The sequence below is a fragment of the Streptomyces doebereineriae genome, assembly GCF_031845645.1.
Taxonomy (GTDB): domain Bacteria; phylum Actinomycetota; class Actinomycetes; order Streptomycetales; family Streptomycetaceae; genus Streptomyces; species Streptomyces canus.
Map to the genome: position 1 here is coordinate 1 of NZ_JAVREZ010000023.1, position 112510 is coordinate 112510.

107 protein-coding genes, 1 tRNA gene and 1 pseudogene (1 of these 109 cut by a window edge) are annotated in these 112510 nt (G+C 70.2%); 52 read left to right on the top strand and 57 right to left on the bottom strand.

Annotated elements, in window-relative coordinates:
* Nucleotides 1–98: 98 nt before the first annotated feature.
* Genes RNB18_RS42465 through RNB18_RS42480 form a run of 4 tightly spaced genes read left to right on the top strand, consistent with a single transcriptional unit; the run spans nucleotide 99 to nucleotide 2715 of the window.
* On the top strand, nucleotides 99–794 hold the full coding sequence (locus RNB18_RS42465; protein WP_311719467.1) for a WXG100-like domain-containing protein: 696 nt from the start codon (nucleotides 99–101) through the stop codon (nucleotides 792–794).
* Nucleotides 791–1600, top strand: coding sequence for a hypothetical protein (locus RNB18_RS42470; RefSeq protein ID WP_311719468.1), 810 nt, complete (start codon nucleotides 791–793; stop codon nucleotides 1598–1600). Before RNB18_RS42465 ends, RNB18_RS42470 begins: the two co-directional genes overlap by 4 nt.
* Entirely contained in the window at nucleotides 1593–2147 is a 555-nt protein-coding gene (locus RNB18_RS42475; RefSeq protein WP_311719469.1) for a hypothetical protein, read from the top strand. The genes RNB18_RS42470 and RNB18_RS42475 overlap by 8 nt, the downstream gene beginning before the upstream one ends.
* 37 nt (nucleotides 2148–2184) lie before the next feature.
* On the top strand, nucleotides 2185–2715 hold the full coding sequence (locus RNB18_RS42480) for an SUKH-4 family immunity protein (RefSeq protein ID WP_266522844.1): 531 nt from the start codon (nucleotides 2185–2187) through the stop codon (nucleotides 2713–2715).
* Between the two features lie 12 nt (nucleotides 2716–2727).
* On the opposite strand, the gene RNB18_RS42485 is transcribed toward RNB18_RS42480, so the two are convergent.
* Nucleotides 2728–3549, bottom strand: a complete 822-nt coding sequence (locus RNB18_RS42485) for an alpha/beta fold hydrolase (RefSeq protein ID WP_311719470.1) — start codon at nucleotides 3547–3549, stop codon at nucleotides 2728–2730.
* A gap of 60 nt (nucleotides 3550–3609) precedes the next feature.
* Between RNB18_RS42485 and RNB18_RS42490 the strand changes: the two genes are divergently transcribed.
* The 3 genes from RNB18_RS42490 to RNB18_RS42500 all read left to right on the top strand — a co-directional run bounded on the left by RNB18_RS42490 (nucleotide 3610) and on the right by RNB18_RS42500 (nucleotide 7491).
* A complete protein-coding gene (locus tag RNB18_RS42490) occupies nucleotides 3610–4968 on the top strand; it encodes a DUF3500 domain-containing protein (RefSeq protein ID WP_311719471.1) in 1359 nt (452 codons plus the stop codon).
* Between the two features lie 118 nt (nucleotides 4969–5086).
* Nucleotides 5087–6076 (top strand): arabinan endo-1,5-alpha-L-arabinosidase, encoded by a 990-nt coding sequence (locus RNB18_RS42495; RefSeq protein WP_311719472.1) that lies wholly within the window; start codon nucleotides 5087–5089, stop codon nucleotides 6074–6076.
* Nucleotides 6058–7491 (top strand): family 43 glycosylhydrolase, encoded by a 1434-nt coding sequence (locus RNB18_RS42500; protein ID WP_311719473.1) that lies wholly within the window; start codon nucleotides 6058–6060, stop codon nucleotides 7489–7491. Before RNB18_RS42495 ends, RNB18_RS42500 begins: the two co-directional genes overlap by 19 nt.
* A 61-nt stretch (nucleotides 7492–7552) precedes the next feature.
* Here the strand turns inward: RNB18_RS42500 and RNB18_RS42505 are convergent, their stop codons facing one another.
* The 8 genes from RNB18_RS42505 to RNB18_RS42540 all read right to left on the bottom strand — a co-directional run bounded on the left by RNB18_RS42505 (nucleotide 7553) and on the right by RNB18_RS42540 (nucleotide 17821).
* A complete protein-coding gene (locus RNB18_RS42505) occupies nucleotides 7553–9193 on the bottom strand; it encodes a pyridoxal phosphate-dependent aminotransferase (protein WP_311719474.1) in 1641 nt (546 codons plus the stop codon).
* A gap of 175 nt (nucleotides 9194–9368) precedes the next feature.
* Nucleotides 9369–10541, bottom strand: coding sequence for an aldose epimerase family protein (locus RNB18_RS42510; protein WP_311719475.1), 1173 nt, complete (start codon nucleotides 10539–10541; stop codon nucleotides 9369–9371).
* Nucleotides 10483–11727, bottom strand: a complete 1245-nt coding sequence (gene mmsB / locus RNB18_RS42515; protein ID WP_311719476.1) for a multiple monosaccharide ABC transporter permease — start codon at nucleotides 11725–11727, stop codon at nucleotides 10483–10485. Before mmsB ends, RNB18_RS42510 begins: the two co-directional genes overlap by 59 nt.
* Nucleotides 11724–13274, bottom strand: a complete 1551-nt coding sequence (gene mmsA, locus RNB18_RS42520; protein WP_311719478.1) for a multiple monosaccharide ABC transporter ATP-binding protein — start codon at nucleotides 13272–13274, stop codon at nucleotides 11724–11726. The genes mmsB and mmsA overlap by 4 nt, the downstream gene beginning before the upstream one ends.
* Before the next feature lie 41 nt (nucleotides 13275–13315).
* Complete coding sequence (gene chvE, locus RNB18_RS42525; protein ID WP_057616007.1) at nucleotides 13316–14422, bottom strand: multiple monosaccharide ABC transporter substrate-binding protein; 1107 nt, start codon at nucleotides 14420–14422, stop codon at nucleotides 13316–13318.
* Between the two features lie 147 nt (nucleotides 14423–14569).
* Entirely contained in the window at nucleotides 14570–15538 is a 969-nt protein-coding gene (locus RNB18_RS42530; protein ID WP_284434363.1) for a glycosyltransferase family protein, read from the bottom strand.
* Nucleotides 15539–15659: 121 nt separating this feature from the next.
* On the bottom strand, nucleotides 15660–16664 hold the full coding sequence (locus RNB18_RS42535) for a zinc-dependent alcohol dehydrogenase (protein ID WP_311719480.1): 1005 nt from the start codon (nucleotides 16662–16664) through the stop codon (nucleotides 15660–15662).
* A complete protein-coding gene (locus tag RNB18_RS42540) occupies nucleotides 16661–17821 on the bottom strand; it encodes a mandelate racemase/muconate lactonizing enzyme family protein (protein ID WP_311719481.1) in 1161 nt (386 codons plus the stop codon). The genes RNB18_RS42535 and RNB18_RS42540 overlap by 4 nt, the downstream gene beginning before the upstream one ends.
* Before the next feature lie 467 nt (nucleotides 17822–18288).
* Between RNB18_RS42540 and RNB18_RS42545 the strand changes: the two genes are divergently transcribed.
* The 6 genes from RNB18_RS42545 (at nucleotide 18289) to RNB18_RS42570 (ending at nucleotide 25674) form a co-directional block, all read left to right on the top strand.
* The gene (locus RNB18_RS42545) at nucleotides 18289–19308 is read left to right on the top strand and encodes a LacI family DNA-binding transcriptional regulator (RefSeq protein WP_311719483.1); all 1020 of its coding nucleotides are present in this window, start codon (nucleotides 18289–18291) and stop codon (nucleotides 19306–19308) included.
* A gap of 118 nt (nucleotides 19309–19426) precedes the next feature.
* Nucleotides 19427–20428 carry an ABC transporter substrate-binding protein gene (locus RNB18_RS42550; protein WP_266381992.1) on the top strand — a complete coding sequence of 334 codons (1002 nt, stop codon included), beginning with the start codon at nucleotides 19427–19429 and terminating at the stop codon, nucleotides 20426–20428.
* Nucleotides 20429–20590: 162 nt separating this feature from the next.
* Nucleotides 20591–22129: a sugar ABC transporter ATP-binding protein gene (locus RNB18_RS42555; RefSeq protein WP_311719486.1), complete on the top strand. Its 1539-nt coding sequence runs from the start codon at nucleotides 20591–20593 to the stop codon at nucleotides 22127–22129.
* On the top strand, nucleotides 22126–23211 hold the full coding sequence (locus RNB18_RS42560; protein ID WP_311719488.1) for an ABC transporter permease: 1086 nt from the start codon (nucleotides 22126–22128) through the stop codon (nucleotides 23209–23211). The genes RNB18_RS42555 and RNB18_RS42560 overlap by 4 nt, the downstream gene beginning before the upstream one ends.
* Nucleotides 23211–24242, top strand: a complete 1032-nt coding sequence (gene yjfF, locus RNB18_RS42565) for a galactofuranose ABC transporter, permease protein YjfF (RefSeq protein WP_311719490.1) — start codon at nucleotides 23211–23213, stop codon at nucleotides 24240–24242. The genes RNB18_RS42560 and yjfF overlap by 1 nt, the downstream gene beginning before the upstream one ends.
* 145 nt (nucleotides 24243–24387) lie before the next feature.
* Nucleotides 24388–25674 carry an SCO2400 family protein gene (locus RNB18_RS42570; RefSeq protein WP_311719492.1) on the top strand — a complete coding sequence of 429 codons (1287 nt, stop codon included), beginning with the start codon at nucleotides 24388–24390 and terminating at the stop codon, nucleotides 25672–25674.
* 74 nt (nucleotides 25675–25748) lie between these two features.
* On the opposite strand, the gene RNB18_RS42575 is transcribed toward RNB18_RS42570, so the two are convergent.
* Nucleotides 25749–26183: a MarR family winged helix-turn-helix transcriptional regulator gene (locus tag RNB18_RS42575; protein ID WP_311719493.1), complete on the bottom strand. Its 435-nt coding sequence runs from the start codon at nucleotides 26181–26183 to the stop codon at nucleotides 25749–25751.
* 91 nt (nucleotides 26184–26274) lie between these two features.
* On the opposite strand from RNB18_RS42575, the gene RNB18_RS42580 reads away from it, so the two are divergent.
* Both RNB18_RS42580 and RNB18_RS42585 read left to right on the top strand, forming a co-directional pair.
* Complete coding sequence (locus RNB18_RS42580) at nucleotides 26275–27273, top strand: NADP-dependent oxidoreductase (protein ID WP_311719494.1); 999 nt, start codon at nucleotides 26275–26277, stop codon at nucleotides 27271–27273.
* A 96-nt stretch (nucleotides 27274–27369) separates the two neighbouring features.
* Entirely contained in the window at nucleotides 27370–27789 is a 420-nt protein-coding gene (locus RNB18_RS42585; protein ID WP_311719495.1) for an organic hydroperoxide resistance protein, read from the top strand.
* Nucleotides 27790–27864: 75 nt separating this feature from the next.
* Here RNB18_RS42585 and RNB18_RS42590 read toward each other — a convergent pair whose 3' ends face one another.
* Nucleotides 27865–29016 carry a serine hydrolase domain-containing protein gene (locus RNB18_RS42590; RefSeq protein ID WP_311719496.1) on the bottom strand — a complete coding sequence of 384 codons (1152 nt, stop codon included), beginning with the start codon at nucleotides 29014–29016 and terminating at the stop codon, nucleotides 27865–27867.
* Between the two features lie 15 nt (nucleotides 29017–29031).
* Nucleotides 29032–31566 carry a M14 family zinc carboxypeptidase gene (locus RNB18_RS42595; RefSeq protein ID WP_311719498.1) on the bottom strand — a complete coding sequence of 845 codons (2535 nt, stop codon included), beginning with the start codon at nucleotides 31564–31566 and terminating at the stop codon, nucleotides 29032–29034.
* Between the two features lie 175 nt (nucleotides 31567–31741).
* Between RNB18_RS42595 and RNB18_RS42600 the strand changes: the two genes are divergently transcribed.
* Genes RNB18_RS42600 through RNB18_RS42610 form a run of 3 tightly spaced genes read left to right on the top strand, consistent with a single transcriptional unit; the run spans nucleotide 31742 to nucleotide 33899 of the window.
* Nucleotides 31742–32605, top strand: coding sequence for a hypothetical protein (locus RNB18_RS42600; protein ID WP_311719500.1), 864 nt, complete (start codon nucleotides 31742–31744; stop codon nucleotides 32603–32605).
* Nucleotides 32606–32629: 24 nt separating this feature from the next.
* Nucleotides 32630–33433 carry an EI24 domain-containing protein gene (locus RNB18_RS42605; protein WP_311719501.1) on the top strand — a complete coding sequence of 268 codons (804 nt, stop codon included), beginning with the start codon at nucleotides 32630–32632 and terminating at the stop codon, nucleotides 33431–33433.
* Nucleotides 33417–33899, top strand: coding sequence for a GNAT family N-acetyltransferase (locus tag RNB18_RS42610; RefSeq protein ID WP_311719502.1), 483 nt, complete (start codon nucleotides 33417–33419; stop codon nucleotides 33897–33899). Before RNB18_RS42605 ends, RNB18_RS42610 begins: the two co-directional genes overlap by 17 nt.
* Here the strand turns inward: RNB18_RS42610 and RNB18_RS42615 are convergent.
* Complete coding sequence (locus RNB18_RS42615) at nucleotides 33847–35094, bottom strand: pyroglutamyl peptidase (protein ID WP_311719503.1); 1248 nt, start codon at nucleotides 35092–35094, stop codon at nucleotides 33847–33849. The genes RNB18_RS42610 and RNB18_RS42615 overlap by 53 nt on opposite strands.
* Nucleotides 35095–35171: 77 nt before the next feature.
* Nucleotides 35172–36128, bottom strand: a complete 957-nt coding sequence (locus RNB18_RS42620) for a LysR family transcriptional regulator (protein WP_311719504.1) — start codon at nucleotides 36126–36128, stop codon at nucleotides 35172–35174.
* Between the two features lie 58 nt (nucleotides 36129–36186).
* Here RNB18_RS42620 and RNB18_RS42625 point away from each other — a divergent pair, with 58 nt between their 5' ends.
* Entirely contained in the window at nucleotides 36187–36576 is a 390-nt protein-coding gene (locus RNB18_RS42625) for a RidA family protein (RefSeq protein ID WP_311719505.1), read from the top strand.
* Between the two features lie 11 nt (nucleotides 36577–36587).
* Nucleotides 36588–36911 carry a YrdB family protein gene (locus RNB18_RS42630; RefSeq protein ID WP_311719506.1) on the top strand — a complete coding sequence of 108 codons (324 nt, stop codon included), beginning with the start codon at nucleotides 36588–36590 and terminating at the stop codon, nucleotides 36909–36911.
* 3 nt (nucleotides 36912–36914) lie between these two features.
* On the opposite strand, the gene RNB18_RS42635 is transcribed toward RNB18_RS42630, so the two are convergent.
* Nucleotides 36915–37496: a TetR/AcrR family transcriptional regulator gene (locus tag RNB18_RS42635; RefSeq protein ID WP_311719507.1), complete on the bottom strand. Its 582-nt coding sequence runs from the start codon at nucleotides 37494–37496 to the stop codon at nucleotides 36915–36917.
* Nucleotides 37497–37601: 105 nt separating this feature from the next.
* On the opposite strand from RNB18_RS42635, the gene RNB18_RS42640 reads away from it, so the two are divergent.
* Entirely contained in the window at nucleotides 37602–40031 is a 2430-nt protein-coding gene (locus RNB18_RS42640; RefSeq protein ID WP_311719508.1) for a beta-glucosidase, read from the top strand.
* A gap of 73 nt (nucleotides 40032–40104) precedes the next feature.
* Here RNB18_RS42640 and RNB18_RS42645 read toward each other — a convergent pair whose 3' ends face one another.
* Nucleotides 40105–41076, bottom strand: a complete 972-nt coding sequence (locus tag RNB18_RS42645; protein ID WP_311719510.1) for an aldose epimerase family protein — start codon at nucleotides 41074–41076, stop codon at nucleotides 40105–40107.
* Nucleotides 41077–41086: 10 nt separating this feature from the next.
* A complete protein-coding gene (locus RNB18_RS42650) occupies nucleotides 41087–41971 on the bottom strand; it encodes an SGNH/GDSL hydrolase family protein (protein ID WP_311719512.1) in 885 nt (294 codons plus the stop codon).
* 251 nt (nucleotides 41972–42222) lie between these two features.
* Between RNB18_RS42650 and RNB18_RS42655 the strand changes: the two genes are divergently transcribed.
* Nucleotides 42223–42717, top strand: coding sequence for a DUF3145 domain-containing protein (locus tag RNB18_RS42655; RefSeq protein ID WP_266565254.1), 495 nt, complete (start codon nucleotides 42223–42225; stop codon nucleotides 42715–42717).
* A 66-nt stretch (nucleotides 42718–42783) separates the two neighbouring features.
* On the opposite strand, the gene fabF is transcribed toward RNB18_RS42655, so the two are convergent.
* The 5 genes from fabF to RNB18_RS42680 form a co-directional block, all read right to left on the bottom strand.
* Complete coding sequence (gene fabF, locus RNB18_RS42660) at nucleotides 42784–44055, bottom strand: beta-ketoacyl-ACP synthase II (protein ID WP_311719514.1); 1272 nt, start codon at nucleotides 44053–44055, stop codon at nucleotides 42784–42786.
* 101 nt (nucleotides 44056–44156) lie between these two features.
* Entirely contained in the window at nucleotides 44157–44405 is a 249-nt protein-coding gene (locus RNB18_RS42665; RefSeq protein WP_007381745.1) for an acyl carrier protein, read from the bottom strand.
* A 77-nt stretch (nucleotides 44406–44482) separates the two neighbouring features.
* Complete coding sequence (locus RNB18_RS42670) at nucleotides 44483–45478, bottom strand: ketoacyl-ACP synthase III (protein WP_266565259.1); 996 nt, start codon at nucleotides 45476–45478, stop codon at nucleotides 44483–44485.
* A 16-nt stretch (nucleotides 45479–45494) separates the two neighbouring features.
* Complete coding sequence (locus tag RNB18_RS42675; RefSeq protein ID WP_311719515.1) at nucleotides 45495–46418, bottom strand: ACP S-malonyltransferase; 924 nt, start codon at nucleotides 46416–46418, stop codon at nucleotides 45495–45497.
* A gap of 89 nt (nucleotides 46419–46507) precedes the next feature.
* A complete protein-coding gene (locus RNB18_RS42680) occupies nucleotides 46508–47713 on the bottom strand; it encodes a PucR family transcriptional regulator (RefSeq protein ID WP_059205692.1) in 1206 nt (401 codons plus the stop codon).
* 80 nt (nucleotides 47714–47793) lie between these two features.
* On the opposite strand from RNB18_RS42680, the gene RNB18_RS42685 reads away from it, so the two are divergent.
* Complete coding sequence (locus tag RNB18_RS42685; RefSeq protein ID WP_311719516.1) at nucleotides 47794–48447, top strand: pirin family protein; 654 nt, start codon at nucleotides 47794–47796, stop codon at nucleotides 48445–48447.
* Here RNB18_RS42685 and RNB18_RS42690 read toward each other — a convergent pair.
* Both RNB18_RS42690 and RNB18_RS42695 read right to left on the bottom strand, forming a co-directional pair.
* Nucleotides 48444–49259 (bottom strand): serine hydrolase domain-containing protein, encoded by an 816-nt coding sequence (locus RNB18_RS42690; RefSeq protein WP_311719517.1) that lies wholly within the window; start codon nucleotides 49257–49259, stop codon nucleotides 48444–48446. The two genes, RNB18_RS42685 and RNB18_RS42690, sit on opposite strands and share 4 nt — an antisense overlap.
* Nucleotides 49260–49278: 19 nt before the next feature.
* Complete coding sequence (locus RNB18_RS42695; RefSeq protein ID WP_311719518.1) at nucleotides 49279–49749, bottom strand: GNAT family N-acetyltransferase; 471 nt, start codon at nucleotides 49747–49749, stop codon at nucleotides 49279–49281.
* A 97-nt stretch (nucleotides 49750–49846) separates the two neighbouring features.
* Between RNB18_RS42695 and RNB18_RS42700 the strand changes: the two genes are divergently transcribed.
* Together RNB18_RS42700 and RNB18_RS42705 are read left to right on the top strand one after the other, a co-directional pair.
* Nucleotides 49847–50311 carry a MerR family transcriptional regulator gene (locus RNB18_RS42700; RefSeq protein ID WP_069759259.1) on the top strand — a complete coding sequence of 155 codons (465 nt, stop codon included), beginning with the start codon at nucleotides 49847–49849 and terminating at the stop codon, nucleotides 50309–50311.
* Nucleotides 50308–51324 carry an aldo/keto reductase gene (locus RNB18_RS42705; RefSeq protein WP_311719519.1) on the top strand — a complete coding sequence of 339 codons (1017 nt, stop codon included), beginning with the start codon at nucleotides 50308–50310 and terminating at the stop codon, nucleotides 51322–51324. Before RNB18_RS42700 ends, RNB18_RS42705 begins: the two co-directional genes overlap by 4 nt.
* 1 nt (nucleotide 51325) lies before the next feature.
* On the opposite strand, the gene RNB18_RS42710 is transcribed toward RNB18_RS42705, so the two are convergent.
* From RNB18_RS42710 to RNB18_RS42720, 3 genes are read right to left on the bottom strand one after another with little or no spacing between them, the layout of a single operon-like run.
* On the bottom strand, nucleotides 51326–52183 hold the full coding sequence (locus RNB18_RS42710; RefSeq protein ID WP_311719605.1) for a DUF4429 domain-containing protein: 858 nt from the start codon (nucleotides 52181–52183) through the stop codon (nucleotides 51326–51328).
* A gap of 58 nt (nucleotides 52184–52241) precedes the next feature.
* Nucleotides 52242–53459, bottom strand: coding sequence for an alpha/beta hydrolase (locus RNB18_RS42715; protein WP_311719520.1), 1218 nt, complete (start codon nucleotides 53457–53459; stop codon nucleotides 52242–52244).
* 54 nt (nucleotides 53460–53513) lie between these two features.
* Nucleotides 53514–54149 (bottom strand): TetR family transcriptional regulator, encoded by a 636-nt coding sequence (locus tag RNB18_RS42720; protein WP_311719521.1) that lies wholly within the window; start codon nucleotides 54147–54149, stop codon nucleotides 53514–53516.
* A 66-nt stretch (nucleotides 54150–54215) separates the two neighbouring features.
* Here RNB18_RS42720 and RNB18_RS42725 point away from each other — a divergent pair, with 66 nt between their 5' ends.
* Together RNB18_RS42725 and RNB18_RS42730 are read left to right on the top strand one after the other, a co-directional pair.
* The gene (locus tag RNB18_RS42725) at nucleotides 54216–55832 is read left to right on the top strand and encodes an MFS transporter (RefSeq protein ID WP_311719522.1); all 1617 of its coding nucleotides are present in this window, start codon (nucleotides 54216–54218) and stop codon (nucleotides 55830–55832) included.
* A 261-nt stretch (nucleotides 55833–56093) separates the two neighbouring features.
* Nucleotides 56094–56405, top strand: a complete 312-nt coding sequence (locus tag RNB18_RS42730) for a hypothetical protein (protein ID WP_057615275.1) — start codon at nucleotides 56094–56096, stop codon at nucleotides 56403–56405.
* Nucleotides 56406–56850: 445 nt separating this feature from the next.
* Here the strand turns inward: RNB18_RS42730 and RNB18_RS42735 are convergent, their stop codons facing one another.
* Together RNB18_RS42735 and aceE are read right to left on the bottom strand one after the other, a co-directional pair.
* On the bottom strand, nucleotides 56851–57588 hold the full coding sequence (locus RNB18_RS42735) for a potassium channel family protein (RefSeq protein ID WP_311719523.1): 738 nt from the start codon (nucleotides 57586–57588) through the stop codon (nucleotides 56851–56853).
* 80 nt (nucleotides 57589–57668) lie between these two features.
* Nucleotides 57669–60401: a pyruvate dehydrogenase (acetyl-transferring), homodimeric type gene (gene aceE / locus RNB18_RS42740; protein ID WP_311719524.1), complete on the bottom strand. Its 2733-nt coding sequence runs from the start codon at nucleotides 60399–60401 to the stop codon at nucleotides 57669–57671.
* A gap of 343 nt (nucleotides 60402–60744) precedes the next feature.
* Between aceE and RNB18_RS42745 the strand changes: the two genes are divergently transcribed.
* The 6 genes from RNB18_RS42745 to RNB18_RS42770 all read left to right on the top strand — a co-directional run bounded on the left by RNB18_RS42745 (nucleotide 60745) and on the right by RNB18_RS42770 (nucleotide 65220).
* Complete coding sequence (locus tag RNB18_RS42745; protein WP_311719525.1) at nucleotides 60745–61176, top strand: DUF3052 domain-containing protein; 432 nt, start codon at nucleotides 60745–60747, stop codon at nucleotides 61174–61176.
* A gap of 110 nt (nucleotides 61177–61286) precedes the next feature.
* Nucleotides 61287–61745: a peroxiredoxin gene (locus RNB18_RS42750; protein ID WP_057615270.1), complete on the top strand. Its 459-nt coding sequence runs from the start codon at nucleotides 61287–61289 to the stop codon at nucleotides 61743–61745.
* A 96-nt stretch (nucleotides 61746–61841) separates the two neighbouring features.
* Nucleotides 61842–62417 (top strand): TerD family protein, encoded by a 576-nt coding sequence (locus RNB18_RS42755; RefSeq protein ID WP_311719527.1) that lies wholly within the window; start codon nucleotides 61842–61844, stop codon nucleotides 62415–62417.
* A gap of 126 nt (nucleotides 62418–62543) precedes the next feature.
* The gene (locus RNB18_RS42760) at nucleotides 62544–63119 is read left to right on the top strand and encodes a TerD family protein (RefSeq protein WP_266522743.1); all 576 of its coding nucleotides are present in this window, start codon (nucleotides 62544–62546) and stop codon (nucleotides 63117–63119) included.
* A 125-nt stretch (nucleotides 63120–63244) separates the two neighbouring features.
* Nucleotides 63245–64393, top strand: a complete 1149-nt coding sequence (locus RNB18_RS42765) for a DUF475 domain-containing protein (RefSeq protein ID WP_311719528.1) — start codon at nucleotides 63245–63247, stop codon at nucleotides 64391–64393.
* Nucleotides 64394–64482: 89 nt separating this feature from the next.
* Complete coding sequence (locus RNB18_RS42770) at nucleotides 64483–65220, top strand: TerD family protein (protein WP_062042516.1); 738 nt, start codon at nucleotides 64483–64485, stop codon at nucleotides 65218–65220.
* 6 nt (nucleotides 65221–65226) lie between these two features.
* Here RNB18_RS42770 and RNB18_RS42775 read toward each other — a convergent pair whose 3' ends face one another.
* Complete coding sequence (locus RNB18_RS42775) at nucleotides 65227–66009, bottom strand: TerD family protein (RefSeq protein WP_311719529.1); 783 nt, start codon at nucleotides 66007–66009, stop codon at nucleotides 65227–65229.
* 175 nt (nucleotides 66010–66184) lie between these two features.
* Here RNB18_RS42775 and RNB18_RS42780 point away from each other — a divergent pair, with 175 nt between their 5' ends.
* From RNB18_RS42780 to RNB18_RS42790, 3 genes are read left to right on the top strand one after another with little or no spacing between them, the layout of a single operon-like run.
* Nucleotides 66185–67348: an HpcH/HpaI aldolase/citrate lyase family protein gene (locus tag RNB18_RS42780; RefSeq protein ID WP_311719530.1), complete on the top strand. Its 1164-nt coding sequence runs from the start codon at nucleotides 66185–66187 to the stop codon at nucleotides 67346–67348.
* Nucleotides 67349–67372: 24 nt separating this feature from the next.
* Nucleotides 67373–69853, top strand: a complete 2481-nt coding sequence (locus RNB18_RS42785; protein ID WP_311719531.1) for a phosphoribosyltransferase — start codon at nucleotides 67373–67375, stop codon at nucleotides 69851–69853.
* Nucleotides 69853–70677, top strand: a complete 825-nt coding sequence (locus tag RNB18_RS42790) for an HAD family hydrolase (RefSeq protein ID WP_311719532.1) — start codon at nucleotides 69853–69855, stop codon at nucleotides 70675–70677. Before RNB18_RS42785 ends, RNB18_RS42790 begins: the two co-directional genes overlap by 1 nt.
* On the opposite strand, the gene RNB18_RS42795 is transcribed toward RNB18_RS42790, so the two are convergent.
* Together RNB18_RS42795 and RNB18_RS42800 are read right to left on the bottom strand one after the other, a co-directional pair.
* Nucleotides 70652–71284 carry a DedA family protein gene (locus RNB18_RS42795; protein WP_311719533.1) on the bottom strand — a complete coding sequence of 211 codons (633 nt, stop codon included), beginning with the start codon at nucleotides 71282–71284 and terminating at the stop codon, nucleotides 70652–70654. The genes RNB18_RS42790 and RNB18_RS42795 overlap by 26 nt on opposite strands.
* 57 nt (nucleotides 71285–71341) lie before the next feature.
* Nucleotides 71342–71563: an FmdB family zinc ribbon protein gene (locus RNB18_RS42800; RefSeq protein WP_280867058.1), complete on the bottom strand. Its 222-nt coding sequence runs from the start codon at nucleotides 71561–71563 to the stop codon at nucleotides 71342–71344.
* A gap of 102 nt (nucleotides 71564–71665) precedes the next feature.
* Here RNB18_RS42800 and RNB18_RS42805 point away from each other — a divergent pair, with 102 nt between their 5' ends.
* Together RNB18_RS42805 and RNB18_RS42810 are read left to right on the top strand one after the other, a co-directional pair.
* Entirely contained in the window at nucleotides 71666–73291 is a 1626-nt protein-coding gene (locus RNB18_RS42805; RefSeq protein ID WP_311719534.1) for an alkaline phosphatase D family protein, read from the top strand.
* 177 nt (nucleotides 73292–73468) lie between these two features.
* Complete coding sequence (locus RNB18_RS42810) at nucleotides 73469–74833, top strand: carbohydrate-binding protein (protein ID WP_311719535.1); 1365 nt, start codon at nucleotides 73469–73471, stop codon at nucleotides 74831–74833.
* Between the two features lie 40 nt (nucleotides 74834–74873).
* Here RNB18_RS42810 and RNB18_RS42815 read toward each other — a convergent pair whose 3' ends face one another.
* The 7 genes from RNB18_RS42815 to RNB18_RS42845 form a co-directional block, all read right to left on the bottom strand.
* Nucleotides 74874–75965, bottom strand: coding sequence for a serine hydrolase domain-containing protein (locus tag RNB18_RS42815; protein ID WP_311719536.1), 1092 nt, complete (start codon nucleotides 75963–75965; stop codon nucleotides 74874–74876).
* Nucleotides 75962–76882 carry a DUF6895 family protein gene (locus tag RNB18_RS42820; RefSeq protein ID WP_311719537.1) on the bottom strand — a complete coding sequence of 307 codons (921 nt, stop codon included), beginning with the start codon at nucleotides 76880–76882 and terminating at the stop codon, nucleotides 75962–75964. The genes RNB18_RS42815 and RNB18_RS42820 overlap by 4 nt, the downstream gene beginning before the upstream one ends.
* A complete protein-coding gene (locus RNB18_RS42825; protein WP_311719538.1) occupies nucleotides 76879–77808 on the bottom strand; it encodes a DUF6895 family protein in 930 nt (309 codons plus the stop codon). Before RNB18_RS42825 ends, RNB18_RS42820 begins: the two co-directional genes overlap by 4 nt.
* A complete protein-coding gene (locus RNB18_RS42830) occupies nucleotides 77805–78518 on the bottom strand; it encodes a hypothetical protein (RefSeq protein ID WP_311719539.1) in 714 nt (237 codons plus the stop codon). The genes RNB18_RS42825 and RNB18_RS42830 overlap by 4 nt, the downstream gene beginning before the upstream one ends.
* A 13-nt stretch (nucleotides 78519–78531) precedes the next feature.
* Nucleotides 78532–78720, bottom strand: a complete 189-nt coding sequence (locus tag RNB18_RS42835) for a hypothetical protein (protein ID WP_311719540.1) — start codon at nucleotides 78718–78720, stop codon at nucleotides 78532–78534.
* Between the two features lie 140 nt (nucleotides 78721–78860).
* Nucleotides 78861–80237 carry a coiled-coil domain-containing protein gene (locus RNB18_RS42840; protein ID WP_311719541.1) on the bottom strand — a complete coding sequence of 459 codons (1377 nt, stop codon included), beginning with the start codon at nucleotides 80235–80237 and terminating at the stop codon, nucleotides 78861–78863.
* An 80-nt stretch (nucleotides 80238–80317) separates the two neighbouring features.
* Nucleotides 80318–81088, bottom strand: coding sequence for a DUF4097 family beta strand repeat-containing protein (locus RNB18_RS42845; RefSeq protein WP_311719542.1), 771 nt, complete (start codon nucleotides 81086–81088; stop codon nucleotides 80318–80320).
* Between the two features lie 235 nt (nucleotides 81089–81323).
* On the opposite strand from RNB18_RS42845, the gene RNB18_RS42850 reads away from it, so the two are divergent.
* Nucleotides 81324–81395, top strand: a tRNA-Val gene (locus RNB18_RS42850).
* A gap of 44 nt (nucleotides 81396–81439) precedes the next feature.
* Here RNB18_RS42850 and RNB18_RS42855 read toward each other — a convergent pair.
* Nucleotides 81440–81778: a hypothetical protein gene (locus RNB18_RS42855; protein WP_311719543.1), complete on the bottom strand. Its 339-nt coding sequence runs from the start codon at nucleotides 81776–81778 to the stop codon at nucleotides 81440–81442.
* A gap of 51 nt (nucleotides 81779–81829) precedes the next feature.
* Nucleotides 81830–83146 carry an MFS transporter gene (locus RNB18_RS42860; protein ID WP_311719544.1) on the bottom strand — a complete coding sequence of 439 codons (1317 nt, stop codon included), beginning with the start codon at nucleotides 83144–83146 and terminating at the stop codon, nucleotides 81830–81832.
* Between the two features lie 225 nt (nucleotides 83147–83371).
* Here RNB18_RS42860 and RNB18_RS42865 point away from each other — a divergent pair, with 225 nt between their 5' ends.
* Nucleotides 83372–83797: a DUF6003 family protein gene (locus RNB18_RS42865; protein WP_311719545.1), complete on the top strand. Its 426-nt coding sequence runs from the start codon at nucleotides 83372–83374 to the stop codon at nucleotides 83795–83797.
* Nucleotides 83798–83818: 21 nt separating this feature from the next.
* On the opposite strand, the gene RNB18_RS42870 is transcribed toward RNB18_RS42865, so the two are convergent.
* The 3 genes from RNB18_RS42870 to RNB18_RS42880 all read right to left on the bottom strand — a co-directional run bounded on the left by RNB18_RS42870 (nucleotide 83819) and on the right by RNB18_RS42880 (nucleotide 86183).
* Nucleotides 83819–84784 carry a YihY/virulence factor BrkB family protein gene (locus RNB18_RS42870; RefSeq protein WP_311719546.1) on the bottom strand — a complete coding sequence of 322 codons (966 nt, stop codon included), beginning with the start codon at nucleotides 84782–84784 and terminating at the stop codon, nucleotides 83819–83821.
* A 61-nt stretch (nucleotides 84785–84845) separates the two neighbouring features.
* Complete coding sequence (locus RNB18_RS42875) at nucleotides 84846–85394, bottom strand: YciI family protein (RefSeq protein WP_311719547.1); 549 nt, start codon at nucleotides 85392–85394, stop codon at nucleotides 84846–84848.
* Between the two features lie 33 nt (nucleotides 85395–85427).
* Complete coding sequence (locus RNB18_RS42880; protein WP_311719549.1) at nucleotides 85428–86183, bottom strand: hypothetical protein; 756 nt, start codon at nucleotides 86181–86183, stop codon at nucleotides 85428–85430.
* A 131-nt stretch (nucleotides 86184–86314) separates the two neighbouring features.
* On the opposite strand from RNB18_RS42880, the gene RNB18_RS42885 reads away from it, so the two are divergent.
* Entirely contained in the window at nucleotides 86315–87511 is a 1197-nt protein-coding gene (locus tag RNB18_RS42885) for an MFS transporter (protein WP_311719550.1), read from the top strand.
* Between the two features lie 59 nt (nucleotides 87512–87570).
* Entirely contained in the window at nucleotides 87571–88185 is a 615-nt protein-coding gene (locus RNB18_RS42890; protein ID WP_311719551.1) for a dihydrofolate reductase family protein, read from the top strand.
* Here RNB18_RS42890 and RNB18_RS42895 read toward each other — a convergent pair.
* On the bottom strand, nucleotides 88143–89129 hold the full coding sequence (locus RNB18_RS42895) for an alpha/beta fold hydrolase (RefSeq protein ID WP_311719552.1): 987 nt from the start codon (nucleotides 89127–89129) through the stop codon (nucleotides 88143–88145). The genes RNB18_RS42890 and RNB18_RS42895 overlap by 43 nt on opposite strands.
* A gap of 154 nt (nucleotides 89130–89283) precedes the next feature.
* Between RNB18_RS42895 and RNB18_RS42900 the strand changes: the two genes are divergently transcribed.
* Complete coding sequence (locus tag RNB18_RS42900; protein WP_311719553.1) at nucleotides 89284–89796, top strand: GNAT family N-acetyltransferase; 513 nt, start codon at nucleotides 89284–89286, stop codon at nucleotides 89794–89796.
* A 43-nt stretch (nucleotides 89797–89839) separates the two neighbouring features.
* Here the strand turns inward: RNB18_RS42900 and RNB18_RS42905 are convergent, their stop codons facing one another.
* Nucleotides 89840–90754, bottom strand: a complete 915-nt coding sequence (locus tag RNB18_RS42905) for a ketopantoate reductase family protein (RefSeq protein WP_311719554.1) — start codon at nucleotides 90752–90754, stop codon at nucleotides 89840–89842.
* 117 nt (nucleotides 90755–90871) lie between these two features.
* On the opposite strand from RNB18_RS42905, the gene RNB18_RS42910 reads away from it, so the two are divergent.
* Nucleotides 90872–91102, top strand: a complete 231-nt coding sequence (locus RNB18_RS42910; RefSeq protein ID WP_057615221.1) for a DUF2277 domain-containing protein — start codon at nucleotides 90872–90874, stop codon at nucleotides 91100–91102.
* Nucleotides 91103–91235: 133 nt separating this feature from the next.
* On the opposite strand, the gene RNB18_RS42915 is transcribed toward RNB18_RS42910, so the two are convergent.
* From RNB18_RS42915 to RNB18_RS42925, 3 genes are read right to left on the bottom strand one after another with little or no spacing between them, the layout of a single operon-like run.
* Nucleotides 91236–92087: an aldo/keto reductase gene (locus RNB18_RS42915; RefSeq protein ID WP_311719555.1), complete on the bottom strand. Its 852-nt coding sequence runs from the start codon at nucleotides 92085–92087 to the stop codon at nucleotides 91236–91238.
* Between the two features lie 40 nt (nucleotides 92088–92127).
* Nucleotides 92128–93156 (bottom strand): zinc-binding dehydrogenase, encoded by a 1029-nt coding sequence (locus tag RNB18_RS42920; protein ID WP_311719556.1) that lies wholly within the window; start codon nucleotides 93154–93156, stop codon nucleotides 92128–92130.
* A gap of 47 nt (nucleotides 93157–93203) precedes the next feature.
* Nucleotides 93204–94181, bottom strand: a complete 978-nt coding sequence (locus RNB18_RS42925) for an aldo/keto reductase (protein WP_266381799.1) — start codon at nucleotides 94179–94181, stop codon at nucleotides 93204–93206.
* Between the two features lie 215 nt (nucleotides 94182–94396).
* Here RNB18_RS42925 and RNB18_RS42930 point away from each other — a divergent pair, with 215 nt between their 5' ends.
* The gene (locus RNB18_RS42930; protein ID WP_311719557.1) at nucleotides 94397–95290 is read left to right on the top strand and encodes a helix-turn-helix transcriptional regulator; all 894 of its coding nucleotides are present in this window, start codon (nucleotides 94397–94399) and stop codon (nucleotides 95288–95290) included.
* Between the two features lie 48 nt (nucleotides 95291–95338).
* Here RNB18_RS42930 and RNB18_RS42935 read toward each other — a convergent pair whose 3' ends face one another.
* The 5 genes and pseudogenes from RNB18_RS42935 to RNB18_RS42955 form a co-directional block, all read right to left on the bottom strand.
* Nucleotides 95339–95902, bottom strand: a complete 564-nt coding sequence (locus tag RNB18_RS42935) for a DedA family protein (protein WP_394817765.1) — start codon at nucleotides 95900–95902, stop codon at nucleotides 95339–95341.
* A 235-nt stretch (nucleotides 95903–96137) separates the two neighbouring features.
* Nucleotides 96138–96587, bottom strand: a complete 450-nt coding sequence (locus tag RNB18_RS42940) for a DoxX family protein (protein WP_311719560.1) — start codon at nucleotides 96585–96587, stop codon at nucleotides 96138–96140.
* A gap of 87 nt (nucleotides 96588–96674) precedes the next feature.
* A pseudogene (locus tag RNB18_RS42945) lies at nucleotides 96675–98602 on the bottom strand (FAD/NAD(P)-binding protein).
* A 188-nt stretch (nucleotides 98603–98790) separates the two neighbouring features.
* On the bottom strand, nucleotides 98791–100470 hold the full coding sequence (locus RNB18_RS42950; protein ID WP_311719561.1) for an alkaline phosphatase D family protein: 1680 nt from the start codon (nucleotides 100468–100470) through the stop codon (nucleotides 98791–98793).
* 71 nt (nucleotides 100471–100541) lie between these two features.
* On the bottom strand, nucleotides 100542–101186 hold the full coding sequence (locus RNB18_RS42955) for an HNH endonuclease family protein (protein ID WP_311719562.1): 645 nt from the start codon (nucleotides 101184–101186) through the stop codon (nucleotides 100542–100544).
* A 345-nt stretch (nucleotides 101187–101531) separates the two neighbouring features.
* On the opposite strand from RNB18_RS42955, the gene RNB18_RS42960 reads away from it, so the two are divergent.
* Together RNB18_RS42960 and RNB18_RS42965 are read left to right on the top strand one after the other, a co-directional pair.
* Nucleotides 101532–102113 carry a TMEM165/GDT1 family protein gene (locus RNB18_RS42960; RefSeq protein ID WP_311719563.1) on the top strand — a complete coding sequence of 194 codons (582 nt, stop codon included), beginning with the start codon at nucleotides 101532–101534 and terminating at the stop codon, nucleotides 102111–102113.
* Between the two features lie 156 nt (nucleotides 102114–102269).
* Entirely contained in the window at nucleotides 102270–102938 is a 669-nt protein-coding gene (locus RNB18_RS42965; RefSeq protein WP_311719564.1) for an HAD-IA family hydrolase, read from the top strand.
* A 49-nt stretch (nucleotides 102939–102987) separates the two neighbouring features.
* On the opposite strand, the gene RNB18_RS42970 is transcribed toward RNB18_RS42965, so the two are convergent.
* Nucleotides 102988–103929, bottom strand: coding sequence for a peptidoglycan-binding domain-containing protein (locus RNB18_RS42970; protein WP_311719565.1), 942 nt, complete (start codon nucleotides 103927–103929; stop codon nucleotides 102988–102990).
* A 158-nt stretch (nucleotides 103930–104087) separates the two neighbouring features.
* On the opposite strand from RNB18_RS42970, the gene RNB18_RS42975 reads away from it, so the two are divergent.
* The 4 genes from RNB18_RS42975 to RNB18_RS42990 all read left to right on the top strand — a co-directional run bounded on the left by RNB18_RS42975 (nucleotide 104088) and on the right by RNB18_RS42990 (nucleotide 108143).
* Nucleotides 104088–106130 (top strand): MDR family MFS transporter, encoded by a 2043-nt coding sequence (locus RNB18_RS42975; RefSeq protein WP_311719566.1) that lies wholly within the window; start codon nucleotides 104088–104090, stop codon nucleotides 106128–106130.
* A gap of 87 nt (nucleotides 106131–106217) precedes the next feature.
* Nucleotides 106218–106910, top strand: a complete 693-nt coding sequence (locus RNB18_RS42980) for a hypothetical protein (RefSeq protein WP_311719567.1) — start codon at nucleotides 106218–106220, stop codon at nucleotides 106908–106910.
* A gap of 5 nt (nucleotides 106911–106915) precedes the next feature.
* Nucleotides 106916–107593 carry a hypothetical protein gene (locus tag RNB18_RS42985; protein ID WP_311719569.1) on the top strand — a complete coding sequence of 226 codons (678 nt, stop codon included), beginning with the start codon at nucleotides 106916–106918 and terminating at the stop codon, nucleotides 107591–107593.
* 157 nt (nucleotides 107594–107750) lie between these two features.
* On the top strand, nucleotides 107751–108143 hold the full coding sequence (locus RNB18_RS42990; RefSeq protein ID WP_020116060.1) for a hypothetical protein: 393 nt from the start codon (nucleotides 107751–107753) through the stop codon (nucleotides 108141–108143).
* Nucleotides 108144–108153: 10 nt separating this feature from the next.
* On the opposite strand, the gene RNB18_RS42995 is transcribed toward RNB18_RS42990, so the two are convergent.
* A complete protein-coding gene (locus RNB18_RS42995) occupies nucleotides 108154–108825 on the bottom strand; it encodes an O-methyltransferase (RefSeq protein WP_057615190.1) in 672 nt (223 codons plus the stop codon).
* A gap of 86 nt (nucleotides 108826–108911) precedes the next feature.
* A complete protein-coding gene (gene proP / locus RNB18_RS43000; protein ID WP_311719570.1) occupies nucleotides 108912–110276 on the bottom strand; it encodes a glycine betaine/L-proline transporter ProP in 1365 nt (454 codons plus the stop codon).
* Nucleotides 110277–110588: 312 nt separating this feature from the next.
* On the opposite strand from proP, the gene RNB18_RS43005 reads away from it, so the two are divergent.
* Nucleotides 110589–112510 carry the 5' portion of a bifunctional glycosyltransferase 87/phosphatase PAP2 family protein gene (locus RNB18_RS43005; protein WP_394817766.1) on the top strand. It continues 127 nt past the right edge of the window, so only the first 1922 of its 2049 coding nucleotides appear in the window; the start codon lies at nucleotides 110589–110591; its stop codon lies beyond the right edge, outside the window.

The following is a 112510-nucleotide window of genomic DNA, read 5'->3' on the forward strand; positions in this document are numbered from 1 at the left end:
CCCTCCCACACCCCCAGCAAATCCCGCCTCCCGTAGTAAAGTTCGGCCGTCGTACGCGTGACCTGAAATGGTCCTGCCAAGACAAAGGGGGAACGGACATGGGGGTCGTGCTGCCCGACGAGGCGGCCTGGGTGCTGGACCTCATCGGCGTCGAGTGGCCCAACGTCGACGAGGACGACTACCGGGACATGGCCGACGGTCTGCGGTCCTTCGCCTCGCAGATGCGGGCGGGCAAGGACGCCACGGCCGGTGTCGTGCGGGAGTTCCTGGAGGGCAACGAGGGCATCGCGACCGCGGCCTTCCAGCAGCACTGGGGCAAGGTCAGCGACGTACACCTGGAACGGCTCGGCGAAGCGGCCGACCTCGGGGCGATGGCCCTGGACGGCGCCGCCGTGGCCGTGGCCGGTGCCAAGGTCGCCGCCATCGTCCAACTGGGTATCCTCGCCGCCGAGATCATCGCCGCCCAGGCCGCCGCACCGTTCACCCTCGGGCTCTCCGAAGTCGGCGCACTCGGTGCCACCCAGGCCACCCGCCTCATCGTGCGGCGGCTGCTGAAGGAGGCCGAACAGCTCCTCGTCGAGGAGCTCATGTCCGTCGCGATGGGCCCGGTCTACTCCGCGCTCGGCAACATGGCCACCGACCTCGTCCTCCAGCTCGGCGCCAACGCCGTTGGACTGCAGGACGGTTACAGCCCGGGCAAGACCCTGCACGCGGGCAGCGAGGGCTTCTCCGAGGGGCTGGACGTCGCCACGGGGACCACGGGGACCTTCACCTCGAAGGGAGGCGGCGCGTGAGTGAGACCGTACGCAGCGACAAGGAGCTCCACGAGCAGCTCGCCGACCGGCTCACCTCCCAGGCCGACGAGCACGAGTCCGGCGCCCGCCCCCACCTGCACCGCAGCCGTGCCGGGCTGAACCGGACGCGCGGCAAGGGCGCCCTGGCGGCGGCCGTCGAGACCGGGGCGGAGAAGATCCTCAGGGCCATCGAGGAGGCCGAGGACCAGCTCCACAAGCACCTCCAGGACGTGTCCAAGGGCGTGCGGGCGATGGGGGACAACCACGCGCGCAACGACAAGAACATCGAGACGATGCTGCAGAGCATCGTCAAGCGCTCCAGCGACCAGGACACCGTCCGTGACGGCGGCGGGATCGGCAAGGACCGCCCGGACACGACGAAGGATCCGCACACCGTCACGCTGGAGTGGAAGCCCGGCATGCCCAAGCAGGCCTTCGAGCGGAAGGCACGGGCTCTGCAACGGCTGGGCGAGGAGGGGAAGCTCTTCAAGTTCAAGGGCAGGACCAAGGACTTCCGCGACTCGAAGATCACGGCGGACTACAAGGGCGCACTGACGGCGCTGATCCTCAGGAACAACAAGGACGACCCAGACTTCGCCAAGGAGGCCGCGGAGGCCGCCCGTAACATGTCGCCCGACCACATCCACGAGCTCCAGGTCGGAGGCCCGGACGCGTGGCGTAACCTGCGGATGCTCGACCGAGTCACGAACCAGGACATCGGCTGGAACCAGATGCGTCCACAGATCAAGGATCTTCCGGACGGCAATCCCATCAAGATCGACATAAAGTGGTGGCCAGATGACTAGCGCGAGGAATGCACCGTCCCGTCTGATCGCGACGGTGGACGCCCTGCGGTTGGCACTGGCGGAGAGCTCGGATTTGCTCGGCTTCACGCTCGGCGGAACGATCGACGAGGAGACGGCGGCCGCCGCGGAGGCTGACGGGGTGCCGAGGAGGTTCCTGGACTTCTGCCGGTTGCTGAACGGCGTGGGCTGTGGGCCGTCCGTGCAGCTCTTCAGCTTGCGGGAGGCCGAGGAACACCAGTTCTACTGCGAGCCGGTGGTCGATTCCCCGCTGCCGCTGTCCCCCGAGAAGCTCTACTGTGTCGGGATGATCCAGGAAGCTCCGGTCTTCCTCGACCGCGCGGGCGGCGAAGTTCTCGGAGCACCGGAAGAAGGCGCCGACTGGCCCGACGCGGAGCGCTTCGACCAGCTCGCGCCCAGCGTGGAGGAGTTCTTCCTGGAGCGGCTGGCCACGTTCGACGAGTACAAGCGGTTGGCGTTGGTCGACGACGAACTGGTGGAGTACGACGACTGGCTGAAACTGTTGCGCCGGGCCGGTCTCGCCGACTGATCCGCCTGCATGCTCACGAAGGGAAAGCAGAGGACGCATGGCCACCCATGACGAGATGACGGAGCTGTTCGGCGCGGACCGCGTGGTCACGCTGGACCGTGCCGTCGCCGAGGAGCGCGGACTGTCCGAGGCCGACGCCGAGGTGCTGTGCGAGGTCGGTGTGCCCGTCTTCGTCGACGTGCTGTTCACCCTCGACACCGCCGAGGAGGGACCCGATCCCTTCACCGTGGTGCCGGTGGCCGCGGGCGGCGACGAGACGCACATCCTCGTGCTCGGCGGTCCCACCGACGACCCCGTGATGCGGTACTGCCTCGACATGGACCGCGGTTACGTCATCCTCATGTCCTTCGACGCCGAGCCGCGCGCCGAGATCGTGAACCGGACCCTCGCCGACCTCGTCGAGTTCCTGTACCGCTTCGCGTTGCGCACCAAGCACCTGGAACAGGCCGCGCCGCAGGACCGCGCCCCGTACACCGACAAGCTCGTCGAATACCTCAAGGCCCGTGACCCGTACGCGTTCGCACAGCCGGACAGCTGGTGGTCGATGGTCTTCGAGCAGGTCGGCTGAGTCCTGCAGCGCTCATGCCCCGGAGTCCCAGAACTCCCGCAGCGCGGCGTTGACGGTGCCGGGCCGCTGGGTGTGCGGATAGTACCCGGGGACCCGTACGAGGCGAGCCCCGAGGGAGTCCGAGAGGGACTCGGCGACGGCCATCAGCGGGAGACCCACGTACTCGCGATACGCCGTCGGCGCGTCCTCCCAGGTCCCGCAGATCACCAGAACCGGCACGGCGGCTCCCCGGATCGCCGCCAAAGGGATCTGTGCCTCCCAGATCGGCCGCTCCCGCATCGACGTGGCGGTGGCTCGCAGCCGACGTGGCGTGGGCTCCGGCACCGGCAGCCCGATCCCCTCCGTCGACGTACGCAGAAACCGCTCCGGCGTGACGTCGTCGTCCGGGATGCCCGGGGCACGGCCGCGTACGCGGTCCAGGAGGTCCGCGACGACCGGACGGTCCGCGGCCGCGGTGAACGCGGAGGGCTGGATCAGCGCGAGAGAGCGGACGAGGTCGGGCCTGTGCGCGGCGGCGAGGAGAGCCACGACACCACCGTTCCCGTGCCCCACTAGGTGCGCGCCATCGCCCAGCACCTCCAGGACGTCCCCGGCATCGACCTCGAAGTCACTGCGCTCGGTGTCCGGGCTGTCGCCGTAACCCCGGCGGTCCATCAGCAGCAGCTGCCTGCTGTCGGCGAGGGGCCGCTGTCCGGCGAACCCGTACAGGGCGTCGCTGCCCCAGGTGAAGATGTTGTGGACGAAGGCGGCAGGGGCCCTCCCTCCGGCCCCCTTCCCGGCCGTCTCTCCGGCCCTCTCCCGGTCGTCCCACACGGTCACGTGTACTGCCGTCATCGATCCCCCTCACAGGTTTCGCCCAGGACCACTTCAGGTACGGCGTGGAGTCTGCTGCGCATGCATGAACACCGACCACGTACCCCAGAAGCCGAACGCAGCCGCCGCTGGTTCATGAACAAGGCGCTGCTCGCCGGCGGTGTCGCCGCCATGGCGACCATGACCGGCTGTTCCTCGGACTCCGCCGACACCGCGAGCTCCGCCTCGTCCGACAGTGCCGCCGGCGGTATGCCCTCCGGCGGGCCCGGTGGCGGCGGCGGAGGCGGCATGGGGCCCGGGGCCTCGCAGGTCAAGTACGCGGACGTCAAGGGCGTCACCACCGACGGCACCGTCGTCGAGGACCTGTACGCGATCCACTCCACGGACGTCTCCACGGACGCGCTGGTCAAGGCGGCGCAGACGTTCCTGGACGGGCTCTCCACGAAGGAGCGCACGTCCTGCGTGTTCGACATCGACGCCGACGAATGGACGGCCTGGAGCAACGTCGACGGCTACGACCGCAAGGGCGTCAGGATGGGCGACCTGACCGAGAAGCAGCGGAACCTCGGCTACGCGCTCCTCGGCAAGGCCCTGTCCGCCGACGGCATCACCCAGACCCGCGGCATCATGAAGCTCAACGCGTTCCTGGGCGACTCCAACGGCGGCAACCAGAAGACCCTGACCGAGGGCCACTACTTCTTCACCTTCATGGGCACCCCGTCGACCACGCAGCCCTGGGGCTTCCAGTACGAGGGCCACCACGTCGCCATCAACTACTTCGTCCTGGGCGACCAGGTGGTGATGACGCCGACCTTCATGGGCTCGGAGCCCACGACGGGCACGTACAAGGGCGAGAAGATCACCCTCTTCCGGCCGGAGACCACGGCGGGCCTTGCCATGATCCGCTCCCTCACCACGGACCGGCGCGCCAAGGCCGTCTCCTCGCAGTCGAACGGCAACGAGGACATGAAGGCCGGCGCCGGCCAGGACAACCTGAAGCTCGCCTACGAGGGGCTCAAGGGCTCCGAACTCACCTCTGCCCAGCAGGAGAAGCTGCTGGATCTCGTCGGTGTGTACGTCGGCTACATCAACGAGGGACACGCCGAGGTCAAGATGGCCGAGGTGAAGAAGCACCTGGACGACACGTACTTCTACTGGATGGGTGAGACGGAGGACGACTCCGCCTTCTACTACCGCGTGCACAGCCCGGTGGTCCTCATCGAGTACGACGCCCAGGCCCCGCTCTTCTACAAGGGCGACTCCTCGGCGACCCCCAGCGCGAGCGCGAGTTCCAGCTCCGACGCCGGAGGCCCGGGCGGCGGCATGGGCATGGGCGGCGGGACCCCGTCCCAGGAGCACATCCACACCATCATCCGCACCCCGAACGGCGGCGACTACGGGATCGATCTCCTCAAACTGCACCTGGAGCAGGACCACTGACGACCACTGAGGTGTGCGCGGACCATTGACGCGCAAGGTGTTCGATTCTACGGTCCCGTCCGAAGCTCTGATCGGTGATCGACATATCGAACACCCCCCCCACTCAAGGAGCGTCAGCGTGAGCCGCACCTCCCGCACCCCGCGCACTCTTCGCCGCAGGACCGCACTCCTCGCCGTCCCCGCCGCCGCCCTGCTCGCCCTCATCCCGAGCACGGCGTCGGCGTACCCCAACCCCGGGACGGTCACCGGCGCCACCACCATCCACGACCCCACGATGATCCGCACCTCGGCGGGCCGCTACCTCCTGTACGGCACCGGCGGCGGCCTCGGCTACCGCACCTCCACCGACCGGATCGCGTTCACGGCCGGCAGCGACGCCTTCTCCGCCAAGCCGGGCTGGTGGTCGTCGTACGCCACCGAGGCCTGGGCGCCCGACATCTCCTACCAGGGCGGCAAGTACCTGATGTACTACGCCGTCTCGACCTTCGGCTCCAACAAGTCCGCCATCGGCCTCGCCACTTCGAGCACCGGCCTGCCCGGCTCCTGGAGCGACCAGGGCACCGTGTACACCTCCACCACCTCCAGCGACTACAACGCCATCGACCCGAACCTGTTCGTCGACAGCGACGGCAAGTGGTGGCTGTCCTTCGGCAGTTGGTGGACCGGCCTGAAGATGATCCAGATCAACCCGGCCACCGGCAAGCAGCTCTCCACCAACACCACCCGGTACTCGATCGCCTCCCGCCCCACCGGGACCAAGGCCGTCGAGGCGCCGTACATCGTGAAGCGGAACGGCTACCACTACCTCTTCGCGTCCTACGACACCTGCTGCGCCGGCACCAGTTCGACCTACAAGGTCAAGGTCGGCCGCGCCACCAGCGTCACCGGGCCGTACGTCGACAAGAACGGCGTCTCGATGATGAACAACGGCGGCACCCCGGTCCTGGAGTCGCACGGCCGGTACATCGGCCCCGGCGGCCAGTCGATCATGAACGACTCCGACGGCGACCTGATCGTCTACCACTACTACGACGGCAACGACAACGGCACGCCCAAGCTCGGCGTCAACCTCCTGAACTGGAGCAGCGGATGGCCCGTCGCCTACTGATCCTGCTGGCCGCCCTGCTCCTCGCCCTCGGGCTCGGACAGTCCTCCGCGAGCGCGGCCTCGTTCTCGAACCCGGTCAAGGCGCAGAAGGGCGCCGACCCCTGGATCTCCTACTACGCCGGCAACTACTACCTGGTGACGACGAGTTGGACCAACGTCATCACCATGCGCAAGTCGGCCACCCTCGCCGGTCTCGCCACCGCACCGAGCGTGCAGGTGTGGACGGGGGACGCCGCCTCGCGCTGCTGCAACATCTGGGCGCCGGAGATCCACTTCCTCAACGGCCGCTGGTACCTGTACTACGTGGCCGGGCAGAACGTCTCCGACTACAACCCGACCCAGCGGACGCATGTGCTGGAGAGCGCCGGGTCCGACCCCATGGGGTCTTACACCTACAAGAACCAGCTCAACTCCTCCTGGATGCTGGACCCGACGGTCGCGACCGTCAACGGTCAGCTGTACCTGTTCGGCAGCGCGAGCGGCGGCACTCAGAACCTCGTCGCGGCCCGTCTGTCCAACCCGTACACCCTGGCCACCGGCTTCTCGACCATCTCCACGCCGACCAACTCCTGGGAGAAGTCCGGAGGTTCGGTCAACGAAGGTCCGGAGATCCTCCAACGGGGCGGCAAGACCTTCCTGATCTACTCGGCGAGCGGCTGCTGGACCCCCGACTACAAACTCGGCCGGCTCACCCTCACCGGCTCCGACCCCCTCTCCGCGTCCTCCTGGACGAAGCAGTCCACGCCGGTCTTCCAGCGCAACGACTCCGCCGGCGTCTACGGCCCCGGCCACAACGGCTTCTTCACCTCGCCCGACGGCACCGAGAACTGGATCGTCTACCACGCCAACGACTCCGCCTCCGACGGCTGCGACAACGGCCGTACGACAAGGGCCCAGAAGTTCACCTGGAACTCCGACGGCACCCCGAACCTCGGCACGCCGGTCGCCCTGGGCGCATCCCTGACGGGCCCCGCGGGGGAACCCTCCTCGGCCTCGACGACCTACACCATCACGAACCGCAACAGCGGCAAGTGCCTGGAGGTGGCGGGCGGGTCGACGGCCGACGGCGCCAACGTCCAGCAGTACGCCTGCAACGGTGGCACCAACCAGCGTTGGCGCATCGAGGACCGGGGCGACGACACCAGCCGTCTGGTCAACACGGCCAGTGGGAAGGTCCTCGACACCGCCGACTGTTCCTCCGCCGACGGCGCCGACCTGCGCCAGTGGACCTGGCTCGACAACACCTGCCAGCGGTTCAGGTTCCTGGTGACCGACAGCGGCTACGTCCGCATCGTCAACCAGGCCACGGGCAAGGTGGCGGACGTAGCGGACTGCTCAACGGCAGACGCGGCGGACGTACGCCAGTGGTCCTGGCTGTCCAACGGCTGCCAACAGTGGCGCCTGAACCCGGTGTAGATGACCCACCGGGGGCGCGGGGAACTGCGCGACCAGCCCCCACGCACCCGCAGGGGGCCACTCAGCCGGCCTGCCCCATCCCCGCCGCGTTCGGCCAGCTCTGGGCGTTGGGCCACCCGGTGGCGGGCGCCTGGGAAAGCTCCTGCGGAGCCCCGGGCGCCGGCGCGGTCATGCCCCGCACCTGCGCGGCGGTAAGCCCACCACGGGCCGGCACCCCTGGCGGAGTCGGCCCGCTGGGCGGCGCGAAGGGCGCCGGAGCCGGCGGAGGCGTCGGCATCGGGGCAGGAGCAGGGGCAGGCATCGGTGCCGGCGCCGGCATCTGGGCCGGCATCGGCATGCCCGCCCCCATGGAAGCCGCCGGTCCCATGGAAGCAGCCACCCCCATGGGCGCCGCCGCGGCCACCGCCATCGGCTGGGCGACCGGCATCGGCATGCCGACGCCTCCGCCCATCCCTCCACCGCCGACGGCCATCGCGGCGAGGTCCTGCATGCCGGCCCCGTTGGTCTGGCCGACCAAGCGATCCACTGCCGCCGTACCCGAGCTGTAGCTGGTCCCTTGAGCGAGCTCGGGCACGGCGGCTCCCCTCCTGGTCCCGTAGAGCACCTGTTCCAGGCCGGACACCAGGCGACGCACGTCCACCTGGGGGCGCACCACGAGTCGCAGGAAGCGGCTTGAAGAGCCGATCTTGTTGCCGCACTCGCGGACGAGGATCCGGTGCTCGGTGAGCATCCGGTCCCGGACCACGGTGCCTTCGGCGCCCACGGGCAGGCGCACGAAGAGGAAGTTTCCCTGGGAGGGGTAGACGGTCAGGCCGGGCAGCGCGGCGAGCTGGCTCGCCATGTCGAGACGGTCCCGGCGGACCTGATGGAGGCTCTGCGCGTACTCGGCGCCGTGCTCCTTGAGCATGAACACCACGTACTCGGCGAAGGCGTTGAGGTTCCACTTCGGCAGCATCGAGCGGACCCGGCCCGCGAGGGAGGGGTTGGCGACCATGTAGCCGAAGCGGATGCCGTGCAGGCCGAAGTTCTTGCCGAGGCTGCGCAGGACGATGACGTTGGGCCGGATCATCGCCTCCTGGACCACCGAGGGCTCCTGCTCGGCGTCCGCGAACTCCAGGAACGACTCGTCGATGACGATGAGGTCGAGGTCGGCCATGGCGTCCATGAACTGCACGAGCGCGTGCTTGTGGAGGAAGCCGCCGTCGGGGTTGTTCGGGTTGCAGATGACCGCGACCCGCGTGCCCCGGGTGCGTATGAACTCGGCGTACTGCGCGAGGTCCAGGGCGAATCCGCTGGACTCCTGGAGCGGGAACATGTCGACCCGCTTGCCGGTCTCCATCGGCTGGTCGGTCCAGCGGCCGAAGGTGGGGACGGGGATGGCGAGGGACTCGCGGACCAGCAGGTGGTCGATCCAGGTGATCAGTTCGGTCGAGCCGTTGCCCATCGCCACGGCCTGCGGCGGGAGTTGGAGCAGGTTGCACAGCTCGGCGGTGATCGTGTCGGCGCTGCTGGGGTAGTACGTGATGATGTCCTTCAGCCGCGAGGCCATGGTGTCCATCATCGCCGGAGTGGGAAAGTAGGGATTGCAGGGGATACAGAAGTCCACCGGCCCCGTCCCGTCGCCGCCCTCGCGCGCCAGCGCCGCCATGGACGGGCTGTGCGCAGCCGTGCTGCGGAACAACGAGGTGACGTTGTCGGCCATCGAACCTCCGTATGGGGCGGACCCGGCGGGGACGGCCGGGTCCGTCGTCATTGGGTGGCCCGCGCGGGGGAGCACGGGCCGCCCTTACATACGGATGCCTGCGTGGCGCTGTTCAACGGGTGTGAAAGAAGTGTGAGTTCGGGAACCCCGGGCCCGAACTCGTCATCTCACCAGGTCAGGAGCCGAACGAGTGAATCGTCGTCGTCCGGTATGCCTGGCCGGGACGCAGCACCGTCGACGCGAACGACGGGTGGTTCGGCGCGTCCGGGAAGTGCTGCGTCTCCAGGCACAGCGCGTCGCCCTGGCGGTAGGTGTGACCGCCGGTGCCGGTGAGCGTGCCGTCGAGGAAGTTGCCGGAGTAGAACTGCAGCCCCGGCTCGACGGTGGAGATCTTCAGCGTGCGGCCCGACGACGGGTCGCGCAGGGTCGCCACGTGCTCGGGCTTGGCCGTGATGCCCTTGTCGAGCACCCAGTTGTGGTCGTAGCCCTTGGCGAGGACCTGCTGCTCGTGGCCGGCCCGGATGTCCCGGCCGATCCGCTTGCCCTTGCGGAAGTCGAAGGGGGTGCCCGCGACCTTCGCCAGCTCACCGGTGGGGATCAGACCCGAGTCGGTGGGCGTGTAGCGGGAGGCGGCGATCCTCAGCTCGTGGTCCTCGATCGTGCCGGTGCCCTCGCCGCCGAGGTTCCAGTACACGTGGCTGGTGAGGTTGACGACGGTGGCCTTGTCGGTGGTGGCCTCGTAGTCGATCCGCCACTCGCCGTGCCGGGTGAGGGTGTACGTGACCTTCACCTTGAGGGTGCCGGGGTAGCCCATCTCGCCGTCGACGGACGTGTAGTACAGGTGCAGGCCGACGTCCGAGCCCTTGGTGAACGGCTCGACGTCCCACACCCGCTTGTCGAAGCCCTGGGTGCCGCCGTGCAGGCTGTTGACCCCGTCGTTGACGGAGAGCTGGTAGCTCTTGCCGTCCAGGGTGAACTGGCCCTTGGCCATACGGTTGCCGTACCGGCCGATCAGCGCGCCGAAGTACGGGCTGGAGGCGACGTAGTCCTCGACGCGGTCGAAGCCGAGACAGACGTTCGCGTACCGGCCGTCCCGGTCGGGGACCTCCAGGGACTGCACGATCCCGCCGTAGGACAGGACCTTCAGCCGGGTGCCGCCGTTCTCCAGCGACCACCGGTCGACCTCGGTCCCGTCGGCGAGCTTGCCGAAGAGCGTCTTCACCGGTCTTTCCTCTCCTCCCATGGGAAGGGCCCCGCCTTGCGGCGGGGCCCGATCCGGTCGGCCCGGTCTACGAACCGACCCTGCGCTTGTTCCACACGTCGAAGCCGACCGCCGCCAACAGGGCAAGGCCCTTGATGACCTGCTGCCAGTCGGTGCCGACGCTGAGGAGGTTCATGCCGTTGTTCAGCACACCGAGGACGAGACCACCGATGATCGCGCCGAGGACGGTTCCCACACCGCCGCTCATGGACGCGCCACCGATGAACGACGAGGCGATCGCCTCGAGTTCGAAGTTCAGGCCCGCCTTCGGGGAGGCCGCGTTCAGGCGGGCTGCGACCACCAGGCCCGCCAGGGCCGCGAGCACGCCCATGTTCAGGAAGACAAGGAAGGTGACCTTCTTGTCCTTGACGCCGGACAGCTTCGCGGCCGGCAGGTTGCCGCCGATCGCGTAGATGTGCCGGCCGAAGACCGCGTTGCGCATGACGTAGCCGTAGCCGACCACCAGCACACCGAGGACGAGCAGGATGATCGGCGCGCCCTGGTAGCTGGCGAGCAGCATCGTGACCGCGAGGACCGCGGCGGCGATCGCGACGAGCTTGAGCAGGAAGGCGTTCCTGGGCAGCACGTCCAGCGCGAACTCCTGCTGGCGCTTGCGGTCGCGGACCTCCTGGTAGACCACGAAGGCCAGCAGCGCGAAGCCCAGCAGCAGGGTGAGGTTGTGGTAGTTGGTGTTCGGGCCGACCTCGGGCAGGAAGCCGTTGCCGAGCTTCTGCAGACCGTCCGGGAAGGGGCCGAGGGTCTGGCCCTCCAGGAGGATCTCCGTCAGACCGCGGAAGAGCAGCATGCCCGCCAGGGTGACGATGAACGACGGTATGCCGAGATACGCGATCAGATAGCCCTGGACCGAGCCCGCGACCGCGCCCACCACCAGGGTGAGCACCAGCGCGACCGGCCAGGCCACGTCGTGCTGCACGGTCAGCACGGCCGCGAAGGCGCCCACGAACGCGGTGAGTGAACCGACCGACAGGTCGATGTGCCCCGCGATGATCACCAGCATCATGCCGATCGCGAGGATCAGGATGTAGCTGTTCTGGAGCACCAGGTTGGAGACGTTGCGCGGCAGCAGCAGGTCACCGTCGGTCCACACCGCGAACAGCGCGACGATCAGGCCGAGCGCGATCAGCATGCCGTACTGCCGCATGTTGCGGCGCAGCCCGTTCAGCATCAGCTGGAGCAGGCCCCCGCCGGAGGACGACCCCCCGCCCTTGCCCGGCGGCGCCGCGGCCGGAACCTTCGTCACATCGGTGCTCATCGCGTTACCTCTTTGTCCTTCGTCATCTGGCGCATCAACACTTCCTGCGTGGCCTCGGCCCGCGGAACCTCACCCGTGAGCCGTCCGGCGGCCATGGTGTAGATGCGGTCGCACATACCGAGCAGCTCCGGCAGCTCGGAGGAGATGAAGACGACCGCCTTGCCCTCGGCGGCCAGCTGGTCGATGACCGTGTAGATCTCGTACTTGGCGCCCACGTCGATGCCGCGCGTGGGCTCGTCCAGGATCAGCACCTCGGGACCCGCGAAGATCCACTTGCTGAGGACGACCTTCTGCTGGTTGCCGCCGGACAGCCTGCCCACCGTCTCGAAGACGGTCGGCGCCTTGATGTTCATCGACTTGCGGAAGCGCTCGGCGACCTTCCGCTCCTCGTGCTCGTCGACCACCCCGCGCTTGGCGACCTTGTTCAGGGCGGTCAGCGAGATGTTCCGGTTGATGTTGTCGATGAGGTTGAGGCCGTAGTGCTTGCGGTCCTCGGTGACGTAGGCGATGCCGTGCTCGACCGCCTCGGCGACGGTCTTCGTACGGATCTCCTTGCCGTCCTTGAAGACCTGGCCGCCCGCGTGCCGGCCGTAGGTGCGCCCGAACACGCTCATCGCGAGTTCGGTACGCCCCGCGCCCATCAGGCCCGCGATACCGACGATCTCCCCGCGCCGCACATGGATCGACACGTCGTCGACGACCTTGCGCTGCTGGTCGATCGGGTGGTGGACGCTCCAGTTGCGGATCTCCAGCGCCGGGGCCGCGTCCACCTCGCCCTCGTACGGGGTGCGCTCGGGGAAGCGGTGGTCGAGGTCGCGGCCCACCATGCCCGAGATGATCCGGTCCTCGGTGGTCTCCGGGGCCTTCACGTCGAGCGTCTCGATCGACTTCCCGTCGCGGATGATCGTCACCGAGTCGGCGACCTTGCGGATCTCGTTGAGCTTGTGGGAGATGATGATCGAGGTGATGCCCTGCTTCTTCAACTCCAGGATGAGATCCAGGAGTTTGCCGCTGTCCTCGTCGTTCAGAGCCGCGGTCGGCTCGTCGAGGATGAGCAGCTTCACCTTCTTGGAGAGCGCCTTCGCGATCTCCACCAGCTGCTGCTTGCCCACACCGATGTCGGTGATCCGGGTCTCCGGGTGGTCGCTCAGACCCACCCGGCGCAGCAGCTCGGTGGCGTGCTTCAGCGTCTCGTTCCAGTTGATGAACCCGCCAGAGGCGTGTTCATTGCCGAGGAAGATGTTCTCCGCGATCGACAGGAACGGCACCAGAGCCAGTTCCTGGTGGATGATCACGATGCCGTGCTGCTCGCTCGCCCGGATGTCCTTGAACTGGACGACCTCTCCCTCGAAGAGGATGTCGCCCTCGTACGTGCCGTGCGGATGGACGCCGGAGAGCACCTTCATCAAGGTGGACTTCCCGGCGCCGTTCTCACCGCAGATGGCATGGACCTCGCCTTGACGGACGGTCAGTGTGACGTCCGACAGCGCTTTGACGCCGGGAAAGGTCTTGACGATCGAGCGCATTTCCAGGACGGGTCCCGCCATGGTCGTGCCTTTCAATCAGAGGAATGTGGCGACAGGGCTGACTAGTTGAGCTCGCTGGCCTTGTAGTAGCCGGTGTCGACCAGTTCCTTCGTGTAGTTGCTCTTGTCGACGCTGACCGGCTGCAGCAGGTAGGCGGGGACGACCTTGGAGCCGTTGTCGTACGTCTTGGTGTCGTTGACCTCGGGCTTCTTGCCGTTGAGGACGTCGTCCACCATGGTCGAGGCGACCTCGGCGAGCTTGCGGGTGTCCTTGTAGACAGTCTGCGTCTGCTGACCCGCGATGATCGACTTCACCGAGGCGAGCTCGGCGTCCTGACCGGTGATGACCGGGAGCGGCTTGCTGGCGGAACCGTAGCCGTCCGACTTCAGCGCGGCGAGGATGCCGATGGAGATGCCGTCGTACGGCGACAGGACCGCGTCGACCTTGCCGCTGCCGTACGTCGAGGTGAGGATGTCCTCCATGCGCTTCTGCGCGGTGGCGCCGTCCCAGCGCAGCGTGGTGACCTGGTTGATCTTGGTCTGGCCGGACTTGACGACGAGCTTCTTGCTGTCGATGTACGGCTGCAGCACGCTCATCGCGCCGCCGAAGAAGTACTTGGTGTTGTTGTCGTCGTTGGAGCCGGCGAACAGCTCGATGTTGAAGGGGCCCTTGCCGCTCTTCAGGCCGAGCTTGTCGACGATGTAGCTGGCCTGCAGCTCACCGACCTTGGTGTTGTCGAACGACGCGTAGTAGTCGACGTTCGGCGTGCCGAGGATCAGGCGGTCGTAGGCGATGACCGGGATCTTGGCGTCCTTGGCCTGCTGGAGCACGTTGTTCAGCGACTTGTTGTCGATGGCCGCGACGATCAGGCCCTTGACGCCCTGCGTGATCAGGTTCTCGATCTGCGAGACCTGCTGGTCGGGGTCGTCCTCGCCGTAGACCAGCTTGGTCTTGTAGCCCTTGGACTGGAGGTTCTTGACGACGTTGTTGCCGTCGGCGATCCAGCGCTCGGAGGACTTGGTCGGCATCGCGATGCCGATCGTGCCGCCCTTGGCGCTGCCCGTGCTCTCCTCGCTGCCGCCCTTGCTGTCCTGGCCACAGGCGGTGAGGGTGAGGGCGAGAGAGGCGGCGCCGGCTATGGCGGTGAGTGCGGCTCGACGAGTACGCATGATCATCATCCTTGATGTCGGGAGGCCGGGTGCGGTCCGGCGGTACGGGTGCCTGGGGGCGGTGCGGGGGAGCGACCGGGAGAGGCGGGGTCGTGTCGGAGTCTGTGCGACTGCGTCGGGTTTTGTGAAGGGGCGTTGTCCGGAACGTTATGCAGGCGTTTCGAATCGCTTCAGCGCGCCCGGCAGCCGGGAGCCGAGCGGCGCCATGTCGCCGTCCGCCCCGTGCCGTGCGAGCAGGTCCAGGGCGAGCCGTCCGCGCCGCACTCTCTCCTTGGCGGTGGAGAGCGTGAGATCGCGCATGTGGTGCCCGTACGGGTAGATCCCGGGGGCCTTCGACAGGCCGAACTTCAGATAGAGCGGTGCGCCGCGCCGGATCAGCTCGGCGACCTCGTACATCCGCACATAGCCGCCGAGATCGTCGGGGGCCTCGATGTACATGTCCATCGGGGCGGCCGACACCCGCCGGATCTCGGTGAGGTGATCGAGCGTCAGATCGCTGGGCACGTTGATCGAGTCGCCGCCGAGGTTCTCGTACACGGCGTACGCGGTCGGGTTGACCGGCCCGATCAGCGCCGACACCTTCAGCGTCGTGTCGGCCGGGATGATCCCGGCGGACCGCGCCCGGTGCAGCGTCCACAGCACACCCTCGTCGGCGACGAGCAGGCACTTCACGCCGAGCTCGGTGGCGCGGACGGCGTCCTCGACGCACCCGGCGACCGCGTCGTGGCCCCGGGCGCGCAGGCCGGCCCCCCGGGAGTCGGTGCGGGTGGAGCCGCCGATGTCCCAGGTGCCGCGGGGCCCGGTGAACAGGCAGAGCTCGATGTCACGCTCGGAGGTCGCCTCCACCATCTCGGTGATCTCGGCGTCGGTGAGCATCCACACGCCCGAGCCCTGGCTGATCCGGTGGATCGGCACATCGAGCCGCGAGGACTCCTTGAGGACCACGCCGAGCGCCTCGGGGCCCTCCACGGAGGGCACCTCGGTGCGCCAGCGTCCGCCACCGGGGAAGGTGTGCGGGGACGCGTCGGAGGGGTCGGGTGCGGGTGTGTTCAGGCCCAGCGCGGCGAGTGCCTGCTCGCCGGGTCGTCGGGCCGCGCTGGCGGTGGTCTCGGTCACAAGCTGTCCTTCATGTTCGGTATTTCGGACGACATTCGCAGCTCTGAGTACGCAAGGCTCTGGGTGTACGCCGGTACGAAGTCGTCAGGTACCCCGTACCGGCGTACGGCTCAGCGGTGTGTCATGGCCGGAGGAGGACCTTCCCGACTTTCGGGTCGCCGGACCCCACCAACTCGATGGCCTGGGGGAACTGGTCCAGCGGCAACTCGTGCGTGACGAGCGGCAGCGGATCGAGCAGCCCGGCCCCGAAGACCCGCACCGTGTGCGCCCAGGCGTCCGGCGGCGCCCCGAACACGGTGTGCACCTCCAGCTGCCGTACGACGAGATCGGTGGGGTCGAGTCCCTCGGCGCCCGCGGCCGGGATGCCGGTGAGGACGAGCCGGCCACCGCGTCTGAGCAGCGCGGCGGCGGTGTTGGCGGCGGACGCCGATCCGGCGGTCTCGATGACGACATCGAAGTCGTCCGGCAGCTCCTGGTCCCGGGTGCGGAAGTCGGTGGCGCCGAAGGTCCTCGAGAGTTCCGCACGGTCCGGGCGGGTGCCCACCACCAGCAACTCCGACGGCGAACCCGCCTTCAGGAACTGGACGGCGAACATCCCGAGCGTCCCCGTACCCACGACGGCGACCCGCTCGCCGGGCCGCGCGTTCGCCTTGAGGGCGGCGGCGGCGATGCAGGCGGCGGGTTCCAGGAGCGCGGCCGCCGTCAGGTCGGCGTCGTCCGGGAGGGCGTGCAGCAGCCGGGCCGGCAGGGTGAGCGTGGCGGCCATGGCGCCGGGCTGGGTGAAGCCCGTCTCCTCGTAGCCGGCCGTGCACAGCGTGGTCTCGCCCGCGTGGCAGCGGTCGCAGACCTGGCAGTTACGGAAGCCCTCGCCCACCACCTTGCGGCCGACGAGCGACGCCGGAATCCCGGAGCCCACCGCCTCGACCGTGCCGGACCACTCGTGGCCGGGCGTGAGTGGGTAGCAGACGTACCCCTCGGGCCGGTTGCCCTGGTACACCTCGCGGTCGCTGCCGCAGATGCCGACGGCGTGGACGCGGACCAGCGCCTCGCCGGCGGCGGGCTCACGAGGGGTGTGCTCGACGAGCTGGTGCTCGCCGGGCGCCTCGATGACGACCGCGGTGCTCACTGCGCGGCGCCCTTCGGCTTGCGCTGCTCCCAGCCGTCGGCCCACAGGTCGAACCGGGCCTGCTGCTGCGGGAACTCCGCGGCGGCGTCGACGTCCAGCTCGACACCGAGGCCGGGGGCGTCGGAGAGGTGGAAGTAGCCGTCCACGACCTGCGGGGCGCCCTTGACGACCTTCTTGGTCTCCGCGTCGGCGAAGTCGTTGAAGTGCTCCAGGATCTTGAAGTTCGGCGAGGTGAAGCCAACCTGGAGGGAGGCGGCCGTCAGGACCGGTCCGCCGACGTTGTGGGGCGCCACCAGCATGTAGTGGGTCTCGGCGGTCGCGGCCAGCTTCCGGGTCTCCCAGATTCCGCCGATGTGGCCGACGTCGGGCTGGATGATGTCCACGGCCTGGCTCTCGAAGAGCTCGCGGAACTCGATGCGGTCGTGGATCCGCTCACCCGTGGCGACCGGCATGTCCACCTTGGCGGCGACCTTCTCCAGCGCCTTCAGGTTCTCCGGCGGCACCGGCTCCTCGAGCCAGGCGGGCTTGAAGGGCGCGAGGTCCTTGGCCAGGCGGACGGCCGTGGCGGGGGAGAAGCGGCCGTGCATCTCCAGCATCAGTTCGGCGTCCGGCCCGATGGCGTCACGGACGGCCTCGATGAGCGAGACGGCGTACAGGCTCTGCTCGTGGTCGAGCTCGAAGTGCCCGGTTCCGAAGGGGTCGATCTTGAGCGCCTTGTAGCCGCGCTCCATGACCCCCTGGGCGGCCTTGTGGTAGGCCTCCGGGGTCCGCTCGGTGGTGTACCAGCCGTTGGCGTACGCCTTGACCTTGTCGGTGACCTTGCCGCCGAGCAGCTGCCAGACGGGCACGCCCAGGGCCTTGCCCTTGATGTCCCAGCAGGCCATCTCGATCACGGCGATACCGGACATCACGATCTCGCCGGCCCGGCCGTAGTCGCCGTACTTCATACGCTTGACGAGGTCCTCGACAGCGAACGGGTCCGACCCGAGAATGTGGTTGGTCTTCGCCTCGTGCAGATAGCCGAGCAGGGCGTCGGTGTGGCCCAGCATGCGGGTCTCGCCGACTCCGGTGAGTCCCTCGTCGGTGTGCACCTGGACGTAGGTCAGGTTCCGCCACGGCGTCCCGACCACGTGCGTGCTGATTCCCGTGATGCGCACGTCAGCTACTCCCTAGACTCTCAGCTTGTTCGAAATTTCGGCTCACGTTCGAAATGTTGACCCGACCGTAAGGATGACGCGGTCGGAGTGTCAATGGGTCGGGTGGTCGAACACGTAACGGTTTCGATGTGCGCCCACATGGCCGCACATGGGGGTGTACGGCCGCGCGAAACCGCCCTCCCCTCCTCAACTCCCGCAGCGTGTGGCGTTATTCAACCGTGACGACACTTCCCGCTGCAGCCCTCTTGACCGCCGTGAATTGTTAGCGCTCACAATTACCTCCGCATTCACCGATCGGTGCCCACCGGCATCCAAGGAGGTACGAGCGTCGTGTCGGCACTGCTCCCAGCCGCCCCACCGGTCGATGTCACGGGGTTGTCCGGAACGCCGGAATGACCCGGGCGGCGCGGAATCGTCAGCCCACGACACAGGACCTGCCCACAAGCGATCGCCAAGGAGGTGCGGCCGTGAACCACGTACAGCTCCGGCCACCCACCATGGCCGATGTGGCACGCCTGGCCGGGGTGTCCCACCAGACCGTCTCCCGCGTCCTGGGGGATCACCCCAATGTGCGGGACGAGACGCGTGCCAAGGTGCTGCGTGCGATCGAGGAGATGGGCTACCGCCGCAACTCCTCGGCGCGGGCCCTGGCGACCCGGCGCACCCGGACCCTGGGTGTGGTCGCCTCCAACACCACCCTCTACGGACCGGCCAGCACGCTGTTCGCGCTGGAGGAGGCGGCGCGCGCCAAGGGGTACACCGTCTCGACGGTCAGCCTGCGCAAGCTCGCGGTGGAGACCCTCTCCGAGGCCCTGGACCACCTCAGCGAGGGCGGGGTAGAGGGGGTGATCGCCCTCGCTCCGCAGCGGTCGGCGGTCGAGGCCCTCGCGGAACTCCGCCATCCTTTCCCGGTGGTGGCCGTGGGGACCGGCTCCGGCGCGGAGATCCCCAGCGTCAACGTGGACCAGCGGCTGGGCGGGCGGCTGGCCACCAGTCATCTGCTGGCCGCCGGCCACCGCACGGTCTGGCATCTCGCCGGACCCGAGGACTGGCAGGAGGCCGCCGACCGGGCCGCCGGCTGGCGGGCGACCCTCGAAGCGGCGGGCGTCGAGCCGCCGCTGCCGCTGCGGGGGGACTGGAGTCCGCTGTCGGGCTATCGTGCGGGCCAGGAACTGGCCGGCTGGGTCGGCCGCGGACTGACCGCCGTCTTCGTCGCCAACGACCAGATGGCACTGGGGGTGTTGCGGGCGCTGCGTGAGGCGGGCGTACGAACTCCCCAGGACGTCGCGATGGTCGGCTTCGACGACATCCCGGAATCGGAGTTCTTCGCTCCACCGCTCACCACCGTCCGGCAGGACTTCGCGACGGTGGGCAAGCGGAGCATCGCCCTGCTGCTGGATCTCATCGAGGGCCGGGCGCCCTCCGGGGCGCCCGGAGTCGCCATCGAACCCCAACTCGTCGTCCGGGCCAGCACCGCACCCGACTGACGCGGCACCAAGCAGCACCAATCGGCAACATTCGCACACCAGTGTGACCGATATTTCGAATAATGATCGACAGGCTGGACGCAGTGCGATCGGTCCTGGCTCTTCAAAGGAGAAGAACATGCTCAACAGAAGGAACTTCCTCACTGCGGCGATCGGCGTGGCGGCGGCGGGCACCCTGGCGGCCTGCGCCAAGGAAGACAAGGGGTCCAGCACCTCCGCCGACGGCAGCAAGGCGATCACCCTCGGCTTCTCCCAGGTCGGCTCCGAGAGCGGCTGGCGCAGCGCCAACACCGACTCGGTGAAGTCCGCGGCCAAGGAGGCGGGTTACAACCTGAAGTTCTCCGACGCCCAGCAGAAGCAGGAGAACCAGATCTCCGCCATCCGCAGCTACATCGCGCAGAAGGTGGACGTCATCGCCTTCTCCCCGGTCGTCGTCACCGGCTGGGACGCGGTGCTCAAGGAGGCCAAGTCCGCGAAGATCCCGGTGGTCCTCACCGACCGCTCCGTCGAGACCTCCGACGAGTCCCTGTACGTCACCCTGGTCGGCTCCGACTTCACCGACGAGGGCCGGCGTGCCGGCAAGATCCTTGAGAAGGTCCTGGCCAAGGCCGGCGTCAAGGGCCCGGTGAAGATCGCCCAGCTGGAGGGCACCACCGGCGCCGCCCCGGCGATCGAGCGCGCCAAGGGCTTCAAGGAGGTCATGGACGCCGACCACAAGGACGACTGGAAGATCGTCGTCAGCCAGACCGGTGACTTCACCCGTGCCGGCGGCAAGCAGGTCATGGCGGCCTTCCTCACGTCCAACCCGGACATCAACGTCCTCTTCGCGCACAACGACGACATGGCCATCGGCGCCATCCAGTCCATCGAGGCCGCGGGCAAGAAGCCCGGCAAGGACATCCTGATCGTCTCGATCGACGGCGTGAAGGACGGCTTCGTCGCGATGTCCGAGGGCAAGATCAACGCCATTGTCGAGTGCAACCCGCTGCTCGGCCCGCAGCTGATGGACGTCGTGAAGAAGGTCAAGAACGGCGAGACGGTCGAGCGCTGGATCAAGACCAAGGAGGGCGACTTCATGCAGGACCAGGCCAAGGCCGCGCTCCCCAGCCGCCAGTACTGAGCGAGCGCGCACGTACTGACCGACCGCGCGTACCGACCGACCGCGGTACCGACCGACCGCACCCACCGGCAGGGAGCCTCCGGCAGGCCGAGCACAGCTCGGCTCAGGGAGGCTCCCCCCGGGCCGTGAACGAGATTCGCTGAGTCCATGAGGAGCGCTGCCATGGCAGAGCCGCAGCCCGTCCTGGAGATGACGGGCATAGTCAAAGAGTTTCCGGGGGTAAGGGCTCTGTCGGGCGTCGACTTCCGGCTCTTCCCCGGCGAGATCCACGCCCTGATGGGCGAGAACGGGGCAGGGAAGTCCACCCTGATCAAGGTGCTGACCGGGGTCTACTCCCTGGACGGCGGCACCATCACCCTCGACGGCAAGGCCGTGCGGATCGGCAGCCCGCTGCAGGCGCAGCACGCCGGCATCAGCACGGTCTACCAGGAGGTCAACCTCTGCCCCAACCTGTCGGTGGCGGAGAACATCTTCATCGGACGTGAACCCACCCGCGCGGGCCGCATCCAGTGGAAGCGCATGCGCAAGGAGGCGGCGGAGCTCGTCGACCGCCTCGGCCTGGACATCGACGTCACCGCACCGCTGTCCTCGTACCCCCTCGCGGTGCAGCAACTGGTCGCGATCGTACGGTCGGTGGGCACCGGCGACAGCGACGGCGAGGGCTCCGGCACCAAGGTCCTGGTCCTGGACGAGCCGACCTCCAGTCTCGACCGTGACGAGGTCCTCGAACTGTTCCGCCTGATGCGGCAGTTGAGGGACGAGGGCGTGGCGATCCTCTTCGTCTCCCACTTCCTCGACCAGATCTACGAGATCTGCGACCGTATGACCGTCCTGCGCAACGGCACCCTGGTCGGCGAGCACATGGTCCGCGACCTCGACCAGGTCGGGCTGATCGAGCTGATGATCGGCAAGGCCCTGGACCAGCTGGAGGAGCTGCACGACCAGCAACTCCACGCGGACGTGGGCGAGTCGCTGCTGAAGGCGGAGGGCCTCGGCAGGACCGGCGGCATCGCCCCCTTCGACCTGGACATCAAGAAGGGCGAGGTCGTCGGCCTCGCGGGCCTGCTCGGTTCCGGCCGCACCGAACTGGCCCGGCTGCTCTTCGGCGCCGACCAGCCGGACAGCGGCACGGTGACCATCGGCGGCAAGCAGGTCTCCATGAGCGCCCCGAACGACGCCATCGGCGCCGGGGTCGCGTTCTGCTCGGAGAACCGCAAGACCGAGGGTCTGGTCCCGGATCTGACGGTCCGTGAGAACATCATCCTCGCCCTGCAGGCGGCCCGCGGCTGGACCCGGCCCATCCCCACCGCGCAGCGCGACGAACTCGTCGCCAAGTACATCAAGGCGCTGGACATCCGTCCCGCCAACCCGGAGGCCAGGGTCGGCCAGTTGAGCGGCGGAAACCAGCAGAAGGTGCTTCTCGCCCGCTGGCTGATCACCCAGCCGAAGCTGCTGATCCTGGACGAGCCGACGCGCGGTATCGACATCGGTGCCAAGACGGAGATCCAGAAGCTGGTGGTCTCCCTCTCCGAGGACGGCATGTCCGTGCTCTACATCGCGGCCGAGCTGGAGGAGGTCCTCCGCCTCAGCCACACCATCGGGGTGCTGCGCGACCGCAAGCTGGTGGCACAGCTCACCAACGGGCCCGAGATCACCCCCAGCAAGATCCTCGAGACCATCGCGAGCGGAGAACACCAGTGACCACCACCTCCCGCTGGCGAGCACTGACGCACCATCACCTGTTCTGGCCGGTCGCGGTCCTGGTTGCCCTGCTGCTCGTCAACGTTCCCTTCACGCCCGACTTCTTCGCGATCCACATGACGAACGGCCACCTCTACGGCAGCCTCGTCTCGATCGTGCTGTTCGGCTCGCCCCTGATCCTGGTGGCGGTCGGCATGACCCTGGTCATCGCCACCGGCGGCATCGACCTCTCGGTCGGCGCCGTGGTCGCCATCACCGGGGCCCTGACCTGTTCGTACATCAGCGACCGGGCCGACCAGGGCGCCCTGTCCGCAGTGCTGCTCGCGATGGGCCTCGGCCTGATCGCGGCGGTGGTCTGCGGCCTGTGGAACGGCTTCCTCGTCGCCAGGATGGGCATCCAGCCCATCATCGCGACCCTCATCATCATGGTCGCCGGCCGCGGTGTCGCCCAGCTGATCACCGACGGCCAGATCATCACCATCAACAGCGAGCCGTACAAGCTCATCGGCGGCGGCTACTGGCTGACGCTGCCCTTCTCCATCTTCGTGGTGGCCGCGGTCGTGGCCGTCACCGTCCTGCTGACCCGCCGCACGGCCCTCGGTCTGCTCGTCGAGTCGGTGGGCGGCAACGCCGAGGCCAGTCGTCTGGTGGGCATCCGGTCGATGCGCATCAAGATCATGGTGTACGTGTTCTGCGCGGTGTGCGCGGGCATCGCGGGCCTGATGATCAGCTCCAACACCTCGGCCGCGGACGGCAACAACGCCGGCCTGTGGATCGAACTCGACGCGATCCTCGCCGTCGTCATCGGCGGCACCTCGCTGCTCGGCGGACGCTTCTCCATCGGCGGCACGGTCGTCGGCGCCCTGGTCATCCAGACCCTCACGACGACGATCTACACCATCGGCGTTCCCACCCAGACCAACCTGGTCTTCAAGGCAGCCGTCGTCATCGTCGTGTGCCTGCTCCAGTCCCCGAAGTTCCGCGCCAAGGTCTTCGGCGGCCGCGCGAAGACCGCGGGCCCGGCAGCGCCCGCCGCGGTCGCCGAGCCCGCCGACTCCGCTCCCAAGATGGAGGTGTCGTGATGAGTACGACCACCAGGACTCCCGCGACACCGGGCGCGCCGGAGCGCCGTACGACGTCCAGGTCCGCCCGCCTGCTCGGCGACCGGCGGCTGCCCGTCCTGGTCACGGCCGGCCTGTTCCTCGTGATGTACATCGTCGGCCTCAGCCGCTACCAGAACTACGGCTTCGGCGACTCGCAGGTGTTCCTCAACCTGTTCATCGACAACGGCTATCTGCTGGTCGCCGCCGTCGGGGCCACCTTCGTCATCATGTCGGGCGGCATCGACCTGTCGGTGGGCTCGGTGATCGGCTTCACGACGATGCTCACGGCGTGGCTGGTACAGGACGTGGGCCTGCCCCTGCTCCTGGTGATCCCCATATCCTTGGCTGTGGGAGCGTTCGGCGGCTTCCTCATGGGCTATGTGATCCACAACTTCGAGATCCAGCCGTTCATCGTGACGCTTGCCGGTCTCTTCCTCTTCCGGGGCCTGTGCCTGGTCATCAGCAAGGAGTCGATCGCCATCGACGACTCCGAGGTGAGCAGCCTTGCGCAGACGCGGGTGCCGCTGGGTGTGGGGGACTTGTCGATCGGCGCCGTCGTGGCTCTGGTCGTCCTGGCCGCGGCCTTCTACATCCTCCACTACACGCGTTTCGGACGCCGGGTGTACGCCATCGGCGGCAACGAGCAGTCGGCCCTGCTGATGGGCCTCCCGCTGGGCGGCACGAAGATCGCGGTCTACACGATGAGCGGCTTCTGCTCCGCGCTGGCCGGCCTGCTCTTCATGCTCTACATCCAGTCCGGTGACCCGCTGCACGCCGTGGGCATGGAACTCGACGCGATCGCCGCGGTGGTCATCGGCGGCACCCTGCTGACGGGCGGCTCCGGCTACGTCCTGGGCACCCTCTTCGGCGTCCTCGTCCTCGGCCTGATCAAGAGCATCATCCAGTTCGAGGGCACACTCAGCTCGTGGTGGACGAAGATCGCCACCGGTGTGCTGCTCTGCGCGTTCATCCTGATCCAGCGGGTGATGACGACCCGTAAGAAAGCCTGAGCCGACGGGGAACCGGCGATGTCGGTTTCGATGCGATGGGAGTGGAACGTCCTCGAACCGCCGCACCGGAACGGCCGGTTCCCCACACAACCTTCACAGCTGGCTCTAGGAACGCTACCGGTTGGGAACTTAATCTTCCCGCGTCATGGACTTCTGCCTCCCGTGCCGACGGCACCTCAACGGCGCCCTCGCCTGCCCGGGGTGCGGCACCTCGATCGAAGAGCTACGCGCGTACGCCCCCCGCGTACCGGCCCAGGGCCGCCCGCAGGAGCCTTCGGCGTACGGAGCCGAGGAGCAGTACGGCGGCCCTTCCCGCGCGGGCGCGTACGCGGGTTATGAGGCGACGGCCGGAGGGTTCGGCGGCCACGGGGACGCGGGCGCGACGGGTGTGTACGGCGGCCAGGGGATGGCCGGGGCGTACGGCCCGGGCGGCGACCAGGGGGCGGCTGCGGCATACGGCACCGCCACCGGGACGGGTGCGGCTTCTTCGTACGGCGGAGACGGGCACGGCCTCACCTTCTACGGCCCGGGTGGCGAGAGTGGGGCGGGGTATGGCGGGGACGGGTACGGCCCCACCTCTTTCGGCTCGGGTGACCGGGGCGGTGCGGGGTATGGCGGCGACGCCCAGGCTGGCGTGGCATACGGCGGGGACGGTCGCGGGGCCGCCCCTCGTGCGGATGACCGGGCGGGTGGTGGGTCGTCGGAGATCGGGGCCGACACCGGTCCCGGCCCCGGTCTCGGGGGAGACGCCGGCTCGGATGCCGACGTGAGCAGCGGCCCCGCCGACGAGAGCCGCGACCCGGAACCGACCGGTGGCCGGGCATCGCGGCGGCGCGCGCGTGGCCGTAGTGCGGAGAGTGCCGGCGGTCCCGCCCCCTCCACGGAACCCGAGGACGCCCACGCCGACGAGTACGACGAGGACGACCCCGACGACCCCACCGGCGGAGCCAGCCGTCGCGATCGCAAAGCCGCGGCCCACCGCAGGCGCCGCCGCAGGACCCTGCTGGTTGCCGCCGGGTTCGTGCTCGCGGCCGGCGGTCTGAGTCTCGCGGAGTTGGGCATGGACGCCCCGGGGTCTTCCCCCAAGCCGGCCGCGGCGGGCGGGGAGTCGGCCGAGGGCGGCGCCTCCCCGGAGGCGAGCGAGTCGGCGTCGACGGCGGCCGACTCCAGCGGAACCGTTTCTTCGGGATCACCCTCCCCGAAGGTCTCCAAGTCCCCGTCGCCCTCCGCCTCCAAGAGCGAGGACGCCGACGCGAGCAAGAGCCCCGACGCCCAGTCGGCGCCCACCAAGGCTTCCGGTGTGTCGACCCCTACCGCGACAGCCACGTCCACGAGCGGCGGCTCGGCCCCCACCGCCACCCCCACCACCGCGGCCCCGAGCCCGGACCCGTCCCCGACGGACTGCGAACGTTTCCTGTGGTGGTGCACGTAGACCCCTTCGCTCATGTGAAGCGAAGGAGTGCAGCCGGACGTACGTGACCGCACCCACGGCACCGCATCCGGCGCCTACGCGTCCCGCATCCGCTGCAACAGATCCCGCAGTGACTCCCGCTCCCCCTGGGACAGCCCGGCCAGCGGCTCCCGCGCGAACCGCAGCCCCTCCCGCAGCTCCCGGGCCACCTGGACCCCCGCCTCCGTCGCCGCCGCCACCTTGACGCGCCGGTCCGCGGGATCGGGCCGCCGCTCCACCAGCCCGCGTGTCTCAAGACGGTCCACTATCCCGGTGACGTTCGACGGCTCGCACTTCAGTTTCTGGGCCAGCTTGCGCATGGGCAGCGGCTCGAGGGACAGCAGACTCAAAAGCCGCGCCTGCGCCCCGGTGAGGAGGTGCTCGGCGGCCGCGTCCTCGTAGTCCGAGTAGAAGCGGGCCACCACGTCCCCGATGAGCTCCACGACTTCCATGGTCAGCGCGTCGGGCCGGGTTTTGTGAGGTGTGGGCATGGGATCCAGGGTACCCCTTTACTTGACAACCTGAAATATTCAGAGGCATGGTTGTTTCAGGTACTGAAGTAAATGGAAAGGTCCAGGCATCATGATCAACCGCGAATGGCACCTCCTCTCCCGCCCGGTCGGCTGGCCCAAGCCGGAGGACTTCGCCCTGGTCGAAGCCGAGGTCCCGACCCCCGGTGCGGGCCAGGTGCTGGTCCGGAACAAGTACCTCTCCGTCGACCCGTACATGCGCGGCCGCATGAGCGCCGCGAAGTCGTACACCGCGCCCTTCGAGCTCGGCAAGGTGATGCAGGGCGGCGCGGTCGGCGAGGTCGTGGAGTCCAACGCCGAGGGCATCGCCGTGGGCGACCACCTGCTGCACTTCTTCGGCTGGCGCGAGTACGCGGTCGTACGCGCCGAGAGCGCCGTCAAGGTGGACGCGGACGCCGCGCCCCTGTCGACGTACCTCGGCGTCCTCGGCATGACCGGCCTCACCGCCTACGCCGGCCTCCTGCGCACCGCCTCCTTCAAGGAGGGCGACTCGGTCTTCGTCTCCGGCGCCGCGGGTGCCGTCGGCAGCCAGGTCGGCCAGATCGCCAAGCTCAAGGGCGCCTCCCGGGTCATCGGCTCCGCCGGCTCGGACGAGAAGGTCAAGCTGCTCGTCGAGGAGTACGGCTTCGACGCGGCCTTCAACTACAAGAGCGGCAAGGTCAGCGACCAGCTGCGCGAGGCGGCCCCGGACGGCGTCGACATCTACTTCGACAACGTCGGCGGCGACCACCTGGAGGCCGCCATCGGCTCCCTCAACCAGGGCGGCCGGATCGCGGTCTGCGGCATGATCTCCGTCTACAACAACACCGAGGCCGCCCCCGGTCCGCGCAACCTCGCCCGTCTGATCCAGACCCGCGGCCGTATCGAGGGCTTCCTGGTCGGCGACCACTACGACCTCCAGCCGGAGTTCGTCTCCGAGGTCGGCCCGTGGGTGGCGTCCGGGGAGCTCAAGTACCGCGAGACGGTCGTCGAGGGCATCGAGAACAACCTGGAGGCGTTCCTCGGGGTCCTGCGCGGCGACAACACCGGAAAGATGATCGTCAAGCTGTAGCCCTGTGCTGGGTTTCCGGCATGCGGTAACTTCTTTCCGAATCCCGCCGTCGATCGTGGGCGCGAGTCGCGGTGGACCGAGGAGGAAGACAACCGCATGTCCATCCAGCAGACCGATGTCCTCTACACGGCCGTCGCCACCGCCGAGAACGGCCGCGACGGCCGTGTCGCCACCGACGACGGCAGGCTCGACGTGGTCGTCGACCCGCCCAAGGAGATGGGCGGCAGCGGCAGCGGCACCAACCCGGAGCAGCTCTTCGCCGCCGGGTACAGCGCCTGCTTCCAGGGCGCCCTCGGCGTCGTCGCCCGCCAGGAGAAGGCCGACATCTCCGGCTCGACGGTCACCGCGAAGGTCGGCATCGGCAGGAACGCCGACGGCTTCGGGCTGATCGTCGAGATCGCGGCGACCCTCCCGAACCTCGACGCGGCCACGGCCCGGGCCCTCCTTGAGAAGGCCCACCAGGTCTGCCCGTACTCGAAGGCGACCCGCGGGAACATCTCCGTGACGCTCGCCTGACGGAGCTCGTTGGTCGTACAGGGCGGAGGCGGTACTCCTGGACGTGGGGTGCCGCCTCCGCTCATGCCCTGCGGGTCATACGGCAAGAGCCGCCCGGTGTACGGCCCGCACGAACCGCTCGTTCTCCGGCGCCGCGCCTCCCGGGAACGCCATCCGGCGCCGGGTGTAGCCGTAGGCCAGGCCGCTGCGGGGATCGGCGAAGGCCTGGGAGCCGCCGGCGCCGCTGTGGCCGAAGGCGCCGGCACCGAGGAAGGGGTGCCACATGTCGGCCGTGGCCTGGAAGCCCAGACCGTAGGACTTGTGGGCACGGGCCACCAGGTCGTAGCCGATCGACTGGATCTGGCCCACCTCGGCGATGGTGTCCGGCTTCAGCAGGGGCGGCCGGCCGGCCACTTCGCTGATCGCCGCCGCGTACATCCCGGCCAGCCCGCGCGCGGCCGCCACTCCGCCCGCCGACGCCGGCCCCTTCGCCCGTACGGCACGGGAGTTGGCGTAGCCCGCCAGGTCACCCGGATCCGGCACCTGCAGGTTGAAGGCGATCGCGGCCAGGGTGTGCGGACCTGTCGGCGCCGCGTCCAGCAGGGCCTGCTGCTCGGCGGTCGGGGCCATCGGCTGCACCGAGCGGTAACGGGGTTCCAGCGCCTCGGGCAGCCCCAGGTGGAAGTCCAGCCCGTACGGCGCCCGGATCCGCTCCTCGTACACCTCCTGGAGCGAACGGCCCGTCGCCCGGCGCACGATCTCACCGCTGAGCGCCCCGATCACCAGCGCGTGATACCCGAAGGCCGTGCCGGGGCGCCAGAACGGCTTCTGGTCCGCGAGCCGTTCCGCCACCGCCCGGTCGTCCGTCAGCTCCTGCGCGCTGAACCCGGCGTCCAGCCCGATCACCCCGGCCCGGTGCGCCAGCAGATCGCGCAGGGTCAGCTGGCCCTTGCCCTCGGCCCCGAACTCCGGCCAGTAGTAGGTCACTTTGCGGTCCAGCTCCAGCGTGCCCTCCTGAACCAGGAGCGCGGCCACCAGATGGGCGGCACCCTTGGTCGACGAGAACACGCCGTAGAGGGAGTCCGGCTCGACGCCCTCGCCCGCCCACAGGTCGACGACCCGCCGACCGTGCACATACGCGCTCAACTGCCCCTCGTAGTCGGGCCGTTCGCCCGCCACGAAAGCGGCGAACTGCTCGCGCACCGCCTCGAAGCCGTCCGCGACGGTGCCGTGGATCTCCTGCGTCATCCGCTCTCCTCAACCTCAGCCGCTGCTCGCGTGTGCCATGGTGAACAATGCCCGCCCGACCTGGGCGAACTCCCCCTTCGGGTGATCCCTGAAGAGAGGCTCGGTGCCGAACAGGACGGCCCTTCGGCCGCTGACGACCGAGGCCTGCCCGGCCGCGGCGGCGGGCCCGCCGGACCCGTCCGGCAAGGGCCGCCAGTGCCCGGAGACCAGCGGACTGCCGGTGGCGTACGACTGTTCCACCCGCACCCCCGGCCCGAGATCGGTGAACCAGACCGGCGCGTAGACGAACCCGTGATCGGGGGAGCCCGGGGCCCCGGCCGTCACCGGACCCGAATTCACCACGCGCACCACGCCGTTGGCGTCCCCGTTGCCCTCCACCGGCTTCGCGGCCAGCAGCCCCGTGGCCGCGCTCAGTTCGGCCCCGGCGACCCCACGGCCGACGAGCCCGTGCCCGGCGCCCAGGAACGCGTCCAGGGCCGTGCGGGCACCGGTGGTGAGGGCGTCTCGGTCCAGCCCCGCCGACACGAACAGCACGTCCACCGACGACCAGTCGAAACCGGCGTTCAGGACGGCCGTCGAGACCGGGGTGACCTCGAAGTTCATCTCCCGCAGCGCGAACAGCTCGCCGGGGGTCACGGCGGCGGCCACGCGGGTGCGGTGCAGTGCGGCCGTGCCGGTCTGCCGGGTCGCGTCGAGGACGACGTCGTAGGTGCGAGCGGCTTCGGCGGCACGGTTCCGCGCCGACCCGGGCACGATCGCACTGCCGTCGGCGGCCCTCCGTACCGGAACTCCCTGCCGGAGCAGCGAGTTGAGCGCCGCGATCTCCTGCGGGTCGGTCAGCCGCAGCCGCAGATCGCCGCGCGGGGCGACGTGACCGACGTGCGCGGCGGCCTCGACGCGCCTCAGCGGCGCACCGGCGAGGCTCCCCGACGTCACCGGCGTGACCGTCGCGCCCCACAGCCGGCCCAGGCTCCAGCCCGAGATGTCGTACATCACCGAGACCTTGTCGCTGATGTCCCGGCCGTCCGCGAGCAGCACGTTCGCCAGACCCCGCTTCGGCTGGCGCATGTCGACGACGTACGAGCCCTTCGGATACGTCCGTCCTCCGAGCCGGACGTCACGGCTCGCGCGGCTGACGCGGACGTCGTTGGCGAGGAGGTGGTCGACGAGCCGGGCGGCGGCCGTCGAGCCCGAGGGAATCACGTACGCGCGGGGGAAGTCGGTGGTGTACACGTCCTCGGGCCCGATACCCGGCACCCCGGGGACCGTCTCCTCGGACACCGGCACCTGTGCGGCCCCCGCCGCCCCGCGCCGGAAGACCTCGATCTGGTCGGCGATCAGCGACGTGCGCTTCTCCTGCACGAAGTCGAGCGTCGCCCTGATGGCCGCGCCCGCCACCGCCGTGTTGATCGCGGACCGGCGCCGCAGCTCGGCGACGGGCAGGCTCTCATAGAGGGAGTTGTTGACGGCCAGCGGGATCTCGACCGTGTGCGCGGCGACCGTGCCGTGGAAGGCCGCGTACTGCGGGGTGAAGATCGGCGGCCAGTCGTCCCAGCCCTCCTCCTGGTCCCGGAAGGGGATCTGCGCGGGCTCGACACCGTCCTTCGCGGGTGTGTAGCCGAGGCCGTTGACGGCGGTCTCCATGCCGAGGGCGTTTGCGTAGGTGTTCTTCAAGAAGAGGTCGTACTCGTAGTTCTCGCCGTGCGGGGGAGTGGTGGGCTCGATGAGCGTGCCGTTGACGTACCCGTGCAGGTCGAGCATCACGGCCGGCTGCTTGTCGATCTCGATCTGCCGCATCGCCCGCACCTCGGGCTGCGAGGCGGTCACGAAGTCCCGGTTCAGGTCGAAGCCGCCCGCGTTCGCGCGGGTTCCGGCGATACGGCCGTCGGGGTTCGCGGTGATGTTGAAGTACAGGCGGGAGTGCGCGAGAAGGCTCTTCGTGCGGGTGTCCTCCGCGGTCGCGAGCTGTTCGATGATCTTCAGGGAGGCGTCCGTGCCCTCCCACTCGTTGCCGTGGATGTTGTTGTTGAAGAAGACGGGTGCCTTGTAACCGGCCCTGATCTCCGCGGACTTGGCGGCGCTCGCGGGCGCGTTCTCGATCAGCTCGCGCATCCGCTCCTGGGCGCGGGCATGGGCGGTGGTCTCCGGAGCGGTCACGGTGACCAGGTAGAGCCGGTGCCCGCCCGCCGAACGCCCGGCCACCTCGACGCTCACCCGGTCGCCCAGCCCCTGGAGGGCGTTCAGTCTCGGGGCGATCGCGTGGTACGGGGTGAGGCCCAGCTTGACCGACTTGTCCGCCGGGTTCACCGGATCGGGGGTGAGGACCTGCTCGCGGGGATAGCCGCGCGTGGTGTCCGTGAAGCCGGTCGTAGGGGCGGTGAGCGCCCGCCGGGTGGCGCTCTCCGGGGCCCGGGCCACGCCGTGGTCGCCGGCGCTCTCGCGGGTGGGGGGCTCGGGGTCGGCGCTCGCGCTGTTCGGGGTGAGCAGCAGCGAGCCGGTGAGGACGATGAGCAGGACAGGTCTCGCAGGAACGGTTCTCGTGGTGTGCACGCGTACCTCCTGAGGGTCTTCCTGAGATCGGTACGGCGAGATGTACCTGTTCGACTCAACCGCAACAAGAGGGAGTTCGTGGCGCGGATGCCACGGATGGCGCAACTCGGGTGCGCGGACGGGGCATGCTGAGAGCGGCGGAAGCGGGCGGCGAGCGAGTCCACAGGAGAGGCCCATGGCGACGATCCCTTCGCTCCCCAGCAGGGACGAAGTACTGCGCATGGCACGGAACACCACCGACATCACCGGCCAGCTCCTGGACACGGCCCAGAACATCACCAGGATCGCGATCAACACCTTCGATCCCCGGGACGGTTCGGGCCCGGAGGTGCTGCGCGTCCTGCGCGAGACGACGGCGGAACTGGCCGAGGCGAGCGCGTCCCCGCAGGCGCAGGAGGCGTTCTACCGGATCGTCGACACCCTCACCCGGCTCGGCACCACCGGCGCCCCGCTGGCCGTGCACCCGGTCAGCGAACCGGCGCGTGCGCTGCTGGCGGCGCTGGGCGACAGTCTGCTGCCCGTCCTGGACGCGGTGGAGCCGGCGGTGGAGGAGTTCGCGACCGCGCTGGGCGAACTGGTCGAGGCGACCTCTCCGTTGCTCCCCGCGGCGGCGGGCCTGGCCGCGGGGACACTCCTGGCCCTGACCCCCCTGATCCGCGCGGCGACCGGAATCCTGCGCGACTCGACCCCCGAACTCCGGCGGATCGCCGATGCGTTGACGGCGGCGCTGGCCCCGCTGCTGCCCTTGCAGATGACCCTGGCCGAACGCGCGGCGGCCGCCGGTGCGGGGGCCGTACGGGCGACCCTCCCGCCCCTCGCCGACCTCACCGACGCGGCGGCGGCCGCGGCGAAGGCGGCCCGGCCGGTGCTGATCGCCGGTGAGGAACTGTTCGTGTCCGGCCTGGAGCGGCTCCAGCCCGCGCTGATGGCCGCGGCCTCCCACGCGGGCAGCGTGGCACGGGCGGTGGCGGTCAGGGTGTCGGCGGCGGTGTCCCCGGCGGCGGAACAGGGGGTGGTGGTGGCCGTCTCCCCGGCCTGACGGGCACCCGATAGGGTTCGGGACATGCGTGATCTCGGGGCGGGCTTCCACTATCTCCTGAAGGGCCAGCGGTGGGTGGCCCGGCACGGCAAGCAGTACGGTTTCGGCCTGATCCCGGGCCTGATCACCCTGGTGCTGTATGTGGCGGCACTGGTCGCCCTGGCCACCTGGGGCGAGGACTTCGTGTCCTGGGCGACACCGTTCGCCGACGACTGGTCGAGCCCGTGGCAGGGCCTGTTCCGGGGCTTCCTCACGGTGGTCCTGTTCGCGCTCGCCCTCCTCCTCTCGGTCCTGACCTTCACGGCGGTCACCCTCCTGATAGGCCAGCCCTTCTACGAGAACCTCTCCGAGAAGGTCGACCGGGACGTCTCCCCGGACGGCACGGCACCCGAGTCCGGCCTCCCGCTCTGGCGCGAGCTGTGGATCTCGGCGAGGGACAGCCTCCGCATCGTCGTCCGGGCCGTCCTGTGGGCGGTCCTGCTCTTCGCCCTGGGCTTCATCCCCGTGGTCGGCCAGACCCTGATCCCGGTGCTCGGCTTCTTCGTGACGGGCTTCTTCCTCACCGAGGAGCTCACCGCGGTGGCCCTCCAGCGCCGAGGCGTCGACCTCCGGGCCCGCCTCACCCTCCTCCGCTCCCGCAAAACCCTCATCTGGGGCTTCGGCACCCCCCTCGCCCTGGCCTTCGTGGTCCCCTTCGTCGCGGTGTTCCTGATGCCGGGCGCGGTGGCGGGGGCGACGCTGATGGCACGGGAACTGCTGGGGGAGGAGACCCGGGACGGGGAGGACGAGTCGGACGAGGAGACGGTGTCCGATGGGCTCGCCACCTGAGCCGACGGTCCGCCCGGCTACCGCCTCGGACGCGGACGCCGTCTTCCGCCTCCTCGCCGACTTCGCGACCACCTACCGCCCCGACCCCGACCGCTTCACGACCGTCACCTTTCCCGAGGTCCTGCGCGCCGCCGCCGAGGGCCGCGCCGAGTTCCTGGTGGCGGAGCGGACCACCCAGGTGATCGGCTACGCCTACGCGGCCCGGATGCCGACCCTCTTCGCGGGCGGCACGGTCCTCGAACTCCTCGAACTCGCCGTGGACACGCCCCTGCGCGGCCGCGGTACGGGCTCCCGGCTCGTCCGGGCCATGCAGGACCGCGCACGGCACGCCCAGGACGTGGAGATCACCGTCCCGACGCGCAGAGCCGCCGACTTCTACCGCCGCCTGGATTTCACCGAGACGGCGACCTACCTCAAGTGGCCTTCTCCACCGCCACCACCAGAATCGCCCGCACCTGCGCGATGATGTCCAGCCGGTTCTGCACGAACCCCGGATCGGTCACCGCCCCCGTCGCGGGATCCGTGTTCCCGGTCCCGAACTCCAGGACAGGCGTGTGCACATGCCCTCCCGGCAGCACGTCGTGCAGTCCGAGCCGGTCCCGCAGCAGCGTGACGCGGTAGGCGATCTCGTTGGAGAGGTAGTTCCCGCCGCCCCCGGCCCGCGCCGCGGACCCTTCGGTCGGCCCGTCCGCCCGTACGACAGGCACGGTCCCGCCCACCGGGATCTCGGTCACGCTCGTGTTGTCGTAGACGGGAAAACGCCCGGTGTCCGCGTCCACGATCGCCTTGTACGGCAGCGTCGCCGTCGTCCACTGCGGTTGCGAGGCCGGATCCGCAACCGGCACCACCCCCGTCACCCCGACGTTGTCGTTGTCCGGAAAGCCGCCCCGCCAGGCCCCGTTGGTCCGCTCGACGTCGAACCGCCCCACCCGCCCCTGACTCACGGTCGTGAAGAGGTCCACCTTCTTCAGATACGGCCGCAGCGCCCGCTCCACGGTCCGGTCCGTGAAGTCCTGCCACCGCACGGGAAAGACGACGGTCTCCACCCGCGCAGGCCCCTCCGCCGTCTCGATCACCGTCCCGTCGAGCGCGAGCGCACTGGCCCCGGACGGATTCGAGATCCGTATGTCCCGATCCAGCGTGAACGGATCGAACCCGGTCACAAGAACCCGCTTCAACCGGTCCCCGCCCGGATACCGCACAGCGGTCTGCCCCCGCGAGGTCCGCTCCAACTCATCCAACAGAGCGGCGCGTTGTGCCTCGGAGAGCCCGAAAGACGGCTCCCAGGCCCGCACTTCACGGGTCATCGCCAACCGCGCCCAGTACAGCGGACGATCGTCGTCCCGGCTCAGATCCCCACCGGCCGGCCCCCGCCCCTGCGCCCGGTCGACGGCCCGCTGCCACAGCGCGGACCCCTGCCGTACGACGACCTTCCGCGCCTCCGCGTAGGAACGCGCCGTTCCGAGCGCCCGCGTGAAGCGGAGCGGCACGGCGTCGAATCCGGACCGTTCGAGGATCTCCCGCGGCACGGCCCGGTCGAGCCGCTGCTCCTCCACCGTGGGTGCGGGCGCGGCCGCTGCCGCCGCCGGGCTCGCGGGGGCCGCCGACCCCGCCAGCAGGACCAGTCCGAGGATGCCGATCCGAACACGTAGGGATGTCAAGGGAGTTCAGGTCCTTCCGTTTCGCTGTGGGGCGCGAGTGGTTCCGGACGACGGCAGTATCGCGTGACAGAAGTGGTCTACGCCATGGGGGCCGACGTACCGGGAATCCGCCCCACCGCCTCCCGCAGCGCCCCGACGAACGCCTCCACGGCCGGCGAAGGCGACCGCCCCCGCAGCACCGCCGCGTACACCGCCCGCGCCGGAGCCCCCTCGTCGAGCACCGGCAGCAGCACGACGTCCGGCCGTACGGACTCCGCGGCGAGCGCCGGGACCAGCGTCACGCCGAGCCCCGCAGCGACGTACCCCTGCTTGGCGGTCCACTCGCCGACGACATGCGCGATCCGTGGCCGGAAGCCCTGCCGCAGAGCGGCGTCGAGAAGCGTCCCCTCGGGGCGTGGGCTCCCGGAGATCCAGTCGGCGTCCGCGAGCCGCCCGAGCCGCACCGGGCCGCCGCCCTCACCCACCAGCGGATGTGCGGCCGGGACGGCGACGTACAGCGACTCGTCGAGAAGATGGCGCAGTTCGTACGCCGACAGCGGTGCGCCGCCCGTCGTGGAGACGACCGCGAGATCCAGCCGCCCCTCGGTGAGCCGGTCGAGGAGTGACGGCGTGAGCCCCTCCTCGCGGGACACCCGCACACCGGGATGGCGGGTGCGAAAGGCGCCGAGGGCATGCGGGATCAGCGCCGCGTCCGCCGTCGGGAACGCCCCGAACCGCAGCCGTCCGCCCGCCACTTCACGCAGCGCGGCCAGTTCGCGCGCGGCCGCGTGCAGCGCCCCGGTGACGGTCCGCGCGTGCGGCACGAGCACCCTCCCGGCCTCCGTCAGCCGCACGCCCCGCGGCAGCCGGTCGAACAGCGGCGCCCCGCCCAGCGCCGCCTCCAGCGAGGAGATCTGCCGGGACACCGCCGACTGCGTCCAGCCCAGGGTGCGCGCGGCCACGGTGAACGACTCGTGCCGGGCGACCTCCAGGAAGACCCGCAGCCAGACGGTGGCGAGGTCGGGAGGAAGAGCGGTGCGATGCGGATTCGGCATGGCAGCCATGCTGGACATTCGCTTGTCGCATCGCAAGCGCGGACCTAGCGTCGACGGCATGCAGATCACCCTCGACAACCCCGCCGGCGCACCCCAGCCGCTGAGCCCCTACTACTCCCAGGTCGCCCGCGTCGAACAGGCCGACGGCAGCGCCCTGTTGTTCGTCTCCGGCCAGATCGCCGAGGGTGCCACGCTCGCCGAGCAGTCCCGGGGCGTCTTCGAGACCCTCGCCGCGCTGCTGGAGGCGCACGGGGCGAGCCTGGCCGAGGTGATCAACATCCGCACCTACCTCACGGACATCACGGAACTGGAGCAGTACGGCGCCGTACGAAGGGAGTTCCTCACCGGCACCCCGCCCACCAGCATGACCTTCGAGGTGTCCCGGCTCTTCCGGCCGGAGGCGCGGATCGAGATCGAAATCGTGGCGGCGGTGCCGGGGGCCGGGTGATACTGCCGCCCATGAAGGCAGCCAACTCGGGTGTTCTCTTCCTCATCGAGCTCGGCGCCCTGGCGGGTGCCGCGTACTGGGGTTTCACCCAGGACGTCGGCGCGTCCTGGCTGCTCGGCCTCGCCGCACCCGCCGTACTCGTCGCGCTGTGGGCGCTGCTCGGCTCACCGCGCGCGAAGTACAAGGCGAGGGGCGCCGGTCGCGTCGGCTTCGAGGTGTTCTGGTTCGGGGCGGGCGCGCTCGCCCTGTTCGCCGCCGGAGCCCAGGTCTGGGCGTTCGCCTTCGGCGTCGTCTGCGTGGTGAGCAAGACACTTGCCGTCGCCTGGAGTCAGTGACCCTCACTCCGCCGTCTCGCCCAGCAGTCGCAGAAAGTCCCGGAACGCTCCGGGCATGTCCACCGACTCGGGGTCCAGCAGCCACTGGTACTGCAGGCCGTCCATGACCGCGACCAGCAGCGGCGCGGTGCGTTCGGGGCTCAGCCCGTTGGGGAGCCGGTCGCCGTACTCGGCGCGCAGGGCCACCGTCATCGACGCGCGCACCCGGGTGTAGCGGTCGGTGAAGTACTGCCGTGCCGGATGCCCTTCCGTCACGCTCTCGCCGAGCAGCGCCGAGAAGGTCTGGATGATCCCCGGCCGCATCGCGTTGTACTCGACGAGCGAGGCGAGCAGGTCGACCCGCCAGCTGCCGTTCGGCACCGCGTCCCACTTGTCCCGCTCCTCCAGCACCGCGACCAGCAGCGCGTCCTTCGTCGGGAAGTGGTGCAGCAGCCCCTGCTGGGTCAGCCCGACCCGTTCGGCCACCGCGGCCAGGCTCGCGCCCCGGTAGCCGCGCTCGGCGATGACCTCAAGGGCCGCCCGGACGATCTCGGCCCGGCGCTCCTCGCTTCTGGTCCTGGCGTTCATGGCGTCACCGTACGACATCCCGAGAACCCGAATATAACAGCAACATAACGAAACCTACCGCTTACCAGGTAATCGATGCACGATGAGAGGACCCGCACGGAACTTCAACGAGGAGGCACCGTCATGGCGGCACCCACTCCCGCCGACCAGGCCCGCGAAGCGGCCGTCGAGGCGGCGCTGGCCGGGCTCGACCTCGATGCCAAGGCAAGGCTCCTGTCAGGCCAGGACATGTGGACCCTGCCCGCACTCCCCGAGATCGGCCTGGACTCCCTCGTCATGTCGGACGGTCCGATCGGTGTCCGGGGCGTGCGCTGGAGCGCCGACGACCCGTCGATCGCCCTGCCCTCCCCGACCGCGCTGGCCGCCGGCTGGGACCCGGAACTCGCCCGCCGCGCAGGCGTGATGCTCGCCCAGGAGGCCCGCCGCAAGGGCGTCCACGTCCTCCTCGCCCCCACCGTCAACCTCCACCGCTCCCCGCTCGGCGGCCGCCACTTCGAGGCCTACAGCGAGGACCCGTATCTGACCGGACGGATCGGCGCCGGGTACGTCACCGGCGTACAGGAGGGCGGTGTCGGCACCACCGTCAAGCACTTCGTCGCCAACGACGCCGAGACCGACCGCTTCACGGTGAACAATCTGGTCTCCGAACGCGCCCTGCGCGAGCTGTACCTGGCTCCCTTCGAGCTCATCGTCGAGAACGCCCACCCATGGGGCATCATGACCGCCTACAACACGGTCAACGGCACGACGATGACCGAGCACCACCACCTGGTCAACGAAGTCCTGCGCGGCGAATGGGGCTTCGACGGCTACAACGTCTCCGACTGGATGGCCGCCCGCTCCACCAAGGCCGCCATCGAGGGCGGCCTCGACGTCGCCATGCCCGGTCCGACGACCGTCTACGGCGAGGCCCTCGCCCAGGCCGTGCGGGACGGGGAGGTCGAGGAGAGCGCGGTCGACACGGCCGTACGCAATGTGCTGCGGCTCGCCGCCCGCGTCGGCATCCTGGACGGTGCCGAACCCGTCGTCACCGAGCTTCCGGAGACCGTCGACGGCATCGAACTGGCCCGCGAGATCGCCCGCCGCTCCTTCGTGCTGGTCCGCAACCAGGGCGCGCTCCCGCTGAAGGCCGGCACGGTCGCCCTCATCGGCGCCGCCGCCCGCGACGCCCGTGTCCTCGGCGGCGGCTCCGCCACCGTCTTCCCGGACCGGATCGTCTCCCCGCTCGACGGCCTCACCACCGCCCTCCCCGAGGGCACCCTCAGCTACGCCGTCGGCGCCGACCCCAACACCGAACTCGCCGCCGCCGACCAGGGGTTCAGCCTCGAAGCGGTCTGCCGGGACACGGACGGCGAGGTCATCGGCGCGGCCTCTGTGCCCAGCGGCCAGATCCAGTGGATGGGTTCGGACCTCCCCGAGGGAGTCACCCACGACCGGCTGCACACCGTCGAGTTGAAGGGCTCCTTCACCCCGCGCGAGAGCGGTACCCACACCTTCGGCATCAAGGGACTAGGCGCCTTCAAGCTGGTCGTCGACGGCACGACGTACTACGACGACGTCCAGCGCACCGACACGGACGACCCCTTCGTCACCTTCTTCGGCGCCCCCGAGCCCCGCGCCGAGGTCGAACTGACCGCGGGCGAGCCGGTCGAGGTCTCCCTCACCTACGTCGTCGTCCTCCCCGAAGAGGTCCCGATGAAGGTCATCACGTTCTCCCTCGCCCACCAGGACCCGCGGCGCGACCCCGACGAACTGATCGCCGAGGCCGTCGAGGCGGCGCGGAACGCCGACACGGCCGTCGTCGTGGTCGCCACCACCGAGCGCGTCGAGTCCGAAGGCTACGACCGGAAGGACCTCGCGCTGCCGGGCCGCCAGGACGAGCTGGTCCGCGCGGTCGCCGCCGCCAACCCGAACACCGTCGTGGTCGTCAACTCCGGCTCCCCGGTGGAGCTGCCGTGGCGCGAGGACGTCGCCGCCGTCCTGCTCGGCTGGTTCCCCGGCCAGGAAGGGGGCGCGGCCCTCGCCGACGTGCTGACCGGCGTCCACGAGCCCGGCGGCCGCCTCCCCACCACCTGGGGCACCCTGGACGACGCCCCGGTCACCCGGGTCGCTCCGGAGGGTGGCGAACTCCCTTACGAGGAAGGTGTGTTCATCGGATACGCGGCCTGGGAGAAGGAGGGCCGCACCCCGGCCTACCCCTTCGGTCACGGCCTCGGCTACACCGACTGGACCTACGAGTCCGTCGAGGTCCGGGGCACCACCGTCCGGGTCCGGCTGCGCAACTCCGGTTCCCGCGCGGGCCGTGAGGTCGTCCAGGTCTATCTGGCGCCCGCCGGACCCGACGCCGAGCGCCCGGCCCGCCGGCTCGCCGGATTCGCGGGGACCGCGGCCGGTCCCGGCGAGAGCGTCGAGGTCACCGTGGAGATCCCGCGCCGGGCCTTCGAGATCTGGGACGAGAAGACCTCATCGTGGTCGTATGTGAAGGGTTCGTACGAGATTCAGGTGGGGCGCTCGATCGGCGACCGCCGGGTCACCGCGACGATTAACGTCTGATCCGAGGGGGCACAGCCCTCACACAAGCAGCCCCGGCCCGGGACCTGACCCCTGGGCCGGGGCTCGTCCGTGTCTACCGGCTCGTGAATCCGTAGACCGTCTCCGAGCGGTAGGTCTCTCCCGGCCGCAGCACCGTGCTCGGGAACTCCGGCCGGTTCGGGGAGTCGGGGAAGTGCTGGGTCTCCAGCGCGATGCCGTCGCCGGGCGCGAAGGGCTCGGGCAGATGGTCCGCGGTGTACAGCTGGAGCCCCGGCTCGGTGGTCGCCACCGTCAGCACCCGGCCGGATGCGGGGTCGGACAACTCGGCGACCTCGACGGCCCGTTCGGTGATCCCCTTGTCGAGCACGAAGTTGTGGTCGTAGCCCGCGCCGACCTTGCGCGTCCCACGGAAGTCGAAGCGGGTGTCCGTGACCTCCTCGATCCCGGTCGGGATCAGATCGGCGTCGACCGGGGTGAACCGCGAGGCGTCGATCCGCAGTTCGTGCCCGCCCGCGTTCCCGGAGCCGGCCAGGTTGAAGTAGCTGTGGTTGGTCAGGTTGACGATGGTCGGCGCGTCGGTGACCGCCTCGTACGCGATCCGCAGCGCGCCCGACTCGTCCAGGCTGTACGTCCCCGAGACCTCGAGGCGCCCCGGGAAGCCCTCCTCGCCGTGCGCGCTGACCCGGCTCAGCCGCACCCCGTGCTCGCCGGCGGGCTCCATGTCCCACACCCGTTTGTCGAAGCCGCGCTCGCCGCCGTGCAGGGAGTTGGGCGCGTTGTTGGGGGCGAGCGCGTAGGTCAGCCCGTCGAGCTCGAAGCGGCCGCCCGCGATCCGGTTCGCGTACCGCCCGATGAAGGCGCCGAGATACGGACCGGAGTGCTCCAGATATCCGTCCAGCTCGGCGAACCCCAGCACCACGTCCGCCGTCCGCCCGTCCCGGTCCGGAACCTCGACCGACTGCACGATCCCGCCGTACGACAGGATCCGCACGCGGACGCCCGCGCGCTCCAGGGTCCAGCGGTGAACCGGGGTGCCGTCGGAAAGTGTGGCGAAGAGTTCGTTCATGTGCGGAACTTTAAGTCACGGACCTGACCTTGCGGTATGCGATCTCCGCCAGACGCGCCTGTCCGTTCACACTCGGGTGGAACCAGTCCCAGTGGCTGAGCTGGTCGGTGCCGAACCGGTAGTCGTACACCGCGCCTCCGTCGTACCGGCAGTGCTGGTCCTCGGCGCACACCTCTTTCAGTACGGAGTTGTAGGCCTCCACTCGCTCCTGCACGGTGTCCCGCCGCTCGGTGGCCGCTGCGTCCAGGGCGTCCGCGTCGGCCAGCATCGACGGACACACGCCCAGCTTCCACACCTGCTTGCCCAGCGGATTGGTGCGGCCCTCGGACCACAGCCGCTTGAGGTTCGGCACGCTCGCCACGTACACCTGCGCCTTGGGCGCCTGCTTGCGCAGCACGCTCAGCGCGTCCTCGAAGCCGGACCGGAAGTCGGACACCGAGGTCATCGCCGCGGTGGAGTCCCGGCAGGCGTCGTTGGCGCCCACCATCACCGTCACCAGAGCGGGCGTCCGCGCCGCCGCCTGTGCCATCTGCCCGGACAGATCGGCCATCCGCGCCCCGGACACCGCGTAGTTCCAGCTGTGCTCGGCCGCCTTCGCCCGCCCCAGCAGCCGTACCGCGAGGGAGTCGACCTGGGTGCTGGCGCCGGTGGCCCAGGACACGTCGGGGCAGTCCTTCAGGATCCCGCAGGCGTCGAAGCCGCGCGTGATGGAGTCGCCGACAGCGGCCATCGAACCCGGGCTGCTGTCCCACGCCGGAGTGGGCTTCGGCGAGGGTTTGGCCTTCTGGGTGGGTCCCGCCGAGTCGCCCCCCACCGCATCACACCCGGCGACGCCCAGGAGAGCCGCCGTCAGGACGGCGACGACGGCCCGTGTACGGGGGCCCTGCTTGCGCATCCGTGGTGTTCCCCTCGTGAAAATGATGGTCCTCTCATAACAACGCATGAGAGTTCCCGGTGACCGCGAGGGAACGATCGACACCCGTACTAGCGTCCTGCCGGGTGAATGGCGGGCGTTTCGGGGCACTGGGACCGACGGTACGTCACACTCCTTGCCCCGCCGCACGGTAGCCTCGCCATCAACGTGGCTGGCCGGCATCGCCGCCATGCCGGCCAGCAAGACTTGTCCCGCTCTGCCCGGAGGTCCCGGTGACGACACGTGGAGTTCTGTACGTGCACTCCGCGCCGCGCGCGCTGTGCCCGCACGTCGAGTGGGCCGTCGCCGGGGTGCTCGGCACGCGCGTCAACCTCGACTGGATCCGGCAGCCGGCCGCACCGGGCACCTGGCGCTCGGAGTTCTCCTGGAAGGCCGAGGTGGGCACGGCGTCCAAGCTCGCGTCGGCCCTCAGAGGCTGGCACCTGCTGCGCTTCGAGGTCACGGCCGAGCCCTGCCCCACCGCCGAGGGCGAGCGCTACAGCTGCACCCCGGAACTGGGCATCTTCCACGCCGTCACCGGCATCCACGGCGACATCCTGATCCCGGAGGACCGCCTGCGCGCGGCCCTGACCCGCTCGCAGCGCGGGGAGACGGACCTGGAGGCCGAGCTGGCCAAGCTCCTCGGCAAGCCCTGGGACGACGAACTGGAGCCCTTCAGATACGCCGGTGAGGGCGCCCCGGTCCGCTGGCTGCACCAGGTCGTCTGAGTTCTCCGCACAACTGAAGGGCCCCCACCGACCGGTGGGGGCCCTTCAGTTGCGTACAGACGACTCTCAGACCGTACGGAACGCCAGCACCACGTTGTGCCCACCGAACCCGAACGAGTCGTTCAGCGCGGCGATACGGCCCTCCACGGGCAGCTTGCGGGCCTCGCCGCGGACGACGTCGGCGTTGGCCTCGGCCTCCGGGTCGAGGTTCTCGACGTTGATGGTCGGCGGAGCCACCCGGTGGTACAGGGCGAGCACCGTCGCGACCGTCTCCACGCCACCCGCGCCACCCAGCAGGTGACCGGTCATCGACTTGGTGGCGGACACGGCCATGTGGTCGGCGTCGTCGCCGAACACCTTCCGCAGCGCCTTGAGCTCGGCGATGTCACCGGCCGGAGTCGACGTCGCGTGCGCGTTCACGTGCACGATCTCCGCCGGGTCCAAGTCGGTGCTGTCCAGCAGGTTCTCGAGTGCGCGCGAGATGCCACGCCCCTCGGGCTCCGGCTGCACGATGTCGTGGGCGTCGGCGGAGACACCCTGCCCCACCGCCTCGGCGTACACCCGCGCACCGCGCGCGGCGGCGTGCTCGGCGGACTCCAGGACGACGACACCGGCGCCCTCGCCGAGGACGAAGCCGTCCCGGGCGACGTCGTAGGGACGCGAGGCGCCCTCGGGGTTCTCGTTGTTCTTGGACATCGCCATCATGTTGCCGAACGCGGCGATGGGCAGCGGGTGGATCGCCGCCTCCGTGCCACCGGCGACGACGACGTCGGCGCGGCCGGTACGGATCATCTCGATGCCGTAGCCGATGGCCTCGGCGCCCGACGCACAGGCGGAGACCGGGGTGTGCACGCCCGCGCGGGCGCCCACCAGCAGACCCACATTGGCGGACGGGCCGTTGGGCATCAGCATCGGCACGGTGTGCGGGGAGACGCGGCGGACGCCCTTCTCCTTGAGCACGTCGTACTGGTCGAGGAGGGTCGTCACACCACCGATGCCGGAGGCGATGACGGCGCCGAGACGGTCGGGGTCGACCTTGTCGTCCTCGCCGGCCTTGGCCTCGAAGCCCGCGTCGGCCCACGCCTCCTTGGCCGCGATCAGCGCGAACTGCGCCGAGCGGTCAAGACGGCGGGCCTGCGGCCGGGGAATCACCTCGGACGGCTCCACCGCGATCTGCGCGGCGATGCGGACCGCCTGCTCGGCGGCCCACTCCTGCTCCAGGGGCTTGACGCCAGACTTGCCGGCGACCAGACCCTCCCAAGTAGAGGCTGCGTCGCCACCCAGCGGTGTGGTTGCGCCGATACCGGTGACGACCACGGTGCGATTGGTCGGGCTCACGGGAAATCTTTCTCCAACGTTACGAGGATTAAGCGGCGCCACCGCCGGGTGGCGGGGCCGGCACGTCCGGCCTGGAGGGCTCCGGGCGGAGCCCGGGAGACTCAGGCCTGGTGCTTGAGGATGTAGTCGGTCGCGTCGCCGACGGTCTTGAGGTTCTTGACGTCGTCGTCCGGGATCTTGACGTCGAAGCGCTCTTCAGCGGCGACGACGACCTCGACCATGGACAGCGAGTCGACGTCCAGGTCGTCGGTGAAGGACTTGTCCAGCTGGACGTCCTCAACCGGGATGCCGGCGATCTCGTTCACGATGTCGGCAAGACCGGCGACGATCTCTTCCTGAGTGGCGGCCATTTGGCGCTCCTTCTTTTTCTTATCCAGAGGGTTGGCAGTGCTTCCCGTCCCGGACCGATCGATCCGGCACGGAGTGCCTAGGGGAGGGTAACGACAGTGGCGGCGTAGACGAGACCCGCCCCGAATCCGATGACGAGCGCGGTGTCGCCGCTCTTCGCCTCGCCGGTCGCCAGGAGCCGCTCCATGGCGAGCGGAATCGAGGCGGCCGAGGTGTTGCCGGTGGTGCGCACGTCACGCGCGACCGTGACGTGCTCCGGCAGTTTCAGCGTCTTCACCATCGAGTCGATGATCCGCTCGTTGGCCTGGTGGGGAATGAAGACGTCCAGGTCGTCCGGGGCGATCCCGGCCGCGTCCAGCGCCTGCTGGGCGACCTTCGCCATCTCGAACACGGCCCAGCGGAACACCGCTTGGCCCTCCTGCGTGATCGCAGGGAACTTGCCCGTGGAGTCGTACTCGGTCCACGCCACGGTCTGCTTGATCGTCTCGGACTTGTCGCCCTCGGAGCCCCAGACGGTGGGGCCGATGGCCGGCTCCTGGGCGGGGCCCACGACGACCGCGCCGGCACCGTCGCCGAACAGGAAGGCCGTGGCGCGGTCCTCCAGGTCGGTCAGGTCGGACAGCCGCTCGACACCGATGACGAGGACGTACTCCGCCGAGCCCTCGACGATCATGCCCTTGGCGAGGGTGAGGCCGTAGCCGAAGCCCGCGCAGCCCGCCGAGATGTCGAAGGCGGCGGCCTTGTTCGTGCCCAGCTTGTCGGCGATCTCCGTCGCCACGGCCGGGGTCTGCTTGAAGTGCGAGACGGTCGAGACGATCACGCCGCCGATCTGCTCGGCAGAGATCCCGGCGTCGGCGATCGCCTTGCCCGACGCCTCGATCGACATCGCGGCGACGGTCTCCTCGGCGTTCGCCCAGTGCCGGGTCTCGATGCCGGAGCGCGAGCGGATCCACTCGTCGGACGAGTCGATCGTCTCGAGGATCACCTCGTTCGGCACGACCCGGGTCGGGCGGTAGCCGCCGACACCGAGGATGCGCGCGTACGGGGCGCCCTTGCTGGGCTTGATCTTCGACATGCTCTCGTGCTCCTTCTCAGGCACCGTGCTCGGCGATGAGCTCGCGAGCAGCGTCGAGGTCCTCGGGGGTCTTCAGTGCCAGCGTCTTGACGCCGGGCAGCGCGCGCTTGGCGAGGCCGACCAGCGTGCCGCCGGGGGAGACCTCGATGAACGCGGTGGCGCCGAGCTGCTTGAACGTCTCCATGCACAGGTCCCAGCGCACCGGGTTGGCGACCTGCCCGACCAGTCGCTCCAGCACCTCGGCGCCGGTGGCGACGGCCTGGCCGTCCTTGTTGGAGACGTAGGTGACCGTCGGATCGGCCGGCGTCAGGTCGGCGGCGGCCTTGGCGAGCGCGTCGACCGCGGGGGCCATGTGGTGCGTGTGGAAGGCGCCGGCGACCTTGAGCGGGACGACCTTGCGGACGCCCTCGGGCTTGTCGTCGTTCAGGACCGCGAGCTGCTCCAGCGTGCCCGCGGCGACGATCTGCCCCGCGCCGTTGACGTTCGCCGGGGTCAGACCCAGCTTCTCCAGGTGCGCGACCGAGACCTCGGGGTCGCCGCCGAGCAGCGCCGACATGCCGGTCTCGGTGATCGCGGCGGCGTCGGCCATGGCCAGACCCCGCTTGCGTACGAGGGTGAGGGCGGTGGTGTCGTCCAGAACGCCCGCGAAGGCGGCGGCGGTGATCTCACCGACACTGTGCCCCGCGACCGCGCCGGGGGCGATGTCGGTGATGGCACCGAGTGCCGAGGCGGACAGGATCCCGGCCGCGACCAGCAGCGGCTGGGCCACCGCGGTGTCACGGATGGCGTCAGCGTCGGCCTGTGTGCCGTAGTGGGCAAGGTCCAGGCCGATTGCCTCGGACCACGCGGCGACGCGGTCCGCGGCACCGGGGAGTTCGAGCCAGGGGGTCAGGAAGCCGGGCGTCTGGGCGCCCTGGCCGGGAGCGACGAGTACGAGCACTCTCACACTCTCTCTTGAGGGCGGCCCAAGCCGCCCGTGGGGACAGGGACGAAGAACATGGAGGGGTTTTGTGGGCCCCCGACAAAAGCCTAGGGCTGAGGATCTCCGTCGGCCAGACGCCCCAGGATGAGCGCGATCCGCAGGGTGAACGCCGAACGTACATCGGAGGGCGACCAACCGGTGACGTCAGTCACACGTCGAAGCCGGTAGCGCACGGTGTTGGGATGCACGAAGAGCATCCGGGCCGCGCCCTCCAGACTGGACGCCTGTTCGAGGTAGACGGAGAGCGTCTCGAGGAGCGCGGAACCGGCCTCCTCCAGTGGTCTGTAGATCTCCTCCACCAACTGCTGGCGCGCAGCGGGATCCCCGGCCATCGCGCGTTCCGGAAGCAGGTCGTCCGCCAGGACCGGGCGCGGGGCGTCCTGCCAGGCGGAACACGCTTTGAGCCCGGCGGCGGCGGCCTGCGCGGACCGGGTGGCGGCGAGCAGATCGGGTACGACGGGTCCCGCGACCACGGGTCCGGCCGCATAGGGCCCGATCAGCGACTTGGCCACGGCGAGGGGGTTGTCGCTGCCGCCCGCGATGACGACCAGCCGGGAGCCGAGCACCCCGGTCAGCACCTGGAGCTTGGCGTGCCGGGCGGCCCGCCGGATGGCCTCGACGGTCAGCTCGGAGTCACCGTCGGGAGCGGTGCCGAGGAGGACGCACACATGCTCGGGAGCGTTCCAGCCCAGCGCGGCGGCCCTGCTCACGGCCCCCTCGTCGGCCTCACCGCTGAGCACGGCGTTCACGACGAGCGACTCCAGCCGGGCGTCCCAGGCACCGCGTGCCTCGGCGGCCTGGGCGTAGACCTGGGCGGTGGCGAAGGCGATCTCGCGGGCGTACACGAGCAGGGCCTCACGCAGCACGGACTCGTCACCGGGTGCGGCGACCTCGTCGATCGCGCTCTCCATGACCTCGATGGTCGTCCTGACCATCTCCACGGTCTGCCGGAGCGTGATGGCCCGGGTCAGCTCACGGGGAGCGGTCCCGAACACGTCGGTGGAGATGGCCTGCGGGGCGTCGGGATGCCGGAACCACTCGGTGAAGGCGGCGATACCGGCCTGGGCGACCAGCCCGATCCAGGAACGGTTCTCCGGAGGCATGGCCCGGTACCACGGCAGCGTCTCGTCCATGCGCGCGATGGCCTGCTGCGCGAGAGACCCGGACGACTTCTCCAGCCGCTTCAGGGTCGCGACATGGGCGTGGACGCCGGGCGCGTCGGGGTCGGACTTGCGGTGTTCGGGTTCGGGCACGGGACAAGACTGCCTTATCCGGACGTCGACGCGCGCCGCCGGGTACCGACTGCGGCACACCCGGGGACTACCGTGGTCACGTGACGGACGTACGGCGCGCGACGGAGCGCTACCCAGGCGGGGATCCCGGGGCCGGGATCGAGTCGTGGCACGCCTTCTCGTTCGGGCCGCACTACGACCCCGACAACCTCCGCTTCGGCGCGCTGATCGCCTGCAACGAGGAGCGGCTCGTGCCCGGCGCCGGGTTCGACGAGCATCCGCACAGTCACACCGAGATCGTGACGTGGGTGGTCGAGGGGGAGCTGACGCACCGGGACTCGACGGGGCACGAGACGGTCGTACGGGCCGGTGACGTCCAGCGGCTCAGCGCCGCGGCCGGCGTCCGGCACGTCGAGCGCAACGACGCCGAGACCTCGCTGACCTTCGTGCAGACCTGGCTGGCGCCCCTGGAGCCGGGCGGTGAGCCGTCGTACGAGATCGTCCGCGGGATCGCCGACTCGACGCCGTACGCCATTTCGGAGGCGGGCGCGATGCTCCACGTGCGGCGGCTGGCCGCGGGGGAGCGGACCGCGGTGCCGGACGGGCGGTACCTGTACGTCCATGTCGTGCGGGGCGAAGTGCGGCTGGACGGCGAGGAGTTGGGGCCGGGCGACGCGGCCCGGGTCGCCGACGCCAAGGAGCTGGACGTGGTGGCGGCGACCCCGGCCGAGCTGCTGGTGTGGGAGATGTCCTAGAGCTCGGCCAGGACGGCGTCGGTGAACGCCGGCCACGCCTCGACCGCCCACGGTCCGAACGCGCGGTCCGTCAGCGCCACACAGGCCGCCCCCGCGGCCGGGTCGATCCACAGGAACGTGCCGGACTGGCCGAAGTGCCCGAAGGTGCGCGGCGAGGACGAAGAGCCCGTCCAGTGGGGCGACTTGCCGTCGCGGATCTCGAAGCCGAGGCCCCAGTCGTTGGGGTTCTGGTGGCCGTAGCCGGGGAGCACGCCCTTGGTGCCCGGGTACTGGACCGTCATCACCTCCGCGACCGTGCGCGGGTCCAGCAGCCGTGGCGCCTGCACCTCCGCAGCGAACCGGAGAAGGTCCTCGACCGTCGACACACCGTCCTTCGCGGGGGAGCCCTCCAGGGACGTGGACGCCATGCCCAGCGGCTCCAGCACCGCCTGCCGCAGATACTCCGCGAACGGAATGTCCGTCGCCTTGGCGACATGGTCGCCGAGCTGCTCGAACCCCGCGTTCGAGTACAGCCGCCGCTCCCCGGGAGCAGCCGTCACCCGGTGCTCGTCGAAGGCCAGACCCGAGGTGTGCGCGAGCAGGTGCCGCACCGTCGATCCGCTCGGCCCGGCCGGCTCGTCGAGCTCGATCGCCCCCTCCTCGTACGCGACGAGGACGGCGTACGCGGCGAGCGGCTTGGTGACCGAGGCCAGCGGGAAGCGCCGGCCGACCGGGCCATGGGTCCCGAGGACCGTCCCGTCGCCGCGCACCACCCCCGCCGCAGCGGTGGGAACCGGCCAGTTTTCGATCAACGCGAGGCTCTGCAAGGACATGCCGTCGAGCCTAAGCCGCTCAGAGCTTCAGAATCATCGTGGGGTCCGGCTTGTGGACGAAGCCGAGGGAGACGTAGAGCGGCTCGGCCTCCGGGGACGCGGTCAGCATGACCTGTCCGGCGCCCCGCTCGCGGAACCATGCCAGCAGTTCGTCCATGCAGGCGCGCGCGTACCCGCGTCGACGCGCGTCCGGGTCGGTGGCGACGCTGAAGACGTACCCGGCCAGGCCGTGCGGATTGGCCGCCTTCCCGATCCGGTAGTCGACCGTCCCCACCACCAGCGCCGCCAGCGCCCCCGGCCGGTCCGGGTGGTCGACGACGAAGGCCGCGAAGTCCCCGTCGGCCTCGGCCAGCTTCCCCCGCAGCGACGGCAGCGCCTCCGTGTGCCATGCTGCGGAGCCGTCCCCGTCCGGCAGAGCGTCGATCATCACCTGGCGCAGCCGCAGTACTTCCTCGGCGTCCTCGGTCGTGGCACGGCGTACGAGACTCATGCACCGCACGTTAGCGATCGCACCCGAGAGCCGTCCTGCCGATTTCTTACCGGTTCCGCTTGCTTCGAGTGCACTCCAAGGCCATAGCGTTGGGGTCATGACGGTGATGGAGACCACAGGTACCAGGACCGACAGCTGCGCGGCTCCGCCGCACCCCCACCGGCGTCCGGCGGGACAGGACAGCTACACGATCAGCGAGGTCGTCGCCTTCACCGGCCTGACCGCGCACACCCTGCGCTGGTACGAGCGCATCGGGCTGATGCCGCACATCGACCGCTCGCACACCGGCCAGCGTCGCTACAGCAACCGCGACCTCGACTGGCTCGACCTCGTCGGCAAGCTCCGGCTCACCGGCATGCCGGTCGCCGACATGGTGCGGTACGCGGAACTGGTGCGGGAGGGCGACCACACGTTCACCGAACGGTTCGAGCTCCTGGAGACGACCCGCCGGGACGTTCTGTCCCGGATCGCGGAGCTCCAGGACACGCTCGCCGTGCTCGACCGGAAGATCAGCTTCTACGCCGACGCCGGTCGCACCTATGAAACGGAGAAAGCAGGATGACGGACAGCACGATCCCGACCGCACGGCTCGGCGACACCGGTCCCGAGGTCGGCGCCCAGGGACTCGGCTGCATGGGCATGAGCTTCGCGTACGGCCCCACGGACGCGAAGGAGTCCCGGGCCACCCTGGAGCGGGCCCTGGAACTCGGCATCACGCTCTACGACACGGCGGACGCCTACGGCAACGGGGAGAACGAGAAGTTCCTGTCCCCGTTCTTCAAGGCCCACCGCGACGAGGTCGTGATCGCCACCAAGTTCGCCCTGTCGATCCCGCCGGACGACCCGACCCGGCGGATCATCCGCAACGACCCGCCGTACATCCGCCAGGCCGTCGAGGCGAGCCTGAAGCGCCTCGACGTCGACGCGATCGACCTCTACTACATGCACCGGCGCGATCTGCATGTGCCGATCGTGGAGTCCGTCGGCACCATGGCCGAGTTGGTGCGCGAGGGCAAGGTCAAGCACCTGGGCCTGAGCGAGGTCACCGCCGCGGAGCTGCGTGCGGCGCAGGCGGTGCACCCCATCGCCGCCGTGCAGTCGGAGTGGTCCCTGTTCAGCCGTGACATCGAGGCCAAGGTGGTCCCGGCGGCCCGCGACCTGGGCGTGGCGCTCGTGCCGTACTCACCGCTCGGGCGTGGCTTCCTCACCGGGTCCTTCACCAACGCCGACACGGACCTCACCGCCGACGACTTCCGCCGCCAGCAGCCCCGCTTCACGGGCGAGAACGCGGCGGCGAACGCGGCCCTGCTGGAGCCGATCCGTACGGTCGCCGAGGCCCACGGCGTCTCCCTGGGCCAGATCGCCCTGGCCTGGGTCCAGCAACAGGCGACGGTGCACGACCTCCCGGTGATCCCGATCCCGGGCACCCGCAAGCCCGGCAGGGTGGAGGAGAACGCGGCGGCGACGACCATCGAGCTCACCAAGGAGGAGCTGGAGCTCCTGGAGCCGATCGCGGCACAGGTGGCCGGGGACCGGTACGCGGACATGCGGTTCTCGTCCGCGGGCCGGGAGTGAGCTAGAGCTCCGCCAGCAACTCCGCCTTCTTCACGGAGAACTCCTCGTCGGTGACCAGGCCCGCCTGGTGCAGTTCTCCGAGGTGGCGGATGCGCTCGGCGATGTCGGCGGGGTCCCGGCGCGGCGCGGTCGCGGCCGGGATCACCGCCGCGGGCCCTCGTTGGCGTACGGCCGACAGGACCGCCGCCGCGAACGGCAGCGACTCATGGACCGGCCCGTACCCCAGTCCGAACACCACCGCCGCCGGATCCTGATCCGCCTGCACCGGCCCCGGCTCCCCGCGCAGCAGCCGCAGATGCCCCTCGAAGACCTCCGGCGACCGCCACTCCACCCCGGTCAGCTCGGACACCGGGAAACTCTGGTCGCCGGCCTTCCACTTCGCCGAGGACGCTCCCGTCCAGAACCACCGGAAGCGCACGGTACGGCCGTCGAAGGACGCCTTCCCGTCGTACGCCTTGAACTGCAACGGCACCTCGGGCGCCGGCACCAGGAATCGTTCGGCCGGCTCGTCGTCCTCTTTCAGGAGTGTGCGCAACTCGTCCGCGTAGTACTCGGCGAGCGTCTCCTTGTCGCCCGGCAGCACCAGCCGGTACGGATCGCACCCTTCCTTCAGCTGCCCCGCCGCCGCCTCCATGAGTGGATCCGCCCCCGGTCGCGGCTCGGCGTGCAACACCACCGTGCCCCGTTTGCCGGGAGTCAGCGTCACCCCGGAGATCGCCTCCAGGGGGATCCGCCGCTCTCCCAGCGCCTGGAAGAGCTTCGGTGTTCGAATCCCCCGTTCGTAGCGGATGAGCACGGAGTCGGACTCGAACTCCCAGGCGGCATGAAATCCGGCCAGTACGTCACCCATGCGGGTCATCGTATTCGGCACGAGCTCCTTCGTCCCCTCCTCGCGCAGACCGCAGTTCCTGCAGTCTCTACGCGCGTCCGGCCGTGGCCGTGCCGGACAAACCGGCGCGGCAGGCTTCATCCTCGTGGGCGCACTGCACCGAGCTGTATGCGCCAGTGCCGATCTCGGCGAAGTTGAGCAGGCTCTCCGTTCCGGGCTCGAAGTAACCGGCGTGACCGTCCGCACCCCGCGCGGACAGCACGCGCGCGCCGAACGCGGAGGAGACCGGGTCGGCGCCGTGGCCGAGTCCGCCGACCTCCATGTACGGCACGTCCTGGATCCAGTCGTCGGCGTCCCGCATCGCCCACACATGGGCGGTGGTGCGCAGATGGGAGGCGTTGGCGACCCGCATCCCGGGGCTGCCGGCCACCGCGATGTCGGCCACCCGGTCGGGCAGCGTGTGCGCGGCCACCCCGCACACCACGGAGCCGTAGCTGTGGCAGAACAGGGAGACCGGCGAGGCGCCGGGAAGTGCGCGCACCAGCGCGTTCAGCCGGACAGCGCCGGTCTCGGCGCGCATCGCGGTAGCCGAGTCGATGCCGAGTCCGGCGGGTGCCGTGTAGTCGGCCCAGGCGATCACCGCCGTACGCGTGGCAGGGCTCGCCGCACGTTCGGCCTGGTAGAGGGCCTTGGCCATGCCGACCGGCGCGGAGTAACTGCGGCTGGTGCGCTGGAAGGTGAGCAGGTCGGTGTCGACGCCGGGCACGACGAGGGAGATCCGCTCCGCCGTGCCGAGATCGCCGAAGACCTCGGCGACCCGGCCGGAGCCGTCGGGGTCGAAGGCGAGGATGTGGCGCTCCGGGGCCGTCAGCGACTCGAAGCGGTGCATACGACGGCCCGCCTCCTGCTGACCCGACGGCGTGAGCCGGGTGTCGTGCATGCGGGTGCGCTCGACGGCACGGGCCCGCAGGAGCGCGAGGCGGTTGGCCTGGTAGCGCAGCTTGACCGGGGCGCCGTTCATGTTGCCGACCGCGAGCGGGTAGCGCTGGGCGAGGCGGACCCGCTCCTGGGAGGTGAGCGAGGCGAAGAAGCGCGTGAGCTGGGCGGGGGCGGCGTCCGGGTCGGGCAGCGGGTGTCCGTGCAGGCGGCCGTGCGCCCAGGACTCGAGCGAGGCCTGGAGGGGAGTGGCCTCCCTCTGGTTGCGCAGCGCGGTCCAGCCGGTGGTCGCCAGCATCACGAACACCACGGCCAGCGCGAGCAGTGCGCGCCAGACGTTGAGTTGCGGGGAGGTGTCGAAGGAAGTCACTGAAAGGACACACTAGGAGAACGGGACGGTCTCGGGTTAATCAAGTGACGGGGATCACGTTTTGGTGTAAGGGAACCACTTGCCGGTCAGTGCGGGACCGAGCAGTTCCAGGTGCGAGACCGTCAACTCGCGCATGGCCTCCAGGCTGAACTCCCCGTCGGTCAGCCACTGCCGTTCCGTCACCCGCATCACACCGCTGAAGACGGCCACCAGCAGCCTCGGTCGCGGGTCGGTGGCCGCGTCGAGGCCCTCGCGCTCGGCGAGCACGCGCGTGAGCACCTCCTCGACCTCCGCCGAGCGCCGCAGATGGGCGGCGAGCAGGACGGGTGTCGACTCGATCACCCGGTACATCGCCAGGAACCGCTCCACCGGCACGACCGACTCGACGACCTCGTGCAGGGTGTCCCAGCTCTCCAGTACGGCCTGGCGCAGCGCCTCCAGCGGGGGTTCGTGCGACGGACGCGCGCGTACGGCCTCGACGAAGCGCGTCACCGTCATCTCGTCGAGAGCCAGCGCCGCGTCCTCCTTGCCGGCGAAGTACCGGAAGAAGGTGCGCTGCGAGACCCCGACGGCGTCGGCGATGTCGTCGACGGTCGTCCGCTCGTAGCCCTCGGTGGTGAAGAGCTCGATGGCGACCCGCAGCAGTGCCTCTCGGGTGCGCTGCTTCTTGCGTTCGCGGAGTGTTTCCATTGGTGTCAGTTACCGACTTGTGAATTGGTTTGTCAATTGTCAGTGGCTGTCATTAGCCTCGATCGCATGACTAGTCAGACGATCGACACGACGGGGCCGGGGGACAGGGCGTCATCAGCCTCGTCGGATCAGCCGCCCGCCACGGGGCTGCGCGGCCACCCTTGGCTCACCCTGCTGACCGTGGCCGTCGGGGTCATGATGGTGGCCCTCGACGGCACCATCGTGGCCATCGCCAACCCGGCCATCCAGGCCGACCTCAAGGCGAGCTTCGCGGACGTCCAGTGGATCACCAACGGCTACTTCCTCGCGCTGGCGGTCGCCCTGATCACCGCGGGCAAGCTCGGTGACCGCTTCGGCCACCGCCAGACCTTCCTGATCGGTGTCGTCGGCTTCGCCGCCGCCTCGGGTGCGATCGGACTGTCCAGCAGCATCGGCGCGGTCGTCATTTTCCGCGTCTGCCAGGGACTGTTCGGCGCCCTGCTGATGCCGGCCGCGCTCGGTCTGCTGCGGGCCACCTTCCCGGCCGAGAAGCTCAACATGGCCATCGGTATCTGGGGCATGGTCATCGGCGCCTCCACCGCCGGCGGCCCGATCCTCGGCGGTGTCCTCGTCGAGCACGTCAACTGGCAGTCGGTGTTCTTCATCAATGTGCCGGTGGGCGTCCTCGCCCTTGTCCTCGGTGTGCTGATCCTGCTCGACCACCGCGCCGAGAACGCCCCGCGCTCCTTCGACATCCTGGGCATAGCCCTGCTGTCCGCCGCGATGTTCTGCCTGGTGTGGGCGCTCATCAAGGCCCCGACCTGGGGCTGGGGCGACGGACTGACCTGGACCTTCATCGCCGTGTCCCTCGTGGGGTTCGTCCTGTTCGCCGTCTGGGAGACGAAGGTCAAGGAGCCGCTGATCCCGCTCGCGCTGTTCCGCTCGATGGCGCTGTCGGCGGGCGTGGTCCTCATGGTCCTGATGGCGATCGCGTTCATGGGCGGCCTGTTCTTCGTGACCTTCTATCTGCAGAACGTGCACGGTATGAGTCCGATCGACGCCGGTCTCCATCTGCTCCCGCTCACTGGGATGATGATCGTGGGCTCCCCGCTCGCGGGCGCCATGATCACCAAGCTCGGCCCGCGGGTGCCCCTGGCCGGCGGCATGGCCTCCGTCGCGATCGCCATGTTCGGGATGTCCACGCTGGAGACGGACACCGGCAGCGCCGTGATGTCGCTCTGGTTCGCCCTGCTGGGTCTCGGTCTCGCACCCGTCATGGTGGGCGCCACCGAGGTCATCGTGGGCAACGCGCCGATGGAGCTCTCCGGTGTGGCCGGCGGTCTCCAGCAGGCCGCGATGCAGATCGGCGGCAGCCTCGGTACGGCCGTCCTCGGCGCCGTGATGGCCTCCAAGGTGGACGGCGACCTCGCGGCCAACTGGAAGGACGCGGGTCTGCCGGCGCTCCCGCCGACCCAGCTGGACCAGGCGTCCGAGGCCGTCCAGGTGGGCGTGGCCCCGGTCGCCAAGGGGACCCCGGAGGCGATCGTCGCGAAGATCACCGACGTCGCCCACGACACCTTCATCTCCGGCATGAGCCTGGCGTCCCTGGTCGCCGCCGGGGTCGCGGTGGTGGCGGTGTTCGTCGCCCTGCTCACCAAGCGCGGTGAGAACGCGGAGGCGGGCGGGGGCGTGGGCCACATCTGACACCTGGTGTCCGGCACCTGACGGGATTTCAGCTTTCTTCGCCTATCAGGGTGAAGAGGCTAAAGATTTCTCGCCCTCGGTACGCGCCGCAGGTCACAGTGGGTCAAGTCCTCCGCACGGCATGGGAGGACGGACGGCGCTGCGGCGCGCTGCCGGAGGGGGGCGGCGCGCCGCAAGGCCGGAGGATTAACGGCTGTGTCGGGGGTACTCGCATCGTTGAACCCGAGACGAACCCAACCAATCAAGGGTGTCAGGGAGTTGATGATGGCGGGCTTCGGACACGGAACGCGCAGGTACCCCCGATCACGTGGCCGGACATGGTCACGGACCGGGCCGGATCGCGCGACGCTCGGAATCATCGGAGTCATCTGCGCGATCGCGGGATTCTTCGTGCTGGGGATCATCCTCGGCCCCGTGGCGATCGTCTGCGGCTGGCTCGCCATGGGCCGCACCTGGTCGGGCGGCAACCGTGCCTGGCCTGCTCTGGTCGCCTTCGTTCTGGGCGCCATCGACACGCTCCTGGCGATCATCTGGCTCGTCGGAGCGGCCACCCCGGGCAGCGGGTTGTTCTGACCCGGGGCGCGTGAGGGAAGGGCCCCCGGTGGGACGACCGGGGGCCCGCTCTCGCTCTGCCGACGAAAGTCTCGCGAAGGTCCGCGGCCTCAGGCGCGGCGCCGGGATTCATCGCCGGGGTCCGCGGGGGCGATGTCCGGCGCTCGGGTGGTCTCGTGCGTTTTTGTGGTCGGCGGGGATAGTCCGCGGCCGTGGTGGCGGCCCAGGTCTGCGTGCTCGTCCAGGCCGACCCCGCAAACCCGCGTGCGGACGCGCGACATCGCCCCGGCGGGGCAGCCCGCCGGGGCGATGTCGCGCGTTCGGGCGGTCTCGCGCGGTTCCGTTGTGGGGGGCGGCGGCCCGCGGCCGTGGGGGCGGGGCATCCCCGCCGGGGTGTCCCCGGAGCGTGCCGGTCTGCGCATGGTGCCAACCCGGCGCCCACCGCGTCTACGGGCCAGAGCCTCCGTCAGCCGCCGACGGACGTCTTGCGCAGGGCCGCGACCTCCGCGCGCAGTTCCCGTACTTCCTCCGTCAGGGCCTGGATCGCCTCCGTCTGCCGGCGTTCCTCCACGTCGTCCTTCTCGAACCGCTCGATGAACCAGGCGGCGATGTTCGCGGTCACCACACCCAGCAGGGCGATCCCGGAGAGCATCAGCCCGACCGCGACCATCCGGCCCAGTCCGGTGGTCGGGGCGTGGTCGCCGTAGCCCACGGTCGTCATGGTCGTGAAGGACCACCACACCGCGTCACCCAACGTGCGGATGTTCCCGTTCGGCGCGTCCCGTTCCACCGAGAGCACCGCCAGCGACCCGAACATCAGCAGTCCCACGACCGCCCCGGCCACATACGTCGTCACCCGGATCTGCGAGGCCATCCGCGCCCGCTGCCCCACCAGCAGCAGGGTGGAGACCAGGCGCAGCAGCCGCAGCGGCTGTATGAGCGGCAGCACCACGGCACACAGGTCCATCCAGTGCTGCCGTACGAACCCGCGCCGGTCCCGCGCGAGCGACAGCCGCACGAGGTAGTCGACGGCGAAGACCCCCCACACCACCCACTCGACCACCGTGCACACCGCCGTCAACGACCGTCCCGCCGAGGTGTCCACGATCGGCACGGCATAGGCGACGGCGAACAGCACCGCGAGCGCCAGAAGGGGCCGCTGGGTGTGCTGTTCCCAACGGACCTGCGCCGACTGTTCCTTCATGACCGCATCGTAGGGAAACGGTGAAGGGCGGTGGGGCCACAGCCCCACCGCCCTTCACTCGTTCCGGCCGAGCGCAGCGGCTACGCGTCGCCGCCCGCGGCCCCCGGGTCCGCCGCCGAGACGTCCAGCAGCTGGTACCGGTCGATCGCCTGCTTCAGCACCGAACGGTCCACCTTGCCCTCCCGCGCCAGCTCCGTCAGCACACCCACCACGATCGACTGGGCGTCGATGTGGAAGAACCGCCGCGCCGCACCCCGGGTGTCCGCGAAGCCGAACCCGTCCGCTCCCAGCGACTGATACGTGCCCGGCACCCACCGCGCGATCTGGTCGGGAACCGCGCGCATCCAGTCGGACACCGCCACGAACGGCCCCTGCGCCCCGGCCAGCTTCCGCGTCACGTACGGCACCCGCTGCTCCTCCTCGGGGTGCAGCAGGTTGTGCTCCTCGCAGGCCACGGCCTCGCGCCGCAGTTCGTTCCAGGAGGTCGCCGACCAGACGTCCGCCTTGACGTTCCAGTCCTCGGCGAGGAGCTTCTGCGCCTCGACCGCCCACGGCACGGCCACACCGGACGCCATGATCTGCGCCGGGATCGACCCCGACGTGCCCTCGGAGAACCGGTAGATGCCCTTGATGATGCCCTCGGCGTCCACGTTCGCAGGCTCGGCCGGGTGCCGGATGGGCTCGTTGTAGACGGTGAGGTAGTAGAAGACGTCCTCGCTGTCCGGGCCGTACATCCGGCGCAGACCGTCCTGCACGATGTGCGCGATCTCGAACCCGAACGCCGGGTCGTACGCCACACAGCCCGGGTTGGTCGAGGCGAGCAGCTGCGAGTGCCCGTCCGCGTGCTGCAGCCCCTCACCGGTCAGAGTCGTACGGCCCGCGGTCGCACCCAGCACGAAACCGCGCGCCAGCTGGTCCGACATCTGCCAGAACTGGTCGCCGGTGCGCTGGAAACCGAACATCGAGTAGAAGACGTACACCGGGATCAGCGGCTCGCCGTGCGTGGCGTACGCCGAACCCGCCGCGATCAGCGACGCCGTGCAGCCCGCCTCGGAGATGCCGTCGTGCAGCATCTGCCCGGTCGGCGACTCCTTGTACGCGAGCAGCAGTTCCCGGTCGACCGACTCGTACTGCTGCCCGAGCGGGTTGTAGATCTTCGCACTCGGGAAGAATGAGTCCATGCCGAAGGTGCGGTACTCGTCCGGCGCGATCAGCACGAACCGCTTGCCGAGCTCCTTTTCCCGCATGAGGTCCTTGAGCAGTCGTACGAACGCCATGGTCGTGGCGATCGACTGCTGACCCGAGCCCTTCTTCACGGTCGCGTACGTCTTGTCGTCCGGCAGCGTGAGCGGCTTGGAGCGCACGACACGCGTGGGGACGTAACCGCCGAGACCCAGGCGGCGGTCGTGCATGTACTGGATCTCCTCCGAGTTCCGGCCCGGGTGGTAGTAGGGCGGCGCGCCCGACTCCAGCTCCTTGTCGGAGATCGGCAGGTGCAGCCGGTCGCGGAAGCCCTTGAGGTCGTCGACCGTCAGCTTCTTCATCTGGTGCGTGGCGTTGCGGCCCTCGAAGTTGGGTCCCAGCGTCCAGCCCTTGACGGTCTTGGCGAGGATGACCGTCGGCTGGCCCTTGTGCTCCACGGCCGCCTTGAACGCCGCGTAGATCTTCTTGTGGTCGTGACCGCCGCGGCCCAGGTGCAGGATCTGGTCGTCGGTCATGCCCTCGACCATCGCGCGCAGGCGCTGGTCGTCGCCGAAGAAGTGATCGCGGATGTAGGCGCCGGACTCGGTGGCGTAGGTCTGGAACTGGCCGTCCGGGGTGGTGTTCATCCGGTTGACGAGGATGCCGTCGCGGTCCTGCGCGAGCAGCGGGTCCCAGGTGCGGTCCCAGATCAGCTTGATCACGTTCCAGCCGGCGCCCCGGAAGACCGACTCCAGCTCCTGGATGACCTTGCCGTTGCCGCGCACCGGGCCGTCGAGGCGCTGCAGGTTGCAGTTGACGACGAAGGTCAGGTTGTCCAGGCCCTCGCGCGCGGCGATGGTCAGCTGGCCGAGCGACTCCGGCTCGTCCATCTCGCCGTCGCCGAGGAACGCCCACACATGGGACTTGGAGGTGTCGGCGATCTCGCGCGCGTGCATGTAACGGTTCATCCGCGCCTGGTAGATCGCGCCGATCGGGCCGAGACCCATCGACACGGTCGGGAACTCCCAGAAGTCCGGCATCAGCCGCGGGTGCGGGTACGAGGACAGTCCGTGCGGGGCCTTCGACTTCTCCTGGCGGAACCCGTCGAGGTTGTCCTCGCTGAGCCGGTCCAGCAGGAACGCGCGCGCGTAGATGCCCGGGGACGCGTGGCCCTGGAAGAAGACCTGGTCGCCGCCGTCGCCCTCGTCCTTGCCGCGGAAGAAGTGGTTGAAGCCGACGTCGTAGAGGGACGCGGAGGAGGCGAAGGTGGCGATGTGGCCGCCGACGCCGATCCCGGGACGCTGGGCACGCGAGACCATCACGGCCGCGTTCCACCGGGTGGCGTTCAGGATCTTCCGCTCGATCTCCTCGTTGCCCGGGAAGAACGGCTCCGCCCTGGTGGGGATCGTGTTGACGTAGTCCGTGCTGCGCATCTCCGGCACGGCCACGCGCTTCTCGCGGGCCCGCTCGATGAGCCGCAGCATCAGATAGCGGGCCCGCTCCCGGCCGCGCTCGTCCACGGCGGCGTCGAGGGAGTCGAGCCACTCCTGGGTTTCCTCGGGATCGAAGTCAGGAACCTGACTCGGAAGGCCGCCAATGATGATCGGGTTGCGATCGGATCCGGAAGCCACGCTGTTCCTTACCTGTCAGAGGGCCGTAATTCTGTACGTCTGCACCGCTCCCCATCGTGTACCTCGGGGGGCCAAACGTCATCTCTACTCCGTGGTAACCCGGGGCTCCACGCCCGGGTATGGTTCCCAAACACGCAAAGAGGGCAGAAAGGTGTGGCATGCGTCACGACGCGACCGCGATGATGTGCCTGGAGTTGCGTCGACACGTTCCGGAACGTCACCGTTTCGGCGGTCTGAAACGCCGGGTACTTGCGCGATCCGTCCCGCCCGTGTGGACTACGGCCAATGCTTCGCGCACGCGCGTGGCTGAGACAATCATCAAGACATGATCAGGAGGCAACCCGTGAGCGCGACCGCGGACCACGCGGAGACGAGCCCTGCCGTGAGGCTGGGGTTCCAGCCCGAGCAGGTGGTCCAGGAGATCGGCTACGACGACGACGTAGACCAGGAACTCCGCGAGGCCATCGAGCAAGTCATCGGCAGCGACCTTGTGGACGAGGATTACGACGACGTCGCCGATGCCGTGGTGCTCTGGTTCCGTGACGAGGACGGCGACCTGACCGATGTGCTGGTGGACGCCACCACGTACATCGAGGAGGGCGGCTCGATCCTGCTGCTGACGCCGAAGACCGGCCGGGACGGCTACGTGGAGCCGAGCGACGTCTCCGAAGCCGCGACGACGGCAGGCCTGTCCGCCTCCAAGAGCGTCAGTGTGGGCAAGGACTGGAGCGGCAGCCGGCTGGTGACGCCCAAGGCGGCCAAGTCCAAGAAGTAGCCCTGTGGGACCGGACGGGCCGGCGCGACCGGCCCGTCCGCATACCCGTGGTGATCGCTGCGTAGGGTGGTTGCGTCACTCGAACAGCCCCCCGAAGGGACATCCACGCGATGGCGATCCAGGTCGGCGAAAAGGCCCCCGACTTCGAGCTCAAGGACAACCACGGCCGGGCCGTGAAGCTGTCCGACTTCCGCGGCAGCAAGAACGTCGTGCTGCTCTTCTACCCCTTCGCCTTCACCGGCGTGTGCACCGGTGAGCTGTGCGAGCTGCGTGACAACCTGCCGCAGTTCTCCGACCGCGACACCCAGCTGCTCGCCGTCTCCAACGACTCCATCCACACCCTGCGCGTCTTCGCCGAGCAGGAGGGCCTGGAGTACCCGCTGCTGAGCGACTTCTGGCCGCACGGCGAGGTTTCCCGCGCCTACGGCGTCTTCGCCGAGGACAAGGGCTGCGCGGTGCGCGGCACCTTCGTCATCGACAAGGAGGGTGTGGTCCGCTGGACCGTCGTCAATGCCCTGCCGGACGCCCGTGACCTGAACGAGTACGTGAAGGCGCTCGACACCCTGTGATTGTTCGCCTCCAGGGACTGCGTGGTCCGGGAACCCGTCACTAGGATCGAATCGTTGATCCGGCAGCATCTCAACCAGCAAACCTATGGAGGACTCGTGGGAGTCAGCCTCAGCAAGGGCGGCAACGTATCGCTGACCAAGGAGGCCCCGGGCCTGACCGCGGTCATCGTCGGTCTGGGGTGGGACGTCCGCACCACGACCGGCACCGACTTCGACCTGGACGCCAGCGCACTGCTGCTGAACCCGGCAGGCAAGGTGGCCAGCGACGCCAACTTCGTCTTCTTCAACAACCTCAAGAGCGCGGACGGCTCGGTCGAGCACACCGGTGACAACCTCACCGGTGAGGGCGAGGGCGACGACGAGCAGATCAAGGTCAACCTCGCCGCGGTCCCGGCCGACGTCGACAAGATCACCTTCCCGGTCTCGATCTACGACGCCGAGACCCGTCAGCAGTCCTTCGGCCAGGTGCGCAACGCGTTCATCCGCGTCGTCAACCAGGCCGGTGGCGCCGAGATCGCCCGTTACGACCTCTCCGAGGACGCGTCCACCGAGACCGCCATGGTCTTCGGTGAGCTCTACCGCAACGGCGCCGAGTGGAAGTTCCGCGCCATCGGCCAGGGCTACGCCTCGGGCCTGCGCGGGATCGCCCAGGACTTCGGCGTCAACGTCTAGCCACCTGTCCCATGGGCAGGCCCTCGGACCGGCCCCGGCTCTCTTCGTCCGGCGCCGCACCGTTTGCGTGCGGCGCCGAACGTGCAGGACAAGCACAGAAGCACACTCTCGGGGAGGGAACAGCACATGGGCGTCACGCTCGCCAAGGGAGGGAACGTCTCCCTGTCCAAGGCCGCCCCCAACCTCACCCAGGTGATGGTCGGACTCGGCTGGGACGCGCGCTCCACCACCGGAGCCGACTTCGACCTCGACGCCAGCGCCCTGATGTGCAGCAGCGGGCGGGTCCTGGGTGACGAATACTTCGTCTTCTACAACCAGCTCAAGAGCCCGGACGGCTCGGTCGAGCACACCGGCGACAACCTCACCGGTGAGGGCGAGGGCGACGACGAGTCGATCCTGGTCGACCTCTCCAAGGTGCCGGAGCGGTGCGACAAGATCGTCTTCCCGGTGTCGATCCATGACGCCGACAACCGCGGCCAGACCTTCGGCCAGGTCAGCAACGCCTTCATCCGTGTGGTCAACCAGGCCGACGGCCAGGAACTGGCCCGTTACGACCTCTCCGAGGACGCCTCCACCGAGACCGCGATGATCTTCGGCGAGCTCTACCGCTACCAGGGCGAGTGGAAGTTCAGGGCGGTGGGGCAGGGGTACGCGTCGGGCCTCAGGGGCATCGCTCTCGACTTCGGAGTCAACGTCTCATAACGCGATATGAGCAAAAGCCGGGGCCGGGTGGGGCTTCGAGGGCGCCCGACTACACTTCGCTTCAAAGTTTCGTAAAGCCGAGTGCGGCACGGGGGAATCCCGTACACGTACGGATTGGGTAGCCAGTGGTTCTCAAAACCTTCGGCTGGTCGTTCGCGGTCACCGCGCTCGGCTTGGTCGCTGCGGTTCTCTACGGGGGGTGGGAGGGCTTCGGTGTCGTGGCGATCCTCTCCATCCTCGAGATCTCCCTGTCGTTCGACAACGCGGTGGTCAACGCCGGAATCCTGAAGAAGATGAACGCCTTCTGGCAGCGCATCTTCCTCACGATCGGCGTCCTGATCGCCGTGTTCGGCATGCGGCTGGTCTTCCCCGTCGTGATCGTCGCGATCAGCGCCAAGCTGGGGCCCATCGAGGCGGTCGACCTCGCCCTCAACAACAAGGACCACTACCAGGAGCTGGTGACCGACGCGCACCCGGCGATCGCCGCGTTCGGTGGCATGTTCCTGCTGATGATCTTCCTGGACTTCATCTTCGAGGACCGGGACATCAAGTGGCTGGCCTGGCTGGAGCGGCCGCTGGCCAAGCTCGGCAAGGTCGACATGCTGTCGGTCTGCATCGCGCTGGTCGTCCTGCTGGTGACCGCGTTCACCTTCGCGACCAATGCCCACCAGCACGGTGGCGCGCATGTCGACAAGGCGCAGACGGTCCTGATCTCCGGTATCGCGGGTCTGATCACCTACATGATCGTCGGCGGCCTCTCCGGCTACTTCGAGGACAAGCTCGAAGAGGACGAGGAACGCGAGCACGAGGAGGAGGAACAGGCCGAGCGCGAGGGCAAGCCCAAGTCGGCGGTCCTGATGGCCGGCAAGGCCGCGTTCTTCATGTTCCTCTACCTGGAGGTTCTCGACGCGTCCTTCTCCTTCGACGGCGTGATCGGCGCGTTCGCCATCACCAACGACATCGTCCTGATGGCGCTGGGCCTCGGCGTCGGCGCGATGTACGTCCGGTCCCTGACCGTGTACCTGGTCCGCCAGGGCACCCTCGACGACTACGTCTACCTGGAGCACGGCGCCCACTACGCGATCGGCGCCCTCGCGGTGATCCTCATGGTCACCATCCAGTACGAGATCCACGAGCTCATCACCGGTCTCGTCGGTGTCCTCCTGATCGGCTGGTCCTTCCTGTCCTCCGTACGCCGCAACAGGGCACTGGCGGCCGCCGAGGGAAAAGCCCAGGGCTCGGACGAGAAGACTGAGGTCTCGTCCGGGGTGTGACACCCTTCCTGGTGAGGAACGCTCTGAGCGGGGCGGCCGGCCTCCGGCCGCCCCGCCGGTTTTCTCCAAAGTGAACATGGGGGGCGGGAATGGGCTTCTTGGACGGACTCCGGGGCGGCCGCGAGGTCGACTTCGACTCGGGCAGCGCGGCCAGCAACGCGATCGAACTGACCAAGCGGCACAACCGGGTCTCCCTCACCAAGCAGGGCGCGGCGACCGGGAACCTCCGCGTCAACCTGACCTGGCGGATGCGGACCTCCGACATCGGGGGCTCACAGCGGGAATCGCTGCTGCGGCACCCCTTCAAGGCGCTCAAGCCGCCGGAGGTCCTCGGACACAGCCAGAGCATGGTCAACGTCGACCTCGATCTCGGGTGCCTGTACGAGCTGGCCGACGGCACGAAGGGCGTCGTCCAGCCGCTCGGCGGGCTGCTGGGGGACGTCAACGCACCGCCGTATGTGAAGCTCAGCGGGGACGACCGGTTCGGGTCGGCGTCCGGCGAGACGATGTACGTCAACCTCGATCACCGCGACCAGATCAAGCGGCTGCTGGTCTTCGTGTACATCTACGACCAGACGCCGGCGTTCGACCGGACGCACGCCATCGTGACGCTGTACCCGAGCAATGGGCCGCGGATCGAGATAGGCCTCGACGAGCGGCACCCGCAGGCCCGGTCCTGTGCGGTCGTGATGATCGAGAACGTCAAGGGCGAGCTCATCGTGCGGCGTGAGGTGCAGTTCGTGTACGGGTTCCAGGGCGAGCTGGACCGGCTGTACGGGTGGGGGCTCCAGTGGGGGCGCGGTTACAAGGCGAAGGCGGACCGGTGAGGCCCGCTACCGTCCGATGAACTGCGGACCCTGGGGAGGCATACGGAACTCCGCCGCCGCCGGTACCGGAGTCACCGGCTGCGGGTAGCCGTAGCCCGAGGCCGCCACGGGGGCTGTCGCCGGAGTCGCCTGCTGGGGGTAGCCGTAGGCCGGCTGGGTGGGGACCGAGGCGGCCGACTGGGCCGGTTGCTCCGGGGGCAGGGGGAACGACGTGGGCTCGGGCCGGGACGGGGTCTCCGAGGAGTCGGACTCGTCCACCACGATGCCGAAGTCCGTGGCAAGGCCCTGGAGGCCCTCCGCATAGCCCTCGCCCAGGGCGCGGAACTTCCAGCCCTCGCCGCGGCGGTACAGCTCGCCGCAGATCAGGGCGGTCTCCTCGCCCGTCTCGGGCTTGATGTCGAAGTAGAGCAGCGGCTCGCCGTCGACGACCGAGGCGTCGTACAACAGAATGCGCAGGCCCTGCACACGGCCGAAGGTGGCGTCGTCCACCGACGCGACCAGGAGAATCTGGCTGACGTCGGGCTCGACACCGGCAAGATCTGTCTGGATCGTGTCGGTGGGACCCTCGGCGACGCGCTTCTTGCCGAGGAGCCAGACCTTCCCGGAGGGGTGCCGGGGCTGGTTGTAGAAGACGAAGTCCTCGTCGGATCGCACACGACCGTCGGGGCCGAGGAGGAGCGCCGAGGCATCGACGACCGGGACCCCCTGCCCGGGCGCCCAGCGCAGCACGGCGCGTACCGTGGTGGCTTCCAGCGGGACGTTCGATCCCTTCAGCATGGCGTGCGTCATGCGGTCATCCTGCCCTCTCGGTCCTGGTCACGACAACGCGGGGGTGCGGGACACCGGTTTCTCTGCGTTACCTGAAATTCATGCCCGGTGGGAACCTCGGACATGGGTACCTACGTACTATTACCGGCCACCTGTGATCGGTTCACAGGCGGCACAGCTGCCACGGGGGAGTCATATGCGTCATTTCGGGCACATCGCCCCTGAGGTGCGTCAGCGCCTCTTCCACCAGGAGCCCTGCGAGTTCACGGCGGATTCCTCGGCCCGGCTGCTCTCCGCGGCTCTCGGTGCCACGCTCTACAGTCCGGCCACGCGGCCGCGGCTCGCCGACGACATCGTCAAGCAGGCCGGACGCGGCGTGGTCTCGATGGTGCTGTGCCTGGAAGACTCGATCGGTGACGACGACGTCGCCGAGGGCGAGGAGAACCTCGTCCGGCAGTTCACGGACCTCGCGAACCGGCAGGTGGACCCGCCCCTGCTCTTCATCCGGGTCCGCCACCCCGAGCAGATCCCCGATCTCGTACGACGGCTCGGTCCCGCCGTCCGGCTGCTGTCCGGATTCGTGCTCCCGAAGTTCACCGAGGAACGCGGCATCCCCTTCCTGGAGGCCCTCTCCGGCGCCGAGGTCGCGAGCGGACACCGGCTGTTCGCCATGCCCGTGCTGGAGTCTCCTGAGCTGCTCTACCGGGAGACGCGCGTAGAGACCCTGGAGGGCATCGCCCGCGCGGTCGACAAGTACCGCGACCGGGTCCTGGCGCTGCGCCTCGGCGTCACCGACTTCTGCTCCTCCTACGGCCTGCGCCGCGCCCCCGACATGACCGCCTGGGACGTCCAGATCGTCGCCTCCGTGATCGCCGACGTGGTGAACATGCTGGGCCGCGCCGACGGCACCGGCTTCACCGTGACCGGGCCGGTCTGGGAGTACTTCCGGGTCCAGGAGCGCATGTTCAAGCCGCAGCTGCGCCGCAGCCCCTTCCTGGAGGGACAGGCCGAGGAACTGCGCGAGGCGCTCATCGAGCACGCCATGGACGGCCTGCTGCGTGAGATCACCCTCGACCAGGCCAACGGCCTGCTCGGCAAGACCTGCATCCACCCCTCCCACGTGCTGCCCGTGCACGCACTGTCCGTGGTCAGCCACGAGGAGTTCAGCGACGCGCAGGACATCCTGCGGCCCGAGCGCGGCGGCGGCGGGGTGCTGAGGTCGCAGTACACGAACAAAATGAATGAAGTGAAGCCGCATCGCGCCTGGGCCGAGCGGACCCTGCTGCGCGCCGAGGTCTTCGGGGTGGCCAACGAGGACATCGGCTTCGTGGAGCTGCTCGCCGCCGGAATCTCCGGCTGACCATCCGTGGACATCAAGGGACGCATGAACAAGGCAGTGAACGACCGGGTCTGGTCGGGGACGTGGGTCGCCGACCGGCTCGGCGTCGAACTCGTGGGCGACAGCCGGCTGACCGACCTGCTGGGACTGGCGCTGCGCCGCAACCCCAAGCGGGCCCATCTGCTGGTCTCCAACGTGCTGGGCAAGCATGTCCCGCAGTTGCCGTCGGTGGTCTACGGCCAGGGCTTCGCGCTGGGCCGCAGGGTCCGCGACCTGCTGGGCGACGAGGAGGCGGCCCGAGCGGTCGTCCTCGGCTACGCGGAGACGGCGACAGGTCTCGGCCACTGTGTCGCCGACGGCATCGCCCTCGCCCCCTACCTCCACTCCACCCGCCGCCCGGTCCCCGGCGTGGCCCCCGCGGGCGGCTTCGAGGAGTCCCACTCCCACGCCACGAGCCATCTGCTGCTGCCGGAGGACCCGGCCCTGCTGGCCGGGGACGGCCCATTGGTCCTCGTGGACGACGAGTTCTCGACGGGCAACACGGTCCTGAACACGATCAGGGACCTGCACGAGCGCTATCCGCGGGGCCGGTACGTGGTGGTCGCCCTGGTGGACATGCGGTCGGAGGAGGACGCGGGCCGACTGGACGCTTTCGCGCGGGAGATCGACGCGCGGGTGGACCTAGTGGCAGCGGCTTCGGGCACCGTACGCCTGCCCGACGGCGTGCTGGAGAAGGGGCAACATCTGGTCGCCGAGCACGAAAGTGCCGTAGGGGCGCGGGGCTGTATCGAATCTGCGGCTACCGCCGCGTGGGCGCGACCAGCCCCCACCCGCCCGCACTCGGCAATCAACCGCATGGACCTCATGTGGCCCCGAGACGTCCCGGACGGCGGCCGCCACGGATTCACTCCCCAGCACCGAATACGCCTGGAGACCGCCCTCCCCGCCATGGCCGCAAGGCTCGCCGAGTCCCTCCCGGCAGACGCGCACCGCGTGCACATCCTCGGCTTCGAAGAACTCATGTACGCCCCGCTGAGACTCGCCCGAGAACTCGAACAGGTCGCTGAAGGCGTGGAGGTGACCTACTCCACGACCACCCGCTCACCGGTGCTCGCCGTCGACGACCCCGGCTACGCCATCCGCAGCCGGATCGTTTTCCCCGCCCACGACACCCCCGCCGACGGCCCCGGCGACCGCTACGCGTACAACGTCGCCGGCGCCGATTTCGACGCGATCGTCGCCGTGATCGACTCCACCGCCGACACCCCCGAACTGCACGCCCCCGACGGCCTCCTGGCCCAACTCGCCGCGCACACCCAGCAGGTCGTCCTCGCCGTCGTCCCCAGCTACACCCCCGAAAGGCCCCCCATGCTCTCCGAGCCCCTCCGCGGCCCCGCCTTCTCCTCGTACGCCCCCGAGGAGGTCGGCTGGCTGCTCCAGGACCTCTCGGACGTCACGCTGGAGGCGCCGACCGAGGAGCGCGAGGAGGCCATCCAGAGCGGCGGCGCGCACTACGCGGAATCGCTCCCGGTGGAGTACCAGCCGAGCGACCAGTACCAGGAGCTGTTCCGGACGGCCCTGCGGGAGTCCTCCGCGAGGCTCGCCCAGGCGGTCGGCGCGGTGACGGAGATCGTGCTCCAGGAGCGCTCGCCCCGCCCCGTCCTGGTCTCCCTCGCCCGCGCCGGCACCCCCGTCGGGGTCCTGATGCGCCGCTGGGCCCAGTTCCGCCACGGCCTCGAACTGCCGCACTACGCGGTCTCGATCGTCCGAGGCCGCGGCATCGACGCCAACGCCCTGCGCTGGCTGGCCGGACACCACGACCCCGCCGACGTCGTGTTCGTCGACGGCTGGACCGGCAAGGGCGCGATCACGCGTGAACTGACGGAAGCGATAAGGCAGTTCGAGGCCGAGGGTGGTTCCGTCGGCTTCGATCCGGAGATCGCCGTGCTCGCCGACCCGGGCTCGTGCGTGAAGACGTACGGCACCCGCGAGGACTTCCTCATTCCGTCCGCGTGTCTCAACTCCACGGTGTCCGGCCTGATTTCGCGTACGGTCCTGCGCGCGGACCTGGTCGGCCCGGACGACTTCCACGGCGCGAAGTTCTACCGTGAACTCGCCGGCGCGGACGTGTCGGTGGAGTTCCTGGACGCCGTCGCCGCCCGCTTCCCCGAGGTCGCCGAGGCGGTCGGCGCACAGGTCAAGGAGCTCCTCTCCAGTGACCGGGAGCCCACCTGGGAGGGCTGGGCGGCGGTCGAACGCATCAGCGAGGAGTACGGCATCCACGACGTCAACCTCGTCAAGCCGGGCGTCGGCGAGACCACGCGGGTGCTGCTGCGCCGGGTGCCGTGGAAGATCCTGGCGCGGGCCGGGGCGGGCGCCGACCTGGACCACGTACGCCTGTTGGCCGAGCAGAGAGGTGTCCCGGTGGAAGAGGTCGCCGAACTCCCGTACACCTGCGTGGGGTTGATCCACCCCAAGTACACGCGGGGCGCGACGGGCGCCGACGGCAGGGCGGTGACCCTCTGATGCCGACGCAGCCTCCGGTGCTCGTGGCGAGCGACCTCGACCGTACGCTCATCTACTCCGCCGCCGCCCTGGCGCTCACCATGCCGGACGCGCGGGCGCCCCGGCTGCTCTGCGTCGAGGTGCACGAGAGCAGGCCGCTGTCGTACATGACGGAGACCGCGGCCGGGCTGCTCTCCGAGCTCGGGGACGCGGCGGTCTTCGTGCCGACGACGACCCGCACCCGCAAGCAGTACCAGCGCATCAACCTGCCGGGCCCCGCGCCCACTTACGCGATCTGCGCGAACGGCGGCCACCTGCTGGTCGACGGCGTCACCGACGTCGACTGGCACACCCGCGTCACGGCCCGCCTCGCCGACGAGTGCGCGCCCCTGGAGGAGATCCGCGCGCACCTCCAGGAGAGGGCCGATCCCTTGTGGGTGCGCAAGCACCGGATCGCCGAGGATCTCTTCGTCTACCTCGTCGTCGAGCGTGAACTGCTGCCCGAGGACTGGGTGAAGGAGCTCGCGGTGTGGGCCGAGAACCGCGGCTGGACGGTCTCCCTCCAGGGCCGCAAGATCTACGCCGTCCCCAAGCCGCTCACCAAGAGCGCGGCCATGCGCGAGGTGGCCCGGCGCACCGGCGCCGCCCTGACGCTGGCCGCGGGTGACTCCCTGCTGGACGCCGACCTGCTCCTCGCGGCCGACCGGGGCTGGCGGCCCGGACACGGGGAGCTGGCGGACGTGGGCTGGACGGCTCCGGCGATCACCGCGCTGCCGGAGCGGGGCGTCGCGGCGGGGGAGCGGATCCTGCGCGAGCTCCTCAGGACGGCTCGGACACCTCAGTAGGACTCGGCCGACCTCGCCGCAGCAGTCGTACGGCTACGAAGGCCACGACCGAGAGCGCGGCGACCGCGAGGACGACCTTCGAGTACGCGGACACGAGGTCGGTGACCTGGGTCCAGTTGGCGCCCAGGGCGTGGCCCGCGAGGACGAACGCCGTGTTCCACAGGGCGCTGCCCAACGTGGTCAGCGCCAGGAACACGGGCAGCGGCATGCGTTCGACGCCGGCCGGGACGGAGACGAGGCTGCGGAAGACCGGGATCATCCGGCCGAAGAACACCGCCTTGGTGCCGTGCCGCAGGAACCAGGCCTCGGTCCGCTCGATGTCCGAGACCTTGACGAGGGGCAGCCGGGCCGCGAGCGCCACCGTGCGGTCCCGGCCCAGGAGCGCGCCGACGCCGTAGAGCGCGAGGGCGCCGATCACCGAGCCCGCCGTCGTCCACAGCAGCACGGCGGCCAGGCTCATCCGGCCGGTGCTCGCCGCGAAGCCCGCGAGCGGCAGGATCGCCTCGCTCGGGATGGGCGGGAAGAGGTTCTCCAGAGCGATGGCGATCCCGGCACCGGGCGCGCCGAGCGTGTCCATGAGGCCGTTGACCCAGTCGATGGCTGACATGGGCCCACGCTAGGGAGGCGGACCTGAAGGCAGCCTGAAGAGGTCTTCGTACGGCGGTCAGCCGCAGCAGCCTCCGCCGCAGCAGCCGCCTCCACCGCCACCCGCCTGGGGCGCCGGGGCCGACGCGGACGCCGAGCCGCCCACCGCCACCGTCGACAGCAGCTTCACCGTGTCGTCGTGGCCCGCGGGGCAGTCGGCGGGGGCGGAGGACTCGGCCATGGGACGGCTCAGTTCGAAGGTGTCGCCGCAGGTCCGGCAGCGGTACTCGTAGCGAGGCATGAGCACAGGTTAACCGGCGCCCCGGCGGGGTGCCCGAATTCTGAACTTTGTCCGGTTAGCATACGGGGGTTCTCTGCCGACGATCAACCGTGGGGGGACCCCTTGGCTGTCCGACAAAAACCCGAACTGCTCGCCGCCGCCCGGTACTTCGGGCGGCGCCGGTTTCTCACGGTCACCGCAGCGGCCGCCGCTCTCGCGTTCAGCACCCACCTGCCGGCCCGGGGCGCGGCGGGCTCCACCGAACTCGACGCGGCGAGGATCGCCGTCGATCCGTTCACCCTCGGCGTCGCCTCCGGGGACCCGCTGCCCGACTCCGTGCTGCTGTGGACCCGGCTCGCCCCCGCCCCGTTCGAGCCGGACGGCGGTCTGCCCCAGCAGCACGTCACCGTCGAGTGGGAGGTAGCCCTCGACGAGAGCTTCAGCGCCCCCGTCCGCAGTGGCGTCGACATCGCCTACCCCGAGTACCACCACACCCTGCACATCGACGTCGCGGGCCTCGAGCCCGACCGCGTCTACTACTACCGGTTCAAGACCGGCACCTGGATCAGCGAGACGGGCCGTACGCGCACGGCGCCGGTCACCACCGCCGCCGCCGCGTCGCTCACCTACGCCGCCGTCTCCTGCCAGGCCTACCACGACGGGTACTACACGGCGCACCGCCATCTCTCCCAGGACGACGTCGACGTGGTCTTCCACCTCGGCGACTACCTGTACGAGTACGCCGTGAACGCCACGGGCGGCCAGCGCGCCTACACCGACCGCAAGCTGCCCGCCCTCTTCAACCGTGAGGCCATGACCCTGGAGGACTACCGGCTGCGCTACGCGCTCTACAAGAGCGACCCGGACCTGCGGGCGGCCCATGCCGCGCACCCCTTCGTCGTCACCTGGGACGACCACGAGACCGAGAACAACTACGCGAACGCCATCAGCGAGAACAACGATCCGCCGGAGGCGTTCCTGCTGCGCCGCGCCGCCGCCTACCGGGCGTACTGGGAGAACCAGCCGCTGCGCGGCGCGCAGTTGCCGAACGGTCCCGACGCGCGTCTCTACCGCCGGCTCCAGTGGGGCACCCTCGCCCAGTTCGACATCCTCGACACCCGGCAGTACCGCTCCGACCAGGTGTACGCGTCCACCAAGCACTCCGGCGGTCCGCTCCAGGACGACCCGGCGCGCACCATGACCGGGGCGGCACAGGAGAGCTGGCTGATCGACGGCTGGCGTGACTCACAGGCCCTGTGGAACGTGATGCCGCAACAGGTCTGCTTCTCGCAGCGCAAACTCGACCTCACGTCGGAGCCCCTGATGTCCATGGACGCCTGGGACGGCTACCGGGCCTCGCGCCGCAGGATCCTCGACGGCGCCAAATCGGCCGGGGTCGAGAACCTGGTGGTGATGACCGGGGACGTGCACGTCGGCTACGCCTTCGACATCAAGGACGACTTCGACGACCCGGCCTCCGCAACCCTGGGCACGGAGTTCACCGCCACCTCGGTCTCGAGCGGACGGGACGGCGCCGAGCGGCCCCCCACCTGGGACACGTACCTCAAGGCCAACCCGCATCTGAAGTTCTACGACGGGCGCCGCGGCTATGTGAGGGTCACACTCGACCGGCAGCAGGCGCAGGCCGACTTCAGGACCGTGTCCGCCGTGACCAAGCCGGGCGCGCCGATCACCACCGCCGCGTCCTTCGTGACGGAGGCCGGCGACCCGGGCCTCCAGCCCGCCTGAGGAACTGCCGGGCACCGGTATCCGGTGTGACGGCCCGTCGGCATCCCGTGCTCCGCCGGGCGGCCCTTTCTTGTCGTCCGATGCGTGGAACGGGCAGGAAGCGGACATCGTTTGTCCGGTTATCGGCAAAACCTAGGGATTCGAGACCTTTTGTACTCACACCCGAGGAGATGCCTGATGGTCCACAGACACGCTTCGGCCGGCTGTGCAGCGTTGACGCTGCTCAGTGCCCTCGTGCTCACGGGGCTGCCCGCGGCCGCGGCCGTCGAGCCCCCCGCGCCGACGCCGGCGCCCTCCGCCGCCGAGATGCTCGGCGCGAACAATCCCTCGCCCGCGGTCCTGCGGGCGCTGAAGCGTGATCTGCGCCTGACCGAGGATCAGGCCAGGACGCGCCTGGTCAACGAGGCCGAGGCGGGCACTCGCGCGGGCCGCCTCCAGAACGCGCTGGGCAAGCGCTTCGCGGGAGCCTGGGTGAGCGGCGACACCTCCGCGGACCTGACGGTCGCGACCACCGACGCCGCGGACAGCCCCGCCATCGAGGCCGATGGAGCGCGGGCCGTGGTCGTCAGGACCCCGCTGCAGGACCTGAAGACCGCCAAGACGAAGTTGGACGCTTCCGTGACCGGCGAGGCCCTGGACACGCCGGTCCGGTACATCGACGTACGGACCAACCGGGTGACGGTGCAGGCGAAGAGCCGTGCCGCCGCCAACAGGCTCATCGCGGCCGCCCACGTCGACAGCGCGATCGTGGACGTCAAGGTGTCGTCCGACCAGCCGCGCGCCCTGTACGACATCCGGGGCGGTGACGCCTTCTACATCGACGGCACGGCCCGCTGTTCCGTAGGGTTCGGCGTCACCAAGGGCGCCCAGCAGGGGTTCGCGACGGCCGGCCACTGCGGCAACGCGGGGGCGAAGACCACCGGGTACAACCAGGTCGCCCAGGGCACCTTCCAGGCGTCCGTGTTCCCCGGGCGGGACATGGCGTGGGTGGGCGTCAACAGTGACTGGACCGCGACGCCCGCCGTCAAGGGCGAGGGCGGCCAGGACGTCCAGACCGCCGGCTCGGTGCAGGCCCTGACGGGGGCCGCGGTGTGCCGGTCCGGTTCCACCACGGGCTGGCACTGCGGCACGATCGAGCAGCACGACACGAGCGTCAGCTACTCCCAGGGCACCGTCGACGGCGTGACCCGTACGACGGTGTGCGCGGAGCCGGGCGACTCCGGTGGCTCGTACATCTCGGGAGTCCAGGCACAGGGCGTCCTGTCCGGCGGGTCGGGCGACTGCACGAGCGGCGGAACGACCTTCTACCAGCCGATCAACCCGCTGCTCAGCACATACGGCCTCACTCTCAGGACGAGCACGAGCGAGAGCGGTACCACCGCCCCCGAGGACGGTCAGACGGGTGGCTGGGCCGCGGGTCAGGTGTACGAGGTGGGCGCGCGGGTGACCCTCGACGGCGTCTCGTACGAGTGCCTGCAGCCCCATCAGGCGCAGGCCGCGTGGCAGCCGGCCCTCGCTCCGGCCCTGTGGCAGCGCGTCTGAGGACGCGGTGATGTCGGCGATGCCTGAGCTCGTCGGCCCGTTACATCTCTGCCAGCAGGGTGTACGCGGTCGGCACGAAGGCATCGCCGGCGCGGAAGCGGCGGGTGCACACGGCGGCCAACGCCGTTCCGATGTCGGGCCTGAAGCCCAGGAAGGCCTGCTGACCGAGTGTCGCCCCGCCGTGGAAGTACATCGGACCGCTCTGCGTCGGGTGCTGGAACCAGGCCACCGTGTGCACATGCCGGTGCCCGAGACCGCGCCGGAGCACAGGGCTGCGTACCGCGCGCAGGGCAGCGGTCAGCGGGCTGCCCGACGGATCCAGATGTGCTTCCAGGAACGTGAGCAGATCGTGCGGGGTGGCCCGGACCGCGCCGGCCGCCTGGAAGCCGCCCACGGTCAGCGGCGGAACGGGAGTGCTGCCGTTCCTGCGGTGCCCGGTGGCGTCGGTGTCCGGGCCGCCGGGGGCGAGGGTGGCGCCGCTCAGCCGGAGCGGATCCAGCACCTGACCGGTGAGCAGCTCGTCCCACGGGGTGGCGGTCGCCGCCGTCAGGGCGTGACCGAGGACGGCGACAGCGAAGTTGGAGTAGTGCCAGCGGGTGCCGGGCCGGTGGCGTTGCCGGTGGCGCAGAAAGGCGTCGACCACGCGCTCGGCCGGATAACGGGCGTAGGGGTTGGTGTGCCAGGCCGGCAGTGCCCGGACGAAGAAGTCGGCGGGCAGGGCGGGTAGTCCGGAGGTGTGGGTGATCAGGTGGGCGAGGGTGACGGGATCCTCGCCGGGCCGCCGAGCCGGGTCCAGCAGGGCGGCGGCGGGCTCGCCCGCGGACAGCAGGCCCGTCTGGGTCAGGTGGGCCAGCAGTAGTCCGGTGAACGTCTTGGAGGCCGAGCCCATTTCGTAGCGCAGCTGATCGCGGGGGACGGGCGGGGGCGGCGCGGTGCCCCCGGTGCGTACGGTGCGGCGACCGTACCGGGAGAGGGCGAAGACGACGTCGGGCGCGTCCACGGCGGCGACGGCCTCGTCGAGCCGCCACACCGCCTCGTCGTCGTCGAGTGTCCCCCGCCACGTCACGCCGGTGACGTCGGGCGGGATGCCCGGCCAGGGGGCGGGACGCGCGGGCTGTGCGCCGACGGTCATGACGGTGTGTGCGCCAACTGTGTCAGGGCGCGGGACGTGGCCAGTACGGAGGCGAAGGCGGCGACCAGCGTCGGGTGGTAGACCACGTCGAAGACCTCCTCGGGTTCGCCCTGCGGCATCGTGCGCACAGCGGGCATCGCGCCGTCGGGCTGTTGGGCGGCGGCGAAGCCCTCCCACGCCCGCTCGTCGAACGTGGGGCGGGGCAGACAGGCATCGACGACGAGCAGTTCACCGAGCAGGTCCCAGCGTTGCAGGTCGAGCCAGTCGTCCAGCCAGACGGGCAGCCAGTCCGCGAGGTAGCCGGCGACTTCGGCCGGCAGACCGTCGGGGTTCTCTCCCCAGTCGGTGAGGTGGAAGACGGTGTGGGTGATGTCGTAGGCGATGTGCCCTTCCACGGTCCAGGGTTCGGGTGAACGCCCCAGCCACGTCGCGCCGACGACGTCGGCCTCCGGAACCCGGGGCGGCAGGCCGAAGCGGCGCTGGAAGGCGGACAGGCCCAGGCGCCGGACCGGCGACATCTCCAGGGCGGTGTAGCTGTCCAGCCGCTGGTTGAGCCGGAAGGCCCGCTCGGCCTCGGGGCTGCTGTATCCCAGCTCCTTGAAGGGCAGGTACACCTCGAAGGGGATGGGCGAGAGGGGCTCGGTGCGCTGCCCGCGCACCAGCATCCGGCCGCCGTCCAGCGTGTGACACCAGGCGTGGTCGATCAACTGCCGTGCCAGCGTGGACTGTCGGGATCCGGCGACGCCCTCGCGGAACAACACCTTGCAGATGAGCGCCAGTTCGCCGACCGGCTTGAAGCGTTCCAGGAAGCCGACCTCCGGGTCGACATCCAACTCCAGCCGGAATCCGTCGCGGTGGGCGTGCAGCCACTCGAGAGCGCCGACTCCGATGTGGTGGATGAGACGCGTGTTGTTCATCCCGGCACTCCCTGTCCGTCCGCCGCGGCCATCTCGCGCAGCCGGTTGACGGTCAGTACGGAGGCGAAGGCCGTCATCAGTGTCGAGTGGTAACAGTCGATGAAGTCGGGTGCGGTGGAACGGCCGCCCACCTCCGGGACGGCGCCCGAGTCGTTCTGCACCACCGAGAGTCTCGCCCAGGTCTCCTGGAACAGGGCGAGGTCCGGCGGGCCGGGCAGACTGCTCGCCACGGCCAGCAGTTCGCAGCTCAGGTCCCACTGCTCGTCCTCCAGACAGGTGTCGAGCCAGGGCGCGAGCCAGTGCCGGAGATAGGCCGCGACGGGCGGGGGTACGGCCTGCGGGGTCAGGCCCCAGTCGGTGAGATGGAAGATCACATGGGTGAGCGTGTAGCCGGCGGCCAGTTCGAACGTCCACGGCTCCGGCAGGCCGGCGAGCCAGGTGCGGCGCAGTGCCCGCGGCATGTCCTCGTGTTCCGGGAGGCCGCTGCGGCGCTCGGAGTTGAGCACACTCATGCGACGATTCGGTTCCTGCTCCGTCAGGTGCCAGCCGCGGGTACGGGCCACCGTCGCGGTGGCGCTCTCGTAGCCGGCGTGGCGCAGGCCCGCCGACGCGAACGCCGCGTAGATCTCCAGCGGATAGGTCGCGAAGGGTTCGAGGCGCTGCAACTCTGCGAAGAGGGCGCCGCGCCCGGTCTGTTGCCACGCGAACGACAGCAGGTCGGACGCCAGCACGTGGAGCGGGTCGGCCGGATCGGTGTGCCGTCGCACGCAGACGCACACCTGGGCCAGCTCGCCGAGGGGTTTCCAGGTGGTGTTCACGTTGCCGTGCTCGGCGAGCGCGTCGTCGCCGAGCGCGAAGCCCTCGCGATGGGCGGACACCCAGGCCAACGCGGCCGCGCCCAGAGCCCGGACCTCGTGCGCCGTCACACCGGCACTCCGGCGCGCATCAGTTGAGCGGCCTCGACCTGAAACGCCACGCGGGCGTCCTCGCCGCCCATCTGTGCCACGAACTCCAGCCCGGTGTCCAGGCCCAGCGTCTGCGGCACATCGTCGAGGAGGACCAGCCAGCGTCCCGCTCCGGCTGCCTGGAGCCAGTCGCGGCGGCGGACCGCTCGTACGAATCCCCGGGCGACGTCGACCGGGCGGCGGCGCGCCGCACGGGCCACCGCGCAGTCCTCGCCGGGGAGCGCGAGCGGGGCGAGCACCGCGAGTTGGTGGGTCAGGAACTGCCACGGTGCGTCGTCGAGCCAGGCGGCCTCGGGCTCGGTGTCGTCGCCCGACGCGCCGTCGAGGGACGCGTCCAGCCGCAGGAGCGCCCGCCGCATGGCCCAATGGCTCCACACCGAGGTGGGAGGGGCTCCGGCGGGTGGCGGGTAGGCGTGCAGGGCCCTGCTGAACACGGTGAGATCGTCCGATGCGGGGGGCGCACAGCGCAGCAGGACGCTCGGCAGGACGACATCGGCTCCGACCACGCGTACGGCGGCGAGGGCCGGGTCGGCGGTCGCCTCGGGGCCGTTGCCCCGCGCGACCGTGCCTGCGAGGCGGAACTGGTCTCCGCTCCGAAGAGCGGAGACCAGTTCCGACATGAGGCCCTGCACCGCGCCCGCGAGGCGGGTCGAAGTGCCTGACTGCTCCATTCGGGTTCTCCCGTCAGCCCTTCTTCGGCCGTGGCGTCGGAGGCGAGAGCAGGAGTTGGCTGTGCGACGACACCAGAGCGAGCGCCGCGCACTGGCGGCTGTCGCGGTAGTAGCCGTCGGCCTCGACCGGGTCGAGAGCGGCTTCGACGTCGATGCCGGGTGCGTCGGTGAGGTCGTCGATCAGGAACTCGGTGGAAGACATACCACCATCTCCTTTATGAGAGATATGCGGGTCTCAATCCATGTCACCCCATTCGAGCGATCTATGCAAAAGAGGGCGATTTGTCTATCTCGTGCGAGATTCAATCTCCCGCTCGCGAGTAGTTGACGAGTGACGCACTCTCAGTGCGAGCCCCCGCGCTCCTCGCGGATCTGCGAGACCACCCGCGCCACTGTCTGCCGTACCGCTTCCGTCTCGGTCAGGAAATGCCAGTAGTCGGGGTGGCGGCCTTCCAGGGTGGCGATCGCCCGGTCCAGGCGGGCCACGGAGTCGTCCAACGGGCGTGCGTGCCTGGGGTCGGGGGTGTTGCGGCCGCTCATGGCGAGGCGCTGGGCGTCGCGGATGGCGAAGCGGGTGCGGTCGATCTCCTGCTGGGGGTCCTTCTGCACGGCGTTCAGCCGGTGCAGCCGGTCGCCGGCGGCGGAGACGGACTCGTCGGTGGTGTTGAGCAGGGCGCGGACCGTGGAGAGCAGGGAGGTCGCGTCCGGCCAGCGCTGTTCGTCACGCGCGGCGCGGGCTTCGCGGAGTTTCTGCTCGGCCTGCCGTACGTTCTCCGTGGCCTGGTCCGGGACGTGCTGGAGGTCCTGCCAGCAGGCGGCGGTGAACCGGCGGCGCAGTTCGCTGAGCACCGGGTCGACCTGGCCCGCGCGGGTGGTGAGGGCCTCGGCGCGGGTGCGCAGGGAGACGAGCCGGTGGTCGATCTCCGCGGCCCGCTCCGGCAGCCGCTCGGCCTCCACCCGGATCGACTCGGCCTCCCGCGCGACCCGTTCGGCCCGCTCCAGGGTCTGCGGCACGCCGTGCTGTCCTGCGCCCTGGTTGAGCTTGGTCAGTTCGGGTCCGAGGGCGGCGAGCCGGGCGGCGAGGTCGTCCGCCTGCAGCCCCGACTCCCGTACGGCGTCCAGGGCGTTGGAGGCGGCCAGCAACCCCTGCCGGGCCCGCTCGACGGCCGGGGCGAGGCGGGCGAGCTGGGTCTCGGCCTTGCCGAGCAGCGGTCCGAGGCTGTCGCCGAAACGGTCCAGCTCCCGCTTGACGTTGCCGAGGTCGTCCTTGGCCCGGGTGAGCTCGGTACGCGCGTGTGCGGCGGCCGAGGCCTCCAGGTCGTCCCGGTCGAGGTCGTGGGCGTCGACGGCCTCGATATAGCGCTGACTGGCCTCGTCGATCCGCCCGCTGACCGCTTGGAAGTCGGCGACCGCACGCCGGGCGGCGGGGGAGGCGTCGACGGCCGTGATGGTCTCGATCGAGATCCGCAGATCCCGCTGGGCGGTGTCCAGTTCGTAGAACGCGGCGGCGGCGGCGTCCTTCGCGGCCTGCGCCTCGGCCCGCTGGCTCTCCGCCCGCCCGCCGAACCACCGCCGGGTGCCCCCGCCGGCGAACGAGGCAGGCAGCGCGAGGACGGCGAGCAGGGGCAGACCGACGAGGGTGAGGGTGTCCTTGAGCGCCTGGCGGTGTGCGCGCGGCACCGACGACGACGAGTACGGCTGCGATGGTGTCGCCGTCACATCCCTCTCCCGTGCTGTGTTCCGTCCTGGCGGGGCCCGGTGTCATTCTCCCACCGGTAGAGGACGAACACACGGGCCGATCAGTTCGCGGTTCGAACAGTGACATTGCCGTCTCCGCTCTGAGCGGACACGACGTGGTCGCTGGAGTCGGACCGGGGCACGGACACATCGATGCCTCCGTCGCCGGTTTTGGTGTCCACGCGGTAGGTGGCCTTCGGCAGCTCGACGGTCACGGAGCCGTCGCCGCTGCGGGTCTCCACCCGGTCCGGTACGGCGCCGAGTTCGAGGTGGAGCGAGCCGTCCCCGGTACGGGCGGTGACGCGGCGGGAGGTGACGTCCGCCCTCATGGAGCCGTCGCCGGTGTGCAGCTCCAGCGGCCCGCTGGAGTCGGTGACCCGCACGGAACCGTCGCCGGTGCTGATGCTCAGCGGCCGGGTGAACCCCCGGGCCCGCACACTGCCGTCGCCGTCCTGGACCTTCACGCTGACGTCCCGCGGCACCTCGATGCGGTGCTTGGCCGCGCAGTCGGCCACGACACCGCTGCACTTCATGCGCAGCACCAGCCGGTCGTCCTTCATCGACCAGGTCACCTCGGGGTCCTTGCCGAGGGCGACGGTCCCCTGGAACCAGCGGGTGACCTCGACCGTGCCCTTCTTGTTCGAATCGGCGGCGACGATCTCCAGCGCCGAGTCGTCGGAGTCGACGGTGAGGGTGTTGCCGTGGAGGGCGAAGGACTTGTGGTCGGGGGTCTTGTCGTCCCCGGCGGAGGCGCCGCAGGCGGTGGCCCCCGCGACGACGAGCGCGACGACCCCGGCCGCGGCGGCGGCACGTACGGGAACGGAACGGACCATGACGATCTCCCCCTGATCTAGCCCTGAGCGGGCGGCCGCGGGCAGTCCGCGACCCTGGTTCGAGGCTAGGGACCGGGGGTCCCGCGGGGGATCCGGGTCGCTCCCGGATCGGGGGTGGGGTTTTCCCCCGTATCAACCCTGACGCCTGCCCTGACTCCTGCCCCGACTCCGCCGAACCCCCGGCCAAGGGTTTGCAGGACAGGGCCCCGGGCAAGGTAGGCTGTCGACTCGTCTCGGGTGCGTAGCTCAGGGGTAGAGCGCCTGCCTTACAAGCAGGATGTCGGCGGTTCGAAACCGTCCGCGCCCACCGGAGAAGGACCCCGGCCGATCTCGGCCGGGGTCCTCCGTCGTTCAGCCGGTTTCCGGCCTGCGGGACGCGTGCTTCAGCCTGGTGCGGGCGTCCACGCGCTCCGGTGTCGCCACGTCCGTCCAGAAGCGGTGGGTCGTGACGAAGACCGCGAGTTCGTGTTCGCGCTGCCGGAGCTTTTCCACCTCGGCCTGTTCGTCGGGGGTCCAGCCGGGGGAGGCGGGGCGCTCCACCTTCCGCCAGCCGTTGCTGTCGCTGAAGCCGTCCAGCGGCGCGACCGACCAGGGAAGCCGCTTGAGCAGGGCCGACAGCTCGGCCCGGACCTGATGCAGCTCCTCCTGACCGGCGAGGAGGTCACTCGGAAAGTCATAGGTCGTAGCCACGGCACAATGCTACGCCTGTTCGATTTTGGGTTGCGAGTGGCTTCCGGAGGTTCATGCGAACGGGGGCGTTCGATCCCTCCCGCCTTCTGCACATGCTGGGAGCGACCGTCCCAGGCGGGCGAGTGGGGACAGGGCCATCACCACGGGCGACAGCAGCATGCCCGCGGCCGTCACCAGGAGGCTGGTGCGCAACCCCCACTCCTGCGCGAGGAATCCGCCGAGCAGGGAGCCGAGCGGGGTCATGCCCATGCCGACGAACGTGATCGTGGCGGCCACGCGGCCCTGCATCCGGTCCGGGGTGGCCGTCTGCCGGACGGCCATGACCGTGACGTTCACCAACTGGCCGCCCGTCCCGAACACGAAGCCGACCGCGAGAAGCACCGGAACCGTCACCGCGGCGGAGCCGTGCAGCGCGGGCACGCACAGGAACGCGCCGTCGCCGAGTGCCGCCGCGGACACGAGCACCACGCCGTACCCGAACCGGTCCGGCAGCCGGGCGGCCAGCACCGAGCCCAGGAGCGCGCCCGGCCCCGTCGCCGCGAGCGCCAGCCCGACTTCGGTGCCCGACAGGTGCAGCTCCCGCGGCAGGAAGAGCAGATAGACGGTCATCAGGGCCGCGAAGCAGAACTGGAAGGCGGCCGAGGCCAGGCACACGGTCCGCAGCGAGGTGTCGCCGACGACGAAACGGAGGCCCTCATGGATGCGCCGCCCTGTGCGAGGGGGATGTTCCGAGCGCTCCGGGATCGATTCGCGGTGACGGATCCGCCGGATCGACAGGAACGACAGCGCGAAGAACAGTGCGCCGGAGGCGGCGGCGATCGGCGCCGACAGCAGGGACACCAACGCACCGCCGAGGGCGGGACCGCCGATCTGCGCTGCGGACCTGCTGCCCTCGAGCGCGCTGTTGCCCCGCACCAGCTGGTCGCGTCTCACCAGCCGCACGAGAGACGCCTGGTACGCCACGTCGAAGAACACGGACAGAGCGCCCACGGTGAAGGCGACCACGAGCAGCGCGGGCAGGCCGAGCAGGTCGAGGAGACCGCCCAGGGCGGCGGCGCCCAGTGCAAGGGTCCGGCCGGCGTCGGTCAGCACCATCACCGTGCGGGTCCGCCAGCTGTCCACCCACGCGCCGGCGAAGAGCGAGAGCAACAGGATCGGCGCCTGCCCCACAGCGCGGAGGACGCCCAGCTGGCCGGCACTGGCGTCGAGCGTCAGCACGGCGAAGAGCGGCAATACCAACAGACTTGTGTGCTCGCCGAGTTGGGAGGCCGTCTGGCCCACCCAGAGGCGACGGAAGTCACGGTCCCGCCACAGGCTCGACGGGGCGGGGCGACCGGAATCGGACACGGCGGAGGAAGCGGACGGCACGGAGAACCTCGTATCGAAGGCTTGCTGTGCCACACCGTCAGGGGCAGCACGCGATGACAGGCCGGACGGCCTAGGACGTCAACGCGCGCTCGGAAGACCGGGCATGTCCTCGCTCCTCTTGGGTCACTCGCCGAAGCAGAACATTAGCCGGGCGAGGCGGGGTAATGGGAGTCGATCAGCCCCTGTTGAGGAGGTTGAGGAGTCAGTGTCGCGAAGGAGCCGAGGATGACCGACGACGCCTATCTGTTCCTGCTCGACGACGCGTCCGCGCGACTCGGCGTGCCCCCCGCCGCCGTCGGCGATCTCGCGTGCATGGAGACTCCCGCGGTGCGCGCGTGGCTGGACGCGCAGGGAACCACGGCGACCTCCCCGCATCTGCGTCTGCTGCCACCGGAGGAGACCGCCGCCGTGCCCGAGGGGGCCGAGCGGCTGCCCGTGCCGCTGAACGACGAGGAACTGAGCCGGCTCCGCCACCACCTGACACCGGAGCCGATCGCCGGGGTCGAGGAGGAGCTGCTCGCCTACCGCGACTGCGCGGACGGCCGGGACGGCCTGATCGGACGCGCACTGGCCGCGGGCGTGCCGCCGCACCGCGTCGTCGAACTGACCGGTGTGGACCCGGCGACGGTCACCGCCGCCGCGGAAGGCTGACGACGAGACCGCCGCCCGGCCTCACACCCCCGGGCCGGGATCCGGATGGACGGCCGACTCGATGCCGGCGCGGGCCGCTTCCAGTTGGGCGGCGAACGCGATGCCGAGGAAGAGCGCGACAGCGGTGAGGTTGGCCCACAGCAGCAGGGCGATGAAGGCGGTGAGCGGCCCGTACACGGCGCCGAAGGCACCGCTCTCCTCGACGTACAGGGCGAGCAGCCAGGTGGCCGCCACCCACAGCAGCAGATGGACGGCCGAGCCGAACGCCAGCCAGGTGTAACCGGGCTGCACGCGGCGCGGCGACCAGCGGAAGATCACGGCGGAGGCCACCCAGGCCAGCGCGAGCCCCACGGGGAGGTCGAGCACACCCCACCAGCGCGGCCCGCCACCGTCCCGGCCCGCGGACTCGGCCACCGCGTCGCCGACGGCCTCACCGGCCACCAACACGACGAACCCCAGCACCAGGGGCAGACCGGCGGCGAGCGCGAGCACGAGCCCGCGCGCGTACTTGCGCGGGAAGGGCCGGTCGCGCTCGATGCCGTAGATACGGTTCGCGCCCCGTTCGATCTGGCCCATGGCCGAGGCGAGGTTCAACAGCGCGAAGCCCAGGCCGAGCCACAGGGCGAGCGTGCTCCAGACATCGCCGTGCGCGGTGCGCCGCGTCCCGTCGAAGGCGTCCTTCACGATGTCGGCGCTCGCGCCCGGCACGATCCGGCCGAGTGTGAGCTCGATGATCCGTCCCACGCCCTCCGTGTGCACCGACGTGGCAAGGCCGACCAGCGCCACGGTGCACGGAACGAGCCCGAGCACCACCTGGAAGGCGAGGGCCCGGGCGTTGGTGAAGCCGTCGGCGTAACGGAACCGCGCGAAGGAGTCGGCCAGCAGCCGCAGCCCGCCGTAGTGGCGCAGGGCGGTGAAGGCCTCGTCTCCGGAGAGCTCGTCCCCGATCATGTCCCTGGTCTGCGGGACGCGGACGGCGGTACCCATGGCGTGGACGCTCCTTGCTCGGACGGCTGGTCCCTGTGCGGTTGCCCCGAGAACCAGGTTGTCAGCGTCGTCCGCCGAACTCCCACTCGTGGACCTCCACGGCCGCGTACCGGTCCGCGGTCAGCACAGCTCGTGCCCGTTCCGGGTCCGGGGCGCGGACCAGGGCCGCCGTGCCCAGCCAGGCGGTGGCGTCGTCGGACAGGAGAGGGCCGTAGGCGATCAGGTCGTCCCTGCCGGGCGGTACGGCGAGATCGACGGCCTCTCCCGTGCCGAGACCGAGCACCAGATACCGGTCGCCACCGGTCCGGCCGCCGGGGAAGTCCCACATGGTGCGGCCCAGCAGGTTGCGCCAACGCCGCAGCAGTACGTCCCGGAAAGCGCCCGCCTGATAGTTGGGCTCGTCGAACGCGAACGCGCGGGCCGCCGCCGGATCGGGCAGGTCGACGATGTGCACGCTTCCCGTCGGCGTCTCACCGTCGGCGGCGAACGTCGGGCCCCGGGCGATCAGTTCGGCAGCGTACCGGTCCATGTAGGACCAGTGCGCTTCCGTCAGCTCCTCACGCAGAGGCAGGGAACCGGGCCGGTCACGGTGGTAACAGAAGAACTCCATGAACAGGGAGCCTTGTCCACGGGCGGTCTCATCTCAACGGTATTTCGCGGGCGGCGTGTTCGTCAGCTCGGCGAACAGCGGGGCCAGACGGGTGGCGAGTTCGGGACGGAAACGTTCGAGCTCGGCCGTGACGACGCCGACCGTGGCGCTCAGGGCACGGTGGAGTTCCGCGGCGGTGAGCGAGCGGACGAGTGTCGTCTCCAGCGCGGTCGAGAGGTCGTCGGGGAGCAGGTGGGCACCCTTCGCGTGCGCGGCCGGGTGGCCGAGTCGCAGGCAGGCCAAGGTGATCACGTGCTCGCGCAGGGCGCTGATCCAGTGCTCGGCCTGCCACCAGCGGGCGCGCTCGACGCACACGCGCGCGTGGAGGGCGTGATGCCACAGGAGACCGACCAGGGTGTCGCCGTCCGGGGGAGTGAAGGGTTCGAGGGGGCGGGACCGGCCGAAGACCGTCCGCCACTGCGGGCCCCGCGGGCCGAACTCGGTCTCCGGGGCGAAGGTCAGGTCGATCTCCAGCCAGCCCGGCAGGAGGAACACCCGGATGACGCCGGCGCCGACACGCAGGTCCCAGTGGTGCCGCGCGCCGAGATCGTCGTAGAGCCAGCCGGTCCACCGCTCCAGCGTCGGCGTCAGGTCGCCGCGCACGGCCAGGACCAGGTCGGTGTCCGACCAGCGGTCGCCCTCCCCGACGGCGTACGAGCCGGTGAATGCGGCGCCCACAATGCTGCCGTCGGCCTCCGCGCGCGCGAGCAGCCGCTCCCGGAGGCGGTCCCGTTCTTCGACCGTGAACATCGGCCCCGCTTTCGTCCAAGCGTCGTCGGTTCTTTGTCCATGGACCGATCCGCGGTCGGGACGCGAGGGTCGATTCATGAGGGTGGATCTTGAGGATTGTCGTGCATAGCCCGGTGACCGGACGGCCGCGGATGCCAAGTGGGCTTGTCGCGCTGGCCGTCGGTGGGTTCGGGATCGGGCTGACCGAGTTTCTGATCGCGGGGCTGCTGCCCCAGGTGGCGGCGAGTTTCGCGGTGTCCGAGGCGGCCGCGGGGCGGCTGATCTCCGGATACGCGTTGAGCGTGGCGGTCGGTGCGATCGCCCTGACCGCGGCGACCGCGCGGCTGCCCCGCAAACACGTCCTGGTCGGCCTGGTGGTCCTGTTCGTCCTCGGCAACCTGCTGTCCGCGATCGCGCCGAGCTATCCGGTGATGCTGCTCGGGCGGATCGTCGCGGCGCTGTGCCACGGCTCGTTCTTCGGCATCGGCTCCCTGGTCGCGCGCAGCCTGGTCGTCCCCGAGCGCGCGTCCCGCGCGGTGGCCGTCATGTTCGCCGGGCTGACCGTCGCGAACGTGCTCGGCGTGCCGTTCGGCGCGCTGGTGGGGGAGCGCTGGGGCTGGCGGGCAGCGTTCTGGGCGGTCACCGTGATCGGCCTGCTCGCGCTCGCGGGAATCATCGCGTTCGTGCCGAGGAGGGCCGGAGAGACCCCGCCGACGGAATCGGCGGCCCCCACCGGCCTGCGCGCCCAGCTCGGCGCGTTCCGGTCCGGGCAGGTCTGGCTGACCCTGGTGGCCACCGCGCTCGGCTACGGCGGGATGTTCGGCGCGTTCAGCTATATCGCCTACACGTTCACCGAGGTCGGCGGCTTCTCCTCGGCGGATGTCGCCTGGCTGCTCATGGTGTACGGCGTCGGCCTGGTCGTAGGGAACCTGATCGGCGGGCGGGCCGCCGACCACGACCGTGACCGCGCGCTGGTCCTCGCCCTGACCGGTCTCACCGTCACCCTGGCCGTGTTCGGGCTGCTCGCCACCAGCGCCACGGCGTCGGTGGTGCTGGTGTTCCTGATGGGAGTTTTCGGGTTCGCCGGTGTGCCCGGCATGATCACCCGCGTCACCGACTACGCGCACGGGGCCGCCCTGGCCGCCAGTGCCAACGTGTCCGCGTCCAACATCGGCAACGCGCTGGGCGCCTGGGCCGGAGGCCTCGCGATCACGGCCGGCCTCGGCTACACCGCACCGCTCTATGTCGGCGCCGGCATCGTGCTGATTTCCGTCCTCGTCATGACCGTCGCCGCGCATCGAGCGAGGCCGGCCGCAAGGCAGGACCGCGAGTCGGCGGTCCGGCGATGACTTTCGCGCGCGGGGCCGGTCTCAGGGAGGACGAGGAGCGCCCTGAGAGAGGACCGGCCATGGAGAACCCTCAGCACGTGGACACGAGGCCGGCGGCGGACATGGCGCCGCAGACCGCCGCGGGCAAGGTGCTCTGGCACTTCACGATGTCGTTGGACGGGTGCGTGGCGGGCCCCGGGCACGGCATGGACTGGATGACGGGGTTCTCGTTCCGGCCCGGTCTCGTCGAGGAGTACGCCGGGACGACCGGGGCCGTGCTGGGCGGCCGGGACGGCTGGGACGCCTTTCCCGACGCCGGTGGCATCTACGGCGGTGCGTGGCAGGGGGCGGTGTTCGTCCTCACACACCACCCCGAGGACGCGCCGAGCGCCGACGGCGTGACCTTCCTGAGCTGTGACGTCGCCGAGGCGGTCCGGATCGCGCTGAAGGCCGCCGACGGCAAGAACGTCGAGGTCTTCTCACCCACGATCGGCCGCCAGCTCCTCGAACGCGGACTGATCGACGAGATCGACCTCCACATCGCGCCCGTCCTGCTCGGCGACGGGATCCGGCTGTTCGACAACCCCGGCGGTGCCCCCCTCCGCCTCGAATTCCTCAACGGCGGCGACCGCACGGCCACGGTGAACGTGCGCTACCGCCCGGCCACGACCGATCCCAGCCAGTCGGTCAGGTGACGGCCGACCTCCTCGGGGCGTTCCTGCTGGATCCAGTGTCCGCAGCCGTCGAGGAGATGGGCGCCGCGCAGACCGGGCAGGGTGGTGGGGAACGCGTCGATGGCGTCGGAGAGCCAGGTGGTGGAGGCGTCCAGGGTGCCGCCCAGGAAGAGAGAGGGCTGACGGATCGCCGCGCCCGCGTGGGCGGCCAGATCCTTCCAGTCCCGGTCCATCGCGCGGTAGCGGTTCAGGGCACCGGTCAGGCCCGTGCGCTCGAACTCGCCCGCGTAGACGTCGAGATCGTCCTCGGTGAGCCAGGCCGGGAGGCGGTCGGCGGGGAAGCGGTCGCGGAGCCGGCCGCCGGGTGCGACGAAGTGGGGGTCGGCGGGCATGAGGTGGGCGTCGGCCGTGGGCATGGTGTCCGCGGAGAGCGCGGCATAGAAACCGGCCAGCCAGCCGCGGACGTCCGGTTCGATCTCGCGCTCGGCCCGGCCGGGCTCCTGGAAGTAGGAGACGTAGAACTCCTCCTCCCCGCCGAGCCGCGCGAACACCTCGCTGGGGCGGGGGCCGCCGGGCGGGGTGTACGGCACGCTCAGCAGGGCGACCGCGTGAAAGACGTCCGGCCTGAGCAGCGCCGAGTGCGCGGCGATCGTCGCGCCCCAGTCGTGCCCGACGACCACCGCGGAACGCTCGCCGAGTGCCTCCACCACGGCCGCGTTGTCCTCCACCAGCTCGGTCATCCGGTACGCCGCCACCGCCTCCGGCTTCGAGGAGCGGCCGTATCCGCGCACGTCCACGGCGACCGCGCGGTATCCGGCCGCGGCCAGTACCGGCAGCTGGTGGCGCCACGAGTACCAGGACTCCGGGAAGCCGTGCAGCAGCAGGACCAGGGGCCCGCTGCCCTGCTCGACGAGGTGGATCCGGCCGGCGGGGCCGGGGACCAGACGGTGGGTGCGGTGCGGCATGTGTCCTCCGTGCGTACGGCGGTGCGGTGACGGGTCACGGACTGCGGCTCACGGCGATCCTGCAACGTACGGCGGAGTGGCGCGAGGTCTGTTGCCGGTTCGGCAAAACCGCAGGCCGGGGGCGTTGTCAGACCTGGCGCCTAAGGTGGCTGGCATGGATACGGAGCAGGTGCGGCTGGTGCCCTGGGCGGAGGGCGACTTCTGGCTGCTGGAGCGGACCAACAGCCCTGAGATGACCGACCACTTGGGCGGGCCCGAGAGCGAGGAGAAGCTCGTCGCACGGCATCGGCGGTACGTCGAGCTGTCGTCGGGGCGGATGTACCGCGTCACGCTCGCGGACGGCGGGGAGACCGTGGGCTCGGTGGGGTTCTGGCAGCGTGAGTGGCGGGACTCCCTGATATGGGAGACCGGGTGGGGGATCCTGCCGGAGTTCCAGGGACGGCGACTGGCCGCGCAGACGGCCCGCGCCGTCGTGGAGGAGGCACGGGCCGCCGGAGAGCACCGGTATCTGCACGCGTTCCCGAGCGTGGAGCACACCGCGTCGAACAGCGTCTGTCGCCGGGCGGGCTTCACGCTGCTAGGACAGGCCGAGTTCGAGTACCCGAAGGGGCACTGGCTCACGTCGAACGACTGGCGGTTCGACCTGACGGGCGGCGACGGCGGCTGAGGGGGTGCGCGTGAGGGTGGGCGGTGGCGATCGGGATGGGCCGTCAGCGGGTGGCGTCCGCCAACTCGCCCACCACCCGGGTCGCGACGGGCACCTTCACCCCGTGCCGGTCCGCCGCGCGCAGCAACGCCCCGCCGATCGCGTCCAGTTCGAGGGGGCGGCCCGCCTCCGCGTCGCGCTGCATCGAGGACTTCGTCCGGGGTGGGAAGGCGTCGTAGCGGGCGAGGGCCTGGGCCGGGTCGGCGGGGCCGCCGCAGGCCGCGCTGACCGCGGCGGTCTCCTCGACCAGGGCGGTCAGCTCCTCGCGGTGGCGGGTGCGTACCTCGCCGAGGGGGAGGCCGTGCACCGTGGTGAGGAGAGCGAAGGGAGCGAGGAAGGACATCTTGGCCCACAGGACGGCCGACTCGTCGTCCAGGACACGGCTTGCGGGGCCGGCCCCGGCCAGGGCGGAGGCCAGTGCGTCGAGGCGCTCGCGGGGGACGCCGTCCCCGGTCAGGTCGAGCTCGGCGAAGGGGCTGCCGTGCTCGATGACACCCGGCGCGATCCGTGTCGACTCGACGCGGATCACCGCGGGGGCGACCCGGTCCGGGCGATAGCGGGTGCGCAGGGTCGCCGGGTGTTCCACGCCGTTCAGGAGGGGGACGACCAGGCCGTCGCCCAGGGCGGTGGGCGGGACGCGGTCGAGGGCGGAGTGCAGGGAGGTGTGCTTGACGGCGATCAGGCAGGCGTCGACCGGTTCGCGCAGTTTGGTGTCGGCCTCCACGCGGACGGTGAAGTCGCCGAAGGTGCCGCTGCGGACCTGGAGACCGGCCGTGCGCAGGGTGGTCGCCGTGGCGTCGCCCGCCAGGCAGATCACGCGGTGTCCGGCGCGGGCGAGGAGGGCGGCGAGAAGGCCGCCGGTGCCGCCCGGGCCCAGGACGGCCACGGTGAGTTTCTGGTGCGCCGAGTCGTGCGCCATGTCGGATTGTTCCTCTCGTCGGTCGGCCCCGGAACCGGTGGCCGCCTCGTCGAGGATCATGACATTCGGAACGGGCGGACGGAAGCGCCGATCCGCTCGGGGAGGGAGACTGTCGGTATGTGCCGCAGTATCAAGACGCTTCGTCCGCCCGTGTTGCCCGAGGAGGCGACGGAGGAGGAGATCCGGGCCGCCGCGCTTCAGTATGTGCGCAAGGTGTCGGGCTTCCGGGCCCCCGCCGCCCACAACCAGGAGGTCTTCGAACGGGCCGTGGAGGTGATCGCGGAGGCCACGGCGGAGTTGCTGGCGGGCCTGGAGGTCCGCGGAGCGGCTCGCCGCGAGGCGGGGTGACCTGCGCGGGCGCCGGGTGCGGGACCGGCCGGGGTAGGCCGTGCTCGCACCCGGGCGGGTGCCGCCTCGCCTGAACCTGCCAGAGTTCAGTTGGGCTGACGCCCGCCGTGGCGCAGTCCTGTTCTGGTTCAGATCAGGCGTCCAGGCGGCGCCCCGCGAGCCAGGTGACCATCTCGGGGTCGCGGTGGTCGAAGAACAGGGAACCGCCGGTGTCGAGGGTGGCGATCCGGGCCAGCTGCTCGTCGGTGAGCTGGAAGTCGAAGACGTCGAAGTTCTCGGCCATGCGCTCGGCGCGCACCGACTTGGGGATGGCGACCACGCCGCGCTGGGTGAGCCAGCGCAGTACGACCTGGGCGACGGACTTGCCGTACTCCTTGCCGATCGCGGTGAGCAGCGGGTTGGTGAAAAGGTCGTTCTTGCCTTCGGCGAAGCCGCCCCAGGACTGGATCTGCACCCCGTGCTCGCGAAGCAGGTCCTGGTAGGAGGCGCGCTGGAAGAAGGGGTGGGTCTCGATCTGGTTGACCTGTGGGGTGATCTCGTTGTTGACGATCAGGTCGATCAGCCGGTCGGGGTAGAAGTTGGCGACCCCGATCGCCTTGGCCGCGCCCTCGTGGTTGAGCGCCTCCATGGCGCGCCACTGGCCGTAGACGTCGCCGAAGGGCTGGTGCATCAGGTACAGGTCCAGGTAGTCCAGGCCCAGCTTGTTCAGGGACGTCTCGAACGCGCGCTTGGTGTTGTCCTCGGCGAGGGCGTCCTGCACCCACAGCTTGGTGGTGACGAACAGCTCCTCGCGGGCGATGCCGCTGGACTTGATGGCGTGGCCCACGGCTTCTTCGTTGCCGTAGGCGGCGGCGGTGTCCAGCAGGCGGTAACCGGCGGCCAAGGCCTCGGAGACGGCGCGCTCGGTGTCCTCGGCGGGGATCTGGTAGACGCCGAAGCCCAGGAGCGGCATCTCGACGCCGTTGTTGAGGGTGACGGTCTGCATGAGCGGAATGTCCTTCGCGGTACGGACGGGGAGTGGGTGGTCAGGGGCGGACGAGGGCCTTGAGGACCTGGCGGCCGGCCATGGCCCGGTAGGCGTCCGGCGTCCGGTCGAGGGGGAAGGTCTCGTCGAAGACGCGGCCGGGGGTGATGGTGCCGTCCAGGACGTCGGGCAGCAGTTCCGGGATATGGGCGCGGGCGGGGCTGGCGCCGCCGGTCAGGGTGATGTTGCGCATGAACTCGGCCGGGCCGAGCGGTCCCTGCTCGTACTGGGGAACGCCCAGGCGGCTGATCGTGCCGCCGTCCAGGACCGCGCCGAGCGCGGTGTCGAAGGCCTGGCGGGTGCCCACGGCCTCGATGACCTTGTCCACGCCGCCGGTCAGCTCGCGGATACGGGCGATGCCCTCCTCGCCGCGCTCACCGACGACGTCGGTGGCGCCGAACGCGCGGCCCAGGCCGGTGCGCGCTTCGTGGCGGCCGGCGAGCACGATCCGCTCGGCGCCGAGCCGCTTGGCGGCGATCACCGCGCACAGGCCGACCGCTCCGTCCCCGACCACGAGCACCGCGTCCCCGCGGGCGACGCCGACGGTGACGGCGCCGTGGTGACCGGTGGTCATCACGTCCGACAGCGCCAGCAGCGACGACAGCAACGCGGAGTCGGCGGCCACCGGCAGCTTCACCAGGGTGCCGTCCGCGTACGGGACGCGGACGGCTTCGCCCTGACCGCCGTCCACGCCGTCGAAGCCGTACCTGCCGCCGTTGCGGCACGAGATGTGCAGGCCCTTGGCGCAGTAGTCGCAGGTGTTGTCGCTGTAGGTGAACGGGGCGACGACCAGATCACCGGTCTTCAGGCCGGTCACGTCCGCACCGGTCTCCTCGATGACGCCGAGGAACTCGTGGCCCATGGGCCGGCCGGTGTCGGTGGCGGGCATCGACTGGTAGGGCCACAGGTCACTGCCGCACACACACGCGGCCAGCGTGCGCACCACCGCGTCTGCCGGCTGGACGATCTTCGGGTCGGGCCGGTCCTCGACGCGGACGTCGCCGGCTCCGTACATCACTGCTGCACGCATGAGGGGTTACTGCTCCAGACTGGGGTCGTGCCTGCCGGTGCGGGTGATCAGCGTTCGAGCATCTGCGCCTGGGCCTCGGTGTGGGTGTCGCCGGCGGCGGGCGGCAGGCTGCTGAGCTTGTCGAGCTGTTCGGCGGTCAGCGTGACGGCGTCCGCGGCGGTGTTCTCCTCGACGCGGCTGACGCGCTTGGTGCCGGGGATGGGGGCGATGTCGTCCCCCTGGGCGAGCAGCCAGGCGAGCGCGACTTGCGCGGGGGTGGCGCCGACCTCGGCGGCCAGGGCCTTGACCTCGTCGGCGAGCGCCAGGTTGCGCTGGAAGTTCTCGCCGCTGAAGCGGGGGTTGTCGCGGCGGAAGTCGTTCTCGTCGAACTGGTCGGTGGAGCGGACGGCGCCGGTCAGGAAGCCGCGGCCGAGCGGGGAGAACGGCACCAGGCCGATGTTCAGCTCCCGCAGGACCGGCAGGACGCGCTCCTCGATCCCGCGGGTCCACAGCGAGTACTCGGACTGCACCGCGGTGACGGGCTGCACGGCGTGGGCCCGGCGGATCGTGTCCGGGCCGGCCTCGGAGAGGCCGAAGGCTCGGACCTTGCCCTGGTCGATCAGTTCCTTGACGGCGCCGGCGGTCTCCTCGATCGGCGTGTTCGGGTCCACCCGGTGCTGGTAGTACAGGTCGATGTGGTCGGTGCCCAGCCGCTTGAGGGAGCCCTCGACCGCGGTGCGGATGTTCGCCGGGCCGGAGTCCAGGTTCCACGCGCCCTCGCCGGCGTGCGAGACCAGGCCGAACTTGGTGGCCAGCACCACCTTGTCCCGGCGCCCCCTCAGCGCCCGCCCGAGCAGCTCCTCGTTGGTGTAGGGGCCGTAGATCTCGGCGGTGTCGATGAGCGTGACGCCCAGCTCCAGCGCCCGGTGCACGGTCCTGATCGACTCCGCGTCATCGGTGCCCGAGCCGGTGTAGCCGTGGGACATGCCCATGGCGCCCAGACCGATCCGGGAAACCTCCAGGTCACGCAGCTTGATGTAGCGCATCTCGCCCTCTTCCGATCATGGTGATATTCGGTCTCTCACCCTCGCCCGGGCCGGCAGGTCGTGCTGGTCCAAGCCCGGGCGGCGCGAGGGGCCGGCGTCTTCCTCATTCACCCTCGCCCGGATCGCTCCGGTGTGGCAGGGCGGGCTCTTCGGGGGTAATGACAGGGCCCCCCTCCGGCCCGCATAGCCGGTGCCCGGCGGGTGAGACTGGAGTCATGGCATCCCAGAGCGTGCACAGCGAGGGCGCCGAGCTGGGCCGCTACCTGCGCGCCCGCCGCACCCAGACCAGCCCCGGACACGTCGGCCTGACCGTCGGCGCCGGCATCCGCCGCACCCCCGGTCTGCGCCGCGAGGAACTGGCCACCCTCGCCGGCATCAGCATCGACTACTACGTACGCCTGGAACGCGGCAAGGAGACCCGCCCCAGCCCCGCCGTCCTCGACTCCCTCGCCCGCGCCCTGCACATGGACGACCAGGAACACCAGCACCTGCGCGAGCTCGCCGCCCGGGCGGCCCGGTACGCGCCCGAACCACCCCCGGCCCCGAGCCGCACCGTGCGCCCCCACCTGAAGCTGCTGCTGGAGTCGCTGCGCCCCAACCCCGCCTACGTGATCAGCCGCAGCATGGACATGCTGGCCTGGAACCCCGGCGGCCTCGCCCTCTACGCGGGCCTGGAGGAGTGGCCGATCAAGCACCGCAACCTCGCCCGCTACCTCTTCCTCCATCCGGCCGCGCGTGATCTGTTTCCGGACTGGGACCGCCAGGTCACCGGCTGCGTCGCCCGGCTGCGCGCCGTCGCCGGCACCGCCCCCGACGCCCCCGACCTCACCAACCTCGTCGGCGAACTGCTTCTGAAAAGTCCCGACTTCGCGGGCCTGTGGGAACGCTACGAGGTCACCGGCCGCAAGCCCGCGCAGAAGAGCTTCCAGCACCCGCAGGTCGGGAAAGTCACCCTCGCCTCGCAGTCACTGCACGTGGAAGGCACCCCGGGTCAGCGCATCGGCGTCTACACCGCCGAGCCCGGCACTCCGGAGCACGACGCCCTGCTCCTGCTCGACATGGCCACTTCGGCGACCTCGGCGCACACCACAGTGCTTCGGCCGAGCTGACAGAAGGTACCCACGGGATATGGACGTACGTCCGGCCGCTGTCGGCCGCTATCGCGCCTGCGCCGTCTCCGGGCGTCGCCGCATCACATACGCCGCCCCCGCTCCCGCCCCGAACAGCGCCGCTACCGAGACCCCCGTCGCCAGCCAGGTCGCCCCCAGCCAGTGCGCGCCGAAGTAGCCGAGGGCGACGCTGTACGCGGCCCAGGACAGGCCCGCGAGGGCGGACCAGGGGAGGAAGTCACGGGCTCGGCGGTGGGCGGTGCCGGCGAGGAGGGAGACCACCGAGCGGCCGGCGGGGGCGAAGCGGGCGAGGACCACCAGGGCCCCGCCGCCCGCGGAAAGCGCGTCGCCGAGACGTTCCTGCGCCGTGGTGAGGCGACGCGAGCGGGCGATCGCGCGGTCGAGGCGCTCACCGCCCCGGAAGGCGAGGCGGTACGCCGCCAGGTCGCCCAGGACGGAGGCGGTCGTCGCGCACAGGATCAGGGCCATCACGTCCGGGACCCTGCCGGTCGCCGCACTGCCCGCGGCCGCGGCCGTCGCGGCCGTGATGACCAGCACCCCGCTGGGCAGCAACGGCACGAACACGTCGAGGAGCACCGACAGCGCGACCATGGCGTAGATCCATGGACTGCCGGTCAAAAACCCCAGATTCTCCAGCACTGCGACTCCCCGTGATTCCCCCGTAGACAGCCATACAGCGTACGCCTGGACAGGGACAGGAGATTCACGGGGGGCTCATGAGATGGGTGCGGCATGTTCACCCGGCTGCCGCGTCCGGAGGCGGCAGGGCCGAATGCGCCGGTGCCCACCCCCACGTCCGTGGGGGAGGGCACCGTACGTGATCGCCTCAGACGGCCACGGGCTCCGCCGCCGGCTTCCGCTCCTCGGCCGAGCGCTTCGCGAACAGCCGGTCCAGGCCGAACGCGCCGGACCCGGTGAAGACCAGCAGCAGGAAGGCCCAGCTGAACATCGCTGCGGCCTCGCCGCCGTTCTCCATGGGCCACAGGGCCATGGGCTGGTGCACCTTGAAGTACGCGTACGCCATGGATCCCGCGGCGATGAACGCGGCGACGCGCGTGCCCAGGCCGAGCAGTACGAGGCCGCCGCCGACGAGCTGGATCACGGCCGCGTACCAGCCGGGCCAGGTGCCCGCTTCGATGGTGCCGCCGTCGGTGCCCGAGACACCGCCGAGGACACCGAAGAGGGAAGCGGCGCCGTGACAGAGGAAGAGCAGGCCGACGACGATGCGGTAGAGGCCGAGGGCGTATGGCTGGGCGCTGTTCAGGCGTCCGGTCATTGTGGGGGACTCCTTCGGTCGGGTCGGTCCCACAGGGGGGTCGCCCCAGGGGGATGGAACCGAGTGAGCCATCCACGGTAGGTGCCCCTAATCGATGCTTGCAAGTTCAACATTTGGCCACTCGTTTACCTCTGTGGTCCCTCCTGTTTCGCCCGCCGTCGCACGTAGAACGGCTCTCGCCACCGCATCGGCGTCCGAAAGCGTGACCGAATCCACCCCTGGCCGGGCGCCCGCCGCGGTCACCCAGTGCACCCCCTCCGTGGGCACACCGAAGGCGAACCGCCTTGCGTGGGGCTGTCCTTGACGGTCGATCAGGCGATACGGCCGCCGGGTGACGTCCAGGCCGCCGGTCTCGTAACCGCCGACGGTGTGCGGCCGGCACTGGCCCGTCTTCAGCAGCCGCGCGAGGAGGTTGTCGGCGGTACGCCGCAGATCCGGTTCTGGAAGGCGCGCCTCTATGAGGGTTGTCACGTGTACGGCGGACCCCGGCACCTCGGGCGAGCGGGCCACCCAGGTGCCGTCCGCCTCGCGGACCTCCAGGCGAGGGCCCAGCACATCCACGGTGCCGGCTTCGATCAGGGCGGTCAGTTCCTCGATGCGGCGGCGGGGCGGGCCGATGGAGAGGAAGGCGTTGAGAGGGGTGTACCAGCGGTCCAGGTGGTCCCGCCGGGACGGGCCCGGGAGGCCGCCGTGGTCGACGATCTGCCGCAGTTCGTTGCGCAGGTCCCGCAGGACGTCGAGGGCCGCCTTCAGAGGGCCGGCGACATTGCCGAGCGCGGCCTCGGCGGCGTCCTGGCGCAGATGGGCGAGGAGCCAGTGCCGCCAGGTGCCGGGGTCCGTGAAGGTCTGTCCGGTGTACGGCCGTGAAATGCGGTCCCAGGACCAGCGGTCGGCGCGCTGGATGCCGAACTCGTCCAGTACGGCGGCCTCTTCGGGGCTGCGGTGGTCCGTGGCGAGGAAGCGGTCCCTGAACTCCCTGTCCTGGACGAGGGCTTCGTAGTAGACCGTCTCCACCTCCTTCGCCACCAGCGGCCATATCTCCGTGAGGAAGTCGGGGGCCTCGCCGGAGTCGGCACGTTTGCGGAAGCGGGCGATCGTCTCGTCGGTGAGGACGAGGGGGAGGTGGCGGCCGTAGGGGCCCTTGGCGTTGTCGCCGCGGGCCTGGTACGGGATGCCGCGGCGCGAACCGGCGTACAGGCGCGGCTCGTTGCCGGAGGGGAGATAGCGCAGGGCGCCGGCGTCCGAGCGGACGAAACGGCCACCGCGGCCGGTGGTCAGCAGGGCCATGTGGTCGAAGAAGTTCAGGCCCAGGCCGCGCAGCAGCACCGGCTCGTGCGGCCGTATGCGGGACAGGTCCACGTCGGCCGGGTTCGCGGGCGGGACGTGGTGCAGACCGTGGCGTTCGGCGTGGGCGGTGTGGCTGCGCTGGGGCGCGTCGGCGACGACCGGCAGATGCCCCTGGGCGAGGACCACGGCCGACAGTCCGTACAGCACGGTCCCGTCGTCCAGCGTCACCGTCTGCTGCCCGTCGACCGCGTCATCGACCCGCACGGCCCGCGCCGCGTGCACCTCCACACTCACCGCCCCGGGCGCCTGCCGCACGATCCGGGCGAACACCCACTCCAGATAACGCCCGTACTGAACACGGCTCGGATAGTCATCGGGCCCGAGCGGGTCATCGGAGACCGAGTCCCGGCCGAGCCGCGAATCCCCGCACGCCCACTCGTACAGGCTCGGCCCCCGGCGTATCGGCCCCGCGCAGTCCACGCTCTCGTCGGTGAACAGGGTGACCTGGGAGGCAACCGTGTTCATCAGGAGGTCGGGGACTGGGTGGGGCGCCATACGCGGCCGGGGCCCGGTGGGGACGGGTCGATGACGTGGACCGTCAAGTGGGCGCCGGGCGGGAGGAGTTCGGGGGCGGAGGCGCAGAGGCGTTCCAGGACGCTGGTGCCGCGGGGCCCCGCGCCGACCAGGGCGACGGAGACGGGCGCGCGGTCCGTGGTCGGTGCGGGCAAGAGCGGAACTCCCGGGCGTGTGGGGCGCGTGGCGGAGCCGTGGAGCTCCACCGGAAGCGGACGGTCCGCCTCATCATGCCGCCGGGAGTACGGGGTGCCGAGCCTCGGGGCCCTGGACTGTGGGATGCATCACGAGCAACCCGTGCCACGGGCACAACAAACGGCCGCAAGGGGATGGAATGAGCCGATTACCGGGCGAGCCTGGACGCCTCGCGCCCGCTCCCCCCGGTGAGTTCGGACTCCGAGACCGTCACCAGCCGCGTCCGCCCCTCGCCCGACTCCCGCGCCTGGTCCAGCCGCAGCCGCGCCGAACGCCCGTTCAGCGTCAGCGTCATGAGCTGGTTGCCGAACCACGGGCCGCCCGTGTGCCGCCAGGAGACCGGCGGTTGCTCACAGCCGCCGTGCCGGGCGAGCAGCCGCCCGAGCGCCCGCGCGGTCGCGCTCCAGCCGAAGCGGAAGCCGAACCGGATATAGCTGGGCACAGAGTTGTGGACGGGGGAGCAGGTCAGCTGGAGGACGCGGGCCTCCGGTCCGCCGGAGTGCCACTTCGGCTCGGCCACGTACGCGTGGTGCACGTCCCCCGACAGCACCAGCACCGTCGCCGGCGCCTCGGGCCCCGAGCCCACCTCGGCGATCAGGTCCGCCAGCGCCGCGAAGGACTCCGGGAACGCCGCCCAGTGCTCCAGGTCCGCCTTCCGCCGCAGATCCTCCCCGAACCGGGCCCAGCGCGCCCCTCGGTCCCCCCGGCACAGCGCGGCGTCCCACGCCTCGGCATGGTGCACCAGATGCGGCAGCAGCCAGGGCAGCGAGGTGCCGATGAGGAGGTGGTCGTAGGAGGCGCGCTCCTCCAGTACCTGTCCGCGCAGCCACTCGGCCTCGCCGGGGTCCAGCATCGAGCGGTTCTCCTCGTCGAGGACGCGGGCCGCGCGGGAGTCCACCATGAGCAGGCGCACCCGGCCGAAGTCGCGCCGGTAACTCCAGCGCACGGAGGCCGCGTCGGCCTCGGCCCGGCACGCGAAGGCGCGCAACTCGTCGGTGCCGTCCGGGGATTGGCGTACGACGGCGTAGAGCGGGTCGGCGGCCAGCTCGGCCGGGGGCAGGTTGCCCAGGTGTTGGTAGACCCAGTACGACATCAGGCCGCTCAGCAGCCGCTCCCGCCACCAGGAGACTTCGCGCATGTCCTCGACCCAGGAGGCGGAGGTGTTCCAGTCGTCGATGACGTCGTGGTCGTCGAAGATCATGCAGCTGGGCACGGTGGACAGCAGCCAGCGCACCTCGGGGTCGAGCCAGGACTCGTAGTAGAGGTGGGTGTACTCCTCGTAGTCCGCCACCTGGTTGCCCGGCGGGTCGCTCAGATCGCGGCGTGCGGCCAGCCAGCTCTGGGTGGCCCGTGAGGTCTCGTCGGCGTAGACCTGGTCGCCCAGCAGCAGGAGGACGTCCGGCCGTTCGCCCTCCGGCTCGGCGGCGATACGGGCCGCGAGGGTGTCCAGGGCGTCGGGGCCCACGGGGTCCTTGTCGCCCTTCGGGGGCGCGGCCCAGCGGCAGGAGCCGAAGGCGACGCGGACGGTGTCCGTGGCGGCGGGCGTGTGGATGACGGACGGCGGAAACCCTGAAAAGGGGGCGTCGGGCAGGGGCCACACGCGCGTGCCGTCCAGGAACACCTCGTACGACCGCTCGGTGCCCGGAGTCAGGCCGTCGACCGGGACGAGGGCGTAGTAGTGGCCCGCGATCTGGAAGGTGGGGGCCGCACCGCCGGTGCCGTCCGAGCAGCGCACCTCGGCGGCGCACGGACGGCTCGTCTCGACCCACACGGTCGCGGACGAGCCGTCGACGTACCTGAGCAGTGGTCCCAGCCGCAGTTCGGCCACGTGATCCTCCTCCGTCGCCCCGTACGGTACGGAACGGCGGAGGTCCGCGGGGAGGTTCCGTTACGGAATCGTCAGCAGTTGGCGAGGTAGCTCGTGAGCGCGCTCTTCTCCGCCGAGTCGACGGAGAGGTCGTAGTAGTACTTCACCTGGACCCAGGCGCGGACGTAGGTGCAGCGGTACGAGGTGACCGACGGCATCCACTCTGCCGGGTCCTGGTCGCTCTTGGACTGGTTCACGTTGTCCGTGACGGCGATGAGCTGCGGGCGGGTGACGTCGTTGGCGAAGCCCTGGCGCTGGGCGGTGGTCCAGGCGCTCGCGCCGGAGTCCCAGGCCTCGGCGAGCGGGACCAGGTGGTCGATGTCGAGGTCGGAGGCGGCGGTCCAGGTGGCGCCGTCGTACGGGGAGTACCAGCTGCCGCTGGTGGCGGTGCAGGCGGAGTTGGTGACGACGTTCGAACCGTCCCGCTTGAGGATGTACTCACGGGTGTTGCAGGTGCCGCTGATCGTGATCCAGGTGGGGAACAGGTCGCGGTCGTAGCCGGTGCGGCTCTCGGTGGCCACGGTGAGCGAGGCGAGGTAGGTGCGGGCGGTGGCCGCGCTGACCGGGGTGGGGAGGGCGGCGGAGGCGGTCGGGCCGTTGAGAACCGCGACGGAGGCTATGAGGGCGGTGAGTGCCCCGAGTATGCTGAGCCGTCGACGCGCGTAGAACTTCGGCATGCGAACTCCCTTGGGGGACGGGGGTGGTGGAGCGCGAGCGTGGGAATGCTCGCGGCTCCGCGTTGCGGGGAGGTGTGCGTTCGGTAAGAAGTTAGTGACGCGTACATGACACGACAAGGTTTACGGCGAAACGATCACGTACGATGGATGGCGTTGAAGGGGAGTAGCTCTTCGCCGGACCGTCGACATACTGCTCAGCTCGTCTGAGCCGGCGCCCGGAGGCAGGTCGCGTGCGGCCCGCCAGCGAGACCTTCGGCCAGTAGTGCACTGACTGTGTGCTGCCGTGCCGAGGCGTCGTTTCGCAGGAACACTCTCGGTGGGGCAGCCCCGACCGATTGAGGACCCTTGATCAGCTTCACCGTGACGGCCGTGGTCTTCGGCGTCGTCTTCCTCGCCGAACTGCCGGACAAGACCGCGCTCGCCGGCCTCGTCCTCGGCACCCGTTACCGCGCCTCCTACGTCTTCGCGGGCGTCGCCGCCGCCTTCGCGCTGCATGTCGCGCTCGCCGTGGCGGCCGGCAGCGTGCTGACCCTGCTGCCGCAGCAGATCGTGCAGGCGCTGACGGGCGTGCTCTTCCTCGGCGGCGCGGCCGTCCTGCTGCTGAAGAAGGACGACGGCGACGAGGAGATCCGCAGGCCCGAGGACCAGTCGTTCTGGAAGGTCGCCGGGGCCGGGTTCATGCTCATCCTGGTCGCCGAGTTCGGGGACCTGACCCAGATCATGACGGCGAACCTCGCGGCCCGTTACGACGACCCGCTCTCCGTCGGCCTCGGCGCGGTGCTCGCGCTGTGGGCGGTGGCCGGCCTCGGCATCGTCGGCGGTAAGGCCCTGATGAAGCGGGTCCCGCTCAAACTCATCACCAAGGTCGCGGCGCTGCTGATGCTGGCGCTCGGGCTCTGGAGCCTGTGGGAGGCCGTGACCGGATGAGCTGAACGGTGAGTGAACTGTTACGGGCGGTTTCCGGAGATGGTGGCGGGAACCGGCCCGATTTTGTACCGTGGGGAAACAAAGTGGCTCCCGCTCGTTTTCCCTGACCGGCGGGCGGGGCCACCTTGTCTCTTCCGTCTGTGCTTGGAGCTGCCGATGACGGCCACCGCCGCCCCCACCGTGCTCACCGCCCGCGCCCTCCTGCTCGACATGGACGGCACCCTCGTCAACTCCGACGCCGTCGTGGAGCGCATCTGGCGCCGCTGGGCCGAACGCCAGGGGCTGGACGCCGACGAGGTCATGAAGGTCGTCCACGGCCGCCAGGGGCACGCGTCGATGGCGATCCTGCTGCCCGACCGGCCCATGGAGCAGAACCACGCGGACAACGCGCGCATGCTCGCGGAGGAGACCGCCGACATGGACGGTGTCGTGGCGATACCGGGGGCGCCCGCGTTCCTGGCCGCCCTGCGGGACCTGCCTCACGCGCTGGTGACCTCGGCCGACGTCCCGCTGTCCACGGCCCGGATGGCGGCCGCGGGGCTGGGGCTGCCCGATGTCCGTGTCACCGCCGAGTCCGTGGGGGCGAGCAAGCCGGACCCCGAGGGCTTCCTGAAGGGAGCGGCGGAGCTGGGTGTCGCGCCCGCCGACTGCATCGTCTTCGAGGACTCCGGGGCGGGAATCGCCGCCGGTAAGGCGGCCGGGATGAGGGTCGTGGGAGTCGGGGCGCGAGCCGCGGTGCACGGGCCGGATGTGGTCGTGGAGGATCTGACGCGGGTGCGGATCGAGGCCGGAGAGGACGGCGCGATTCGGCTCTCCGTCGGGTAAATCCCGTTCCCTCCGTCGGGCCCCGCAGGGCCTGCACCCGAAGCACGGCCTACGGCTCTCTCGTCTCCGACTCCAGCCGCTGCCGGGTCACCAGGTCGTACACCCCGTGCTCCGCCACCTGAAGCCCCCGCTGCCACTGATACGCGGAGACCGCGTCCTCGACCCCCTCGTTGTAGTGCCCGCTCGCCTTGCGCGCGTACAGCCCGATCTGGGTGAGCCGCAGCTCGAGCTCGACGACCTCCGGCCCCTCGGACCCGCGCCGCAGAACCTGCGGAGCCACCTCGCGTGTCGCGTCGGACCCGGCCGCCGAATCCGTCGCGGCGGAGGCCGTCGGGGTCGCCGAGGGCTCGGCGGACAGCGACGGGCTGGGCGAGGCGCTGGACCTCGACGGGGACGGGGAGGCCGACGGGCTCGCGCTCGCCGTGGCGGACTGGGGTGCGGAGGACGGCCGTACGGACGCCGCGGCCGTGGACGGGGACGCCGACGCCGCGGTCGTCGTCGCATCCGGGACCGCCGGCCGTACGTCCCCCCGTGCCGCCTCGTCCCGCACCGGCGACTCGTACGTGAACACCCCGCCGGCGAAGGCTGCCGCGGCGGCCACCGTCACGACCGCCCCGGAGGTGGCGAGGAGGACGGTGCGGCGTCGGGTGCGGCGGGGCGGCCCGTCGGTGGTCCGGACGGGTGCGGAGGAGTCGGCCTCCACCTCGAACAGGTTCAGATCGGTGCGGCTCGGGACGGTCGGCGGTGCCGGCACGCGCAGCGGCATCGTGACGTCCGGCGCGGGCACCTTCGGCACCGGTGCGGTCTCTTCGTCCAACTCCACGTACGGCCGTATGCGCAGCGGATCGAAGTCCTCCGCCGCGGCCGCCTCCGCCGTACGTGCGTCCCGCAGTGCGTCCGACGCGCGCTGGGTGCACCCGCAGGACGGGGTGTTGTCGGTCCCTCTCGGTGCCCCGCACTCCGGGCACAGATGGCCGTTCGACTCCGCCATGTGTTCGTCCCTCCCCTCACAAACTCCAGCGATTATGCAGAACCCCTCCACAGCCGACTTTCGGAAGCCCCCGGAATACCGGCTTCCAACAGGACTCAACAGGCCATAACCGGTCACACCGATCACGATGGACGTAACGAGAGCCACAGGAGGTCTTCATGGCCGCGCACCCGCACGGTATGACGGGGAATGTGAGAGACGAACAAGAACAACACGTCTCCGGCAACGTCCTCGTCTCGATCGGGGCCCTGCTGCTCGGGATGCTGCTCGCCGCGCTGGACCAGACGATCGTGTCCACCGCGCTGCCCACGATCGTCAGCGATCTCGGCGGCATGGAGCACCTGTCGTGGGTGGTGACCGCGTATCTGCTGGCGTCCACGGCCGCCACGCCACTGTGGGGCAAGCTCGGGGACCAGTACGGGCGCAAGCGGTTGTTCCAGACCGCGATCGTGATTTTCCTGATCGGGTCCGCCCTGTGCGGCATGGCCCAGGACATGCCCCAGTTGATCGCGTTCCGGGCCCTGCAGGGGCTGGGCGGCGGCGGGTTGATGGTGTTGTCGATGGCGATCGTCGGCGATCTCGTTCCGCCGCGTGAACGGGGGCGCTATCAGGGGCTGTTCGGGGCGGTGTTCGGAGCGACGAGCGTGCTCGGGCCGTTGCTGGGCGGGTTGTTCACCGAGCATCTGAGCTGGCGGTGGGTGTTCTACGTCAACCTTCCGGTGGGCGTGGTCGCGCTGGCCGTGATCGCCGTGGTGCTGCGGATTCCCCGCAAGTCGACGAAACACGTCATCGACTACCTGGGGACCTTTCTCATCGCCGCCGTCGCCACCTGCCTGGTGCTGGTGGCCTCGCTGGGCGGGAACACCTGGGCGTGGGGGTCGCCCCAGATCGTCGGGCTCGCGGTGCTGGGGGTGTTGCTGGCGGTCGCGTTCGTGGGGGTCGAGCGGCGGGCCGCCGAGCCCGTGCTGCCCCTGAAGCTGTTCCGGGTGCGGACCTTCACCCTGTCCGCCGTCATCAGCTTCATCGTCGGGTTCGCGATGTTCGGGGCCATGACCTATCTGCCCACCTTCCTCCAGGTGGTGCAGGGAGTCTCGCCGACCATGTCCGGTGTCCACATGCTGCCCATGGTGTTCGGGCTGCTGCTGTCCTCGACCGTTTCGGGGCAGATCGTCAGCCGTACCGGCCGGTGGAAGGTGTTCCCGGTGGCCGGGACCGCGGTCACCACGCTCGGGCTGCTGCTCCTGCACCGGCTCGACGAGACCAGTTCCACCTGGGTGATGAGCGTCTACTTCTGCGTGTTCGGGCTGGGGCTCGGGCTGGTCATGCAGGTACTCGTGCTGATCGTGCAGAACGCCGTGTCGTACGAGGACCTCGGCGTCGCCACGTCCGGCGCGACCTTCTTCCGGTCCATCGGGGCGTCTTTCGGGGTGGCCATCTTCGGGACCGTCTTCGCGAACCGCCTCGGGGACAAGCTGGCCGAGGCCCTGCGGGGTGCTCAACTGCCACCTGGAGTCTCGGTCTCGGGGCTCGAGGCCGACTCCCGGGGGCTCGCGGAGCTGCCGGGCTCGGTGCGGCCCGAGGCGCTGCACGCGTACGCCTCGTCGATCACCGATGTCTTCCTCTACGCCGCCCCCGTCGCGTTTCTCGGGTTCGTGCTCGCGTGGTTCCTCAAGGAGGACCGGCTGCGGGGGTCGGTCACGGCACCCGACGTCACGGAGACGCTGGCCAGCAATCCCGTGGAGCGGTCCTCGTACGACGAGGTGTGCCGGGCGTTGTCGGTGCTGGGGACCCGGGAGGGGCGGCGGGAGGTCTACCGGGACATCACCACGCGGGCCGGGTACGACCTGTTGCCCGCGTCGAGTTGGCTGGTGCTGAGGATGCGGAAGTACGGGTGGGTGGAGCCGGCGCTGCTCGCCGAGCGCACGTCCGTGCCGCTGAGCGCGATCATCGAGGCGGCGCGGCAGGTGGAGGGGCGGGGGCTGGCGTCACGGCAGGGTCTTGATCTGCTGCTCACCGAGCCGGGCCAGGAGGTCGCCGCGCGGCTCGCGGCGGCCCGGGAGGCGTCGTTGGGGGAGTTGCTGGGGGACTGGTGGGGGCCCGATCGGCCCACTGATCTCGCCCAGCTGGTGAAGGATCTCAACGACGAGTTGTGCGGCTCCGACCGGGAACAGCCGCATGAGGGGCCCGCGGCCCGGTTGTGATGAGGTACCTCCCAGGTCATGGCGCGATTGCCGCCTCCACACATGCGGAGACGGTTTGAACAAACCGTTCAGGGCAACCCGGCACACATGTCAACAGGCCTGATCATCGCTCTGATCGTGATCGTGGCGGCCGTCGTAGTCGTGGCGGCCGTCCTGACCCTGCGTGGCCGGGGACCGCAGCACGGCCGGGGCCTGAAGCGACGCTTCGGGCCCGAGTACGACCGCGCCGTCGCCCGGCACGACGGGGACGAGAAGGCCGCCGAGCGCGAACTCGCCGAGCGCGTCGAGCGGCATGGATCCCTGCGCGAGCAGCCACTGGAACCGGCGGAGCGCCAGCGGTACGAGGACCGCTGGGCGGCCGCCCAGGAACGCTTCGTCGACTCGCCTCGCGAGGCCGTCGCCGAGGCGGACCGGCTGCTCGCCGAGCTCGCCAAGGCCCGGGGCTTCCCGGACGGCGGGCAGTACGAGGAACAGTTCAACGCGCTGTCCGTGCACCACGCGCACCATGTGCACGGCTACCGGCGGGTGCACGCGGTGGCGGGTGCCCGCACGGACGCCCGGCAGGACGGCGACGGCCGGACGAACACGGAGGAGATGCGCGCCGCCATGGTGGAGGCGCGGGCCCTCTTCGAGGACCTCGTCGGCCCGCCGCGGAGCCGCGAGGAGTCCCGTACACCCACCGACGAGTCCCACGTGCGCGCGGGTCAGCCCCGCGACGGTCGCAGTGACGGCCGGGGGCACGCGTGGGCATTCAACAGGCGTCACGCGAAGGGGAGTTGAGTGACATGACGGATGCCGTGAGCGGGGCGGGCGAGGAACGGAAGGGCCGGACCACAGGCGACCCCTCGGGTGCTCGCAGCCCCATGGTGGCCCCCACCGAGGCCGAGGCACCGGACGCCCGGGGGCCCGCGACGGGACGCCCGACGGGAGTGCCTCGTGGTGCGGAAGAGGACCGTGGGGGCCGTGGGGAGCGTCGTGAGCCCATACCGGGGGCGATGACGCCTCCCGGGCGGGGTGACGAGGGCGGCTTCGGAGCCGACTCGGTCCCCGGCCGCGACAAGACCTCCGGCCTCGGTCGTGGGACCGAGCGGGGGCGGGACGCCGGTTCCGACACCGTCGGTGGCGTCGGAACCGGCATGGGCGGGTCCTCGAGCCCCGAGGGCCACGAGGCCCAGCTGCTGCCGCACGAGGAGTGCGACAAGCTCAGCGCGCGGCTCCAGCACGCCGTCGCCGGGTTCGTGGACGAGCCCCGGTCCGCCGTCGAGGAGGCCGACCACGTGCTGGAGGAGGTCGCCGCGCGGTTCACCGATGCCGTGAAACAGCGTCGGCGCACGCTGCGCAACTCCTGGCAGACCGGCGACGGCGGCCGGGACGAAAAGGCCGTCGGCGCCGGCGACACCGAGCAACTCCGGCTGGCGCTGCGGGACTACCGCGAGCTGACGGAGCGGCTGCTGCACAGCTGACGCATCGTCCATGCGTACGACCGGTCTGTCGCCCGGAGTCGGGCGGCAGGCCGGTCTTGGGTGCCTTGCACCGGACACGGCCGTGCCGGGCGATTTATCATGCGGCGGCGGTGGGCCAACGGGGCTGCCGCGCAAGGACCCTTCAGGAGGAGCGCACGTGCTCGAACTCACCATGGCCGTCGTCACCGCGGCGGAGGAGGGTGCCACGGCCGGGATGCAGATGGCCGACGCGCCCAGTGACCCGGGCACCGTGCTGCGGGTGGGCCGGGACAAGTCCGTGTGCCGGCTCGCGACACCCGACGACTGGCTGTTCGTCTCCCGAGTGCACCTGGAGTTCCTGTGCGGGCCCGAGGGTGTCTGGCAGGTGACCTGGCTCCAGGGCTCGCAGCCCGATCCCTCGTCCGAGGTACAACTGGTGGCCGGGGCCTACGCGCAGCCGCTGGTCTACGGCGGCTCGGTGACACTGCCCCGGGGCGGCAACGGCGAGATCGTCATCCGTGACCGCACCGCCCCGCGCAGCGTCAACGTCGGCTTCTACCACGAGGTGTGAGCGTGCCGGGTCACGGCAGCACGCGCGCCAGCGCGAAGCCGTCGTAGCCCTTGCTGCCCACCGTCTGGATAGCCGTGGCGCTGAGCCTCGGGTGCTGCCCGATCAGTTCGAGCGCGGTGCGGGTGCCCTGGACGTCGGAGGCGGGGTTGCCGGGATCGGCGACCCGGCCGCCCCGTACGACGTTGTCCACGACGATCAGGCTGCCCGCGCTGGTGAGCTTGAGCGCCCACTCCACGTAGTGCGGGTTGTTGGCCTTGTCGGCGTCGATGAAGACCAGGTCGAAGGGGGGCGGGTTCTCGTCGGCCAGCTGGGGCAGCGACTCCAGGGCGGGGCCGACCCGCACCTCGGCGATCTTGTCGAGGCCCGCGCGGGCGATGTTGCGGTTCGCGACCTCGGCGTTGACCGGGCTGTACTCCAGTGAGACCAGACGGCCGTCGGCGGGCAGGGCGCGGGCCAGCCAGATCGTGCTGTAGCCGCCGAGCGTGCCGAGCTCCAGGATCGTACGGGCGCCCTGGATCTGGGCCAGGAGCTGCAGGAGCTTGCCCTGTGGTGCCGTCACGGCGATGGACGGCAGGCCGGCGGCCTCGCTGTCGCGCAAGGCCGCCCGGAGCACGTCGTCCTCCGGGGCCAGATGGGTGGTGAAGTAGTCGTCGACGTCGTCCCAGAGCTGCGACTGGCTCATGCACCTGTGCCTTTCATATTTCTAGTTAGAGCAGCTAACTAGTTGCGCTAACGAATATAGTCCGGCACCCGGTCCCTGTCAGCGGATTACCGCTGCGGCGGCGAGCCCGGCAGCGGCCGGCCCGCCGACTCCGTCATGAACCACACCGCCACACCGCCGATCACGGCCGCGGCCATCATGTAGTAGGCGGGCATCATGATGTTCCCGGTCGCGCCGATCAGGGCCGTCACCACCAGCGGGGTCGTGCCGCCGAAGAGGGACACCGAGATGTTGAAGCCGACCGAGAGGGAGCCGTAGCGCACCCGGGTCGGGAAGAGGGCCGGGAGGGCCGACGGCATCGCCGCCGTGAAGCAGACCAGGAGCAGGCCCAGCGCGCCCATGCCGAGCGCGATCGCGAACAGGCTGCCCTGACGGATCAGCAGCAGGGCCGGTACCGAGAGAAGCAGGAAGCCCGCGCAGCCCGCGGCGATCACCGGGCGGCGGCCGACGCGGTCGCTCAGGGCGCCCGCGAAGGGCTGGACGACCATCATCAGCGCCATCACCGCGAGGACGACGAGCAGGCCGTGAGTCTCGTCGTACTTGAGCTCGCTCGTCAGGTAGCTCGGCATGTACGACAGCAGCATGTAGTCGGTGACGTTGAAGACCAGGACCAGGCCCACGCAGAGCAGCAGGGCCCGCCACTGGCCGGTGATCATCTCGCGCAGCGGGACCTTCGGGCGGCTCGACTCTGCCTTCTCGGTCTCGGCCGCGAACGCCGGGGTCTCCTCCAGGCGCAGCCGCAGATAGAGGCCGATGACGCCCATCGGGCCCGCGATCAGGAACGGGATCCGCCAGCCCCAGGAGACCAGGTCCTCGGTGGACAGCAGGGCCGTCATCAACGTGACCAGACCGGCGCCGGCGATGTAACCGGCCAGCGTGCCGAACTCCAGCCAGCTGCCGAGGAAGCCGCGCTTCTTGTCGGGCGCGTACTCGGCGATGAAGGTGGACGCGCCCGCGTACTCGCCGCCGGTGGAGAAGCCCTGGACCAGACGGGCGGCCAACAGCAGCAGCGGGGCGCCGACGCCGATCGTGGCGTACGACGGGATCAGACCGATGGCGAAGGTGCCGGCCGCCATCATGATCATGGTCACGGCGAGGACCTTCTGGCGGCCCACGCGGTCGCCCAGCGGGCCGAAGACCAGGCCGCCGAGCGGGCGGACCAGGAAGGCCGCGGCGAAGGCGCCGAACGTCGACAGGAGCTGGGCGGTCGGATTGCCGGACGGGAAGAAGACCTTGCCCAGGGTGACGGCGATGTAGCTGTAGACGCCGAAGTCGAACCACTCCATGGCGTTGCCCAGCGCGGCGGCCTTGACGGCGCGCTTCACGAGGGCCGGGTCGACGACGACGGCATCGGGGGAGCCGGGGTCGCGAGGGGCGTGGACAGGGTGGGTGAGGGCTGGGGCACTCGGCAAAACTTCGCTCGCCTGCCTTTCGACGGGGACAAGGGCAAAAAGCGACCATAGGTGGACTTGCCGGGTTTACGTAATGCTCACACCCGGTCGCGGAGCGTGCATAAATGTGCTGTATGCAGGTACCCCGTGCCTGGTCAGGGACGCGTCTTCCCGCGGTCCGTGTGATCCATCTCGCGCCCTGACCGAGCGACGGCACTCGCGGCGGACTATCGTCATTCGGACAAATGGAAGCGGACGTCAGGTGAAGCGGGGGTTGCCTGCGTCCCTTCTCATGGACGCATGGCACGACCGGAATTGAGAGGCCGACGAGGCGTGGCGAATGCGGAGCACAGTGGGACTACGGAGGTCCAGGCGCGGCTGCGCGCGGCCAGGCTGGCCCTGTGGCTGGTGGCCGCCGTCCTCGCCGTCAGACAGGTGGCCGTCGTCCTCAGTACTCCCAGAGGCGAGCGGCTGACGGACCTGGAGACCTGGGTCGGCCCGGACGGCGTCCTGCATGTGAAGGGTTCGCTGTACGACTCGACGCAGTTCACCGGTACCCCGTTCGGGGGACTCGTCCTGAAGCCGCTCACCCGTGCCGCCGAGCAGGCTCTCGGCTGGGGCTGGACCTTCGGCACCCTGCTCCTGGTCGTCGCCCTCGGCCTCGTCGCCGCCCGCGCCCTCCCCCAGCCGGTCGACCGCCGCACCTCCCTGCTCGCCGCGCCGGTCGCGATCAGCCTGCTCATGCTGTCGCTGCCCGTCCGCAACACGCTCTACCTCGGGCAGACCAGCATCATGCCGGTCCTGCTGGTCCTGGTCGCCTGCTTCGTCGTCCGGGGTGAGCGGGTCAGCGGCCTGCTCATCGGTCTCGCCGCCGCCCTCCAGCCCACGGTCCTGCTCTTCGCGCCCCTGCTCTGGTTCACCGGCCGCCGCCGGGGCGCCCTAACCACGGCCGCGACCTTCACCGCCGGCACCGCGCTGGCCTGGGCCGCGTTGCCGCACGACTCGTACACCTACTGGGTGCACCACATCGCGGGCACCGGACTCGGCGGTCCCGCCGACGACCTCTCCAACCAGTCCCTGCACGGCCTGCTGCTGCGTCTCGGTGTGGCCGGACCGCTGGAGATCTCCCTCTTCCTGGTCCTCGGCGTGGCCGTCGCCGCGCTGGGCGTGCGGCGGGCCGTGCGCTACGCCCGCGACGGCCAGCTGCTGCTCGCCGTCGCGATCACCGGGTGCGCGGCGATCGCCGTCTCGCCGACCACCTGGCAGCACCAGCTGCTGTGGGTGCTGCTCGCGGTCGTCGGGCGGGTCGGCAAGCGCGCCTCCGACCGGTATGTGTGGCCCGTGGCCGTCATCGTGGTGATGACCCTCCCGGCGTCGATGATGCTGCCGCACATCTCGGCGCTGTACACCCTGCGGGACAACGTGGTGCTGCTGGCCGCCCTCGCCGCCGCCACCGTGATTCCCTTCCTGTCGCGGACCTCGCCGTACTACCAGGCGCCGATCCCCGCGGCGTACGCGGCGCCGGTGCCCGCGCGGCTGCGGGGTGTGCCGCTGCTGCCGATCCTGCGGCGGGTGCTGACCCGGCCCAATCTGCTCCTCGAACTGCTGCTGATTCGTGTCACCTACGCCGCCTACCAGCAGGTCAGACTCGCGGCCACCGGCGGAAGCAACTCCGCGGGGCGGGCCACCGCCGAGGAGCACGGCCGGCAGATCCTGGACATCGAGCGCTGGCTGCACATCGACATCGAGCACTGGGCCAACCACGCGGTCGTCAAGGTCGACTGGCTGCGGAACTTCTTCGACTTCTACTACGAGTCCTTCCACTTCGTGGTGCCGCTGAGCGTGCTGGCCGTTCTGTACTGGCGGCGCCCGGGGGACTACCGGTGGGCCCGGGCCTCGCTCGGGTTCACGACCCTGCTGGCCCTCGTCGGGTTCTGGCTCTATCCGCTGGCGCCGCCGCGGCTCATGCCGGGGCTGGGGGTCATCGACACCGTGCACGGCGTACAGGACTTCTCCAAGCCGGACTACGGCACGCTCACCGCCCTGACCAACCAGTACGCGGCGATGCCCTCGCTGCACTTCGGGTGGTCGCTGTGGTGCGGGGTCGTCATCGCGATCATCGCGCCCCGGTGGTGGATGAAGGGACTCGGACTGCTGCACCCGCTGTTCACCGTCTCGGCGATCGTGGCCACCGGTAACCACTGGGTGCTGGATGCGGCGGGGGGTGCGGCGGTTGTGGCCGGTGGGTTCGGGTT

Coding starts and splice junctions, on each gene's coding strand:
- RNB18_RS42785 (WP_311719531.1), top strand. CDS start 67,373: ATGAACAAGGCAGTGAACGACCGGGTCTGGTCGGGGACGTGGGTCGCC.
- RNB18_RS42890 (WP_311719551.1), top strand. CDS start 87,571: ATGGAGAACCCTCAGCACGTGGACACGAGGCCGGCGGCGGACATGGCG.
- RNB18_RS42940 (WP_311719560.1), bottom strand. CDS start 96,587: ATGACCGGACGCCTGAACAGCGCCCAGCCATACGCCCTCGGCCTCTAC.
- RNB18_RS42780 (WP_311719530.1), top strand. CDS start 66,185: ATGCGTCATTTCGGGCACATCGCCCCTGAGGTGCGTCAGCGCCTCTTC.
- RNB18_RS42585 (WP_311719495.1), top strand. CDS start 27,370: ATGTCCATCCAGCAGACCGATGTCCTCTACACGGCCGTCGCCACCGCC.
- RNB18_RS42955 (WP_311719562.1), bottom strand. CDS start 101,186: ATGCCGAAGTTCTACGCGCGTCGACGGCTCAGCATACTCGGGGCACTC.
- RNB18_RS42485 (WP_311719470.1), bottom strand. CDS start 3,549: ATGACGGCAGTACACGTGACCGTGTGGGACGACCGGGAGAGGGCCGGA.
- RNB18_RS42845 (WP_311719542.1), bottom strand. CDS start 81,088: ATGGTCCGTTCCGTTCCCGTACGTGCCGCCGCCGCGGCCGGGGTCGTC.
- RNB18_RS42895 (WP_311719552.1), bottom strand. CDS start 89,129: ATGCCGCACCGCACCCACCGTCTGGTCCCCGGCCCCGCCGGCCGGATC.
- RNB18_RS42600 (WP_311719500.1), top strand. CDS start 31,742: ATGGCGACGATCCCTTCGCTCCCCAGCAGGGACGAAGTACTGCGCATG.
- RNB18_RS42920 (WP_311719556.1), bottom strand. CDS start 93,156: ATGCGTGCAGCAGTGATGTACGGAGCCGGCGACGTCCGCGTCGAGGAC.
- RNB18_RS42475 (WP_311719469.1), top strand. CDS start 1,593: ATGACTAGCGCGAGGAATGCACCGTCCCGTCTGATCGCGACGGTGGAC.
- RNB18_RS42650 (WP_311719512.1), bottom strand. CDS start 41,971: ATGCGCAAGCAGGGCCCCCGTACACGGGCCGTCGTCGCCGTCCTGACG.
- RNB18_RS42480 (WP_266522844.1), top strand. CDS start 2,185: ATGGCCACCCATGACGAGATGACGGAGCTGTTCGGCGCGGACCGCGTG.
- RNB18_RS42935 (WP_394817765.1), bottom strand. CDS start 95,902: ATGGTCGCGCTGTCGGTGCTCCTCGACGTGTTCGTGCCGTTGCTGCCC.
- RNB18_RS42610 (WP_311719502.1), top strand. CDS start 33,417: ATGGGCTCGCCACCTGAGCCGACGGTCCGCCCGGCTACCGCCTCGGAC.
- RNB18_RS42605 (WP_311719501.1), top strand. CDS start 32,630: ATGCGTGATCTCGGGGCGGGCTTCCACTATCTCCTGAAGGGCCAGCGG.
- RNB18_RS42790 (WP_311719532.1), top strand. CDS start 69,853: ATGCCGACGCAGCCTCCGGTGCTCGTGGCGAGCGACCTCGACCGTACG.
- RNB18_RS42815 (WP_311719536.1), bottom strand. CDS start 75,965: ATGACCGTCGGCGCACAGCCCGCGCGTCCCGCCCCCTGGCCGGGCATC.
- yjfF (WP_311719490.1), top strand. CDS start 23,211: ATGAGTACGACCACCAGGACTCCCGCGACACCGGGCGCGCCGGAGCGC.
- RNB18_RS42750 (WP_057615270.1), top strand. CDS start 61,287: ATGGCGATCCAGGTCGGCGAAAAGGCCCCCGACTTCGAGCTCAAGGAC.
- RNB18_RS42590 (WP_311719496.1), bottom strand. CDS start 29,016: ATGACGCAGGAGATCCACGGCACCGTCGCGGACGGCTTCGAGGCGGTG.
- RNB18_RS42810 (WP_311719535.1), top strand. CDS start 73,469: ATGGTCCACAGACACGCTTCGGCCGGCTGTGCAGCGTTGACGCTGCTC.
- RNB18_RS42760 (WP_266522743.1), top strand. CDS start 62,544: ATGGGCGTCACGCTCGCCAAGGGAGGGAACGTCTCCCTGTCCAAGGCC.
- RNB18_RS42465 (WP_311719467.1), top strand. CDS start 99: ATGGGGGTCGTGCTGCCCGACGAGGCGGCCTGGGTGCTGGACCTCATC.
- RNB18_RS42795 (WP_311719533.1), bottom strand. CDS start 71,284: ATGTCAGCCATCGACTGGGTCAACGGCCTCATGGACACGCTCGGCGCG.
- RNB18_RS42550 (WP_266381992.1), top strand. CDS start 19,427: ATGCTCAACAGAAGGAACTTCCTCACTGCGGCGATCGGCGTGGCGGCG.
- RNB18_RS42500 (WP_311719473.1), top strand. CDS start 6,058: ATGGCCCGTCGCCTACTGATCCTGCTGGCCGCCCTGCTCCTCGCCCTC.
- RNB18_RS42965 (WP_311719564.1), top strand. CDS start 102,270: ATGACGGCCACCGCCGCCCCCACCGTGCTCACCGCCCGCGCCCTCCTG.
- RNB18_RS42630 (WP_311719506.1), top strand. CDS start 36,588: ATGAAGGCAGCCAACTCGGGTGTTCTCTTCCTCATCGAGCTCGGCGCC.
- RNB18_RS42925 (WP_266381799.1), bottom strand. CDS start 94,181: ATGCGCTACATCAAGCTGCGTGACCTGGAGGTTTCCCGGATCGGTCTG.
- RNB18_RS42910 (WP_057615221.1), top strand. CDS start 90,872: ATGTGCCGCAGTATCAAGACGCTTCGTCCGCCCGTGTTGCCCGAGGAG.
- RNB18_RS42665 (WP_007381745.1), bottom strand. CDS start 44,405: ATGGCCGCCACTCAGGAAGAGATCGTCGCCGGTCTTGCCGACATCGTG.
- RNB18_RS42880 (WP_311719549.1), bottom strand. CDS start 86,183: ATGTTCACGGTCGAAGAACGGGACCGCCTCCGGGAGCGGCTGCTCGCG.
- RNB18_RS42735 (WP_311719523.1), bottom strand. CDS start 57,588: ATGAAGGAACAGTCGGCGCAGGTCCGTTGGGAACAGCACACCCAGCGG.
- RNB18_RS42770 (WP_062042516.1), top strand. CDS start 64,483: ATGGGCTTCTTGGACGGACTCCGGGGCGGCCGCGAGGTCGACTTCGAC.
- RNB18_RS42820 (WP_311719537.1), bottom strand. CDS start 76,882: ATGAACAACACGCGTCTCATCCACCACATCGGAGTCGGCGCTCTCGAG.
- RNB18_RS42490 (WP_311719471.1), top strand. CDS start 3,610: ATGCATGAACACCGACCACGTACCCCAGAAGCCGAACGCAGCCGCCGC.
- RNB18_RS42980 (WP_311719567.1), top strand. CDS start 106,218: ATGTCAACAGGCCTGATCATCGCTCTGATCGTGATCGTGGCGGCCGTC.
- RNB18_RS42975 (WP_311719566.1), top strand. CDS start 104,088: ATGGCCGCGCACCCGCACGGTATGACGGGGAATGTGAGAGACGAACAA.
- RNB18_RS42570 (WP_311719492.1), top strand. CDS start 24,388: ATGGACTTCTGCCTCCCGTGCCGACGGCACCTCAACGGCGCCCTCGCC.
- RNB18_RS42695 (WP_311719518.1), bottom strand. CDS start 49,749: ATGAGTCTCGTACGCCGTGCCACGACCGAGGACGCCGAGGAAGTACTG.
- RNB18_RS42865 (WP_311719545.1), top strand. CDS start 83,372: ATGACCGACGACGCCTATCTGTTCCTGCTCGACGACGCGTCCGCGCGA.
- chvE (WP_057616007.1), bottom strand. CDS start 14,422: ATGCGTACTCGTCGAGCCGCACTCACCGCCATAGCCGGCGCCGCCTCT.
- RNB18_RS42635 (WP_311719507.1), bottom strand. CDS start 37,496: ATGTCGTACGGTGACGCCATGAACGCCAGGACCAGAAGCGAGGAGCGC.
- RNB18_RS42995 (WP_057615190.1), bottom strand. CDS start 108,825: ATGAGCCAGTCGCAGCTCTGGGACGACGTCGACGACTACTTCACCACC.
- RNB18_RS42875 (WP_311719547.1), bottom strand. CDS start 85,394: ATGGAGTTCTTCTGTTACCACCGTGACCGGCCCGGTTCCCTGCCTCTG.
- RNB18_RS42700 (WP_069759259.1), top strand. CDS start 49,847: ATGACGGTGATGGAGACCACAGGTACCAGGACCGACAGCTGCGCGGCT.
- mmsA (WP_311719478.1), bottom strand. CDS start 13,274: ATGGCGGGACCCGTCCTGGAAATGCGCTCGATCGTCAAGACCTTTCCC.
- RNB18_RS42775 (WP_311719529.1), bottom strand. CDS start 66,009: ATGACGCACGCCATGCTGAAGGGATCGAACGTCCCGCTGGAAGCCACC.
- RNB18_RS42730 (WP_057615275.1), top strand. CDS start 56,094: ATGATGGCGGGCTTCGGACACGGAACGCGCAGGTACCCCCGATCACGT.
- RNB18_RS42710 (WP_311719605.1), bottom strand. CDS start 52,183: ATGACCCGCATGGGTGACGTACTGGCCGGATTTCATGCCGCCTGGGAG.
- RNB18_RS42835 (WP_311719540.1), bottom strand. CDS start 78,720: ATGTCTTCCACCGAGTTCCTGATCGACGACCTCACCGACGCACCCGGC.
- RNB18_RS42720 (WP_311719521.1), bottom strand. CDS start 54,149: ATGGAAACACTCCGCGAACGCAAGAAGCAGCGCACCCGAGAGGCACTG.
- RNB18_RS42915 (WP_311719555.1), bottom strand. CDS start 92,087: ATGCAGACCGTCACCCTCAACAACGGCGTCGAGATGCCGCTCCTGGGC.
- RNB18_RS42970 (WP_311719565.1), bottom strand. CDS start 103,929: ATGGCGGAGTCGAACGGCCATCTGTGCCCGGAGTGCGGGGCACCGAGA.
- RNB18_RS42670 (WP_266565259.1), bottom strand. CDS start 45,478: ATGTCGAAGATCAAGCCCAGCAAGGGCGCCCCGTACGCGCGCATCCTC.
- RNB18_RS42625 (WP_311719505.1), top strand. CDS start 36,187: ATGCAGATCACCCTCGACAACCCCGCCGGCGCACCCCAGCCGCTGAGC.
- RNB18_RS42620 (WP_311719504.1), bottom strand. CDS start 36,128: ATGCCGAATCCGCATCGCACCGCTCTTCCTCCCGACCTCGCCACCGTC.
- RNB18_RS42640 (WP_311719508.1), top strand. CDS start 37,602: ATGGCGGCACCCACTCCCGCCGACCAGGCCCGCGAAGCGGCCGTCGAG.
- RNB18_RS42705 (WP_311719519.1), top strand. CDS start 50,308: ATGACGGACAGCACGATCCCGACCGCACGGCTCGGCGACACCGGTCCC.
- RNB18_RS42555 (WP_311719486.1), top strand. CDS start 20,591: ATGGCAGAGCCGCAGCCCGTCCTGGAGATGACGGGCATAGTCAAAGAG.
- RNB18_RS42900 (WP_311719553.1), top strand. CDS start 89,284: ATGGATACGGAGCAGGTGCGGCTGGTGCCCTGGGCGGAGGGCGACTTC.
- mmsB (WP_311719476.1), bottom strand. CDS start 11,727: ATGAGCACCGATGTGACGAAGGTTCCGGCCGCGGCGCCGCCGGGCAAG.
- RNB18_RS42800 (WP_280867058.1), bottom strand. CDS start 71,563: ATGCCTCGCTACGAGTACCGCTGCCGGACCTGCGGCGACACCTTCGAA.
- RNB18_RS42645 (WP_311719510.1), bottom strand. CDS start 41,076: ATGAACGAACTCTTCGCCACACTTTCCGACGGCACCCCGGTTCACCGC.
- RNB18_RS42905 (WP_311719554.1), bottom strand. CDS start 90,754: ATGGCGCACGACTCGGCGCACCAGAAACTCACCGTGGCCGTCCTGGGC.
- RNB18_RS42575 (WP_311719493.1), bottom strand. CDS start 26,183: ATGCCCACACCTCACAAAACCCGGCCCGACGCGCTGACCATGGAAGTC.
- RNB18_RS42690 (WP_311719517.1), bottom strand. CDS start 49,259: ATGTCCTTGCAGAGCCTCGCGTTGATCGAAAACTGGCCGGTTCCCACC.
- RNB18_RS42830 (WP_311719539.1), bottom strand. CDS start 78,518: ATGGAGCAGTCAGGCACTTCGACCCGCCTCGCGGGCGCGGTGCAGGGC.
- RNB18_RS42930 (WP_311719557.1), top strand. CDS start 94,397: ATGGCATCCCAGAGCGTGCACAGCGAGGGCGCCGAGCTGGGCCGCTAC.
- RNB18_RS42725 (WP_311719522.1), top strand. CDS start 54,216: ATGACTAGTCAGACGATCGACACGACGGGGCCGGGGGACAGGGCGTCA.
- RNB18_RS42885 (WP_311719550.1), top strand. CDS start 86,315: ATGCCAAGTGGGCTTGTCGCGCTGGCCGTCGGTGGGTTCGGGATCGGG.
- RNB18_RS42870 (WP_311719546.1), bottom strand. CDS start 84,784: ATGGGTACCGCCGTCCGCGTCCCGCAGACCAGGGACATGATCGGGGAC.
- RNB18_RS42580 (WP_311719494.1), top strand. CDS start 26,275: ATGATCAACCGCGAATGGCACCTCCTCTCCCGCCCGGTCGGCTGGCCC.
- RNB18_RS42505 (WP_311719474.1), bottom strand. CDS start 9,193: ATGGCCGACAACGTCACCTCGTTGTTCCGCAGCACGGCTGCGCACAGC.
- RNB18_RS42985 (WP_311719569.1), top strand. CDS start 106,916: ATGACGGATGCCGTGAGCGGGGCGGGCGAGGAACGGAAGGGCCGGACC.